This is a genomic window from Mesorhizobium sp. M0923 (assembly GCF_040319365.1).
Taxonomy (GTDB): domain Bacteria; phylum Pseudomonadota; class Alphaproteobacteria; order Rhizobiales; family Rhizobiaceae; genus Mesorhizobium.
The window spans coordinates 167,644-282,986 of record NZ_JAMYNW010000002.1; the positions used below are offsets into that span (position 1 = coordinate 167,644).

Below are 115,343 nucleotides of genomic sequence, written 5' to 3' on the forward strand. Positions count from 1 at the left end.
CTCGCCGATGCCGTAGGACGGCTCGGAGTAGTTGATCTCAGCGCAGCGCTTCGGAGTGATGAACATGCCGGCGGCGATGATGTCGAAGCGGCCGGCCTTGAGACCCGGAATGAGCGAGCCGAATTCGGTCAAAACACCGTCGACCTGCGGTATGCCCATCTTGGCGAGCACCGCCTTGGCGACTTCCGGCGCTTCGCCGGTCAGCTTGCCGTCTGGCGTGGCGTAACCGAACGGCGCCTCGTTGGCGAAACCGACGCGGATGTAGCCGTCCTTCTTGGCCCGTTCGAGGGTGGTTTCCGCGTGAGCGGACAGCGACGTCAATGACGTCGCGGCGAGCGCGATGCAGGCAGCCGCTTTCACGACCATGCGGCGCGATATCGATGATTTGAGCATGCTTTTCTCCCATTGAACAACTGTGGATGGTTCCCAGGGCGCGGCCTTCTTCGAGGTCGACGCCTGCTGATCAGACGTATACAACTGCCCTAGACATTTCGCAAGCAGAGATATAGAAACCATGTAAATTCGGCGCTAATTCGTAGTTATCCAACAAACTTGACGTCGAGTTGTGCACAATTTCGCCTGGTTTGCCCATTTACAAGAGGGCAACAGCGTACCCAGAAGGCAGGACTTCGGTGGCGACCGCGAACGAGTTCGGGACATTCACGCAAGCGGAGTATGGGCAGCGCCTGGCCGGCGTGAAGACACGCATGCAAAAAGCCGGCTTCGATCTCGTCGTCTGTCAGGATCCAGCCAACATGTGCTGGCTGACCGGCTATGACGGATGGTCGTTCTACGTTCCGCAGTGCGTGCTCGTCCATCTGGAGGAGGACCGGCCGATCTGGTTCGGCAGGGCGCAGGATGCCAAGAGCGCACGCCTAACCACCGGCCTGCCCGAGACAAACATCGTGCCGTTCTCGGAACGGCTGGTGCAGCAGCCGGTCGAACACCCTTATGACGAACTCGCGCAACTGATCCGGTCGCGCGGCTGGGGAAAGGCCCGCATCGGCGTCGAGATGGACGCGCATTATTACACTGCGCGCTGCCACGCCCACCTTGTCGAGGGGCTGCCCGACGCGCACTTCGCCAACAACCACGATCTCGTCAATTGGGCGCGGCTGGTGAAATCCGAAGCCGAGCTGGTGCTGATCCGCGAGGCGGGTGCGATCTGCACGCATGCAATGAACCGCGCCATCGAGAAAATGCGACCCGGTGTGCCTCAGAACCATGTCATTGCGGAAATCTATCACGCACAGATCATGGGCGTGCCCGGAGCGGGCGGCGACTATGCCGCGATCTGTCCGCTGATGCCCGTTGGCGAAGGCACCAGCACGCCGCATCTGACGTGGTCCGACGCGCCGCTGCCGGACAGCGGCCTCGCCATTCTGGAGATCGCCGGCGTGCGCCGCCGCTATCATGCAGCCCTGACCCGGACGGTACATTTCGGCAAGCCGCGGCAAGCCATCCTCGACATGGCCAAGGCGATCGTCGAGGGCGTCGACGCTGGCCTCGAGAAGGCGCGCCCCGGCAACACCGCCGAAGAGGTGGAAGCCGTCTGGCAGGCAGTCCTGCGGAGGAACGGACTGAAGAAGGAAAGCCGCGTCGGCTATCCGGTCGGGCTCGCATACCCGCCCGATTGGGGTGAACGCACCGCAAGCCTTCGTCCCGGCGACACCACCGAGATGCAGCCTGGGATGTGCTTCCATTTCATGGCCGGCGTTTGGCTCGACGATTTCGGCATCGCCATCTCGGAATCGTTCGTCGTCACGGAACGCGGCGGCGAACGCCTCTGCGATGTGGCGCGCGAACTCATCGTTATCGATTGACATGGCGGCCGGGAAGCCGGCTGCCGAAAAGACCATGCCTGCCACCAAGCCGGCAACAAGCACGAGGACGCCCGATGGACCGTAATCCCTTTTCCGAAGCCGAAATCGCCGGCCGCCTGGCCAAGGTCCGTACTACACTGGCCGAGCGTGAGCTCGACGCGGCGGTCTTCGCCTCGCCGGAGAACGTCTTCTATCTCATCGGGCTCGATCACTGGGGGTATTTTGCCCCTCACCTGCTGATCGTCCCGCTCCAGGGAAAACCTGTCCTGGTCACCCGCTCGATGGAAAAGGTAACGATCGAGAAGCAGGTGAAGGCAGCGGAATTCCGTGGCCACTCCGACAGCGAAACCGCGGCCGACCTTGCGGCGCGGGTACTTGCGGAGCTCGGCCTGTCCAGCAACCGGATCGGCCTCGAATACTGGACGGCCGGCCTTAGCCATGGACTTGCCGTAGCACTCCAGATGCAAGCGGATGCCAAGTGGAGCGACGTCTCCGGTCTGATCGACAAGATGCGGCGGGTGAAGAGCGCCGAGGAACAGGTGCTGATGCGGCGCGCCGCAAAGGTGACGGACGCCGCCGCCGGTGCCGCGATCGCCGCGATCTCGGATGGCGCTTCCGAACAGGAGGTCGCCGCCCAATGTGTTGCGGCAATGATCCGCGCCGGCGGTCATGCGCCGGGCTTCGGACCGTTCATCCGCCCGGCCGCGCGCCTCGGTGAAGAGCACACGACCTGGGGCGACGGTATCTACCGCAAGGGCGAGCCGGTCTTCGTCGAACTGTCCGGCTGCATCTCACGCTACCACGCGCCGCTCGGCCGGCTCGTTCGCATCGGCCACATCAGCGACGAAGACGCCACAATGGCGGCGGTGACCGCCAAGGCGTTCAACGCTGTCGTCGAGGCGCTGCGGCCGGGCGCCAAGGCGCGCGATGTCTACGCCGCCTGGCAGGCCGTAGCCGACGAGGCCGGTCTTTCCCACTATCGCCGCCATCACTGCGGTTACCTGGTTGGCGCTGGCCAGCCGCCATCATGGACCGGCGGCAATTCGGTGACCGGCTTGAGGCACGATTCCGACCTTGAGATCGAGACCGGGATGAGCTTCCACATCCTGTCGTGGCTGATGGGAACCGGTCGCGGCGATGACTTCGTCTCCAACACGGTGCTTTTGACCGACGCGGGTGCTGAAGTGCTCACCCGCACGCCGGCCGGCCCGATCGTTCGATAGGCCCGCACGTATGGCGCGCTACTCGGCACTCTCGATTTTCCGCAACGCGCTGTCTGGCCAGAAGAATTGGCAGCGCGCCTGGCGGGCGGCGGAGCCAAAACCGTCCTATGACGTGATCGTCATCGGCGGCGGTGGACACGGCCTCGCCACCGCCTTCTACCTTGCCGATAACCACGGTATCCGCAACGTCGCGGTGCTCGAAAAGGGCTATGTCGGCGGCGGCAATGTCGGCCGCAACACCACCGTCATCCGCTCCAACTACCTGCTCGACGGCAACACCCAGTTCTACGAATTCTCGATGAAGCTCTGGGAGACCATGTCGCGGGTGCTGAATTTCAACGTCATGTTCTCCCAGCGCGGCCAGCTCGTCACAGCGCATTCGGCCGATCAGCTCGACGGTTTCAGCCACCGCGCCAACGTCATGCGGCTGAACGGCATCGATGCCGATATCCTCGACCGCGAAGAGGTGCGCCGGCTGGTGCCCTATCTCGATTTTGCCGACACTGCCCGCTTCCCGATCCATGGCGCCATCTTCCAGGGCCGGGCGGGCACGGCACGCCACGACGCCGTCGCCTGGGGCTATGCGCGCGCCGCCGATAGCCATGGCGTCGACATCATCCAGAACTGCGAGGTGACAGGCTTCCTCCGCGACGGCGACAGTATCGTCGGCGTCGAAACGACGAAAGGCCGGATCGGCGCCGGCAAGGTCGGCCTCGCTGTTGCCGGGCATACATCCGTGCTCGGTGCCAAGGCCGGCCTTGAACTGCCGATCGAAAGCCACGTCCTGCAAGCCTTTGTCACCGAACCGCTGAAGCCGCTGGTAGATCACGTCGTCGCCTATGGCGCCGACCACTTCTATGTCAGCCAGTCCGACAAGGGCGGGTTGGTCTTCGGCGGCAATCTCGACGGCTACAATTCCTACGCCCAGCGCGGCAATCTCGGCGTCGTGCGCGAGGTGGCGGAGGCGGCGATTGCATTGATGCCGTGTATTTCGCGCGTCCGCCTGCTGCGCCACTGGGGCGGCGTCATGGACATGACCCCCGATGCCAGCCCGATCATCTGCCCGACGCCGATCGACGGCCTCTATCTCAACGGCGGCTGGTGCTATGGCGGCTTCAAGGCAACGCCAGCTTCCGGCTGGTGCTTCGCCCACACGATCGCCACCGGCAAGCCGCATCCCTTGATCGCGGCCTACGGGCTCGATCGTTTCCGCACCGGCCACACGCTCGATGAGGCCGGCGTCGGCCCTTCCGCTTGGCTGCAATAGGAGGCGGAACAAAATGCTGCGCATCGAATGCCCCTGCTGCGGCCCGCGCGACCATGACGAGTTCCGCTACGGCGGCGATGCCTCGGTCACGCGTCCGGCCCATGACGATCGCGATCCGGAGGCCTGGTACCGTTACGTCTATATCAGGACAAACCCGGCCGGCCCGCACCGTGAATACTGGCAGCACGTGACCGGTTGCCGGCAATGGCTGGTGGTCGAACGCGACACCCGCAACCATGCCGTCGCATCAGTCGACTTCGCCAGGAAATCAACTCTCAGGAAATCACCGGCATGAGTTCGAACCGCAAACGCCTGCCGGTGGGTGGCCGTATCAGTCGCGAGGTGCCGCTCGATTTCACCTTCGACGGCCGCAAGCTGATTGGATACCGCGGCGACACCCTTGCCTCCGCGCTGCTCGCCAACGGCGTCACTCTCGTCGGGCGCAGCTTCAAATATCATCGCCCGCGCGGCATCTTTTCCGCCGGGCCGGAGGAACCGAATGCGCTGGTTACGCTCGGGATCGCAGGCAGGCGCGAGCCGAACCTGCCGGCGACGACACTGGAACTCGCCAACAGCATGGACGTGGAAAGCCAGAATCGCTGGCCATCGCTGGCCTTCGACGTACAAAGCGTCAACGGGCTGTTGGCGCCGTTTCTGTCCGCCGGCTTCTACTACAAGACCTTCATGGGCCCGACGCGCCGCGCCTGGATGTTCTACGAGCACTTTATCCGCAAGGCGGCCGGTCTGGGCAGAGCCGGCACCGGCCCGGATCCCGACCGCTACGAGGTTCGTCATGCTTTCGCCGATGTCGCAATTGTCGGCGGCGGCCCGGCGGGATTGTCAGCAGCGCGGGCAGCCGCCGCGGCCGGGGCCCGGGTCGCGCTGATCGAGCAGGATTTCCTGCTTGGCGGCCAGCTTCTGGCGGAACCGTCCGACAGCGCAGCGGCCGCATGGTTGAGGCAGGCCGAGGCCGAGTTGAAGGGCTTCGAAACCGTCGTGCTGATGAAGCGGACAACCGCTTTCGGCAGCTATGACGGCAATGTCATCGGGCTGGTCGAACAGCGCGATCCAACCGGTCCGAAGCCGAACGGCGAGGCGCGGCAAACGGTCACCATGCTGCGCGCCCGCTCGATCGTTTTCGCCACTGGCGCCATCGAGCGACCGATGGTGTTCTCGAACAATGACCGGCCCGGCGTCCTGCTTGCCTCAGCCGCCCGGACCTATCTCAACCGTTTCGCTGTCCTGCCGGGCAAGAAAATCATTGTCGCCACCACCAATGACGGTGCCTGGCGCACCGCCTTCGACTATGCCGCAGCCGGCGCGGAGGTGACGGTTGCGGATCTGCGCGCAGTCCCGCCCGCAGCACTTGCCGCGGAAGCCGCACGGCTCGGCGTAATGATACGGGCCGGGACGCGGATCGTCGACCTGCACGGCGGCCATGCCGTCAGGCACGTAACGCTCAACGGGCCGGAGGGCCAGTCCTCGGCCGCCTGCGACCTGGTCTGCGTGTCCGGCGGCTGGTCGCCAACCGTGCATCTCACCTCGCACCTCGGTGTCAAACCTGTCTATCGCGACGATATCGGCGGCTTCGTGCCGGGCGCGTTTCCGGCCGGCCGGCTAGGTGCCGGCGCGATGATTGGGGCCTATGCAACTGCCGATGCCATCGAGGACGGTCATCGCGCCGGTAGCGACGCGGCAGCCTCCGGCGGCAAGTCGGCGCCGGTTCCCGCTCCGGCCAAACTCGATCTCGGCGACACCGCCACGACGCTACTTCGCGAAGCGCCTTCCGTCGGACATGGAAAAGCCTTCGTCGATTTTCAGATGGATGTGACGACGAGGGATATCGAACTCGCCCATCGCGAGGGCTATGAATCGGTCGAGCATCTGAAGCGCTACACCACGCTCGGCATGGGTACCGATCAAGGCAAGACCAGCAATTTTCCGGCGCTTGCCGCGATGGCGGCGCTGCGCAACGCAACGATTCCCGAGACCGGCGTCACGACCTTCCGCCCGCCCTATACGCCGGTTGCCATCGGGGCGCTTGCCGGGCGCGCCATCGGCCATCATTTCAAGCCGATCCGCCGCACGCCAATGCACGACTGGCACATGGCCAACGGCGCCGAGATGCTCGAGGTCGGGCTCTGGATGCGGCCCTATTTCTACCGGCAGTCCGGACATGACGTGAATGAAGCCTATGTCGCCGAAATGCGGAATGTACGTCAGGCCGCGGGGCTGATGGACATCTCCACGCTCGGCAAGATCGACGTCCAGGGCCCGGATGCGGCAATCTTCCTCGACCGCGTCTACGCCAACGGCTTTGCCAAGCTGGCGGTCGGCCGCGCCCGCTACGGCGTCATGCTGCGCGACGACGGCATCGTCTTCGACGACGGGACCACGACGCGGCTGGCGGAAAACCGGTTCTTCATGACCACTTCGACCGCCAAGGCCGCCGATGTGCTGTCGCGTCTCGAATTCCTGCTCGACACGGCCTGGCCGGATTTGCGCGTGGCCGTCACTTCGGTCAGCGACGAATGGGCGGCGATGTCGGTTGCCGGGCCTAACAGCCGCGCGATCCTGAATGCAGCGTTTCCCGCTCTCGACGTTTCCGACGCGGCGCTTTCGCATAGGGGACTACTCGAAAGCGAATGGGGGGGCCGTGCGCTCCGCATCCTACGTCTCAGTTATTCCGGCGAGCGCGCTTACGAAGTCTATACCGGCGCCACTGCCGGTGAACAGCTCTGGAGCCGTCTGCTCGAAGCCGGCAGACCATTCGACCTGAAGCCTTACGGCGTCGAGGCGCTAGGTGCGCTGCGCGTCGAAAAGAGCCATGTCGCCGGACCTGAAATCGATGGACGCACGACGCTCGACGATCTCGGCCTCGGCCGCATGGCCGGCAAGCGCAGCGGCTTCGTCGGCGACGTCCTGCGACGGCGCCCTGCCCTCCACGCGCCCAACCGGCAGCGCCTGGTCGGACTGGAATGCATCGAGGACGGAAAACGCCTGCGCGGCGGCGCCATCCTGTTCCTGCCGGATGAGAAACCCTATGGCCATGGGCGCGGTCGCATCACCTCCGTCACTTTCAGCCCCGAGCGCGGCCATTATGTCGGGCTGGCCCTGCTTGCCGGCGATGTCGCGGCAGAAGGAAGCGAGGTCGTGGCGGTCTATCCGATGAAGGCCGAAACAGTTCGCGCCCGCATTGTCTCGCCAGTATTCCTCGATCCACAGGGAGAACGGCTGCATGGCTAGCTTGACCTCTTCTCGGGATTTCAGCCTATCCGTGGCCGATTGTCCGCTTATCCAGATCGAGGGCTGGGACGGGACACTGAGACAATTCGAAAAGAGCGTCTCGGCGTCGCTCGGCACGAAACTTCCCGCTTCGGTCGGAGAGACGGTTCGCCACAAGGGGCTTCTAATCATCCGCATTGCACCTCGCCGCCTCTGGCTGGTTCTCGACGAAGGCACGCAAGCGCCCGCACTTTCCGTCGACCCCGATCTCGGCTGTTCTGTTCCCCTCGGCGAAGGTCGTGTTCGTTTGAAAATGGCCGGCCCTGACATCGCAAGGCTTCTGTCCGGCTGCATTCCCGTCGACTGGCACGCGCCGGCCGCCGCTCCGCGCCGCGCCGTGCAGACATCCTTCCATCATGTCTCCGTGCTCTTCCTCCGCACCGGCGAGGCCGCGTGCGAACTCATCGTGCCGCGAAGTTTTGCCCGCAGCCTCTCGGATTGGATTGCGGATGGCTAGCCAATGGTGGTTTCTCGGGCAAGGATCGGCTTTAGCGGCCGATCCAAGCCGCTATCACGAAACCCCGTTTACTCTCTTGCTGGCCAGTCTTGCAGAAGCGTAATCCCAAATTTCGGCGCGGCTGCTTTGAGCCGCTCGATATCGGCAGGCGTCGGCGGCCCGACCACCTCTCCCTTGCCGAGTTCATGGCCACCTTCGGCGAGGAACTGCTCGAACACACTTGGCGTGTCTATCAGGATGTAGCGAACGGGCTGGTTGCCGGGATTCATGAGCTGGTGCGGGATGCCGCGCTTCAAAAACATGCTCTCACCGGGCGAGAGCGTTCGGACCTCGCCGGCCACAATTGCAGTCAGCTGCCCTTCGATGACGTAGACTGTCTCGTCGTCATTCGCGTGAACATGGATTGGTGTTTTCGTCTGCCCGTCGCTTCGGTTTTCGAAGAGACTCAACAAGCCTCCCGTCTGTTCGCCGGAGACCAGTCGCTTCGTGACGATGCCTGCGAGCACGAATTCCTTTGGGTCAACATCTGTCATTGATCCAATCTGCCAGGTACATTCGGAGTAGGCCCGTACCGTGCCGTCAAGCAGACAAACTGCGCAGCGACATCCGGCAAACGTCGAACGGGCTCACGGGTTCCCGGTCGCCGGAGTTCCCTCTTCCCAAGCTCACTTTGGACGAAAAGCCGGCTAACCGGACATGCTGGCCGACACCGACATACGCCAACTCGAGGGCGCCGCAGAGGTCCGTCTAATTGACGGCGAAGCTGCAACGGGCTGCCAGACTCTCGCCAGGGCCAAGCACCGACAGTCCATTCCATTTGTCGATCGAACCACGATTGTGAGCATCGACCGCATGACTGACCGGTTCAAAACAGAAGAAGTCGCTCTCGTCCGATGGCGAATAGACCAGGTAGAAGTTCAAGGGCGACGAAGCTTCAATCCGCAGGCTGCAACTGTGCTCCGGCCACGATATGGTAGCGACGCCGTCCCAGCCGGCAAACAGATTGTTTATCCATCCGCTCGGCAATACGGCCGGGGCGCCGAAATCCCAATCGGGACGGGTTTTGACATCCACAAACCGTTCGGGGAGATGGCTGGGCAGTTCGAGACAAACCTGCGAGGCCGGCGCATGAAGCGCGGTCCGTGCCGTTCTCGGGAACCATGGATGGATACCAAGCCCGAACGGCAGCCTGACCGAGGCCCGATTGACGATGCGAAGCTTCAGCTCGAGCCCTTGTCTGGCTAGCGCGTAGCTCACATCGGCGCGATATCGGTATGGGCCGGGTCCTTTGCTGATAAGGGATAGCTTTGCGTTATCTTGCGCTACGCTGTCGACGTCCCACTCGCTCGAAAATCCATTGCCGTGAACGGGAAATGGCTCGCCTGCAACATTGGCAGGCAGTTCGTGGAATTTGGAGTCGAATGTGAATCCGCCGCCCGAGATGCGATTCGACCACGGCAAAAGCAGGTTGCAGGCAAGGTCGAATGGGTTGCTGCTCCCGCCGTTTGGCCAAGGCCTGAAGATCGGCACGCGCCCATGGTCCAGTCTCGCAAGACCTGCCCCAAGCGACGGGACGATTTCAGCGGACAGGTCTCCGCTTCCGATTTTGATCGTTCGGACCATCAGTTTCAGACGGTATCGGCCTTGGCAGCGGCGATCGGCTGTGGATGGCGGCCTTTGCGAGCCACTGCAAGGAGGTCGTTCGACGCGATCCCGATGAGCGCCTTCATCTGATCGTGAGCGTCGTCGGCCCTGCGCATCCGGATTGCCTCCAGCACGTCGCCATGCGCGCTCAGCGTCTGCTGGTAATTAGCGGTGGCCGATGTGGTCAATCGGAAGGAGAAGCTGAGGGCGGCAGCAAGCATATTGCCGAGATTGGCGAACACCGGGTTGCGGCTGGCACGAAGGATGGCGGTATGAAACCTGACGTCGGCATCGAGACACGCAGCAAGGTCGTCCTGCGGAGCAATGCGCATGGCCTCATAGGCGGCTTCGATGACTGCGAGATCGCCTGACGTCGCCATCTTGGCCGCAAGGTGGGCGGCCGCGGGTTCAATGATCAGCCGCGCCTCGATCAATCCGCGGACGAAATCGAGATCGGGCTCGATATCGCGCATCCATTCCAGAACCTGTGCATCCAGCCTGTTCCATTCGCTCGACACGCGCACACGCGTCCCGGCCCGCTTGCGTGCCTCGATCAATCCTTTCGCCGAAAGCGTCAGAAGAGCATCGCGAAGCGCCGTGCGGCTCGCCCCGTAGATAACGCAAAGTTCAGCTTCCGTCGGCAAGACGGAGTGCTGCGCGTAGGAGCCGGCGAGGATTCGCTGTCCGAGATCGCGTGCGATGCGATCCTTGAGCGATGACGTGGCGCCATCTGCGGCAGGAATGTCCTGCTTGCCTTGGCCAGTCGAAGCGATCGCCGTGTCCATCGTCATGTCCTGTTCAAGTGGTACTCGGCAATTACCACAGCAAGTATCAGCAGCGAGCCCTTGGCAAGCAACTGATAGAAGGTTGGCACGGACGTCAGTATCATTCCGTTGTTGAGGACACCAATGATGGCGACGCCCAGTAGTGCGCCGACGATCGTGCCCTTACCGCCCTGCAAGGCGCAGCCACCCAGAACGGCCGCTGTGATGGCCTCGAGTTCCAGGCCTTGGGATCCGGATACGGGCTGCCCCGAGCCGGTACGGGCAGCCAACAGAATCCCGGCCAATCCGGCCGCCACTCCACTCATGATGTAGATGCCGACACGGTAGCGGTTGATGTTGATGCCGGAGAAGCGTGCAACAACGGGATTGCCGCCCAGGGCATAGATGTTGCGGCCAACGATCGAGCGGGCAAGGAAGAGATGGAACACGATCGCGGTCAGCAAAAGAATCCAGATCAGCAGAGGCAGGCCGAGGATTCGTCCGATCCCAATGAAGCGGAAAGTGTCGCTGAAAATCGCGATCGATTGCCCATCGGATATGATGAACGCGATGCCGCGGAAGATCGCCATCGTACCGAGAGTCGCGATGACAGCGTTGACCCGCCCGTAGGTGATGATGATGCCGTTCACGAGGCCGGCAAGACCACCCAGGACCAGGCCGGCAAGAATGCCCGCTGCCGGCGATCCGGTCGCCTGGATGGCCATTGCCGTCGATACTGTGGTCAGACCGACGATTGCGCCGACGGCAATATCAAGCCCGCCGGCGACGATGACCACGGTCTGGCTCATCGCCAGGACGCCCAGGATGGTAATGCCCAGACCGATGTTCAGCAGGTTTCGGCTCGAGAAGAACACGTCGCCTCTCAGAGTGCCGAAAATGAGCACGAGAATGGCGAGAGCAACCAGGAGGCTTATGTTGTGAATGCCGATGCGCTCTGCCATGCGCAAGGAAGGGCGTCTTTTGCCGGTTTGTGTTGTTGCTGTCCTGAGCTCAAGGCTGTTCACTGAATTTGTCCTCCGAGCGATGCTACAGATTGCGGCATGGCGTGCTTCAGGATCGTGGCCTCATCGATGTCTGGGCGGGAAAGTTCGGCCGTGATCCGGCCTCCAGCCATGACAAGCACCCTGTCGGCGAGCCCGATCAGTTCGGGCATTTCCGAGGAAATCAGGATTATGCCGATACCGCTTGCGGCGAGTTCATCGATCAGGCGATAGATTTCCGCCTTGGCGCCGATGTCGATGCCGCGGGTCGGCTCGTCGAGGATGAGAAGCATCGGCTGCCGGGCAAGCCAGCGCGCGAGAACGACCTTCTGTTGATTGCCACCCGACAATTTCGAAACCTGTTCGTCGAGGTTGGGCGCCTTGATCGACATCTTTGCTGCAAGCGGTGAGACGATCTCCAGTGCCTTGCGCCGGTTGAAGAAGCCGAAGGTCGACGTCTTGTCGGGCACGCAAAGCGAGGCGTTGTCAAGAATGCTTCGGAACAGCAGCAGGGCCTCGTGCTTGCGGTCTTCGGGGGCGAAGCCGATGCCTGCCACGATCGCTGCATGCGGACTGTTGGGGCCAACGGGCACGCCGCTCATCGTTATGGTTCCGTCGAGGCGCCGATCATAGCCGACAATCGCCTTTGCCAGCTCGGATCGACCCGCACCCATAAGGCCGGCAATGCCGAGCACCTCGCCGCGGCGGACCTTGAGGCTCACATCGGTGACGTGGTCGGTGGTCAAGCCCGCCACCTCCAGCAACGGTAGCCCCGATTGCCACGTCTCGCGCGTAAACAGATCGGCGATGTCACGGCCGACCATGAGTTTGGCTATGGTCTGCTCGCTGGCACCGTCCGCGCGGGAATCGTCGACCAGCCGGCCGTCCCGCAAAACGACAATGCGATCCGCAAGGTCGATGACCTCGTTCAGCCTATGAGAGATGTAGACGATCGAAGTGCCCTCTTCGCGCAGCCGCCGAATTACTGAAAACAGACGGCGCGCTTCGTCGTCGGTCAGCGACGAGGTCGGCTCATCGAATGCGATCAGCTGGCCGCCAGCACGTATGGCGCGCATGATTTCGATCATCTGGCGCTGTGCCGGGCCGAGCGTGCTGCAGAGTTGACGCGCCCGCATATCCTGCTGCATGCCGAAGGTCGCAAGCACCTTGTCGGTCTGCTCCTCGAGCCTATGCCAGTCGAGCAGGACGCCTGCCAGCCGTGGCAGTTCGCCGACGAAAATGTTCTCGGCCACGGTCAGGTTCGGAACGATCTCCGGCTCCTGATGGATGACGCGTATTCCGGCTCTGTGGCTGTCGCGCGGTTCGCTGAAAACGATCGGCGTGGAGCCATACAGCACGGTGCCGGTGTCCGGTGCGAACACGCCCTCGAGAATTCGCATCATTGTCGATTTGCCGGCGCCATTCTCGCCAACCAGAGCGAGCACCTCTCCTGGCCGAAAGGCAATCGAGACATTGTCGAGCGCCTGCACGACGCCGAAGCGCTTCGATATCCTGTCGAGCGAGAAGAAATCCGATTGCATCAAAGCTCACTCCCGAGGATCGATCCCGTGTGCCTGCCGACGAACTGCCGGCCCAAAGCGCGTCATGCGCCCTGCGGCATGACGCATATCTGGTTCAGTGGCAGAGCTTGGCTTTGTAGTCCGACGCAAAATTTTCGGCGGTGATGTATTCCGGGTCCGTGAAGGACTGAACGGGAAGCTTCGTTCCGTCCTTGATGGAGGCCAAGAGAATCTTCACCGCCAGCGCGCCATGATTTTCCGAATTGAGCCACATCGTACCACGGAACGCCGAGGGCTTTCCGGATCCGAAAGCGTCACAAGCGCGGCTCCCGTCGATGCCGATCCCCATGCCCTGGTCTGCGGTATAGCCGGCGTTTTCCAGGGCTCGCGCACCACCCAGCACGCCATCATCGTTGCATGAATAGAATATCCAGTTCGTGACGCTGGGATTGGCCGTCAATGTGGTGGTCATCACGTCGATGGCGTTGACCATCGTATTGTCGTAGGGGACGCGAACGATATTGCCCGGCTTGAAATCGGACACCGCCTTCAGGAATGCTTCTTCCGCGCCCTTGTTGCGCTGCATGCAGGTATCCGCTTTGCGGTCCTCGATCGACGCGATGCGCACCTCTTTACCCGCCCAGCCGTCGGCCTTGTAGAGCTTGGCAAGCTCTTCGCCCACCCGCGCACCGATGTTGTAGGCATTCATGCCGACATAGGGGACCTGAGTGCCGTCCTCGTAGTAGATGTCGTCGTCGACCGCCACCAAGGGAATTTTTGCGGCCTTTGCTTTCTCGGCGATGACCGGTCCCAGCGCCTTGTCGGGGACGACAATGGCGATGCCTTTTACGCCATCGCCGACCATCGTATCGAAGGTCGTGATCGTCAAATTGGCGTCGAACTGAACGTCCTGCGACACGAACGCAGCCCCTGCCGCCTCGGCCGCTTTCTTGGCGCCGCCGACTTCGGCGACAAACCATGGATGGTCTCCCATCTTGTTGATGTAGCCGATCTTGATGTCGTCTGCGCTTGCTGCGCCACTCATCAGTCCGGCAGCCAGTACCGCAAATGTCGCCAAAGCCTTTGTTGTGGTTTTCATGAAGATCCTCCCTGAGAGCTCGATGGTCGTTGCTAGTCGTGGTAGAGAACCGAGCGCCCACCATCGATGGTGATCGTCTCGGCATTTATGAACGGCGCTTCGTCCGAAGCGAGGAAAACCGCCGTCATTGCAACCTCGTCCGGCCGGCCAATGCGCTTGGGCGGATGAAGGTCGTAGGCTCGCCGCTTCTCCTCGGCGGGGTTCGGGAATGTGTTCCAGTAGGCTTCCGCGATCGGCGTCTCGATATAGCCGGGGGCGATCGCGTTCACCCGGATACCGCGCGCGGCATATTCGATGGCCAGCGAACGGGTCAGGCCCAAAAGTGCATGCTTGGCGACCGGATACGGGAATGTACGGGGAATGATCTGGAACGCGTGACAGCTCGCTATGTTGACGATAGACCCCGAGCCCTTCGCCAGCATCGTCGGCAAGACTGCCTTGGCGCAGAACCATGCGGCCTGGAGGTCTAGCTTGAGACAGCGGTCCCATTCCTCATCCGGCATCGCCAGTGGTTCGTAGAAGACGTTGGCACCGGCATTGTTGACGAGAACGTCGACGCCGCCATAGCTCGTGATCGTGCGGGCGACCATGTCCGCGACCGCGGATGCGTCCGTGACATCCGTCTCGACGAACGTTACGTCGGCGCCTCCGACACGCAGTTCGTCGGCGATCGCTTTGCCGCTTGCCGCATTCAGTTCGGCAATGACGGTCTTTGCCCCATGCATCGCAAAAGCCCGGGCGGTGGCGGCACCGATGCCTTGGCCGGCGCCTGTGACGATTGCGATCTTTCCTTGCAGCCGGCCTGCCATTGCATTCACCAGTCGACCACGGTGCCGTCCGGCATGACGGCGTTGCGGGCATGCAGCACTTCCTGCTTGAAGGGGTGGCGCGCGATAACGTCCTCCTTGACGGTGACGCCAAGGCCCGGCAGTTCGGGCAGATCCCAGCGGCCTGGCTTGCGCCGAATTGGCCAGGTAACGACATCGTCGTACCAGGCGACGGCACCGGACATCTCCTCCTGAATGACAACGTTTGGGGTCGATATGCCGAAATGAAGAGCAGCCACACCGGCGATCGGACCGAGCGGGTTGTGCGGCGCAAGGCCGATGCCTGCGGTTTCCGCCATGGCCGCGATCTTCTTTGTCTCGAGCAGACCGCCAGTGTGGCAAATATCCGGCTGGGCAATGTTGAAGGCGCGGGCTGCGATCGAGTGCGTGAATTCGCGGCGCCCGATCAGCCGTTCGCCGGACGCGATCGGCACGGCCGATCGCGCCGTGATATGCGCCAGTCCGGCAACATCTTCGGGCGGCACGGGCTCTTCCGCGAACATGATGCGGGCCGGCTCGATTGCCTTGAGGTAATCCATCGCCGCGTTAACCGATGCAGGGCGTCCGTGGAAATCAACCATGATGTCGATATCCGGGCCTACCGCCTCGCGAAGTGAGCCAACCATGTTGGCAACAGAATCGACTGCCTTCGCAGGAGACACGTAGTGGGTGTAGGGAATGCAGACGACCTTGACCGCATCGTAGCCTGCTTGCGTCACGATGCGTCCGCGTTCCACGATGGCATCCGCGGATCCGGTCTCATAGACCGCCTTCATGTCCCCGAGGCCGAGATGCGTATAGGTGCGCAGATAGTCGCGGACCCGACCGCCCAAAAGGCGCCAGACGGGGACGCCCAACGACTTGCCCAATATGTCCCAGAGCGCGATCTCGATGCCGCTGACGGCGGACATTCCCTCGACGCCAAGACGCCAAAAGCCGTGCCGCGTAAGTATCTGGTAGCACTGCTCCACATTGCGCGGATCTTGCCCGATGAGCAGGGCCTCAAGGTCCTGAAGCGCCCCAACGACGGCTCGGGTCTTCCATTCCAGCGTTGCCTCACCCCAGCCAAACAGCCCGGGCTCGTCGGTTTCGACGCGAACGAAGACCCAGTTGCGCATTTCCGCATTGCAGACGCGCGCCTTGATGGCCGTGATTTTCATTGGTCCTCCCAGACCTGCCGTCTTTTTTAGAGGCAATATGTATGATTTATTACGGATAATATGAACGAGTCAAGCGCAACATCGATGTGGACCAGCGCCTCGCCTCGACGTTCAGCGCAAATGCGCAACCATCATGTCCTCGCCACCCATCCAGCGCAGGCATCAGCAGCTCACTCAGCTTGCCTGATCAGTATTCGCTGACGTCGATGACAGCCTGGGCAAAGGCTTGCGGGGCTTCTTGAGGCAAGTTGTGGCCGATACCGCCGATGATGATCCGGTGCGTGTATCTGCCCGAGAATTTCTTGGCGTAGGAACTGCTGTCGGGATGGGGTGCACCATTGGCATCACCCTCAAGGGTAATGGTCGGCACTGTGATCACGGGAGCTTCGGCCAGCCGGTTTTCCAGAACGTCATATTCCGGCTCGCCATGTGCCAGGCCGAGCCTCCAGCGGTAATTGTGAATGACGATGCTGACGTGATCCGGGTTGTCCAGGGCTGCGGCGCTGCGCTGGAAGGTGTCATCGTCGAAATTCCACTGCGGCGAAGCGAGTTTCCAGATGAGTTTGGCGAAATCGCGCGTGTATTTCTCGTAGCCGGCGCGGCCGCGATCCGTGGCGAAGTAATACTGATACCACCATTGAAGCTCCACCTCCGGTGGCAGCGGCACCACGCCGACCTGCTGATTTCCGATTAGATAGCCGCTCACCGAGACGATCGCCTTGCAACGCTCCGGCCAGAGCGCGGCAACGACATTGGCCGTTCGGGCGCCCCAGTCGCAGCCGGCGATCGTGGCCTTTTCGATCCCCAGCGCATCCATCAGCGCGATCGCATCCGCGGCGAGCGCCGACTGCTGGCCATTGCGCATCGTCTCGTCCGACAAAAATCGCGTAGTGCCGTAGCCGCGCAGGTAGGGCACAATCACGCGGTACCCCTTTGCGGCAAGCAGGCGAGCGACGTCGGTGTAAGTGTGAATGTCATAAGGCCAGCCATGAAGCAGGATCACTGGGGCACCTTCGGCGGGCCCTAGCTCCGCATATCCGACGCTCAGCTTTCCGGCATTGACCTGGCTGAGCGAGCCGAATGATTTCTGCCTGGGTTGCATCGCGGATGCCTTCGCCTCGACCGTCCAAGTGGCTGCCGGTGCGTTCAAGCCGAGTTCGGTGGCGGCGAACGTCATTGCCGTTGCACCAACAATGCGTCGGCGGCGATGATCGACCGTCTCGGGAGCTTTATTCGCATTCATGATGAAGCCTCTATGATGACCAACAAGCGGGAGCGACCAGAACCCGCCGCCGTATCGGCCGACAGGAAATATTGCGCCTATTCCGACGGTGACTGCGACGAATCCAGGATTGTAACCGCTCGGCCAGGAGGCAGTGCGGCGAATTCTGACCGGATGCCGGTAAGGTCCAGCGTTTCCTCGATTTCCCTCCTGAGAAATTCGAGACGTAGGCCGTCCCCGCGCTTGGAAGCGGCTGGATGTAGCATCCGCAGAAACGGCAGCATGAGAATGACTCCTGATCTTTGTTGGGGTGAGAGGATATATTGCGTCTGATCTTATGCTCGGAGCCACCCTCGGCTTTTAGACGAGGCCCTCACGATCCATTGCGATGCGCACGGCCGGTCGCGCAGCCATTCGGGCGCGAAGCGCTTGCAAAGGCGCGGGAACAGGGACGTGGAAGCGGGCCGCCCAAAGCAGCATCACGAAAAGATAAAAATCCGCCACGCTGGGTTTGTCGCCGAACAGATAGTCGGTCTCGAGCCCGTCAGCGACGAACTCGAGTTGGCTCGTAATCGCCGCGCTCGCCTTGGCCTTTTCGGCATCGCTGCTTTGGTGCCACATCGGCTTGAAGCTTCGGTGTATTTCAGTTGAGACGTAGGCCAGCGCTTCGAGAACGCGGGTACGGCCCAACGGCCCCGCCACTCCCAGTGCCGGGTATTGTGACGCAATCCAGTCGAGGACTGCGATATTTTCCGTCAGCGCTTCGCCGCTATCCAGCACGAGGGCTGGAACATAGCCCTTGCGCGTGACGGTGGTGAAATCATCCCCGGAGCTCGTTCGTTTGGTTTTGAGGTTCACGCTTTCGCGCTCGAAGGAAACACCGGCCTCTTCCAATGCGATGTGATCCGCCAGGCTACAGGCGAGAGGGCTGTAGTAGAGTTTCACCGTTTTCCCTTTCTGACCCCGATTGAGTTCCGCAATTGGTCGTCGCCGGGCGAAAACCTGCCCAGCGCCACGCGAGACAACTGCTCCAAAAACTCGCACTTGGCGGGGACGACGACTACGACACCGACAGCTAGGCATGCCTGTGCCGAGGTATGATCGGGCTGAAGTTCGGGATCGCCGTGCGCAATGCCGGACGGTATCTCAGCTCAGTGGCCAACGGTTACCTGGAGGAATTCAGAACCTTCCATGACGGCGTCATCGCCAGCCCGGCCAGTCCTTCGCTCAGGAAATCATAAACGAAAGTATTGGACGCACGCGCCGTTGGCACGATGGCTCACACCCGGCCACGGCCGGCATATTCCGCGCGGCATGAGCAGACTGGAAGGCGAAAGCTGTGGCCTGCTTTTGCTCGATTGCCACCAACGCGATGACGCAGCTTCCAACATAGGAGTCGCCATCATGGCCGACCTTTCCGAAACCTCCACAGCCGAGCACACATTGCACGTCGAAGCGCCCGACGCGATCGAGGTCGACGTCTCCTCGCTGAGGCCAGGAACGTCGCTGATCGTCGACTGGCACGGCAATCCGGTGGTCGTGCGCAACCGCACTGAGCAAGAGATGAAGGACGGCCAGTCAGTCAGTCTCGCCGAGCTCAAGGATCCAATCGCCCGCAACGCCAACCTGCCGGTCGACGCGCCGGCAACCGACGCTAACCGAACTATGCCGGGCAAGGAAGCCTGGGTGGTGATGGTCCAGGTCTGCACCCATCTCGGCTGCATCCCGCATGGTCAGGAAGGCGACTTCGATGGCTGGTTCTGTCCGTGCCACGGTTCACAATACGACACCGCCGGCCGCATCCGCAAAGGTCCGGCACCCGAGAACATGGCGGTACCGGTGTTCCAGTTCGTTTCCGACACCAAGATCCGCATTGGTTGAGGCAGGGGGCATTTCGATGAGCGGCGACAAACACTCGACCTATACGCCCAAAACCAGAATCGCACGTTGGTTCGATGCCCGCCTGCCGCTGCCGCGGCTGGTGCACGACAGCTTCATCGTCTATCCGGTGCCGCGCAACCTGAACTATGCCTATACGTTCGGCGGCATTCTCACGATCATGCTGGTTTCACAGATCCTGACCGGCATCGTGCTGGCCATGCATTACGCTCCTGATACGGGACTGGCCTTCAATTCAGTCGAGGAGATCATGCGCGACGTGAATTCGGGCTGGTTGCTGCGCTATCTCCATTCCAACGGCGCGTCGTTCTTCTTCATTGCCGTCTACATCCACATCTGCCGCGGGCTCTACTATGGTTCCTACAAGGCGCCGCGTGAGCTGCTGTGGGTGCTCGGTTGCACCAATCTCCTGCTGATGATGGCGACGGCCTTCATGGGCTACGTGCTGCCTTGGGGACAGATGTCGTTCTGGGGCGCTACTGTCATCACCAACTTCTTCACGGCCGTCCCACTGATCGGCGACTGGCTCCAGCAGCTTTTGCTCGGCGGGTTCGCGGTCGACAATCCGACGCTGAACCGCTTCTTTGCGCTGCATTACCTGCTGCCATTTGTGCTTGCGGGCGTGGTGACCTTGCATATCTGGGCGCTTCACGTCGTCGGCCAGAACAATCCGACCGGCATCGAGGTCAAATCGAAAACCGATGTCGTGGACTTCACGCCCTATGCCACCGTCAAAGATGCCTTCGGCATCCTCGTGTTCCTGTTCTTCTTCGCCTATTTCGTCTTCTACCTGCCGAACTATCTCGGCCATCCCGACAACAACACGATCGCCAATCCGCTGAAGACGCCGGCCCACATCGTGCCGGAATGGTATTTCTTGCCGTTTTACGCGATCCTGCGGGCCATCACCTTCAATATCGGGCCGATCGATTCCAAGCTCGGCGGCGTGCTCGCGATGTTCGGCTCGATCGCGGTGCTGTTCCTGGTGCCGTGGCTCGACACCTCGAAGGTGCGCTCGGCGGTCTACCGCCCCTGGTACAGGGTGCTCTTCTGGCTGTTCGTTGCCAATGCCCTCTTTCTCGGCTGGCTCGGCTCCCGACCGGCGGAAGGCGCCTACGTCGTCATGTCCCAACTGGCGACGCTTTACTATTTTGCGTTCTTCGTCATCGCCATGCCGGTGCTCGGGCTGATCGAAAAGCCGCGACGGCTGCCGAATTCGATCACCGAAGCAGTTCTCGAAAAAGACAAGGCCAGCGGCCGAGGCCCGATCGCCGGGCCGGAGGCCAAACATTGAACTGTGAATGGCGGTGATCGTTCATGAACTGGTGGAACTCTCCTCTGGTCTACATCGTGTTGCTCGGCCTCGCCGGGATCGTCGTTTGGACCCTCATCCCCAGACGCTTCGCCAATGCGAAGCTGGTCGTCCAACTCAGCTTTTTCCTCGCGATGTCGGCCATGGTTCTCGACCTGCGCGTCGTGCCATACGAGGCCGCAGGGGACAACGAGACAACCGGAGGAGCGATCCTCATGGGCTCGGTCAAGCTGCTCTGGTGGGTTCACCTTGCCTGGGCGCTAATCGGATTTGTCCGTATCTATCTCGTTTTTGAGCGAAAGCCGCGCGAGGCACGTCTCCTGCAGGACGTCGTGGTCGGTATCGTCTATGCTGGAATGTTCCTGTCGATCCTGGCGTTCGTCTTTGCGGTGCCGGTCGGAACGCTCATTGCCACGTCCGGCGTGTTTGCCGTCATCCTGGGACTGGCGCTCCAGAATACGCTCGGTGACGTATTTTCGGGGATCGCGCTTAACCTCGGCCGCCCTTACGTACTTGGAAACTGGATCATTCTGAGCGACGGAACCGAAGGCCGCGTTGTCGAGACCAACTGGCGGTCGACCCAACTCCTGACCCCGACCCACAATGTCGTCGCGCTTCCGAACAGCCTTCTCGCCAAGATCGGGGTAACAAATCTAAGCGGTCCGGACGAGAGCCATGGACTTGCCGTAACCGTCAAGATGGCGCCAACGAAGACGCCGGCGATCATCGTAGACCTCATGCGCACCGTCTTGCTGAGCTGCAATTCAATCCTCCAGGACCCTTCGCCTTTGGTCACAATCAGAAGCCTGGATGCGGCAGCTATCGAGATCGAGTTGTTTTTTCGCGTCGCAAATCTTGACCAGCGAAGTGCCGCTCGGAACGAAATCTTCGATCTCATTTATCGCCATTCAAAGTCGACCGGCATGCTGCTGGCGGAGCCACTTTCGGCTTCGATTGCCATGACCAACCGGCTGAGCGACGAGAAGGCAGCCTCCCAAAGCTTCACCCCGATCGAACTCATCAGGTCCATACCGGTATTCTCGGCGCTAACGGATACCGAGCAGGAGTCGCTCGCCGCAGCGGCCTCGGTTCGCACCTACCATAAGGGCGAGATCATCGCACGACGGGGAGAGATGCTGCCGTCGCTCATGATCGTACGGACGGGAGTTATCGTCCGGCAAATTGGCGAGGACGATGCTCACCTGCAGGAGATCGGCCGGCTTGCACCCGGCGATTTCTTCGGCGAGACCGGCTTGCTCGCCGGCATTGGCGAGATGTCGAGTTTGCGGGCAATGACCCCCGTCGAGGTTTACGAGATAGACCAGGAAAGCTTTGCGCCGCTGCTGCACGAAAGGCCCGAAATGGCTGAAGATCTTGCGGCGATCCTGTCGAAGAGGGTGTCGGCTCTTAATGAAAGCGGCATCGCCGGACAGAACCACGCGAGCTCCAAATTCGCGCTCCTCAAAGCCATTCAGACAGTCTTTCGCGCCGCTCCGTTCAAGCGCGTTCGAGCACCTGGCTGACAAGGCATGCAGAAGGACAGAGATCCATGACCATCCGCCAAAGCGATATCACAGGCATCGATACAATCATCCAGCCGGCTATCCGTGATTTTGCCGACGGACTGAAGATAAGGCGCGTATTGCCCTCCTCGAATCGCCTGATGATCGGGCCCTTCATCCTGTTCGACCATTTCGGCCCCGCTATATTCGACGCAGGTCACGGTTTCGATATGGGACCGCATCCGCATATCGGCGTTGCGGCCGTGACCTACCTGATCGACGGCGAGATCGTCCACCGCGACAATTTCGGTAAAGTGCAGACCATCCGTCCTGGCGAGGTCAACTGGATGACGGCCGGGTCGGGCATCGTCCATTCCGAGCGCACGCCACCGGAAGTCCGGGCGTCGGGAAGCAATCTCTTCGGCGCTCAGGCTTGGATCGCCCTCCCCTCCCGCTATGAAGAAATTGCCGCCGACGTCGCACATTTTGGCGCTCCCGAAATACCCAGGATCTGTGCCGACGGCGTCGAGCTTACGTTGATCGCCGGCGCGTCCGACGGGTTGGTCTCGCCGGTAAGGACGTTCTCCGACATGGTCTATGCCGAAATTGTGCTCACGAGCGGTGCGCGATACCAGGTGAAACCCGAACACCGTGAGCGTGCAATCTACATCGTCGCCGGTGAGGTTGGAATTGTCGGCCAGTTCGGGACGTTTCATGAGGCCGAATTGATAGCTCTGGCGCCCGGCGCTGAGATTGTGCTCCAGGCGCCTGCCTTCCATGCGGCGAGGCTGATGCTGATAGGAGGCGAGCCCTTTTCCGAGCCACGTCATATCTATTGGAACTTCGTCTCCTCTTCAGCCGAACGGATCGAGCAGGCAAAGGCGGATTGGCGCGAACGCCGCTTCTCCGGCGTGCCGGGAGACCACGAGTTCATGCCTCTGCCAGATCGCAGCGTGTGAGGGATAAGGCAGCGGATGGTGACCTCAGCGCCGCGACAGCTTTACGCCGGTGGCGTAGGCAGACCACTACGATATCAAGTAGAGATCGTTCATCGTTTCCTCGTCGAGCAAACCGTCGAACCAGACGTCGAAGATTGTCTCGAGCAGGAACTCGTCGTTGCTTGCTTCGGAAAACAGCGTGAGGGACGCGTGCAACTTCTTCGCATCAACCCCACCGAAGACAGCGCGAGCGCTTAGGCCGGAGAGCCGCTGCAGTGTGCCAACACATTCCCGATAACGGCCTCCTAGGATCGGAAATGAGAGATAAGCGCTGGCTTCGTCGAGCGATGTGATTGAATATGGCTCAGGCGCAGTACCGCTTCGCCTGGTGGCCAACCTTGGGAAGATGAACTCCATATAGGGAGTGCACATCATTCCTTGACGGAGAATAGCCAGCGCGTCGTCGTAGACCGGATCCTGTGCGCTGACGAACCTCTGCAAATCATACTCGTCGTGCATTAGGATAGATCCCTGGGAAACCCTCAACATTCGTGCCCTGACTAGCCGTCGACGACATCTGCATAGTCCGGGTGCTTGGCGAAAAAGCGGCTCATGAAGGGACATTTCAAGATCGCTTTACGGCCGGTTTTGCGGAGCAGCTCGAAGGTGCCCTGCGCCAATCGCGACGCGATCCCTTGTCCGGAAAATTCCGACGGGACTTCGGTGTGTATCAGCGCGACCTTCCCGCCCTCGAGCCGATAGTAGGCCGCCGCAAACATATCGCCGGCGATCGGCAGCTCGAAACGGTCCTGTTCGACGTTTTCAACGACTTGTGCATCCATCTTTATCTCTCGATTGTATGTCACGTTTGTCACCGGAGGGAGATTGGCCGGCCGCTATCGCACCGCAGGCAACCGCAGAGTGACGGTCGTGCCTGCCCCAAGTGTGCTCTGAATATCGATGCTTCCGCCTGACTGCTCGGCAAAGCGCTTCACCATCGGCAAACCGACGCCGCCGAGGCCTTCGCTTTTGGTGGTGAAGAACGGATCGAAGGCGCAGACCATCGTCTCGCTGGTCATCCCGATACCGCTGTCCGCGACACGGATATCTACCTGACCGGCGGTAGAGCTTTCAGAGGCCAAGCCGGCATCGATCGAGATGAAGCCGCCGTCAGGCATTGCATCGCGCGCGTTGAACAGAAGATTCAGAACCGCATTTTGCAATCCAAGGCGATCGCATCTCACCAAAGGCAGGTCCGATCCAACCCGAAGCTCAAGACCGAAATTGGCATCCAAGGCGCTCCGCACGAGGGTTTCGATCTCAGCCAGGCAAGCACCTACGTTTGTGTATTCGATTTCCGCGGGGCTCTCTCGGGCCAGGCTGATGGTTTGCCGGACAAGGCCACCAGCCCGTTCCAAAGCCGTTTTGGCGCCGGCAACTACAGGCCCAAGCGCCGGAGCCGCTTGGATGCTCGGATCGCGGGCCAGGTGGTTCAACGCCGACGAGGCGACCTGAATGAGATTGCCCAGGTCATGGACGATGCCGGCCGTCGACATTTGCACGGACATACCACTTCCAGGACCATCGGATGGGCTGTCGAAGACATCTTCTTTTATGTCCGGACGAAACATTTCATTACCCCGTTGGCTCAGCCGACACCTATTTGCTTCAATACACTATAATTTATGGTATTTATTATCCATTATGTCTAAGAAGACTCCGATACATACTTCTGTATATCCAAACGCGAGACCATGATCTATTGATAGCCGATCCCGCTGATGTAGTTGGCAAGCAGCCGTTCCTGCAGTTCCTCTTGTTTGAAGAGCGCCTTCATCGCATCACGGATATCGAGGACGCCTAGCGGTTTCGAGTCAGCCCCGAGCACCGGCACATTCTGCAGGCCTTGCGCGGCCATGGTCTGCCAGACTGAATGAAGATCATCATCGGGACCACAAGACACGATGGACCGGCTCATCAATGCCGCAATCGGCGCTTCTGTTGGCCCTGAATTCGCTAGATGGCGGACAAGGTCGGACTTGCTCAGCACGCCTGCCGCCTCCCCACTGCCGTGGCACACCACGACCAGGCCTATTGCGGGCCTGGAAAGTGAGAGTGCTGCACTGCGGAGTGGAGCGTCGACGTCGATCACCATGAGACGGGCCGATATTACTGGATGCAGACTGTCAATGCGCATGACGCCCTCCTGAGAGCGCCTCGCGGCCGCGGCCGGGAGGCTGGGATCGGTTCCAGGGTTTGGTCGCCGAGGTCGGCGCCTTTGCCTGGCCGGTCAGAATGGCGCGAAAACAAGCGCCATTCTGACCCATTCCAAAGATTAGCTTAGCGCTGCTTTGCTCAGGCCAAACTTCGCATCCCCCGAGCCCGGGACCGGTTTGAAGCCGATGTTCAGACGGTTCCAAGAATTGACCGCCATGACGACGAAGGTCAGATCGGAGATTTCCTTCTCGGAAAGCTGCGACCTGACCCGATCGTAGACCTCGTCCGGGACACCCTGCTCGGGCAGCTTGGTCAAGACTTCCGTCCATGCCAAGGCTGCACGCTCGCGAGGAACGAACAAGGTCGAATCCCGCCAGGCTGCCAGGTGGTAAAGGCGCAGTTCGCGCTCGCCATGTATCTTCGCCTGTTTGACGTGCATATCGAGGCAGAAGGTGCACCCATTCAGCTGCGCGGCTCGGACTGCAACAAGGTCGCGGATTGGTTCTTCGATTGACCCCTCTCGCGTCGCACCAAGAAATTCAATAAATTTCTTCAGAAGTTCCGGCGACTGCTCCGCATAACTCGCGCGTTGGGCGACGGCTTTTCCTTTCGGAGCGACCGGTGACGCTGCAATATTCATTACTTATCTCCTTGAGGTGTTTGCAATCCATTGCAGCGTAAGGATGACCGGTGAGCCAAACTGTTGCTATCGTGCCGATGATATGTATTGCCACTCGATTGGTTTTGGGCGCCTAAACCGAAGTATAGGAGGTGGAAATTGGTACCCTGAACGCTGCCATCGGCAATTCGCTTTGCCGCAGGCATGCGACAGGCGCACAGCGTTTGGGTCATATGAAGGGCTCGGCTGAGCTGGCCAGCGTCGATCGAGAGACCTGGATCGAAACTGCGTTCACTCTTCGAAGGGAGCGTTCATCACAAGATCAACTGCCGAAGTCGCCTTGTAGCCTGAAACAAAGCGCTCGCCGAAGTCCCGGGCAAAGTTGTCGTAGGTGGTTTCCGGCCTGACCTCGGCGATATGGCAAAAGCATCGAGTCATCCGTCGCTTCATTTGGAGGCGTGGAAACTCACCGATGATCTTTGCAATCTCGGCTGACGAAACGAGGCTGTATTGCAAGCCGACGACATCGAGGCAGATGCCGGCTGTGCAAAGCGCCACCTCAGCCTCCTTGTAGAGGCCGATCGACGGCGTCGAGTTGAGGGCGATGCTGTCCCAGATCAATTGGGCGCGCCGCTCGTCGAAGCCGCCTTCCCGAACGAAGGTGCGGGCGAGATCGGCGCCTTCCACTTCGAAACGGCGCGGCCCGGCGAAGTCCTCATTGAGGGTGACGTCATGCAACAGAGTTGCAACGGCAACAACCTCCGCGTCGTGCTGGATATTCTGAATCTGTCCGATCCGGGCCGCGAAAAGCCAGGATCGGACCACGTGGTTGAACAAGTAAGGTTCACATCGCTCGCGAGCATGTTCGATCGCTCGGCCGACAAGCGGTGTATCGGGGACCGAAATCCCCGCAAGTGTGCGGCTGGCGATCGAATTCATGTCACTGACCGTCCCTTCGCATACGCCCCGATGGTCCGGGGGGCCACGATTTCATTTCGCGTTCGTCGTCAGTTCCTTTTCGCTGGTGTCGACGACGAAAATAGCAAGCAGACGAGCGCCTTCCGTGTTGCTGGCGTTTTCGCTGACGGCATGACGGTCGCCCGGGAATTCCGAGAAACTCTCGCCGGCGCGATAAGTCTTCACCGGCCCATCGTTGACCTGGCTTCGGATCGTCCCCTCCAGGACCGTGGCATAGATGAACGCGGATTTGGGATGGGTATGGGCCGGCGACGTACCCCCCGGCGCGTACTCGACGAGCACGGCTTTCATGCTCTTGCCAGGCACGTTTGGAAGAGTCTGGTCGTAGACAAGCTTCACGCTGGCGGCGTCTTTGGCCATTGCTGCGGTGACGGAAGCGGCGGTGAGCGCGGCGCAGAGAAGTGTTTTGATCATGTCTGGTCTCCTTGTTGTAATGCGAATGGTGGGCCTATCCGATGATTGCTTACTTCGGTGGTGTGTATCGGCTGAGCCAATCATCGAAACGCACGGCGCCGATGCGCGCATTCTCGCCGGGCACCAGCGTTCGATCGTCGATTGCCACCTGGCCGTAGTAGAGCGCGCCGGGATCCGGGACGACTTTGCGCGGGTCGTTGGTGGCCTTCAGGAAGCGCTCGACAAGTTCGCTCATGCGAACGCGCTCCGGGCCGGCAATTTCGATCATGCCGTTCAACGGCGCGGCAAGCGCGACGTCCGCCATCGCATCGGCAACATTATCAGCCGCCATGGGTTGGAAGTAGGCCGGTGACATATGAATGGTATCTCCGACGGCGCCCGTGTTTGCGATGGCGGCGGTGAATTCGAAGAACTGCGTGGCGTGAACGATCGTGTAGGGAATTCCGGACTCCCTGATCAGCTTTTCCTGAAGCAATTTGCCGCGGAAATAGCCCATGCCCTGCAGCCGGTCGGTACCGACGACCGACAGCGCCACGTGATGACGGACACCGGCAGCCGTTTCGGCGGCAAAGAGATTACGCCCGGATGCCTCGAAGAACTCCAGGGCAACCTTTTCCTCGAACGACGGCGAGTTCGCGAGGTCGACGACGACCTGCGCACCGGAAAGCGCGGCGGCCAGACCCTCTCCCGTAACGGTGTTGACGCCCGAATTCGGCGACGCCGCAAGCACGTCGTGTCCTTTGTTTCGCAGTCTCTCCACGGTCTTTGAACCGATCAGCCCGGTTCCGCCTATGACGACGATCTTCATGTCTAGTCTCCTGGTGTTGCGTGTCTATTTTCGTTGCTCGATCGGATGCTGGGCGTTTCCGGCCTGCTACTGACTGACCGATGCAGCAGCATCCTCGATGAGTGACGTGACCTCGTCGGGATGCGAGACCATGAGCGCGTGGGACGCGCCCTCGATGACGACGGTCTTTACCGCGTGCGCACGCTTGGCCATGAAACTCATGACGGCTGCCGGGATGTTCCGGTCATCTGAGCCGTAGATCATGTAGGACGGCAGCGTCTTCCATGAGGCGACGCCCGAGGCTTCAGCCAGAGCTGCCTGCGCAACAGGGCGTTGAGTGGCAGCCATCAGCAAGGTCTGCTCTTCCGGAACGTCGGCGGCGAACTGGGCGCGGAACTTGGCCGGCTGGATGAAGAGGTCTTGTCCGCCGTCCGGCAACGCGACTGGAGCAAGCGCGCTACCCAAGGTGCTGCCGGGAAACATGCTGGACAATGTAAGGCTCGATTCGCCGGTATCCGGCGCGAATCCCGCCACGTAGACCAAGGCCTTCACATTAGGATTGCCATTGGCGGCCTCGGTGATGACAGGCCCGCCGTAGGAATGCCCCACCAGCACGACCGGCCCGGAAACCGACCGGACGATGGCTGAGACTGCTTTCGCATCGCTGGCAACGCTGCGGAGCGGATTGGCTGCGGCTATCGCTACATAACCGTCTTTGCTGAGTTTCGTGATGACTGCGTCCCAACTCGACGATTCCGCGAAGGCGCCGTGCACCAGTACGATCGTCGGCTTGGGCTGAGAATTCGCGGCCTGCGCCATCCCGCCGCCCGACGCGGCAAGCGCCGCAGTGAGCGCCAGGACTCGAGTTATGTTTCGCATTTGCTTTCTCCCGTGTGGCCTGTGGTGACCAATGCTCAGGAGAATGCGCCGATGCGGCCCGCCAACCTATTGTGCGGAAGGGTCTGTCATACAATGCCAAGGTGCAGGGTAGGTCACCAGGGAGATCAGGTGCCTTGCAGCATGATTGAGGTATTTATGCCGAGTGTGCACTGTCGGCAGCCGTCTGAGCAGACACTGAGGGCGCGCGCGGCCGGAGAGTGTTTGCAAGACGCCGCTGCCGCCGTGGCGAGAACCTGGCGCGGTCGATCCGTTGAGCGCTGGTGAGCCGGCCGGATCGAACACGGCGGCAAAGCCTCCTCTCGTCAACGACATAGTTCCTGGCCTTCGGCCCGCATCGCCCAATGCCTTGGTATGGGTCAAACCGCCGGACCGTCTGATCGTGTCGCTGGGTCACGACATTTATATTTGTATGGGTGAATACCATCCAAGCTATTAATGGAGTTACTGAAATGAAAATGACAGTCCTTGCTGCCGTCGCGCTTGTTATTACAGCAGGAAGCGCCATTGCCGGAAGCGACCACTATGGATCAAACGGAGCCCAGCAGCCTGCGACTGCGTCTGACAACATGTATACATCCTCGATCAGAAAAATGAACAGCGATACCGGGGTGCCGAAAACCGTACGCAAGCCGACTGTTCCCAACGATGAATATGGCCAGGGCATCTGGGGTCACTGATCCCGACCTACAGAAAATTGAAGGACCGGGGCGAGACCTCGGTCCTTCAGCCGTATCGGCGAGCCGACTTCTCTCTTGCGCGTCGATCCCTGCAATGCGACTTGCCGCTTACAATTTGCACCACGTCGGCGAAACGTCTCGCCTCCGACCTATTTGGAGGGATTCGTGCGGCAGCTTCCCGGAAAATCGTCGTGAGGAAGACCGATTGCTCAGGCATTATTCGGCCGTCTATTGGCGCGACGACTTCGCAGTCGTGGCTCAGAGCACTGCCATCCCGCCGTCGACCCGCAGATTGATGCCCGTGACGAAACTGCTCGCGTCCGAGGCAAGGAACAGGGCGGCTTTTGCCAGCTCTTCCGGCTGCCCCATCCGGCCCAAGGGTATTGCCTCAGCCATCGCCTTTTCAAACAGCCCGCGCTGCTCAAACGGTATGCCTAGCTTATCGAGAATAGCCGTATCCACCGGACCTGGGCTAAGCACGTTGACCCGGATACCGCGAGACTTCAGTTCGATCGCCCAAGCGCGCGCAAAGGCATTTATGGCCGCCTTGGAGCCCGCGTAAACAGCATGACCGTCCAGAACCTTCTCGCTGGCCAGCGAGCCTGTGAGGATGATTGCGCCGCCGTTCCGCATGATCGGAATCAGCTTCTGGACGCCGAAGAAGACGCCTCGCGTGTTGACGGCAAATTGCGCATCATATTCTGCCTCGGAGACGTCGGCCGAGTGGGTGATGGTGTTTACGCCGGCGTTCGCCACATAGATGTCGAGCGCCCCGAACCTCTGGAGGATCTGCTGCGCCACCTCATCATGGTGCGCCACGTCGGCCACATTTCCCTGAATGCCCAGCGCGCCTGCCCCGATCTGCGCGACCGCTTCCTCGACCGCCTGCCGACGGCGGCCGGTAATGACGACTTGCGCGCCCTCGGCGGCAAAGATTTTTGCAGCCGATAGTCCGATCCCGCTGTTTCCGCCGGTGACCACCGCGATCTTGCCTGAGAGTGCGCCCATGTCGTTCCTGCCTTCGAAAAATTGTGCCGGTGCTGCTGCGATAGTCGCAACCGCTGGCCAAGAAAATTTCACGCCGAATTGAGACCGCCAAAATGAGCGGCAATCGCAAACGGCTACCGATTGATAAACTCGCGGCGCTTAGCCAGTTTGACGTCTTGGAGAGCGCATTGGCCTTCAAGGCAGAACAAGCGCGCGGCGGCGACCCCCGACAGCGCGACGTAGTGTCGAACACCGGCGATCGCCTCCGCGCTGCACAGGCGCGGTTGCCCGAATGGCAGCCGTGTCGCAGCACATGTTTCGCGCCTTTGCCAGCGCTCCAACTCGATGGCGCAGTGGTTCGGTTCCACAATCCGGGACATGAGCCGGCAGAACCAGCATTCAGGCCACCGCTCGGCTATGCGAGCGCACAAGGTTTGACCTGGCGCGCCACCCGAAATGCGGTTCAGGGCGCGCGAAATATTGCCAAAGGTGGTCATCGGCGGCTCCAAGGAATTGCGGAAAACATGCGGTCGTGACTGAGGCTTGCTATCCTTTGATGAAGGCGAGCAGGTCAGCATTGACCTGATCCTGGTGCGTGGCCGTAATCCCGTGGGGTGCGCCGGGGTAATAGATATCCTTTGCGCCTTTGATCAGTCGGGCCGACTTGACTGCCGAGTCCTTGACGGGGACGATCTGGTCGTCCTTGCCATGCAGGACCAAGGTTGGCACATCGAACTTCTTGAGATCCTCGGTGAAGTCGGTCTCGGAGAACGCCTTGACGCTTTCGTACGCGTTCACGAGACCCGCCTGCATGCTCCAGAGCCAGAACTGATCCAGAATCCCCTGGGAAACCTTGGCGCCTGGCCTGTTCGCGCCGTAAAACAACGGTGCGAGGTCCCGGTAGTACTGCGAACGATCCTTGACGAGGCCAGCCCTTATGCCGTCGAATACCTCGATCGGCAGGCCTTCCGGATTGGCCGGCGTCTTCACCATGATCGGCGGAACAGCGGCGATAAGAACAGCCTTGGCCACCCGCTTCGTCCCGTGCCGTCCGATATAGCGAGCAACCTCGCCTCCTCCGGTGGAATGTCCGACCAGCGTGGCGTCCCGGAGATCCAGCGCCTCGATCACGGCTGCAAGATCGTCCGCATAGCCATTCATGTCGTTGCCGGACGTGGCCTGGCTCGATCGCCCATGGCCGCGCCGGTCATGCGCAACCACGCGGAAGCCGTTATGGGCAAGAAAGAGCATCTGGCTGTCCCAGGCGTCGGAATTCAGCGGCCATCCGTGCGAAAATGTGACGACAGGACCCTTACCCCAGTCCTTGTAGTAGATTTCGGTGCCGTCCTTGGTCGTGATGGTGCTCATCGTCTTAGTTCCTTTGGTTGAGGGGGAAGAGGGAAGGTTTTGTTTTCGGCTCGCGGCCGAAGCAGCGCGGGGCAGTCCGGCGGCAACGGTGGCGATCAGGCCGGCCAACAAGACATCGCGGCGAGATCCGCCGACGGAGAAAAGTCCGTCGTTGTTCATCATGTCCATCCATGTGCTTTGAACATCCTGCTCACCATCACGACCGTCGAATCGGCCCGTGCGGTCGCGGTCGGGGAGGAACGAGCGAGGAGCGGTAGAAACGCGACGGTCGTGATGGCTTGCGAGGAACAGGATGCACCGATCCGGGCCGCGAACCTATTCTACGGAAGCATCTGTCATACGATGCCAAGGTGCAGGGCAGGCACGCCGAGGATTGGGGACGGGCCGAGGCAAGCTCTTATAGACATACGTCAATTTAGGCTTGGGTAGCGGCGCGGGACCGACGCGGCATGGCCGGCGTCAGTTGCTGTGCATGAAATGTTGCGAGTTTGTCGGTCAGACCGGCGCCGCAAAAGAGCGCCGCTCAGAGGTAGCGATGTTGGCGCGGGCCTGGCCGCAAAACACCCAATAGGACCACCGATGTACATCAGGACCACCCGCAGCAGCAGGAGCGTGCCGACGGGCAGGAAGGCCTTCGCGCGCTGAAGAAGCAAATTTCCCACAGCCTGAAATGGCCGGGCGCGCTGGGCAATCCTATTGGATGGGGCATGGATCGGCTTGTGCCAATTCTAGACCTCGCGCATCGGCGCGGGCAGCGTTTCCCACGCCCGGATCAGTTCACCGATGGAAGCGGCTTCCATCTTGCGCATGACATTGCCGCGGTGAAGCTTGACGGTCACTTCACTGATGCCGAGGTCGAAGGCGACCTGCTTGTTGAGGCGCCCGCGCGCCACTTCACGCAGGACCTCGCGCTCGCGCGGCGTCAGCGTCTCGACGCGCTCGATGTTGCGCTTGACGATCACGGCATCCGCCCGCCGTTTGGCGTCCACCGCAATGCCCGCGATCACGGCGTCAAGCAGCGTCTGATCCCGCACCGGTTTCGTCAGAAAGTCCACGGCGCCGGCCTTCATCGCCTGGACAGTCATCGGGATGTCGCCATGCCCGGTCAGGAAGATGATTGGTTTGGGGTTGCCGTTTTTCGCAAGATGGTGCTGCAGATCGAGACCGCTCGTCCCTGGCATGCGCACGTCGAGGATCAAACAGCCGGGGCTCTCCAACACGTCGGCGTCAAGCAATCCACGGGTCGAGGTAAAGCACACCGGCAGAAAACCCGCCGACAGGATCAATTCAGACAGCGCCTCCCGAACAGAGGCATCATCATCGACAATAATGACCAGCGGCTGCTCGGCTTCAGCCCTCCGCTGCTGTGATGACGGCGTCGATCTCCGTAAGGGCAATTGGTCAACTCTCATGTTTAGCCTCCGTTTCTGGGTTGCGTAAGGCGTCGCCGATCGCCGCAAGCAGTGCCTGGCCATCGAACGGCTTGCGGAAAAGCCTGCCAATGCCCTTGGCGCGGTGCTGATCCACTATCTCGTGGCGGCCGGTGATCAGGAACACGGGCAGATCCGGACGCGCCTTCTTGACCAAGTCGCGAAGTTCAAAGCCGTCCATGCCGGGCATCCCGATGTCGGTGATAAGCATGTCCAATCCAGACAGGCCGCTGACCAGCAACGACCTCGCCGACGAGAAGCTGCGGGCCACATAGCCGGCGGACTCCAAGAGGTCCTCCAGCGACTCGAGCAGTCTTGGGTCATCGTCGACGATCGCCACGACAGGCCTCCGCTTGCTCACCCTCAGCTCCCCCCTGCCCGGCGCGAGTGCGTGATCGGTATTCCCAATCGCTCGGCGATGCGCACGAGGTCGGCGAGCGACGCCGCGACCATCTTCTGCATGACGTTCCTTCTATGAATTTCCAGCGTAACTTCGCTGATCCCCAGCTCAGCGGCCGCCTGCTTGTTGAGCAGGCCGCTGACCACCAGCGGCAGCACCTCACGTTCGCGCGGCGTCAGTTCGAGATAACGTTGCTTCAACACGCCCAGCTCGGCGCGCTCCGATCGCTGTGCCCGATCCTGGGCAATCGCTGCATGGATTGCGGCCATGAGGTCTGCATCGCTGAAGGGCTTAGTCAGGAAATCCACGGCGCCGTGCTTGATCGCACGCACGGAGGACGGGATATCGCCATGTCCTGTCAGGAAAACGATCGGCGGATGATCGCCCTCGGCAATCTGCCGCTGCAGATCGAGGCCGTTGATATCCGGCAACTCGATATCGAGGATGAGGCAGGCAGGGACGTCCGGCTTGTCAGCGCGGATATAATCGCCCGCCGATCCGAACGCTACGGCATGCATGCCGTGCGCAGCCAGCAGCTCACTGAGCGCCTCCCGGATGCGTTCATCGTCATCTACGATGAAGACAATTTGGCCGTCCGTCGTCATGACGCCGCTTTCGCTTCAATCGGCAACGTGAAGATAAACGTCGCTCCACGTGGTTCGTTCTTCTCGACCCATAAACGCCCGCTGTGCGACTCGATGATCGAACGGCAGATCGCCAGTCCCATGCCCATCCCTTGCTCTTTCGTGGTAAAGAACGGTTCGAATATCCGGTCGGGAAACTCGACGCCCCGGCCGTGATCGCTGACTTCGGTCTGGACAACATCCCCGATATGGCGCACGCGGATTTTGATAACTCCGTCGTCCGCACCAGAGTCCATCGCCTCCATGCCGTTGCGGATGAGATTGACCAGAACCTGCTGGATTTGGACGCGATCGAACGCGACTAGCGGAATGTCGCTTCCGATATCAACGCTGATGCGAACGCCCCGCCGCATCGCTTCCTCGGTCACGAGGTCGCGTGCCTCTGCGATGACACTGCTGAGCGTCGCATTGGTTCTCGTCTCGGTGGATTGCTTGAACAGCGCGCGAATGCGGCCGACGACGTCCGCCGCCGAGTTGGCGTCCCGGATAATGCGCTCGGCCGTAATCTTCGCGCGTTCGACGTTCGGCGGTGCTGCGGACAGCCAACGGTGGCATGCATGGGAGTTGGCGACGATCGCAGCCAGCGGCTGATTCACCTCGTGGGCGATCGAAGCCGAAAGCTCGGCGAGACTTGCAGCCTGAGCCGCTTGCGCGAGTTTGTCGGACGCTTGTCGCAGCGCTTCCTGGGCGCGCACCTCTTCGTCGATGTCGAGGGAAACCCCGTACCATTGCACAACCGCCCCGTCCTCATCACGCCGCGGCTCCACCCTGCACTCCGCCCAGCGATAGCCATCTGTTTCGCGCCAGCGAAACCGCATCGCGGAACCGCCGCCTGTTTCGAAACAATTCAGCAACGTGCTCAGCACCTCGGGAGCATCTTCGGGATGAACCAGTTCTTGCAGCAATTCCTCGATGCGCGGCTCTCCGAGTGCTTCGAAATCAGCGATCACGGAGCGGAAATGGTCCTGGTACCGCTTGTTGAAGTAGACCGGCCCGCCGGTCGGCACCGCGCTCCAGATGCGGACCGGCACAGCGTCGATCATCTGCTGAAGCTGCAATTCGCTCCGCCGCAGGGCCTCTTCAGCTTGCATTTGATCGTCTATGTCGTGACAGAGGCCGTACCACTGGACGATGCGGCCAGTGTGATCGCGCATCGGCTCCGCCCGGCTCGACATCCAATGATAGACGCCATCGGCGCGGCGCAAGCGATACCTCATGGAGAAGCGCTCGCCGGTGGCGAGGCAGTGACTGAGCGTATCGCCGAATGCTGCTGCGTCGTCCGGATGGACGCCGGCCTTTATCATCGCCGCCAGCCGGCTGATGCCCGGTTTGTCCAAATCCGTTACGTCCAGGCCGAGAAAGTCGACCATGCGCTTGTTGAAAAAGGTCGGATCGCCATCGGGCCTCAGGCGCCAAACGTGGCTCGGAACCATGTCGACAAGCTGCGAGAGCTCCCGCTCCCGGTCGCCCAATGCCTCAAGGCTTTCACGCAAAGTGAGCACCGCCGCCTGATGCTGCCGGGATATGGCGGCCACGACGAGCGCCGAAAATGCCGAGATGGCCAGAAAAAGCTGCAGCATGATCTGGTTGTGCTTCTGGGACTCGGGATCGCCGGCAAATTGGCTGGCGCCGGATATCGTGAATACCGCCGTGATCAGAGCGAGAACGGTCAATGCTACGGCGGCGCCTCTGAACTCAAAGCGCACTGCGGCCCAAAGAAGAGGCGGCATGATGATGTAGGCGAAGGGCAGATAGCCGCTCAAGGAAGGGGCGGCGATACCAAGAAAGATCAGCCCCAGGACGCAAGCTTCCATCCACCGCGCTGCTGAGAGCTGCGCCTTGCCGCGCCAGTTCTGGAACACGACCAGCGCCAGTGGCGCTACGATCAGGACTCCCGTCGCGTCTCCGATCCACCACAGCGGCCAAGCCGTCGCAAAGGTTTGCGATTGTATGCCAAACCACGCAAGCGCCGCACTTCCCACCGTCGCGCTTGCAACTGGCGCAATTCCAGCGGCCAGTACGACGAATGCGAGAACGTCGCGCAAGGTTTCCAGCCGAACTGGGCGCTTGCAGGTCTGGTTCACGAGCCATGCGCCGGCCACCGCTTCAAGAGCGTTGCCGGCAAAGATCAGGAAGGCCGCGGGCAGCGGAGTGTGGAACCACAAGAAGTTGCTGAACAGTTCGGCCAGACAGGCCCCCAGCACCCACCACGGCCAGCTATACCTGGAGGCGAAGACAAGCGTAGCGATGAACAGTCCGCTCGGAGGCCAAATGGAAATCCCTGTTCCAGGTATGATTGCGAGCGACTGGGCGAAGCCGCAGCCCAGGACATAGACCGTAATAAAAAGCCCCAGATGCAAGAATTGGGGACGGTGCGACCAGACGCGCGATAACCTGCCTCTTTCAAGATCGCTGATCATGTTGCCGCGAATCAGGCCTGGTTCACTCGTCGCCAAAGATCGGCCACTTCCTTGCAATCCCGGTCCGGATCGGTCGAAGTCATGCTTTAACGCGCCCGTTGCGTTGGAATCGGTCTCGCCAAGTGAGTTGGGCGCTGTCGTCATCGGGTGCCCCTGACGGACAAACAAACTCTGGAGATTGTCGGCGCTTCGTATAGCACTTGCTCTTGGTAGCTGGATCTGGGCTGACGGACTCACACCGTCACCCTAATCCCGCCACGCCCCAACCGCACCTCATGGAAATCCATGCATTGCGCGGGGGCAGCGACGCCCTTCACCGAAAGGAGAATAAACCAAGCGTTTGCTGAGCGCCGCCGGATACGTTCAGCATCGTCCAAGATGAGGACGATTGTCGTCGTCCGGCATCATTGCACAGCTTTCGCTTCAACCGGGAGAGTGAAGATGAATGTCGCTCCATGCGGCACACTGTTCTCCGCCCATAGGTGTCCGCCGTGAGACTCGACGATCGAACGGGAGATCGCCAGCCCCATGCCCATCCCATTCCCTTTCGTCGTAAAGAACGGCTCGAATATCTTGTTAGGACGTTCGATACCCGGGCCGCGGTCGCTGACCTCGGTCTGGATCGTGTCCTCTATCCGGCGCACACGCAGCCCGAGAACCCTGTCCGTGGTGGAGTCCATCGCCTCCATGCCGTTGCGAATGAGGTTGACCAGGACCTGCTGGATCTGGACGCGATCGAAGGCGACGAGCGGAAGATTGCTTTCGACATCGATGTCCATGCGAACGCGACGCCGTATGGCTTCCTCGGCCATGAGGTCACGCGCTTCGGCAATAACGCTGGGGATCGGCGTGCTGGTTCTCATTTCAAGCGAAGGTCTGAACAAGGCACGGATGCGGCTGACGACATCCGCCGCCGAGTTGGCATCGCGGATGATGCGCTCGGCCGTGATTTTCGCGCGCTCGACGTTCGGGGGCACGGCGGACAGCCAACGGTGGCATGCGTTGGAGTTGGCGACGATGGCGGCCAACGGCTGGTTCACCTCATGAGCGATGGATGCGGAGAGTTCGGCAAGGCTCGCCGCCTGGCTCGCACGCGCAAGTCTCTCTTGTGCCAGTCGAAGCTCCTCTTGTGTTCGCACCTCATTTTCGATGTCGAGGCAGATAACGTTCCACTGCACGATGGCACCTTCAGCGTTGCGCATCGGCGCGGCGCGCGTCTCGACCCAGCGATATTCACCATCGAAGCGCCGCAGACGGTGCCGTCGCGCATACGGCTCGCCGGTGGACAAACAATGGGCATATCTCTCTTTGACACCTGTCAGGTCGTCGGGATGAACACCGGCGTCGAGTGTGCCGGCCAGCCGGGACTTTCCCGCTTCGTCCAATTCCTCAAGATTGTATCCGAGGAATTCGCGGAGCTGCTGGCTGCGATATATCGGTTCGCCATCCGGAGCGGCGCAATCGATCATTGCCGGCAGCGTTTCAACGAGCTGCCAGAGCGCACGTTCTCTCTCGCGCAGCGCCTCTTCGACGCGCAGCTGGTCGTCGATGTCGTGCGTAAGGCCGTACCATTGGACGATGCGTCCACCTTGGTCCCGCAGCGGCTCCGCGCGGCCCTCCATCCAGCGATAAACGCCGTCGGCACGCCGCAGGCGATACTTCATGAAGAAGCGCTCGCCGGTGGCGAAGCAGCTGTTGAGTGCTTCCCTCAGGCTGGCGGCATCGTCGGGATGGACGACGGTGGCAATGAAGGCCGCCAGCCGGCTCGTGTCCGGTTTTTCCGCGTCCGCTATGTCCAGGCCGAGAAAATCTATCAGGCGCCTGTTGAAGAAGGTCGGCTCGCCGTTCGAAGACAGCCGCCAGAGGTAGCTCGGAACCATATTGACGAGCTGCGAGAGCTCTCGTTCGCGGTCGTGCAATGCGGCTTGCGTGGTCACCAGGTCATGGATGTCGACGCTTACGCCGTACCACTGGAGGATGCTGCCATCTTCGTCGCGCAACGGCTCCGCGCGAGTCTCGGTCCAGCGATAGCCGCCGTCGGCCCTCCGTTGGCGATATCTCTGAACGTAAGGCACGCCCGTTGCGAATGAATGGCGGATCGCCTGCCGTGCGGTGTCGATATCGTCTGGATGGATCACGCTCAGCGACGGCGATCCGTCCGGGGCGGTGATGTCATGGAGCGTGGCCCCGGTTACATCGGTGAACCGCTTGTTGACGTAGGATGGCCTTCCTTCCCGTGTCGTACTCCAGATCAAAGCGGGCACGGTGTCGATGAGCTGCCGAAGGCGCCGCTCACTTTTGCGCAACGCCGCCTGCGCGCGCACCTCATCGTCGATGTCGAGAGAAACCCCGTACCATTGCACGACCGTTCCGTCGTCATCGCGCCGCGGCTCCACCCTGCACTCAGCCCAGCGATAGGTGCCGTCTTTTTCGCGCCAGCGAAACCGCATCGCGGAGCCGCCGCCAGTTTCGAAACAATTCGATAACGTGCGCTGCACCTCGGGAGCATCTTCGGGATGAATAACCTCGTGCAGCAGCGTTTCGATGCCCGGCTCGCCGAGCGCATCAAAGTTCGCGATAACGGAGCGGAAATGGTCCTGGTATCGCTTGTTGAAGTAGACCGGCCCGCCGGTCGGCATCACGCTCCAGATGCGGACCGGCACGGCGTCGATCATGTGCTGCAATTGTCGCTCGCTTCGCCGCAACGCCGCTTCGGCGTGCATCTGATCGTCTATGTCGTGACAGAGGCCGTACCACTGGACGATGCGGCCGGCGTCATCGCGCATCGGCTCCGCCCGGCTCGACATCCAGCGATAGACGCCATCGGCACGGCGCAGGCGATAGCGCATGGCGAAGCTCGCACCGGTAGCGAAGCAACCACGGAGTGTATCGCCAAATGCTGCTGCATCGTCCGGATGGACGCCGGCCTGTATCATCGCCGCCAGCCGGCTCGTGCCCGGTCTGTCCATATCCGTTACGTCCAGGCCGAGAAAATCGACCATGCGCTTGTTGAAGAAAATCGGCTCGCCGTCCGGATCGAGCCGCCAGATGTGACTCGGGACCATGTCCACGAGCTGCGAGAGCTCCCGCTCGCGGTCGCGCAATGCTGACTCCGCCCGCTTCTGGTCCTCAATGTCTATTGTCGTGCCGTACCATTGAATGATGCGGCCCTGACCATCGCGAAAAGGTCGTCCTGAGCTTCGAAACCAGCGATAGACGCCATCGGCGCGCCGCAGACGATGCTCGGTGTCATAGTGATCGCCGGTTTCGAGGCAATGCCGCCATCTGGCGGCGACACGATCATAATCGTCGGGATGGACGGCTCGACGCCAGCCGAACTCATCGTCGTCTTCGGAGGTGTTGAGATCCTCATGCGTGTTGCCGAGGAACGCCACGGTGTTTGGGCTGACAAAGGTGAATCGTCCGGCGGCATCGGCTGCCCACGCGTGGCCGGGCATACTCTCGATGATTTGCAGCGCGAGCGTTGCTTCGGGGTCGATTTCGCCAAGTGAGTCGGACGCTGCTGTCATTGGCTTCTCCTGTCGGACAAAGAAAGCCTGGGGACGGTCAGCGCTTTATATAGCACTTGTTTTCAATATCTGGACAGGCGAACTCACCGCCTAAATCTAGTCCCGCGATGCCCCGGCTGCATCTCATGGAAATCCATGCATTGCGCGGAGATATCGCCGCTGCGGCGGCCCGGCCGCTACGGCGCGCCTAACGATCGCCTCGGGCAAGAAGCGACGCGGATCGACGCGTCAACACCCACCACTGGGAAATACGAGCCGGACAGGTAAGACGCTCGGCTGCCTCTTCGTCGGCTGCAGAGTGAAACCGGAAAAACCTCTGCATTCGTCATCCCTGTCTCGTCCGGTTAACACGGCTCATGAGATAATCTGGAAGCCTCGCCCGACCAAAACATCTGTTCCAAAGTATAGGGCGTGGACGCGGTTTTAGTTCTGCGGAGCGGCTTGGCGGCCGAGCAATTGCTTGGCGACAATCAGGCAGGGCACAGCGACCGCGAACAGCAGGACCAGCGCGAAGAAAGCTTCGTCGAACGAGATCGTGGCGACCTGCCTCTCAAGCGCGCGCTGCAGCAGCGGCAGCGCGGCCTTGGTTGCCGCGGCGCTGTCGATACTATTCGCCAGAACGTTCGCAGTGGCTCTCAAGCGCTGGTCCACGGCTGGATCGCCATTGACGAGGTGGGACGTCAGTATCGTCCGGTTGTGGACATTCTGGTGATCAATATACGTCTGCAAGAGGGCTGTGCCGGTCAGACCGCCCGCCTGCTTGCCGAAGTTGAACAGCCCGATGCCGAACGGCAGCGCATCAGGGGCAAGGCCCTGCAGTGTAATCAGCGTCAGTGCCACGAACAGAAGGCCGAGGCCGAATCCCCGCAGCAGCAGAGCAAGGGTCAGGTCCGGTGATCCGCTACCGCTCGTCGAAGCGGACAGCAGCCACATGGCGCCTGCGAAGAGCAGAATGCCAAACGGCGCAAGCGTGATCGGGCGCATCCCGGTGTTTTGGATGACGAAGCCGGACAACAGAAGTCCAAGCGCGAGCATGGCTCCGCTAGGCAGCAGAAGCACTCCTGCGCCCGTGGCGGTAAAATCGAGCACGTTGAGGGCAAAAGCCGGAATGAGATAGGCGCTGCCTGAAAGGGCAGAGCCGGCGACGAAGCTGACGAGAAGGCCAAAGCGAAAGTCCGGATTGCCAAGGGGCGAGATGGCCAGCAGTGAGCCTTCTGAACGAAGGCGGGTCTCCCAGACGGCCAGAAGGCCGGCGGCCGTCATACCAGTTGCGGCAAGGAAGGTGATGTCGGTGTCGTCGAACCAGTTGAACCTGCTGCCTTGCAGCAGGACGTAGGTCAAAAGCGCGGCGCTGATGCCGAGCAACGATATCCCGACGGCAGGAAACCTGGTTTTCCGCCAAAAGGTCCGATCGCCGTCCGCCGCCAACAGGACAAGGGAGACGATGCCGAGCGGAATGATGCTCAGGAATATCCACTCCCAAGTCAGATGGTCGACAAGCCAGCCCTGCAGGACCGGCGTGACGGTTGTCGGAGCCATGACGGCGCCTACGGCAAAAACCGCCTGAACGACCGGCTGATGCCGATGAGGGAAGCGAAAGAACAGCAGCGTCTGGCCGGCGACGAGAATTGTGCCGCCAGCCAGCCCCTGGACAATGCGGCAGATGCAAATCCAGGTGAGGTCCACCGACAACGTCAAGGCCGCGGATGCCAGCAGAAGGGCGACAACCCCCGCGCGCAGGCAGACGGTCGGCCTGGCTGCCGTTACAAGAAGCGGAGCGACAAGGAACGCCGTCAGCTTCGCCGCGATGAAAACCACGTCGACCATCGCCAGCTCGTCCGACGTTGCGTAGGTGTCGCCAAGCATGTCGATCCGGCCGATGGACAGTGCGGTGGATGCGACCGCGTCCATGAAGGCGGCCAGCACGACGCCGGTTGCTATCAAGGAAGCGCGCAGGGTACCGGGATGGCGCTGCACAGCCGCCGTTTCGGCGAGGTGCATCATTGCGCTGAGCGCCCGTTCGCGGTCCCGCCTGTCTGCATTTCCTGCGCTACTGCCGGAGCATCCCTGGTGCCGACGGTGATGACAACACGAGCCGAGAGTCCCGGAACCAGGCGGCCGGGCAACGGATTGCGCGTCATCCTGATCTTGACCGGCACGCGTTGGACGACGCGGATGAAGTTGCCGGTGGCATTGTCCGGCGGCAGCAGGCTGAAGGCTGCGCCGCTGCCAGGAGCGAAGCTGTCGACAAGGCCGTCGATTTGCAGATCTGGATATTCATCAACCATGACGCGGACCCGTTGGCCGATCTCAACCTGCTTCAGCTGCGTTTCCTTGAAGTTTGCGACGATCCAGACATCGTTAACCGGAACGATGTCCAGGGCTGCCGTCCCTGGGGTGACATAGCGGCCGACCCGGATCTGGCGATTGCCGACGATGCCGTCGACCGGGGCCCTCACGACGGTGTTGGCCAGGTCTAGCATTGCCAGGTCGAGCGCTGCCTGTGCCTGCGACAGGGCTGCCTGCGCGCCGGACAATTGTGCATCCAGGACGCCGAGCTTCAACTTCTGAGCCAACAGATTGGCCTCTGCGCCGTCCAGCGATGCCCTTGCCTTGTCATGGCCGGCCTGCGCATCCTGCAGCTTCTGATCGCTTGCGGTTCCGTTCTTCTGCAGCGTGACGTAGCGGCTTAAGTTGGCGCGGGCGAATTGCAGGTCGGCTGCGGCAGATTGCTTCTGCGCCTCGGCCTGCGCGATCAATGCGTCCTGCAGTTCACGGGTCGCCTTGATGTTGGCGATTTCCGCCTGCCGGGCGGCGACGTTGGCTTTCGCCTGCTCCGCCTTGGCCTTGTAGTCGCTGTCGTCGATGCGAAACAGGACAGCACCTTTTGACACATTGGCATTGTCGTCTATGTCGACTTCGACGACGTAACCGGCGAGCTTCGGAGCGATGCTGGTAATGTCTCCGCGGAGATAGGCGTTATCGGTCGTTTCCTCGAACCGGCCCCCTGTAAACCACTGCCAGCTCCAAATAGCTGCCATTGGCAGCACCATAAGGGCAACGAGGGCGATCGCGATCTTGCGGGTTGGCTCATGATTGCCTCGACCCCAAGTCGACGCGCTCACTATCGAAGGAGATCTCCGCCTGCCGAAGAGCGAGCCGTTCGGCAAGGCTGCAAACCCACGGTGCGCAATAGAGTCTCACGAGAACGTCTCCGTCGAGCTGCGGCTCTGCAACAAGGCAGAACTGAAGAACGATCGCGGATTTCACGGCCTCGCCGCTATCATGCGGACGAACATCCCATTTGCCCTGATCGGTAGTTCGTACTGAACCTCAGCACAGGTCGTATTGTCAGTCGGCCGGATTCAGGCGCGCGAACGTGGCGGCGCGGATCTCCGTATTGCCGAAGACCGTCCACGAGAAAATCCACTTTGAAGTAAATTCCGGACATCCCGTGGCAGCAATGATCGCAGAGAGCGCCCTCTTGAAGAGTTTGGTTGTCTTAACGTTCACCTATTTTGTGTTTTGACAAGCGCGCAACACGCGTTCGCTGTGCAGCAGTTGCGACAGTTCATGAAACAACCCGCTATCTTGCCTCCGGCTAACGCGGTGCGACACGCAGCCCGGCGGCATCGAAGAGATGCATGCGCTCCGGCGGCAGAGCGAGGTGGATCGGCGGCCCTTGCGATTCAACGCCCTGCTGCTTGAGAACGGCGATAAGTTTGCTGTCGCCGGCAATGGTGGCGTGGACAACGGTTTCCGGTCCCAGCGCCTCGGCCAGCGTTATCCGCGCTTCCACCGATCCCTTGCTGCCATCCGAAAGTTGGATGTCGTGTGGTCGGATGCCAAGCGTCGCGTCGTCTCCCGGTTTCAGCGCGACCCCGTCGGCGGCGACCGAGGCCGACAGCCCGCCCGGACCTTCGACACGCACCTCGGCGCCGCTTGCCGAACGCACCTTCACCGGCAGCAGGTTCATCCGCGGCGCGCCGATGAAGCCGGCGACGAACAGGTTGGCCGGCGCGTTGTAGAGATCGAGCGGCCGGCCGACCTGTTCGATCCGCCCCGAGCGCATGACCACGATGCGGTCCGCCAGCGTCATCGCCTCGATCTGGTCATGGGTGACGTAGATCATCGTGGTTGCCAGCCGCCGGTGCAGGCCCGCCAGTTCAGCGCGCATGGTGATGCGCAGTTCGGCATCGAGGTTGGACAGCGGTTCGTCGAGTAGAAAGGCGGTCGGATTGCGCACCACCGCACGGCCGATCGCCACGCGCTGCTTCTGGCCGCCCGACAATTGACCGGGCCGGCGGTCTAGATAGGAAGCAATTTCCAGCATGCGCGTCGCTTCCGTGATCCGCGCGTCGATCTCGGCTTTCGGCATACGGATGTTTTCGAGCCCGAAGGCGAGGTTCTGGCGCACGCTCATGTGCGGGTAGAGCGCGTAAGACTGGAACACCATCGCCAGACCGCGCTGCGCGGCCGAAACGTTGGTGACGTCGACCCCGTCGATCTCGATCTTGCCGTCGGTCGGCCGATCGAGCCCGGCAATCAGCCGCAGCAGCGTGGACTTGCCGCAACCCGACGGGCCGACGAGGACTAGCATCTCGCCGTCCCCGACGTCGAGGTTGATGCCGTGCAAGATCTTCATCTTGCCGTAAGCGCGATCGATGTTGGTCAGCGTTATCCGTCCCATGACATCCTCACTTCAGTCCGGTGCCGGCAATGCCGGAAGTGATGTAACGCTGCAGGAAGACGAAGACGAGGACGACGGGGATCATCGTCACCACGGTCATCGCCAGGATGTAGTGCCACTGCACGTTTAGCTGGCCGGCATAGGTGTTGAGGCCGACCTGGAGTGTGTAGAGTTCCTTGCGCGACAGCACCACCAGCGGCCACAGAAAGTCGTTCCAGCGCCAGACGACCGAGAAGATCGCCAGCACGGCGAGCGCCGGTGCTGCAAGCGGCAATACGATGCGCCAGTAGATCTGCCATTCGGAAGCGTTGTCCATGCGCGCCGCATCGAGCAGCTCGTCCGGGATGGTCAGCATATATTGGCGCAGCAGGAAGACGCCGGTCGGCGTCGCCACGGTCGGCAAGATCACGCCCCACAGCGAATCGAGCAGTCCGACGGCGCCCACCACCGAATAGAGCGGCACCAGGATGACCGACAGCGGCACCATCAGCGTACCGACGATCACAAGCATCGTCAGATCGCGGCCGCGGAACTTGTATTTCGACAAGGCGAAGGCGGCCATCGAATTGGTGAGCAGCGTGATCAGCGTCGCCATTGCCGTCACAAAGACCGAATTGCGCAGATAGCGCAGGAAGTCGAAATGGACGAAGGGCTCGGTGTAGTTCTCCGTTGCGAAGCCGATTTCGCGCACCGGCTGCCGGTCGGCGATGTTGACCTTGACGATATCGTTCGGCGCCTGCGGGTCCACCATTTGCGCCATGATGCCGATGCGCCGCACCTCGGCCAGCACCTTGGTTGAACCATCCGGAAGCTTCACCCTGTAGAGGGCCAGCGGCTTATCGTAGCCTTCGACCCTCGCCTGTTGGCTGACATAAGGCATTATGGTCGGCGGGAACTCGGCGAGCTGTGCCGGTGTCTTGAATGACGAACCCACCAGCCAAACGGCCGGACCGAACATGATGACAACGCCGCCGAGCAGCCACAGCCAGCTCACGATATCCGTCCAGTGCCAGCCGCGACCGCCGCGCCGGCGGGTCAGGAATGTCATGACGCTGCTCATTCGCGGGCTCCTTTCCGCTCACCCCGGCGTCCGACCTGCAGCTGAACTAAGGTGAGCACGACCAGCACCAACCCCATCAAGATCGAAGCCGCCGAAGCCAGCCCCGGATTGCGCAGCAGGGAGGCGAAGCCGATCTCATAGATGTACTGCGTGATATAGAGGGTCGAGGTTCCCGGCCCTCCACCCGTCAGCACATAGACTTCGTCGAAGATCTGCACGGCGCGGATCAGCGTCAGCACGATGACGACAAGCAGGTTAGGCATCAGCAGCGGCAGCGTGATGCGCCAGAACACCCGCGCCGGCTTCGTGCCGTCCATCTCGGCCGCTTCGTAAAGGTCGCGCGGGATCGCCTGCAATCCGGCAAGCAGGATAAGCGCATAAAAGCCCATATGGGCCCAGACCGAAACGCTGACGGCCGCGGTGAAAGCCCAGAAGCGGTCGGTCAGCCAGTTGTGCGGCTCGCCGCCCAGATCATGGACGATCAGGTTCAGCAAGCCCTGGCGTTGCAGGATCCAGCGCCAGATCAGACCGGTGACGACGGGCGACAGCAGCACCGGAAAGAAGAACACCGCGCGCCAGAAGCTGCGCCCGACGATCTCACGGTTGAGGATCAGCGCTGTCGCCATCGACACGACCGTCATCAGCGCCACCTGCACGACGACGAACAGGCCGGTATTGTGCACGGCCTTCCAGAAGAGATCCTCGTGGCAAGTGGCAGTGTCCAGGTAGTTGCCGCAATCGAGCAGGCGCTGGTATTGCTCGAGCCCGACATAGGTTCGGTCCTGCAGGAAGTAGGCCGTTCCTGACGTGGCCGAATAGAAGAAGTTGATGATCATCGGCACCAGGACGAAAATGCCGAAGATCGCCATGTTTGGGGCCAGGAAGAACGCGGCCATGCCGCCGGTGCCCGTCGCGCGCTGCCAGAACTTCAGCGGCACGTTGACGATCGATGCCAGCCACACGACCGGCGCCGCGAGGGCGGCGCCAATCCATGCCTTCAGTGTCGCGGCGGCGGTCACTTCGCCTCGGCAACCTTGTCGGCGATATCCTGGTCGATCCTGCCCCAGGCATCGTCGAGGCTGAGCTCGCCGGCCATCACCTGGCTGACGCGCGTCACCAGCGCGGCGAAGTAAGCATTGGCCCACTTCCACGGCGGCAGCGCATCGGCCGCCGGCAGGGTTTCACCCGCCGCCTTGACGAATTTGTCGAGCGCCGGACCGACATTCTTGTCGGCCGAGACCCATTTCAGCCCGCCCTTGTCTACGACGCCCTTGTGCGCGGGCAGAAACAGCGTGCGCTCGCTGAACTCTTTCACCACGTCTTCACGGGCCAGATAATCCATGACCTTGGCGACGTCCTTGGGATTCTTCGTGTATTTGATGGCTACCAGCGCCGCGCCGCCTTTCACGCCCGAACAGCCTGCAGTACCGCAGGGCGAGCCGGTTGCCACCCAGTCGAAACTGTCGCCGATCTTGGTCGACAGATTGGCGACCTGCCAGCTGCCCGAATAGTAGAACGGGATCTGGGCGTTGATGAAGTCATCGGCGGCCGCGCGGTAGGTCGAGCCTGCCGCCGACACCCAGGTATCCTTCAGCATCAGGCCCTTGGCGGTCCAGTCGACGAGCTTGCCGACGAACGCCTTGGTGCCGTCGTCCACTTTGGCCGGCATGCCATCGGGGCCGATATAGTTCGCTCCGAAGGAGACATTCGGACCCGAAATGCGGTGGCCGGAACGGTCGATGGCGAAGGCAGCCGGAAGCTGTTGGCTCTTCGCCACCTCGGCGGCGGCGTTGATCCAGTCGTCCCAGGTCGCCTTGTCGCCAGGCAGCGGCACCCCGGCCTGTTCGAACAGCGTCTTGTTGGCGAAGCCGCCGGTGAGCGTGAGTTGGGTCATGAAACCCGGGATGGCGTTGGAGCCGTCGGGGCGCATCCAGTCCAGCGTGTCAGCGAAATTGTCCTCCCAATATTTCGGATCGGCCACCAGTGGCCTGAGATCGAGCCAGTGCTGGGCAAGCTCCTTGATGTTCGTGACGCGGGCGATGTCCGGGCCCTGGCCGGCTTCGAGCTGGATGGGCAGCTGCTCCTGGATCACCTTGTAGGCGACGTTGTCGAGCGTGACGTGGATGTCGGGATTGTCCTTCATGAAGCGGTTCAGAATGTCCTGAATGACATCGCCTTCGACACCGTCCGAATACCACATGATGCGCACGTCGCCGGCAAATGCGCTGGTCGATGCGAGCAGACTGACCGATAGCGCGGCCAGCAAAGTGCGGGACTTATTCATGCTTTCGTCTCCTCCTTTAGCGGGGCGGCGCCCCGATAGTTCAAGCCGCTACGCCCTCTCCTCTTGAGCGTCGCAGCCGATTCCTCCCTACTCTCTGTGCTTCATGCGCATCGCCTCACCGCGCACGGTCCAGTTGGCCGGATCGAGTGTACGTCCCTCAGCCACGATCCTTGCGTCGGCGAGGAAATGCACCGTGCCGTACTCCGGATCCTCGACGATCAACTCGCCGTCGGGACCTGGCCGCACCGACAGATCCCCAAAAACGGCAGTCCAGGCGTCAAGGGCCGACAGATTGGCATTCCGGTCACCGAGGCGAACGAGCCACGTCGTCCTGCGTCCCGCCGCCCGCAACTCGTTGCCGGCGGTCGGGCCGGCCACGACCTGCGTGAGCGACACATCCGTCTTCAGCATGACGAAGGCGTCGCCCGATTGCGCGAACGCCCGATCGCCACCCACTCGCACGGCATCGAAGGCACGTGCGGGGAACCAGGCGTGCGTGAAGTCGGGCTGTTCATCCGAGCAGGAGAAGCTGACGATGGCGAGGTCGCGGTATTGGTGAAGCCGGGGCAACGTGCCTGAGCCACCCCAATATGATGGTCTGCCATATCCCGACTGCAGCACTTCGCCGGGGTGGTTGATCCAGATCTGCGCATCCGGATTCTTGCCCAGCCGGGCGTGAATGACGGTCTCCTGATAACCCCATTGATTCCAGCGATAGCCAGCGGCGCTGCCCATCGCATGGCCGCGCGTCTTGTAGTGGTAGAGCCGCGCGAAGCGGTCTTGTCCCTGCGCGAAAGTCCATTCCCACGCCGTATCGTCGGTGAGGGAAGCAATTGCTGCCAACCCGTCCGGAACGCTCAAATCGTGATCCCGCAGGCACAATGCCAGCTGCGGCAGCGCGTGAAAGCGCATGCCGTAATTGCCCTTGCCCCAAAGCATGCGGCAGATGCCGGACAATTCCAGGGAACGCGCGGCGCGCAGCGTGTGCTCGTAGGAGCGGCCCTGCGCCCCGGTGAGGATGCCGCGATGCGCCGAGCGGGCGACGATTTCAAGCAGGCGTATGACTGCGTTGCCGGCACGTTCGGCGATGTCCTTGTCCGGGGCCAGCGCGTAGAGCGCGCACAGGCCCTTGAGGTCGATCGGAAAATAGGGCGCCGAGTTGAACTCGGCCATCTCCCATGCCTCGAAATGATCGAGCCAGGCGCGTACCCGCGCGGCTCCCACCGCGGACTGTTCGCGGCCAAGGCGGCCCGACCGCACGAACCGCACATCAGGCAACAGGCTCCCAGCAATATAGGCGGCGGTGTGGAAGAGCAGCGCGTGGTTCTCGGAGAAGTACCACTGCACATCATTGCCGGGCTCGTCCATCCAGTAGCGATAGCCGAGGATGGCGTTGTCGATGCGCGCGCGCAGGCTCACTTCCAGCCGATCGCCATAGGCCTTGCGGCACCACAGCAGCGGCACCAGGATGAAGTCGGCGCAATCGTGACAATCCTCGATCGCCGGCAGCGTGCCGGAGATCATGGCGTCGGTCTCGGCGCCCTGCTGCCCGATCGCCAGGCGCGCCAGCGCGCGCACCGTATCGGCCTCGGCGTGATCGGCGACCTCGCGCAAAGCCTCATCTATACGCGCGGTAAGCGTTTCCGGCGCATCGCCCTGACGGTGCGCGTGGCATATCTCGACGCCGAAGACACGCGATACGGCATGGTCTGCGACCCTCAGCGACACCTTGAAATGGCGAAAGTCGGCCGGCAGCTGCTCGGTATCGGCGATCGGCAGCCGCGTCTGGCCCGTTGGCAGATCGAAGGCGAAGCGCACCGGCGTCTCGATCGACATGAAATCGCCTTCGATCTCGATCTCGACTTGCGCGTCGCGCGGCAGGGCCACGCCGGTGACGAGCGCCACCTCGCCGCCGTCATAGGCGGGACGGTCGAAATGCATGTCGTCGAGGGCTGCTTCCATCGCATCGGCAACGCCGCTCTCGACTTCGATCGGCAGTGCGACCGAAGCAGCCGGACCGGATAGATAATCGAGCTGGAAATAGTAGCGGGCGTCGCGCTCGGCGAGATCGTCGAACCATATGCGAATGTCGTTGCGGCCGACCCTCAGCACGATCTTGAAGTGCTCGGCACTTTCCAGATTGCGGCCGTAGGGCGCCATCCAGCCGGCTTCCTCGCCATTGGCAAAGAGTATGGCGCCGCCGCATGTACGCAGCCGTACCATCACCTCGCCACTCGAGGCCGCCTCGATGGTGGTCTCGGCCCAGGTCCCAAGCACCGTCGGCCGGAACCAGAAGCCCGACAGGTCGATGCGTGGCGAGGCGAAGGGCAACCAGATGCGCTCAGCGCCGAATTCGGCGCTGACCTGTGGTCGCTTGCCGCGTCGTTCCGCTGCGAACTGCGTGCGGCACGGATATTCATGGGGAATGAAATTCTTGTGCTTGGTAAGGAAGAAGAAGGGATCCATCTCGCCTTGCATGGGCTGGTCGGCCACGTCGTAGCGTTGCTCGGCGATAGACCCGAGCCGCCAATAGACGATTGGCTGCCCCGCCACGAGCGGCCGGCGCAGCGTAAAGTCCGTCCGAACGCTTTGCGCGGCCTCGCTCATCGCAAATCCTTCACGGGTACTGGATCGACATCGGTGTAGGCCTGGTTCTCGCCGGTCATGCCCCAGACGAAAGCATCGGGGCCGGTGCCGGCACCCATATGGATAGACCAGGCGGGCGACAGGACAACGTCACCGTCCGCAACCATCAGGTGGCGCGTCTTGTCAGGCCGGCCCATCAGATGGACCACACGGTCGGCCTCGGCGAGGTCGAAGTAGCAATAAGCTTCCATGCGCCGCTCATGCAGATGCGGCGGCATGGTATTCCACACACTGCCCGGCGCGAGGTCGGTGATCCCCATCAGCAAGAGGCAGGACGGGGCCACTTCGGGATGGATGTACATGCGCAGCGTGCGCCTGTTCGCGCGAGCCTCCTCGCCGAGCACAAGCGGCTTGGCTTCGCTGTTGACGATGAGACGGTGCGCAATAGCGGCGCCGGCCGGCACCGAGTTCATATAGAAGCGTGCCGGCCTCTCCGGATCGTCGCTCTCCAGCGTCACCTCGCGCGCTCCGCGTCCGATATAGACGATGTCGCGGTTAGCCACGGGAAAGCGCCTGCCGTCCACCGCGACGGCGCCATTGCCGCCGAGATTGGCGATGCCCATCTCGCGCGCGTCAAAGAAGAGCGGCGTGCCGACTTCGGCCCCGTTGCCGAATGTCAGCGGGTTGGCCAGCGGCACCGCGCCACCGACGATCATGCGGTCGACATGGGTGTAGACGAATTCGATCGCGCCGGGCCGGAACAAGCCGTCGACCAGGAACTCGGCCCTCAGCCGGTCCGTGTCCATGCCGGCAATATCGCCCGGCGACACGCCATAGAGCGTCCGCATCATGCCGCCTCCACCTTCGACTGCAGATGCCGGGTCCCTTCGGTCAAGCACAGAATGGCCAGCGCCTGTCCGTAGCCCGTCGGATGGATGGGTATATCGCGATAGAACTGCAGGTCGGCGCCCATGCGTGTGCCATAAGACACGTTCGCCACCACACCTTTGTCATCGATGTTGGCCACCACGGCTTCCAAGGCGCGGAGGCCGGCGGCACGGCACTCTGTCGAGCCGATTCCGAGCCGCGCGGCCTTCATCAACCCGTAGCCGAAGCCGGCCGTGGCGGAAATCTCCTCGTAAGACGTCGGGTCGTCGAGCAGAGTGTGCCATGCGCCCGAACCTGCCTGCACCTCGAGCAGGGCGTTGATCTGCGTCTCCAGCACGCCGAGCAGATAGGCCCGGACCGAGGGTGCAATTTCGGCGAACTCCACCAGTTCGAGGATACCGACGGTAATCCAGGCATTGCCTCTCGCCCAACGCGCACGGGCGAAATTGTGCCGTCCCGCGAACGTCCAGCCGTGAAACCACAGCCCTGATGCCGGGTCGGCGAGATAACGGGCGTGGACCAGGAATTGCCTTTCTGCTTCCTCGACGAAGCGACGCTGACCGGCAGCCTGGCCGTAGGATGCGAGGAACAGCGCCACCATGAACAGCGTGTCGTCCCACAATTCGTCGTCGTTGACCCGGTCCGAAACATCATGCTGGAAACCGCCTTCGGGCGTCCGTGGCAAGGCGGTGACTACCTGCTCGGCCCATTCGCGCAGGACCGGCTCGAAGCGCGGCTGGCGCCGGCGCCGCCACAATTCGCTTAGCGCCAGCAGAGGCGCCGTGGTGTTGACGTTCATCGCAGGGAGACCGGCAGCGATTCGTCGGTCGTACCAGGCCTCGATCGTCTGCAGCAGCCGATCGTCGCCGGTCTGCGCCCACAGCCGAACCAGCCCGTAGAGCCCGACGCCCTGCGGCCATTCCCAGCTGTCGAAGCTGACATAGTCGCCCGGCGTGCCGTCGAGATTCGGCTCATGGAACCGCCCGTCATGACGCAAGCCGGTCATGCCGGCCACGAGGCTGGCAAGCACGGAATTCAGGCGTTCGGCCGACAGCGGCATCACTCCTCCCGTTTCTCCCGCTTCATCGGAACTGTTTCACAGCCATTTTTCTTGCGCAATCTGAAAATTTTTTGCATTAATCGGGTGACTTGGCGGAGATGACGGAGCGGATGAATATCCAGGGCAAGCGCGGGCGCCCCAGCCGCCGCATTCGACTTGAGGAGATCGCGGCGCGTTGCGGCGTGTCGGTCAGCACCGCCTCCCGTGCGCTGAGCGGTGTCGGCGGCGTGAGGGACGAGCTTCGCACCAGGATCATCGAAACGGCGAAGTCGATGAACTATGCCATTCCCGCCTCGGTTGCCGGCCGCAAGGTCATCCTGGCCGCAAGCAGCGTGGCAATGGTGGACAGTGCCCGCAATCAGTTCACCTACCATGTCCTTGATGGGCTCAACGAGCGCGCCCGGTTGCTGGGCGTCGAACTGGTGACCCGGCCGGTTTCGGCGCCCGAGGACGAAATCGCGCTGCTGCGTGAATCCGAGCGCGACGACACCGTCGCCGGCTGCCTGTTTCTGACACTGGACGATGACGATGTGCTGACGCTGACAGCCGGATTCGCCAAGCCGATCGTGCTCGTCAACGGCGACGATCCCTCGATGCGCCATTCGAGCGTGACGCCCTGCAATCGCTCTGCCGCCATGCTTGCCGCGCAGCATCTGATCGGCCTCGGCCACCGCCGCATCCTGTTCCTGATGCGGCGTGGGCGGCGCACGATCGAGCGGCGCTACGAAGGTTGGCGCGACGCGCTGATCACGGCCGGCATTGTCGGCTTCGACGACTTCGTGGTCGAGGTGCAGGACTGGCTGCCGGAACTTGCGAGCAGGGCCGTGACCGAGCGCATCGCGGCCCGCGGCCTCGATTTCACCGCCGTGCTGACGGCCGGCGACAGCCTGGCGTTTGGTGCCATCGCCGGCGTCCAGGAGGCCGGATATTCGGTGCCTGGCGATGTGTCCGTGGTCGGTATGGACGACTTGCCGCTCGCTGCCTTCTGCAATCCGCCGCTGACGGCGATGCACATTCCCATGCGCGAGATCGGATCGGCGGCGCTTAGCCTGCTGCTCGACGACATGGCCCATTCGGGGTCGCCGCCGCGTCGCGTCGAACTTGCCTGCAATCTCGTGGTGCGCCAGTCGACGGCACCAGCCCGGAGCGGCGCCGGCGGTCATCAACTGGCCTCTTGAGCGCGCGACTTGCCGCCAGCAAAGAGCAACGGCAACCCCTCTTGCGTCTCCAGTTCAAGGACACGTCCAAGCAGGATCATATGGTCGCCAGCCGGAAAGCGGTCGGCGACGCTGCATTCGAACCGCGCCAGCGCGCGCGGCAGCAATGGCACGCCGTGCTCGCTCCATGACAGGTCAAGATCGGCAAAGTCCGTCCCCGACTTCGAAAAACGCCAGCACAGATCGATTTGATCTTCCGCCAGCACGTGAATGGCGTAGTGCGCGGAATTGGCGAAGGCTTCGAACCGGCGCGAGTGGCGGCCGATAGACCAGAGCACCAGCGGCGGGTCGAGCGACACGGATGAGAAGCTGTTGGCGGTGATTGCGACCGGGCCGTCGGCCGTGCCGGTGGTGACGACCGTGACGCCGGTGGCGAAACGCCCGAAGGCATTGCGCAAAAGGCCTGGATCGCACACGACATGCTCCATCAGCGGCGCTCCCCCGTTCCCAGTGGTGTCGCCGGGATCCGTTCGGGCACCCGGCCATAGGCGTGCGGGAGCGAGCATGTCTTGAGCTGGGGCAGGACCTTGGTGCCGAAATGACGCGCCTCGTCGAGATGGGGGTAGCCGGAAAAGATGAAGGCGCGGATCCCCATCTTCATATACGCCTCGATTTCCGACAGAACCTGATCGGTCGAGCCCACCAGCGCCGCGCCGCAGCCAGAGCGCGCCCGCCCGACCCCCGTCCACAGATGCGGCTCGACATAGCCTTCGGCATCGGCGATCTGGCGGTTCCTGGCCTGGTGCGATACGCCGAGCGATCGGGCGTCGAGCGCGCGCTCGCGGATCGCCCTGCCCTGCTCGTCGTCCAGCCTCGAAACCAGCTCCCGGGCATATTCCTTTGCCTCTGCCTCGGTATCGCGCACGATCATGTGGACGCGCAGGCCGTAGTCGAGCGTCCGCCCATGACGCTCGGCGCGCTCGTGGACTGCTCTCATGCGGCCGGCAAGCTCCTCCCTGGTTTCCGGCCACATCAGGTAGACGTCGCACTGTTCGGCGCAAAGCTCGAGCGCGTCGGGCGAATAACCGCCGAAATAGAGCAGCGGGCCGCCATTCTGCTGATAGGGCTTCGCCGGCGCCGTCGAGAGCCCTTTGTAGCGATAGACCTCGCCCTCGAAATCGATGCTGTCCCTGGTCCAGGCCTGGCGCAGGATCTGCACCACCTCGCGGGAACGCTGATAGCGGTAGGCGCTGTCGGCTGTCTCGCCCGGAAAGTCCGACGAAATGACGTTCACCGTCAGCCGGCCTTCCAGCATGTGGTCCAGCGTCGCAATCGTGCGCGCCAGCATGATCGGCTGCATCTCGCCGCAGCGCACAGCGGCAAGCAGATTGATCTTCGACGTGATCGGCGCGCAGCCGGCAACGAAGCTCAGCGTGTCCTGGCCGACCTGATAGGACGACGGACACAAGATGTTGCGGAAACCGAGTGCCTCGGACGTCTTCACGATCTCGGAGCAATGCGCCCAGCCCGAGCGCAGTGCGCCGTCCGGCATGCCGAGATATCGATAGTCGTCCGAGCAGAGTGCGGCGAACCACGAGACTTCGGCAGCATCGAGATCCGGCGAGGTGATTGGGACGATGCTCATTGCCACTCTTCAGAAAAGACGTCCGGGCCACTCAATGACGTCCGGAGCTGCGAATAGGGCTTGCGTAGCATTCGTTTCTGTGTAGATCAATACTGTATCAATTTTGGAGCCAAACCCGAAACCGAGATGCGATTGGAACACCGATGCATTTGACAAGGGCGGACCCAGGCCACCGATCCAGCCAGATGCGCGGGCCCTTGCCTGTGCACTTGCAGACCAGCGAAATGCTGATCCGCGAAATCGCGGCCGGACGGCTGCCCGACGGGGCGCGGCTGCCGCCCGAGCGCGAGATGGCCGCGAGCCTCGGGATTGCCGTCGGCACGCTCAGGCGCGCGCTGGCAGATTTGACCGAAAAGGGCCTTCTCGATCGCATCCAGGGCTCGGGTAACTATGTGCGAGCGCGCGGCGACTTGCTCGGGATCTATGCCTTCTTTCGCCTGGAGCGCATCGGCGGTGGCGGCCTGCCGAGCGCCGACGTGCTGTCCGTCGAGCGGCTGCCCAAGCCCGCCGACCTGCCGCAATTCGGCAGCGCCGGCGAAGCCCACCGTATACGCCGGCTGCGGCGGCTCGACGGCGAGCCGGCCGCGGTCGAGGAGATCTGGCTCGACGTCAGCCGCGCCGAGCGGCTCAAGCGCGAGGACCTGTCGGAATCCCTCTATCTCCACTACCGGCTCGCGCTCGGCTTTACGATCGTTCGGGCCGAAGACCATGTTGCCGTCGCACCCGCGCCGGACTGGGTCCCGCTCGAGTTCAGGCCACCGCCGGGGACGGTCGTGGGTTTCATTGAACGTATCGCCTGGGCTGGCGACGGCGCCAGCGCGGAATATTCCCGCAGCTGGTTCGATCCGGGCGCGGCGCGCTACGTCACGCGTTTCAGATAGGCCGGAGGAAGTCGCAGCGTGACCAGATCATCGATCGGCTACGGCATCATCGGCTGCGGCATGATGGGCCGCGAGCACATCCGCAACATCGCTCTGTTGCCCGACGCGCATGTGGCCGCGATCTTCGAGCCGGACCCCGGCATGTTGGCGGCGTCGCTGGCGACGGCGTCGGGCGCGCGATCGGCGGCATCGATCGCCGAACTGCTGGCCATGGACGAGGTAGACTGCGTCTTGATTGCCAGCCCCAACCACCAGCACCTCGGTCAGATGGAGCAGATCGCCGCACTTCGACCACTGCCGGTGCTGGTGGAAAAGCCGCTCTTCACCGACGCCGGTGGCGAGGGGCGGATCGCGGCGCTGAAAGCTCGGCTTCCGCTCGTCTGGGTGGCCATGGAATACCGCTATATGCCGCCCGTCGCCGCATTCGTCGAGCAGGCCCGCCACGCCACCGGCGGCATCCGCATGCTGACGGTCCGCGAGCACCGCTTCCCGTTTCTGGCCAAGGTCGGCGACTGGAACCGCTTCAACCGCAACACCGGCGGCACATTCGTCGAGAAGTGCTGCCACTTCTTCGACCTGATGCGGCTGATCCTCGGATCCGACCCCGTCCGCGTGATGGCGAGCGCTGGACAGGCCGTAAACCATCTCGACGAACGCTACGGCGGTGAGAGGCCGGATATCCTTGACCATGGCTATGTGCTGGTTGATTTCGCGAGCGGTGCGCGCGCCATGCTGGAACTCTGCATGTTCGCCGAGGGCAGCCGCTACCAGGAGGAACTCTGCGCTGTCGGCGGCGACGGAAAGATCGAATGTCTGGTGCCGGGTCCCGGTCGCTTCTGGCCGACCCACCTTGGCCCTGCGCCAGTGCCCCAGTTGATCGTCAGCCCGCGCAATCCGCCTGGACCACGCCTGCTGGAGATTCCCGTCGACCCCCGGCTGCTCGAGGCAGGCGACCATAACGGTTCGACCTATTTCGAGCATGTCCGCTTCACCGCTGCGGTGCGCGGACAAGGCAAAGTGGAAGTGACCTTGCAAGACGGCTGGTGGGCCGTCGTCATGGGTCTCGCCGCCCAGAGATCGGCCCGCGAAGGCCGCGCCATCGAACTTGCCGTTGAATTCGCGTTGCCGACCTGAGGCCGACCACGCATTCACCAGACCATAGGGTCAGATGCGCCGACCGGTTGCTGCGTCGAACAGATGCGCACATGCGCGGTCGATCTCGATCCGCACCCCTTCGCCTTGCTTGAGCGCAAGCCGCTCTCGGAAGAGGCAGGAGATTTCTTCACCGGAGCAGTCGACCCTGGCGAAGATTTCGGAGCCAGTCGCCTCGAGAAGAGTGACCGTGCCCGGCATGCCCTGCCCGGTTGCCCGGATATGTTCCGGGCGAATGCCGTAGACGAGTTCACGTCCTGCGGCATCCGCCGGCTGGGTGCCTTCCGGCAACGGCAGGATCAACCCGCCGGCGCTGCGGAACACGCCCTCCTCGATGCGGCCGGCGATGAAGTTCATCGCGGGCGAGCCGATGAAACCGGCAACGAAGAGATTGGCGGGATGGTCGTAGAGGTCAAGCGGCGCGCCGATCTGCTCGACCAGGCCGTCATGCAGCACGACGATCTTGTCGGCCATGGTCATGGCCTCGATCTGGTCGTGCGTGACATAGATCGTCGTGGTACCCAGCCGCTGGTGCAGGGCCTTGATCTCGCCGCGCATCTGGACGCGCAACTTGGCGTCGAGGTTGGAGAGCGGCTCGTCGAACAGAAAAACCTGCGGGTCGCGTACGATCGCGCGGCCCATGGCGACGCGCTGGCGTTGGCCGCCGGAAAGCTGGCGCGGATAGCGGTCAAGCAGCTTTTCCAGGCCAAGAATGCCGGCTGCCTTCCGGACCCGGCCAGCGGTGTCGGCCGGGTCGGCTTTCTTGATCTTCAGGGCAAAGCCCATATTGTCGGCCACAGTCATATGCGGATAGAGCGCATAGTTCTGGAACACCATCGCGATGTTCCGGTCTCGCGCCCGCAGATTGTTGACCATGCGCTCGCCGATTGCGATCCTCCCGCCCGAGATCGTTTCAAGTCCGGCAATCATGCGCAGCAGCGTCGACTTTCCGCATCCCGACGGGCCGACCAGGATGACGAACTCGCCGTCGGCGATATCGACACTGACGTCGTGAATAATCTTGGTGGCCCCGAAGGCCTTCTGCACGTTGTTGATCGTTACCGATGCCATTGGATCTTTCCTGGAAAAAAAGTGATGTCCGGACGCGCCTCAGCCGCCCTTGACGGCGCCGGCGGTCAACCCCGCGACGATCTGCCTTTGCGCGAACATGGTCAGGATCAGCACCGGCAGCGTCACCACCAGCGCCGCCGCGGCGAGCGGCCCCCAGCTGACCTGCTCGTAGGACAGCATGTTGTAGACGGCGACCGGCAATGTGCGCGTCTCCCGGCTGGCGAGCACCACGCCGAAGACGAAATTGTTCCACGAGAAGATCACGGACAGGATGAAGGCGACGACGATGCCCGGCTTGGCGATGGGCAGGGCAACCAGCCGGAAAACCTGCCAGGAGCTGGCGCCGTCGATATTGGCTGCCTCTTCCAGTTCCATCGGCGTGGTCTCGAAATAGCCGATCATCACCCAGACCACGATCGGCACCGTCACCACCAGGTGGATGATGATCTGCGGCCAGAGCGTGCCGAGAATCCCGATCCATTGGAACAGCAGAAACAGCGGGATGAGATAGGATAGCCCAGGCGTCATGCGGGCGATCATGATGACGACGGCGGATCGCTCGGCCTTGAGCCGCGCGATGCCATAGCCGGCCGGTACGCCGATCAGCAGCGCCAGCAAGGTCGCCGTGCCGGTCACCAGAACCGAATTCCAGAGATAGAGCAGGAAATTGTTCTCCTCGAACACCTTTACATAGTTCGACCAGGCGAAACGTTCGGGGATCAGGATCGGCGGATAGGCACCGTTGTCGATTTCGAACTTCAGCGACAGCGAGATCATCCAGAGGAAGAACAGGATCGCCGGCGAGACGAAAACCAGGGCAGCGAAAAACAGACCGATCTGGTTGAGCAGCCGTGAACTCATCTATTTGCCCTCCGTATCGATCCACTGCGAGCGTTGGCGCAGCATCAGCAGGACAAAAGACAGGGCCACGATGACAATGAAGAACACCACGGCCATGGCCGAACCGTAACCGATATCGTAGTAGGAGAAGGCGGTGTTGTAGAGATAGATGTTGATGGTTTCCGAGGCCGTGCCCGGCCCGCCCTGGGTCATCGCGTAGATGATGTCGAAGCTCTTCAGCGCATCGATGGTGCGGATGATGACCGCGATCATCAGGAACGGTGCGATCATCGGCAAAGTGAGATAGCGGAATTGCTGCCAGGCATTGGCGCCGTCGATCTCGGCGCTTTCGAAGGGCTCGCGCGGCACCGAAGCCAGCCCACCCAGCACAATCAGCATGACCAGCGGCGTCCACTGCCAGGTCTCGACCGCAACCAGCGACGGGATGACCGTGTTGGCATTGAATATCCATTCCTGAGCCGGGATGCCGACCAGCGACAGCAAGTAGTTGAGTACGCCGAGCTGAGGATGGAACATCATGGTCCAAACCAGTGCCACAGCAACGGGCGTCGCCATCATCGGCATGACGAAGACGCCGCGCAGCAGACCGCGCAGCGGAAACCTGGCGTCGAAGATCAGGGCGGCCAGGGTGCCCAGGAGCATCGGCGCTGCAACCGAGAGGAAGGTGTAGGTCAACGTATGAACAAGGGATTCCCAGAAACGTGGGTCGCTTGCCAGGCGGAGGTAGTTTTCCATCCCGGCAAAGCTCCGCGACTGGCCGAGCGTCCAGCGGTTGACGCTCATCCACAGCGTGAAAGCCCAAGGAAAAACGATGACGGCGCCAACGACGACGAGTGCGGGGACAACGAAAGGCCAGTAGTTGGGAGCCAGCCGGATCGTCTGGCTCCCGTCGATAACCGGCATCGTCACCCCGGTCTGTTCTGGGGTGGTGGCCGACATCAGCCCTGCTCGCTCCTGTCGAGAACCGGCTGGAACTGCTCGGTGGCCTTCTTCAGCTCGGCGGCGGGATCGGCGCCGGCAATCATGTTGGTCAGCGCCACGCCATAGATGTCGCGGAATTCGGTGACGGGAATGATGACCGGCAGCGCCAGCCGGCTGATATTGCCTGAGCCGATCACGGCATCAAGCCAGCTTGCCGGCATAGTGACGCCTTCGCGCACCTTGGGATCCTCCAGCACGGATTTGCGGAACGGAACGCCGGCGCCGGCCTGCAACAGCCTCGCGCCCATGGCTGGCGATACCGCCCACTGGCAGAACAGATAGGCGGCCTCCTTCTTCTCGCTGGCGGCGGTAACGCCAATCCCGTCGCCAAAGGTGCCCGAGGCATGCGCCTTGGGACCCTTGGGCATGACGCCGTAGCCGACCTTGCCGACCACCCTCGATTTTTCCGGGTTTTCCATCGGCGGGGCAAAACCCACGCCGTCGAGCCACATGCCGATCTTGCCTTGCAGGAAGGCAGACTGTGCTTCGGCCCAATTGAACCCGGTGACGCCCGGAGGGGCGGACTTGGTCATCAATCTTTGATAGAGCGCGGCAGCCTCGATCGCCTCGGGAGCCTCGGTGCGCAGCTTGCCCTTGTCGTCGAGCGGCGTCATGTCGTAGCCGAGCATCAGCGATGTCCACACCGGCGTATTTGCGTTCTTGAGCCCGCGGGCGACGAAGCCGTATGTATTGGTCGACGGGTCGGTCAGCGCTTCGGCGGCGGCCACCAGTTGCTCGAAGGTCTCGGGGTATTTGAGGCCCTTGGCCTCGAACAGCTCCTTGTTCCAATAGAGTATCCAGTAGTCCACCGAGAAGGGCAGCGAGCGCAGCACGCCCTGGCCGTCCTTGGCAAACAGCATGCCGGCCTCGGCGAAGTCGCTTTCGACCAACCCCGGGTCGGTGAGCGACGGGTCGGCGAGGTAGCCGGCGATGTCAGCCAGCCAGCCACCTTTCTCGAACTGGCGCTTTTGCACGTGGTAGCTCAGATGCACGACGTCGAAGCTGGGCTTGCCCGAGCTCAATTCGATCACCGTCTTCTGGCGCTGCTGCTGCTCGGGCGTGGCCTCGGCATTGACCTTGATGCCGGTCAGTTCCTCGAACTCGGCGAGATATTTCAGGATGGTGTCGCTGCGCGGGCTTTTCACCAGATTGACGTCAAGCGTCGTCCCGGCAAAGCGTTTCCAGTCGACGCCTGCGGCAAAGCTAGGGCGGAGCCCCACAAGGCCGGCGGCGGTGAGCGCCGCGGTTCCGGCAAGGAGTTGCCTCCTGGTTGGGTTGAACAGATTGGACGACATTTCTTCCTCCCGGTTGCTGTCGTTGTGGATGCGCCGCGAACCGCGGCGCGGCTATATTTCCTCAGATCTGGAGCGCCAGCCGGCGCGCATTGTCGATATGCAGACTGATCGCTTCAACCGCCTTTTGCGAATTGCGGCTCTCCATGGCTTCGATGACCGCCAAATGTTCGCGCATCACCGGCACCACGCGACCGTCGATGCGGAAACGCTCCTGGTGGATCAGCCGGATTTTCACCGAGTTGACCAGATAGGCCTTGGCGATGATCTCGTTGCCCAGCGCATTGATAAAGGTATCGTGCATGGCCCAGTCGATGGTCTGGGCCTTGGCTTCCATTTCCGGCGTCGGCGCCTGCCCCAGAGCTTGAGCCAGCATCTCCTCGTGTTCGCGCCGCATGCGGGCAAGTTCGGCATCTGAAGCGCTGGCCGTGAATAGCGCCACCGCCTCGCGTTCCATGAATAGCCGAAACTGAAAGGCCTCGCGGATCAGATTGATGTCGATGTGCGCGATTTGCATGCCGCGCTGCGGGATGGTGGTCAGCAATCCCTCGGCCTCGAGACGCGGGACGATCTCGCGAATAGCGCCCAGCGGCAGCCCGGTGAAAGCGACCAGTTCGCGCTGTGACACGAACTGCCCCGGCCGCAGATCACGGGCCAGCAAATGCCGCGTGAAGCTGGCATAGGCTTTCTCCCGGAGAGTGATCGGTTCGCTGCCGTCTTCCACTTCAGCTCGCTTCCTTGTCGGCCAGCCCGGCCTTGTCGGTCAGGCCGCCTCTGTCGCAAACAGCCTGTCGTAGGCCGCGGCAAGCTGCCGCCGTCCTTGTGGGCCGATCGCCTCCAGGGGCGGGCGGACCGCCAGCCAGCGCTCGTCGCCGGTCGTGCGCGCGACCATGACCTTCACCGCCGGTGTGACCGGGTATTTGAGCAATTCGAGCACGAAGTCCTCGACGCGTGGGTCGTCGCGGCCGTCTTCGACCATTGCGAGGATTTCGCCGGTAACAAAATTAGCCATGCCGGAAATCGCACCCTGTCCGCCGCGGCGCACGCTTCTCGCCAGATGCCGTTCGTCGCCGATCAGGATCACCAGATCGCCATGCGCTTCAAGCAGCGCCTCACTGTAGCTCCAGTCCCCGCCGGAATCCTTCACCCCGGCCACCACAGCGGGAAAGGCGGCGCGCAACCGGCCGATCAGCCCAAGCGGGAGCGGCACCATGGTGACAGAGGGGATGTTATAGAGGAGCACATCACGCGCCAGCGGGCCGAGTGCGGCGAAGACGGCGGAAAACCATCCGAACAGCCCGTTCTCGCCGACATTCTTGAAGTAGCTCGGCGGAGCGAGCAGAATGTTGCGAACGCCGCGCTGCAAAGCGTGCCGAGCCTGATCGGCGGCATCTTCGATTGCATCGACCAGCACGCCGGCGACGAGTTGATGTGCCGGTATACCGGCCGCCAACATGGCTTCGGTGACGATCCGCCGCTCGTCGGTGCCCACCGAGGCTCCTTCCCCGGTGGTGCCGAACAGCGTCGCGCTGCTGCAGCCGGCGCCAAGGCAGGCTCGGGCGTGCGCGATCATCGGCGCGAGCGCTATCTGCCCCGACGGGTCGAAGGGTGTGGCTAAGGCAACCGAAAGACCAAAGCGGGAAGCCAATGCGATCTCCGTTGAAATCAATGTGCACGTAGCGTTAGCACGCTAACATGTCAGATGTAAACTGGCGATCTTGCCAACTCGGCATCGCCGATTGGCGCTGCCGCGGCAGCGCCATCACCGATCACATCCTGCCGCCCGAGCATCACATATGCTGCTGTCCCCGAGCGTCTGCGGATTGGCTGGACGAGGCGGCCTAAGCTGATCAAGTGGCGACGAGGTGGCCGTCGCCAACATCTTCAAGCTTGAGTTTCCGGGGCTCGTCACCGATGCGCCGCACAGCGCTTGGAATTTCGCTGTCCAAACGGGCGAACCGGGCGCGGCGCCGGCCTGGATCGGGAACCGGAACGGCTTCGATCAGCCGCTTTGTGTAAGGATGGCGCGGGTTGGAGAAGATCTGGTCGCGGGTGCCCATCTCGACGATCTGCCCCAGATACATTACCGCCACGCGATCGGAGATGTTCTCTACCACCGCCATGTCGTGCGAGATGAAGAGATATGCGACGCCGAATTCGCGCTGCAGTTCCTTCAGCAATCTTAACACGCGCGCCTGCACCGACACATCGAGAGCAGAGACGCTCTCGTCGGCAATGATCAGCTTTGGTCGCAGCGCCAGCGCCCGTGCAACGCAGATTCGCTGGCGCTGCCCGCCGGAGAATTCGTGGGGATAGCGCTCCATCTGGTCAGCGGAGAGGCCGACGCGTTCGAACAGTGCGGCGATCTGGGCGTGCCGTTGCTCTTTGTCGCCGAGGCCGTGGATCAGCAGAGGCTCGGCGACGAGATCGCCTACTCGCATGCGCGGGTCGAGGGACGCGAAGGGATCCTGAAAGATCATCTGCACATTGCGGCGTACAGCCTTGCGCTCCTTGCGGCTGAGCGCCGACAAGTCGTGGCTGCCGATTGAAATGCTGCCGGTGTAGGGCACCAGCCCGGCGATCGCCTTGGCCGTCGTCGACTTGCCGCAGCCCGATTCGCCGACCAGCGACAGCGTTTCGTGCGGCGCGATCGAGAAACTGACGCCCTCGACCGCGTGCACCCTGCGGTCAACGCGACCGAAGAAGCCGCCGCGCAGGTCGAAGCGGACGTGAAGATCGCTGACGGATACAAGCTCGGCCGGCATGTGGGCGGCGTCTTGTCGGTCTTCGGCCGGCCGTCCACCGCCGATGCGTGGCACGGCGGCCAGAAGCTCGCGCGTATAATCTGCCTGCGGGCGGGTGAAGATGTCGGTCGCGCTGCCCTGCTCGACCATCCGGCCATCGCGCATGATGATAACGCGGTCCGCCATCTCGGCGACGACACCCATGTCGTGCGTGATCAGGATAACGCTGGTGCCGTGCTCGCGCTGCAGGTCACGCAGCAACTCCAGCACCTCGCCCTGAACGGTGACGTCGAGGGCGGTCGTCGGTTCATCGGCGATCAGCACATCCGGGTTCAGGGCCAGAGCCATGGCAATCATCACACGCTGGCGCATGCCGCCTGAGAGTTCGTGCGGATAGTGCTCGAGCCGCCGTTCGGCATCCGGAATTCGGACTGCCTTCAGCGCCTCGAGCGCCCTCAGCCGCGAGTTGGAGCGCGACAGCGAGGCGTGTGCCTCGATCGCCTCCGTGAGCTGCCGGCCGATGGAAAGAACCGGATTGAGCGATGTCATCGGTTCCTGAAAGATCATGGCAATGCGGTCGCCGCGGATGCGGCGCATACCACTCTCGCTAAGAGCCGCGAGATCCTGATCGCCGAGCCGGATGGAGCCTGATCTGATGCGTGCCGCCGGCTGCGGCAGCAAGCCCATGATGGCCAGCGCCGTCATCGACTTGCCGGAACCGGACTCGCCGGCGATGCAAAGCGTTTCGCCGCGCATCAGGTCGAATGTCAGGTCGGAAACGACGTCGCGGTCGCCCTCTTCGCCGCGCACGGCGACGCTCAGACCTGAGACGCTGAGTACCGGCCTGACAGAGCCACTCTCCGCGGCGGCCTGCCCGGATCGTTTGATGTCCTCCACCTTCATTCAAAGACGCAGCGGGGGAAGTAGAAAGAAACCACCCAGTTGGGCATGTCGACGATCTCGCTTATGCGCAGGTCGCCGCAAACCGACACGAGCATATAGGCGTCTACCGGATCCATGCGGTAGCGGCCGGAGAGCAGGTCGATCATCTGCGAGACGGCGCTCCTGGCGCCGTCCATCAGATCCGGCCCGATACCGGTTGTCACCTCATAGCCCTTGGCGTCGAGATGTCGCGACACCGGACCGGGCGTCGTGAAACGCGGCGTCCGCAGCCGGGCATCCTTGACCAGATCGAGCGTCAGCACGGCGTCCATGGGGCTCTCGATCGCCGTGCCGCAGACCTCGCCGTCGCCTTGCGCGGCGTGCGTGTCACCGACCGAGAACAACGCTCCCGCGACCTCTACGGGCAGGTAGAGCACCGTGCCGGCAGCGAGATCACGGATGTCCATATTGCCGCCCACGCGCCGCGGCGGGACCACCGAATGCAGACCCGGCTCAGCCGGGGCATTGCCGATGGTGCCGGCGAAGGGCTTGAGCGGCACCCGGCCGCTCTTGCCGAACAGCGCGGGTTCGAGCGAGGCGGCGTCGTACTTCCAGATATTCAGTGCCGGTTGAGCGAAGTCATCCGCCAACAGACCGAATCCCGGGATATTCGCTGTCCAACCGAAGCCGGACGGCTTGAACGCCTCGATGGTGATTTTCAGGGCATCGCCCGGCTCTGCCCCGTCGACATAGATTGGCCCAGTGACCGGGTTCACCTTGGCAAAATCGAGCAAAGCAACGTCGTCAACGGTGCTCTCCATCGTCAGCTGCCCGCCGGACGAGTCCAGGCACTGGAACTCGATCGTCGACCCTGGCGCCACCCGTTCGGCCGGGACAAAGGAATTGTCCCAGCCGAAATGATGGTGGCGCCCGTGGATGGTGTAGTCGCAGTTATTGCACATCGGTCACATACACATTGTCGTAGTTGATCGGGATGTGGACCGGGTCGACATAGAGGTTGTCCGCGCCACCCATGCGGGTTGATTTCATGGTGAAACGCTGCTCGTTGAACACCGGTGCCCAGGGCGCGTCTTCCATGATCTTGCCGTAGATCTCGCTCCACATCTTGGCGCGTTCGCCAGCCTTGGCCGGGTCGACGATGGAGTCGGCTTCGGCCGCCTTGGCGTCGAGCTCCTTGTTGCAATACCACGACCAGTTCCAGCCGCCCGGGACGGCACCAGCGCAGCCAAGGATCGGGCCGTAGAAGTTCGACGGATCGGGGAAGTCGGCGATCCAGGCCATGCCGCCGGACCAGATCATCGGCGCACCGGCCTTGTCGCCGCCGGCGGCGATGACGTTGGCCTGGGCGAGCGACTGGATGCTGGCCTTAATGCCGACCGCCGCCAGATCCTGCTGGATGGCCTGCGCGATACGCGGGTTGGGATCGGTATTCATGGCAAACAGCTGCGTGTCAAAACCACCGGGATGCCCCGCCTCGGCAAGCAAGGCCTTGGCCTTGGCTACGTCATAGGAATAGCCCTTGAATTCTTTGTCGTAGCCAGGCATCGACGGCGGCAATGGCTGATTGGCCGGCACCGCACGGTTGTTGATCAGTTGGACGATGCGGTCCTTGTTGATCGCCATGTTGACCGCCTGCCGCACCTTCACATTGTCGAACGGCGCCATGGTGGTATTCATGGTGATATAGCCGGTGTGCAACTGGCCGCCCTCGACGACACGGGCCTTCTGCTCGGGATCGGCCATCACCTCCTGGAATTTCGCCGGCGGAATGCCGTCGCCGGGAACGTCGATCTCGCCTTTCTGGAGCCGCAGCAGCGCCACGATCGGCTCCTGACCGATCTCAAAGGTGATCTTGTCGAGATGCGGCAGGCCCTTGTGCCAGTAATCCGGGTTACGCTCGAAGACCACGCGCTGGCCGAGCGTCCATTCCGCGAGCTTGAAGGCGCCGGTGCCGACCGGATGTTTGCCGAAGTCCGCGCCGTATTTTTCGACCTCTTCCTTCGGCACGACATGCGAGAAGTTGATCGCCATGACATGCAGGAAGGTGGCGTCGGGCCGGGTCAGCTCGAACTTGATCGTGTAGGGATCGACGACGGTTATGCCGGCCAGGCTTTCCGCCTTGCCGGCAGCGACATCGTCATAGCCTTTGATCGACCCGAAGAAGCCGGCACCAGGGCTCTGTGTCTTTGGATTGGTGACCCGGTCGAGCGAATATTTCACGTCGTCGGCGGTCATCTCACGGCCATTGTGGAACTTCACTCCTTGGCGCAGCTTGAAGGTGAAGGTCTTGCCGTCGGGCGCAATCTCGTAGCTCTCGGCAAGGTCGGGCCGCAGGTTGGTGGTGCCCGGCTCGTAGTCCATCAGCCCGTCGAACAGGCTCTTGATCATCGACCAGTTCTGCCAGTCATAGCCGATGGCCGGATCGAGCGTAGCGACGTCGTCCTTGTAGGTAATGGTGATCGCGCCGCCCTGCTTGGCATTCGGATCGACGGCGTCTTCGGCGCGTACGCTCGTCATGCCAAGCACCAGCGCAAGCGCCGATGCCGCCACGGTCGATATCAGATATTTTCTCATGTCATGTTCCCTTTCTCTGGTGTTCTTGGTTTTCATCTGAGCTTGATGCGTGGATCGATGAACGGTGCGACAGTGTCGGCCAGGAGATTGCCGAGCACGATGGCAAAGGCCGAAACCAGGGTGACCCCCATGATGATCGGAATGTCGATGCGCTGAATGGCCTGCCAGGCTAGCTGGCCGATGCCTGGCCAGCCGAACACGCTTTCGACAACCACGATGCCGCCCATGAAGATGCCGATGTCGATGCCGATCATGGCAATGACCGGCAGGATGGCGTTGGGCAGCGCGTGCCGGAAGATAATGGCGCTGCGTGCAAGACCCTTGGCACGCGCGGTACGCACGTAATCCTGGCGCAGCACGTCGATCATCGACGAGCGCATCATGCGGGCGTACCAGCCTGCGCCGAGAATTCCCATGGTCAGCGACGGCAGCACCAGATGGCGCCAAGTGCCGTAACCGCCGATCGGGAACCAACCGAGCCGCACCGCGAACACATAAAGCAGCAGCAGGCCGACAACGAATTGCGGCGCCGAGACGCCGACGAAGGAGGCGACCATCAGCGACTGGTCGGTGGCGGTGCCGCGCTTGACGGCGGCGATGAGGCCCATCGTAAGCCCGATCACGACTTCGCAAGTAATGGCGCCGACCATCAGCAGCAGGCTTGCCGGCAGCCGCGAGACGATCAGCTCCGTGACCTCCGAGCGCTGAATGTAGGAGCGCCCCAGATCGCCGCTGAGCAGGCTGATCAGATAGTGCCAATACTGGACGACAAAGGGCTGGTCGAGGCCGAGCTGCCGGCGGATGTTCTCGACCGTCTCGGGCGTGGCGCTGCGGCCGGCGATCTGGCGGACGGGATCGGCGGGCAGCAGATAGAGCAGCGCAAAGGTGATCAGAGAGACGCCGAGCAAGATGAGCACGGACTGGACAACGCGGCGGCCGAGATAGGCGATCATCTTCGCCCCCTTTGCGTCGGATCGAGAATGTCGCGCAACGCATCGCCGACTAGGTTAAAGGCTAGCGCTAGCGCCAGGATCGCCGCACCCGGAAAGAAAACCAGCCAGGGCGCTGCCTGAAAATAGGTTTGGTTTTCGAAGATGATGTTGCCCCAGGAAGCAGTCGGCGGTTGCACGCCGATGCCGAGATAGCTGAGCGTCGCTTCCAGAAGCACCGTGGTCGAGATGCCGAGCGTGCCCCAGACGATGATCGTCGGCAAAAGGTGCGGCAGGATATGACGAAACAGGATGCGTGGAGCGCTTGCGCCGATGGTGCGCTCAGCATCGATGAACTCGCGCTCGGAGAGCGAACTTGTCTCGGTGTAGATGACGCGGGCGGTCTGCACCCAGTTCACCAATGCGATCACCATAGCGACGATCCACAGGCTCGGCTGGAGCACCGCCGCCAGGCAGATGGCGAGCAGCAGCGCCGGGAAAGCCATCATCAAATCGGTGAAGCGCATAAGCGCGCTGCCGATCCAGCCGCGGAAATAGCCGGCCGTGATGCCGACCAGCGTGCCGATCAGAAGCGCCACGCCATTGGCGACGATGCCGATGATCAGCGACGTGCGCGCGCCGAAGAGAAGACGGGTCAGCAGGTCGCGGCCAAGCAGGTCGGTGCCTAGCCAGAATTGGGCTCCCGGCGGCAGTGGCGCGCCTTCAAGCGTGAGCCCGTCAAACATCTGCTCGTTCGGATCGTAGCCTGTCAGCCACGGTGCAAGAATGGCGCCGGCCAAGACAAGGGCAATAATCCCGAGGCCGAGCAATGCGAGAGGCCGTTTTAGCAGACGTCGCCAGACGCCGGCGCGAGGCTTGGCTGGCATGCGCCCCGCGGCTGAAAGCTCAGGCGCGATCGGATTGGTCATCGTCGCCTTCTTCTTGTGTCATCGCCACGATCCTGCGCGCGGCGTCCTCGACGCTGATTTGCCAGCTCATCGCCAGCGAGCGAAGCTGCGCATAGGCACGGCCGTCCTCGGCGCCCTTCGACAAGACCTCCACCGCGCGTACGATGGTCTGGCGCTCCGCGACCCGCTGACGAAGCGAGGCGATCTCGCTGGCCAGAAGCTTGCGCGCCTCGAAACTCTGCCTTGCGATCAAAAGCGCGCTATAGACGCCGGCGTTGCCGACCGGTTTCAGCAATTGGGCATCGGCCTTGTGCGACAGTGCCCATTCGACACGCCCCGGCGCCTCGGAGCCGATCAGCGCTATCAGCGGCATCGGTGCCTCGCCCGGCTTCCACGGAAATTGCTCGTCAAAGCCGAGGTCTACGTCGAAGAAAACGAAGTCCGCCGCCAAGGCTTCGGCCGGCAGTTCCGGCCAGAAGCCAATCGCCTCAAGGCCGATGGCCGACAATTGCCTTGTGATCGCCTGCACGGTCGGATGTGGACGATGCAGGACAAAAGCCCTGGCGCCTCCAAGGTTCGGGATACGCGCCATCTTGCTCACGACACCACCCGCAGGCGTGGCCGCCCGAACGTCTCCGTCCGGTCATAGCGGGAAAGGTAGGGATCGGGTGCCACGCCCTTCGTCAGCGTGACCGTTTTGAACGATGTCCCATCGATACGTCCGATCTGCACCGGCAAGGTAGCGTGCTGGGTTTGCGGATCGATGGCGATGTCGCCCAGCGGTGTTCGAAATGATGTTCCGGCAAAGACCTTGGGCAGGTCCGTCCATTGTGCACCGGGGTTGCGGGTGAGGATCTCGGCGAGCGTGCGCACCGAGGCATAAGCCGCCGCCTCGAAGGATGAGGCAGGCATGACGGAAGACACTGAAGCCGCTCCGCGATCCGCCCCCGAGGTGTCGTGAAAATAGGGCCCAACGGAAAGATGACCATCCCCTGCCCCGTTGAGCGCCGGCAATTCGCATTCCGTGAGATTGCAGGACAGGATCGGGCAACGCTCCGGCCTGAAATGCGGGTCGCGCCGGCCAAGCTCGGCATAGGCGGCGATAAACGCATAGGAAGAAGGGCCGATGAGATTGTTCAGAATGAAATCAGGTCTCGTCGCCTGTACCTCCGCGATCAGCCTCGCAACATCGACCTCGCCAAGCGGCAGATAGCGTTCGCCCAGCACCTTGCCGCCGGCGTCCGCAATCAGGTCGCGCGCCACACGGTTGGTCTCCCAACCCCAGATGTAGTTGGAACCGAGCAGGAAGCCGTCGGCGCCGAAACGAGGCACGACATAGGCAAGTAGCGGTACCAGATGCTGATTGGGGCAGGCGTGGGTGTAGACGACATGCTCATTGGCTTCGAAGCCCTCGTACGGGCAGGCATACCACAGCGTGCCGCCTGCCCTTTCCAGGATTGGAATGACCTCCTTGCGGCTCCACGAGGTGACGCAGCCAATGATGTGACGCGCGCCGCTGTTGGCGAGAATGTCCGCGCAGCCGCTTGCATACCGATCGATGTTGCCCTGCGGGTCGCGCTCGACCGGGATGAATTCGAAGGGGACAACGGGATCGGCGTTGACGTCGGCGATGGCGTTCATCGCGCCCGCACGGCAGGATTCGGACACCAGCCGGTAGTTGCCGGACCGCGAATAGAGAATGCCGATCTCGATATGCCGTTTCAAGCAAAGCCTCAAAATGACAATGCCCCGCAGCCACCGCCGCAAGGCGAGGCATACGAGGCATTCTTGCCGCCCGGCGGCCAGAGCCGGTATTTGTCTCACCGTATTACGCCCGCGCCCCCAGTCAAGAGCCGCCACACGAAACTTTGGCCAGCCGAAACGGTTCGACGCGGAGCACGCAACTCATGCCGCTGGTCGTGTAGAGTCCGCCGGGAACCAAAATTACTGATGTCCAGGTATGAGGCCGGACAACCTGGTTCGCTACCATTCAAAGCAACGACTTTAATATCGGTTTACCTGAATCTGCTAGCAGCAATGACGCCGGTTTTCGTCGGTCAAGCAAAGGGTCCACCTTGCCGCAGCAATTCAGCACTCCGTTCAGTCACCGGGGCGACCGCAACTGGTCGAGGTTGCACGGCTTCATGGGCGTCGAGTTGGAACTCGCGTCCGATGTTCTCGTGCCTCGTGTCGCCTTGGCCCGGAAGCTCGGCGGACGGGACTTCGGTGCCGGGAGCCGGGCTTGAGCATCATTCGCGCCTTGCAAGGCGCCGACCTCCCGGCAGTCGCGGACATGTTTCAGCGCGTGCTGCTGAAGGAAGGGACGAAAGCGCCGGCCTCTCTCGTCGAATACATGAGACGGTTTTATCTGGATGCGCCCGGTTGCGGCGGCGACCTCCGGTCGCTTGTCCATGTCAACGACGCCGGTCGCGTCTCCGGATTTGTCGGTGTCCACGTGCTGCCGATGACGTTCAACGGCCGACAACTACGCGCCGCCATCTGTAGCTCGCTCATGGTCGAGGACCATGAGCACGATCCGCTGGCCGGCGCCCGCTTGCTGAAAGCATACCTTGATGGTCCGCAGGACATCTCCTTCAGCGAGACGGCCAACGATATCTCCGTGAAATTGTGGACCCGGCTGCGCGGCGCGGTCCTGCCGCAATACAGCCTTGACTGGGTCCGCGTGATGCGCCCCGCGGCCTTCATGCTCAGCCTTTCCGCCAATCGCCTGACGCTTGCCCGAATGCTCAATCCGTTGACGCGTGCCGTCGACCGATTTTATTGCAGGAGGATGACGCCCAGCGAACGACGCTGGTCAGGTGTGGCGGTGGAAGGGGCAGGCCACGGAGCATTTCGGATATCCGAAATCGACAGCCACACATTTGCCAAGCTCATCGAGCCGTTTACCGCTCAATTCGCCCTGCGCCCGGATTGGACGGAAGGCCAACTCGACCACATCCTGACCGATGCGGCACAGAAGCCGGATTTAGGCGAGCTTGTCTTCGGTTGCGTGACATCGCCAGTCGGCAACAATGTCGGCGCTTTCGCCTATTACGCACGGAAGTATCAAATTGGTCGCGTGCTGCAGATCCTCGCCCTCCCCGGCCAGGCGGGCTCGGTGATAGACTGCCTTATCGATCATGCCGCCGCGCGCGGCGTCAGCGGCCTGCGCGGACGTGTTCAACCTGCACTTCTGGAGGCGATGCTTGGACGACGCATCGCTTTCCTGACCGTTGCCTCAACGGTGGTGCATTCACGTGATCCAGAGCTGTTGGACGCCATGAAGAACTCGCAAGTCTTCCTGAACGGTCTTGCGGGCGAGCAGTGGAGCCGGCTGATCGGGAGCCGTTTCAGCTAGAGTCGGGACACGTTCAAATCGAACCGTCCATCCGTGGCCCGGTTTCGAGGCGGTTCAGGTGCCGATTTCCTCGACTTCATCAACGAGTTGCGGACGCTGGTGCAGATAACGCGTCGCCTTGCGTTTGGCGATGATATCGGCCCAGACGCGTTCCACTTGTGAGGCGGCCAACCCCGCCGCCTGCCCCACCAGCTCAGCCGCCACGCCGTTGTTGAGGCCGTAAAGGCAAATATCCATACGGTCATAAGGAAGCGAGAAGTAGAACTCCTCCTGGGTCTGCGCCAGCGAGTAGGTATCGGTGGTCGGCGGCCGGTTCCGGATTTCCTCCGGAACACCGAGATGGGCCGCCAGCGCATAGACCTGCGTTTTATAGAGGTGCGCGATCGGCTTGACGTCCGCTGCGCCGTCACCGTTCTTCACGAAGAAACCCTGATCGTATTCCAGCCGGTTCGGCGTTCCAAGGACGGCGAAGTTCAAGCGGTCGGCGTGATAGTATTCGATCTGCTTGCGGGTGCGCTGTTTCATGTTGGTGGCGGCGACGATACCAAGATAGACAGGCAACGGCATTCTCAGTTTCGTCTGCTTGCCTTCCGGATCCTGCACCACCAGGGATGAGATATTGTAGCCCTTGCCCTCGAGGGCGTTCGCGATCACGATCTTCGAGGCCCAGCCTTCGGCGTATTCCGGGACCAATTCGCGGATAAAGGCGTCGCGACGCTGGTAGCAGCCCATCGCGCTCAGGGTCGGCCCGATATCCTCTACGATAGCCTCGACGCCAAAAGTTTCGGCGACGAGGCGGCCGAGCCGCAGACTTTCGGGATCGGAATCGCTTTCCGGCATGAACAGGCAAAGCACATTCCGCGGTCCGACGGCTCGCGCGGCCAACGCGACCGACACGCTCGAATCGATCCCGCCCGAAAGACCGAGCACAAGGCCCCGCTTGCGAAACCCGCGCAACTGCTGGCGCAAAGCCGTTACGACACGGTCCGTTTCGGCGGCCAGGTCGATCGCCAGAGCCTGCGCCAGAAAGGTCCGCGCGTCCTTGGCGGGGCGAACATTCATTGAGCGGCCTCCATGGTTTCTGCCGCAAGCCGACGACTGACCTTGCCGGTATCGGTCTTCGGCAGTTCCCGGCGGAACTCGATGACCCTGGGGACCATAAAGTCCTCAAGGTGGCGTGCACAATGACGAATGATATCCTTTTCGCTAAGCGCCGGGTCGGACCGTACGATGAGTGCACCGATCGCATGCCCGAGCACGGGATCCGGCACACCGACAACCACTGCTTCCGCGATGCCCGGATGCGCGTGAAGCACGGCTTCCACTTCCTTGGGCGCGACTTTCTCCCCCCGCGACTTTATGATGTCGTCCTTGCGGCCGACGAAATAAAGAAAGCCTTCCTCATCGGCCCGGAACAGATCGCCGGTGTAGAGAACCATCTCCCAAGGATTCGGACCTGGGCGAAGGGCTTGTGCCGTCGCAGCTTCGTTTCGCCAATAACCCTGCATGACGTGCGGCCCGCGAATGACCAACTCACCTGCTACGCCCGGCGGCACTCGTTGCCCGTAGTCGTCGACGACAAAGGCCTCGGTGTTCGGAATGGCTATCCCGACCGACCCCGGCCGGTGGTCGAGTTCCTCGGGTGGCAGATAGGTGCAGCGCTTGCATTCCGTCAGGCCATACATCGAATAGAGCCTGACATCGGGGAAAAGAAACCGCAGGCGTTCTATGTGAGCCGGCGGCAAGGCAGCCGCCGTGTTGGAAATATAGCGAAGGCTGGGCAGGAAGCCCGGCGCCAGGTCACGCATCTGCAGGATCATCGCTGCCATCGTGGGCACGAGCGGAAGACCGGTGACGCCTTCCTGGCGGATACGTTCAAAGACCGCCTGGGGAAAAGCGAAGGACTTCTCGAGCACGAGCGTGGCGCCGAGCCTGACAGCCATCAGCAACTGATAGAGCCCGTAGTCGAAAGCCAGGGGCAGAACATTCAAGATGATGTCGTCCGGCGAATTGCGCAGATAGGTGGTGATTGAGTCGGCCGCCGCGTCGCAATTGCGGTGCGTCATCATCACGCCCTTGGGCCGGCCGGTCGAGCCCGAGGTGTAGATCAACATCGCAAGATCGACGTCAATGCCGCGGTGGTCAATCTCCCTGGCTTGGAACGTCAAGCAATCCGCCAGGGATGTGGCGCCTGCCGGGCATTGGTTATCCGCACCAAGGGTGGAAGCCACGAAGATGCCGGTCTTGCCGGAGGATCCGGACGCCTCGGCGACCAAGGGCATCAGTTTTGCTTGCGTAAGGATCGCAGCTGCGTCGCAATCGGCGATGATGTAGGCAAGCTTTTCGGCCTTGGTAGATGCGTTGATCGGACTGAAAGTCGCGCCTGCCTTAAGAACTGCGAAAATCGAAACCGCAGCCTCCCAGCAATTGTCCATGAAGATCAGGACGCGGTCGTCGCGCCTGACGCCATTCGTGAAAAGGGCGGCGGCCAGGCGGCTTGAGAGATCGTCCAGCTCTTCGTAACACAGCCTTTTGTGCTCGGTGATCAATGCCGTTTTGGCTGGATGGGCAGCGGCCTTGGCAGCCAGAAAATGTTCGATCCGCACGGACGCTCCTCGCCAATTGCGCCTACGCTGCCAGCGCTTCTGCTTTCGCCTTGATGAAGGCGGAGATACGGTCAATCGAATCCAGATTGGCCGGTACGATGTCGGTATCGACCATCGCGATGCCGAAATCATCCTCAATGAAAGCTACGAGTTCCAGCACGGCCGTCGAGTCGATGATGTCGTTCTCGATCAGTGATGCCGTGTCTGCAAGCTCGTAGGACGAGTCGCCGAACAGGAAGTTGTCGACGATAAAGGTTTTGACCTTGTCCTTGATTGTTACCATGATGTTTTCTTCCCTCGATTTCTCAGGCCGCTCGTGCTGTACCGACCTTTTGGCCGGTGAAAATCTTCTGCCACAGTTGGGTCGACAAAATGCCGACGAAGGCAGCATTGTCGCGGAACCCGGACGCTGGCTGCAAGCGGCATTTCTCGTGCAGGTTCGCCACCGCCTTGGCGTTGAATAGTCCTCCGGCGGCGATGCTCGCCTCGCTGAGCGAGTCGCGCACGTAGTCCAGTTCTCCGGCTCCAACGAAGGAGCGGGCTTCCGGCGCCCGGTAAGGCTGTTTGGTGCGCTCCCCGATGGCCGTCGGGAGCAAGTGCTTGGCAACTTTGCGCAGTATGTGTTTTTCCACCAGCCCCTTCAGCTTCATTTCCGGCGGAAGTCTTGCTGCAAACTCCACCAAACGATGATCGAGGAAGGGGAAACGCCCTTCAATACCGTGCGCCATGGCCATCCGGTCGCCCTGGCTCGAGAGGATGTAGCCCGGCAGGAGAAAGCGGGTTTCGAGATATTGCCCCTGATGTAGCGGATGCCACCGGGAAAACGCCTCAGGCAACCGGCTGGCCAGTTCCTCGGCTGCGTCATAGCCCTTCAATGTCGCGCGCAGGTCACCGGAAAAGAACATCTTCGCCGCTGATGTGGTCTTGAAACGCGGCCGATGCGAGAATAGGGGATCGTCCAGGGCAGCGCTGCCGGTGCCGAAGAACGCAGCCAGGTACTCCACGGACTGCTGTTGCAGCCCCGGCAGATAGGGATAAAGCTTGCGGAACAGCTGTGGCCTGATGCGCGATGCCGGCTGTCGTCCGCAGAAACGGCGAACCCGCGCTTCCTTGAAGACATCATAGCCGGCAAAGACCTCGTCGGCGCCTTCGCCTGTCAGCACCACTTTCAAACCGGCCTGGCGAACGAGGCCGGACAGTTGATAGAGGGGGGCGGGGGCGGTACGGATGATCGGCCGTTCGGCAAAGCGGATGACTTCGGGAAACACACCGGCGATATCGCCCGCACGGCAGGCGATGGTTCGATGATAGGTGCCAAGCGCCAACGCCATTTCGGTCTGGAAGGCGCTTTCGTCATGCTCGGCGCTGTCGAACGTCACGGAAAATGTCTGCAGCTTAAGAGGAGTCATGCCGGCCGCGATTGCCGAAACGAGGGATGAATCGAGCCCGCCCGAAAGGTAAGAACCGACCGGAACGTCGGCGCGCATGCGAAGCCTCACCGCGTCGGTCAAAAGGGCCTGCAGTTCTTCGGCCGCATCGTCCTCATTGCTGATTTTTGATGGCGCGTCGAGATACGGGTAGTCTAGGTGCCAATATGGTTTGACCGTGACTTGCCCCTGTGTCGCGATCATCACGCTTCCCGGCTCCAGCTCGTGGATGTTGCGGAAAGCCGTGCGTGGAGCGATCGGCGCCCACAGCGTAAAGATCTGGTCGAGTGCGATCGGATCGATTTCGGCCGAGACGCCGGGCACCTTCAGCAGGGCTTTTATCTCCGACGCAAAGTAGAGCACCCCGTCCCTGCTGGTGTAGAACAGCGGCCGAACACCCATGCGGTCTCTTGCAAGCACCATCCGCCGACGCCGATTATCCCATATCGCGAAGGCGAAATCACCGTTCAGGAGCGACAGGCAGTCTTCGCCCATCTCGTCATACAGCTGCAGGAGAACTTCTGTGTCGCTCGACGTGCGGAAGCGTCGGCCCTTGGCCAGCAGTCCTTCGCGCAATTCCACGTAATTGAAAATCTCGCCGTTGAACGCAATCGTCAAATTGCCGGTCTCGTCGGACATCGGTTGCTGGCCATCACCAATCCCGATCACCGACAGCCGCGCATGCCCAAGTCCAGCTTCGGGCGCTACGAATTTCCCTCGTTCATCCGGCCCGCGATGGGCGATCGCAGACGTCATGCGCGCAAGCAAAGCTTCCGCATCCCGGACTGAACCGAAATAGCCCCCGAATCCGCACATCTACACAGCTCATACTGAACAGCAAGCCACAGAACATAGCGTTCATAAGCGCCTCAAAGGTTAATCGGATACTTTTCAGCGAGCATGTGGTTAACAGGATGTTAGGACAGTATGATGCTTTTTGCAGTCCGACTTGTACCCACTCCAGGTCACGCTTGACGGTGAGCTACTGTCGCACGAGCACCATGGGCCAGGTTCTTCAAAGCTTCGCGCCGGATCAGTTGCGGATTGGGCCGAATGCCAGTGATACCGGTTCGCATCGAGATAGCGATGTCACGGCGAGCAGTGCAAATTACTGCTTCGAGTACGGCCGGTACCAATCGACAAACTTCTTCAGCCCGTCCTCTATCGAAACGCTAGGCCTGAAGCCGAAATCCCGCTCCAGCGCGGTCATGTCGGCATAAGTCTTCTCGACGTCGCTCGCCTGCATCGGCTCGTTGTGGCGGATTGCCTTGACCTCGAGCAATCTTTCCAGAATGTCGATGAAGTCGCCCAGCCGCACCGGCCGGTTGTTGCCGACATTGTAAAGCCTGTTCGGCGGAACGTCAGCCGCCGGCGGCTTGTCGAGCACAGCGACAACCGCCTTCACAACATCGTCTATGTAGGTGAAATCGCGCCACATTTCGCCATTGTTGAAGACCCGGATCGGATTGCCCTCGAGCATCGCCTTGCTGAACATCCAATAGGCCATGTCGGGGCGGCCCCAGGGACCATAGACCGTGAAAAACCGCAGGCCGGTCTGCGGTATGCCGAACAGATGGGCGTAGGTGTGGCTCATCAGTTCATCGGTTTTCTTGGTGGCGGCGTAAAGCGAGACGGGCTTGTCGACCTGATCGGCCTCGCTGAACGGCACGCTGCGGTTGCCGCCATAGACCGAGCTCGACGAGGCATAGACCAGATGCTCGAATGCCGGTTCGGCGCGACAGAATTCGAGCACTTCGAGGTGGCCCATGACATTGGAACGGATATAGAGCCGTGGATTGTCGAGTGAGTGACGCACGCCGGCCTGCGCTGCGAGATGCACGATCCTGACGATGCCTTTCCCGGCCAAAGCGGCCGCAAGCGCGCCCTGTTCGGCAATATCGATCTGGTGGAACGAAAAATCCTTACGGGGCAGAAGGCGGGCAAGCCGCCCCTTTTTGAGCGCCAGGTCGTAATAGTCGTTCATGTTGTCGACGCCGACGACCGCTTCTCCCCGGTCGAGCAGATGGTGGCAAACATGACTGCCAATGAACCCCGCGGCTCCGGTGACAAGTATAGGCAACAAGCTTCTCCACGCGCACAGCCGGGCGGGTATCCGGAGAGGCAGATCCAGCCCATTTCGTCGTGCTATAGTCGAAAGCCGAGGTGGAGACCACCACTAAGCTGATGCGTCAGCTTGCCTCGCGCATGGCTTCGGCAGCCTGCAGGTCGACCGACACCAGTTGGCTGACGCCTTGCTCGGCCATGGTTACCCCGAACAGCCGGTCCATGCGCGCCATGGTGATCGGGTTGTGTGTGATGATGACGAAGCGCGTTTCGGTGGTTGCGGCCATTTCGTCCATCAGATTGCAGAAGCGTTCGACATTGTGGTCGTCGAGCGGGGCGTCGACTTCGTCGAGCACGCAGATCGGCGCCGGGTTGGTCAGGAACACGGCGAAGATCAGCGACATCGCCGTCAATGCCTGCTCACCGCCGGACAGCAGCGTCATCGTTTGCGGTTTCTTGCCGGGCGGGCGCGCCAGGATCTCGAGCCCGGCTTCGAGCGGATCGTCGGACTCGATCAGTTGCAGCTCGGCGGTGCCGCCGCCGAACAAATGCGAAAACAGCCGCTGAAAATGGCCGTTGACCACCTCGAAGGCGGCGAGCAGCCGCTCGCGGCCTTCGCGGTTCAGGCTGTGGATCGCCTGCCGCAGCTTGCGGATCGCCTCGATGATGTCGTCGCGCTCGGAGACGATGGTCTCCAGCCGGTCCGACAGTTCCTTCTGCTCTTCCTCGGCGCGCAAATTGACAGCGCCCAACCGTTCGCGCTCGACCTTCAGCCGGTCGAGCTGACGCTCGATCTCGGCCATTTCGGGCATCGGGCTGTCGGGTTCGAGGCCAGTGTGGCGGATCACCAGATGCGGCGGCGTGTTCAGCGTTTCCTGGATGCGCGCCTCGACTTCCAGCCGCCGCTCGTCGGCAGCGGTCAGCCGCTCTTCGGCGCGAACACGCGTTTCGCGCGCTTCGGCGAGCGACTGGATGGCAGCGGTCGCAGCCTTGTCCAGCTCGGACTGCCGGTTCTCCGCTTCCTGCAAGCGGTCACCTGCAGCTTTTCGCAGGCTTTCGGCCTCGGCGAGTTGCGACAGCAGGGCGCGCCGTTTGGCGTCGATCTCGTCGGGTGCGTCGGCCAGTTGCTCGCGCTCGGCCTCAGCCTCTGCCTTGCGTTCGCCGAGTGCCGCGATCTGCGTCGAGGCGTTTTCGGCGCGCTCCACCCAGTTGCGCCGTTCCGCGCCGATCGCGTCGAGCCGGCGCGTACGTGCCTCGGCTTCTCGCCTCAGGCCCTCGTGAACGGCACGCGCATCGGCAAGGGCGGCGCGGTCGCGGGCGACGTTGGCCGCCGACTGCTCGAGCTGCAGTTGCAGATCGCCGAGATCGGGAGCGTCTTGCAGCAGCATTTCCGCCTCGACGAATGCTGCCGCCGTCTCCTCATGGCTGTCGACGATACGCGCGCGCGCCTCGTCAAGTGCTGCACGCCGGCTCGACAGTTCGCCGCCGGCTTTTTCGGCCTCAGCCAGCGTATTGCGGGCAGCATCCAGCCCATGCTGGGCGTCGCGCCCGGCCTGTCGGGCATTGCGTTCGGCCTCGCTCGCCTGGGCAAGCGCCTGTTCGGCCTGCGCAAGCGCCTGTTCGGCTTCGCGCAGGATGCGCGTGGCATGAACCGCTTCGGCATCGAGTTCGGCCAGCCGGTTTTTCTGCGCCAGCCGCTGCGCGGCGGCGGTCGGCGCATCGGCGCTGGCGGTGAAGCCATCCCAACGCCAGAGCGCGCCTTCGCGGCTGACCAATCGTTGACCGGGAGCAAGCAGCGTCTGCAACTTTCTTCCGTCGGCGGCATCGACAATGCCGATCTGGGCCAGCCGGCGGGCCAATTGCGCCGGCGCGCGCACCACGCTAGCGAGGCTCTTTGTGCCTTCCGGCAAAGCGACATCGCCGGGCTGGATTTCGCTCTGGCCCCAATGCACAGGCGCGCTACGATCAAGCGGCACGTCAAGATCTTCGCCAAGCGCGGCACCCAGCGCCGTCTCGTAGCCACGCTCGACGCTGATCTGCTCCAGCACCGAGGGAAACAAATCGCCGCTCGCGGCGTTCAGGATCTTGGCGAGCGTGCGGGCCTCGGTTTCGATCCGCGCCAGTTCGGCCTTTGCGTCCTGAACCGGTGGGCGGGCGGCACTTTCGCTTGCGCGTGCCTCGGCGACCGCCTGTTCCGTGGCAATCGCGGCTCGTTCGGCCCCTTCGAGCAGCGCCTGCGCCTGTTCGACCAGCAGCCGCTTCTCGGCGGGGTCGGGCAGGCCGGCGACCCTGGAGACGATCTCCGACAGTTCGCGGTCGACATCGGCAAGCTGGCGGGCAAAGCGGTCGCGGCGCTCAGCGGTATCGCGCAGCGTCCGTTCAATCTGGTTGCGCGAGGCGGCCGCCTCCGCCCGTTCGGCGGTCAGCGAGGCCAGCTTGGCCTCGCTCGAGGCAAGCGTCGATGCCGCCTGCTCGAAAGCCGCGCGGGTGCTGGCCTCGCGCTCGGCGGCGCCGGCGTTTTCGATATTGAGCGCGGCTTCTTCGGCGGCGAGGCGTTCGAGGATATCCGCATTGTCGCGGACCATGTGCTCCTCGCGGGCAAGGTCGCCATCGAGCTGTTGCAGTCGGCGGTCGAGCTCAGCCTGGCGGGCGCGGATGCGGCCTGCTTCTTCCTCGATCTGTGCCTTAGCGATCGACAGACGCTGGAAGGCGGCGGCGGCGGCGGCTTCCGCATCGCGCAGGTCCGGCAGCCGGTGGGCGTTGATACCTTGTTCCCTGGCGGCAGCCATCTGGGCGGCAGCACGGTCGCCGACCAGCGCGGTGGCAATCGCCAGCGCCGAACGCGCTTCGCCTTCCTGCGTCTTGGCCAGCGTCCAACGCAGATGCAGCAGCGTCGCTTCGGCCTTGCGGATGTCGGCCGACAGGTTCTTGAAGCGCGAGGCCTGGCGGGCCTGGCGTTTCAGGCTTTCGATCTGGCTTTCCAGCTCGCCGACGACGTCGTCCAGCCGTTCGAGGTTCTGTTCGGCCGCCTTCAGCCGCAGCTCGGCTTCGTGGCGCCGTGTGTGCAGGCCGGAAATGCCGGCCGCCTCTTCCAGCAGTGCGCGGCGCGCCTGCGGCTTTGCCTGGATCAGCTCGCCGATGCGGCCCTGGCCAACCATCGAGGGCGAGCGGGCGCCGGTCGACTGGTCGGCGAACAGCAGCTGGACATCCTTGGCACGGGCTTCCTTGCCATTGATGCGGTAGAGCGAGCCGGCCTCGCGCTCGATGCGGCGCGAGACCTGCAACTCATCGGCGTCGTTGAAGGCAGACGGCGCAGTCCGGTCGCTATTGTCGAGGAACAGCGTGACTTCGGCGGTGTTGCGGGCCGGACGCGTTCCCGAGCCGGAAAAGATGACATCGTCCATGCCGGACGCACGCATGTTCTTGTAAGAGCTTTCGCCCATAACCCAGCGTAGCGCCTCGACCAGGTTCGACTTGCCGCAGCCGTTCGGCCCGACGATGCCGGTCAGGCCGCGTTCGATGACGAACTCGCCGGGTTCGACGAAGGATTTGAAGCCGAGGAGGCGAAGGCGCGAGAACTTCATTCGCGCCGACCCATAGCCAAGTTTCGCAAAACTGTTCCGCGGTTTTGCAAGGAGAACCAGCGGCAAGACAAAGAAGTGCGCACGCCGAAGCGCAGCCGCTTCGGCGCTGCCAAAACGTCAGAGCAGAGGGTCGATGATGGCCGACATTTCCGCAATCGACATCGCCCCTTTGTAGGTCTTTCCGTTGATGAAAAAGGTCGGTGTGGAATCGACCTTGAATTCGTCGGCGCCGCGCTTCTGGACGGATCTCACATCGTCCAGAAGCTTCTGGTCCGTCAAGCAGGCCTCGAAGGACTCCTGTGTAAAACCGGCAAGCTTGGCGATTTGCAGCAGTGCGTCCTTGGTATTGTTCACACCAACCCAGTTCGCCTGCTGCCTGAACAGCACGTCGACCATCGGGAAATAGTTGTCCTTGGAGCAGCGCGCCAGCATGAAACCGGCCTCGGCGCTGGGGTCGAACGGAAATTCGCGCAGGATGTAACGGGCCTTGCCGGTGTCGATATATTTCGTCTTCAGCTCCGGAAAAGTGGTCTCGGCGAAATGCGCGCAATGCGGGCAGGTCATCGATGCATATTCAACGATGGTGACCTTTGCGTCGTCCTTGCCGAGCTGCATGTCGGGCAGCGCGCCGGGCTTCAACAAGGCTGCCATATCCACCGTGCCCTGAGCTTCAGGCGCTTTGGCGGCGGCTGGAGCGGCCGGCTTCGCAGGTTCCGCCGGAGCCGCAGGCTTCACATCCTGCGCCTCGGCTTTCTCGCCGGAATCGCTGCAGGCGGCAAGCAGCGCCACCGCTGGTATGGCGGCCAGCGACGACAAGAGATTTCTGCGGGACAAGGAACGGATCATACGAATCACCTGGCAATAGTTGGATTTTGCAATGCAAAGGCTACAAAAAGCGAGAGTTGGCGCGAATTAAGGCATTGCCACCCCTATTCCAATCGGCAAATTCGAGCATGCCATCACGATAGCGCGAGATTACGGCTTCCTTTGGCCTAGAATGGTGGCGCCAAGCCGCTCCAGCGAGGCGCGCAGCCCGTCGTCCTCGATCAAACCGACAGTGCCCGACAGCTTCGCCTTCTCGGCCACGGTCAGCGGCCGCAAAATGGGTTTCGGCTTTTCCTTGCCAGTCATTACCGGTTTCTGCACGATCCTGATCCGGCCGATCGCATTGAAGCCGAGAAACGCATTGACCCGGTTGATGATCTCGCCGGTCTCGTGCTGCAGATGCAGTGCCGCCACACCCTCGCAGGCAATCACCAGCACCGCCGGCTCGAACGGATCGTCCTCGTACATGCGGCGTGGCCACTGGATCTTTTCCGGGCGCGAGCGGCCGGCAAGCCGCGGCCCGGCAATCTCTTCCCACGACTGAACCAGCCCGATCGACATGCCGGCCCGCTTGCGCAGCACCGGGTCGAGGATCTCGGTTGCGAGATCGCTCACCGGAACGGGATTGCCGAAGGGCCTTTTCCCTGCCATGTGCGTTCTCCAGTCACCAGCTTCAGCACCAGTGGATTAGGGCCGACCCTCGATCAATGGCACTGCACGACCAGACCCGCAAGGCCGTATCCGGAGACAATGGCGAGATCGCGTTCCGGCTGCTTGGCTGGTACGACGCGCATCACCGCGACCTGCCCTGGCGCGTTCCGCCGCGCGCGCTGGCAGGCGGCGCGCAGCCCGATCCCTATCTGGTCTGGCTTTCCGAGGTGATGCTGCAGCAAACCACGGTCGAGGCGGTAAAATCCTATTTCCGGGCGTTCGTGCAGAAGTGGCCAACTGTCGAGGCACTGGCGGCGGCACCGATCGAAGACGTCATGAAGGCCTGGGCCGGGCTCGGCTATTATTCTCGCGCCCGCAACCTCAAGGCTTGCGCCGATCTCGTCGCGCGGCTAGGCGGCCGCTTTCCGGACAGTGAGACCGGCTTGAAGGAACTGCCCGGTATCGGCGCCTATACGGCAGCGGCGATCGCGGCGATCGCCTTCGACCGACCAGCCGCGGTCGTCGACGGCAATGTCGAACGGGTCGTCTCACGGCTGTTTTCGATCGCCACGCCGCTGGGCGAAGCCAAGGGCGAGATACGCAGCCACGTCGAGCACATGGTTCCCGGGACAAGGCCCGGCGACTTCGCGCAGGCGATGATGGACCTGGGCGCGACGATCTGCACGCCGCGCCGGCCCCGCTGCATGCTTTGCCCCGTCAGGCAGGATTGCAGCGCCACAATCTCGGGCGATCCCGAGCGCTTTCCGGTCCGCCTGCCCAAGGCCGAGAAACCCTTGCGCCGCGGCGCCGCTTTCGTCGCCGTCAGGGGCGACGGCGCCGTGCTTTTGCGCAAGCGCGTCGAAAAAGGCCTGCTGGGCGGCATGACCGAAGTGCCGACGACCGGCTGGACCGCGCGCATCGACGGCGCCACAACGGAAGCGGCAGCCCCGTTCCCCGGCGACTGGCGGCAGGCCGGACGCATCGGCCATGTCTTTACCCATTTTGCGCTCGAACTCGACGTGTTCAAGGCGGAGACCGACAGCGCCGCCCCGCCCGGGCATTTCTGGTCGCTGGCCCATGAAATTTCCGGGGAAGCGCTGCCGAGCGTCATGAAAAAGGTAATCGAAGCGGCGATACCGGGCGCGACGAAGAAGCAGCGGCCGCATTGAAAGAGAGAAGAATGTCCGAAATCCGCCACATCGTTTTCGACATCGGCAAAGTGCTGATCCACTATGATCCGAACCTGCCCTTCAGCCGCTTGATCCCCGATCCAGACGAACGGAAATGGTTCTTCGACAATGTCTGCACGCATGATTGGAACATCGAGCAGGATCGCGGCCGGACCTGGGAAGAGGCAGAGACGCTCCTGATCGCCCAGTACCCGGATCACGAACAGAATATCCGCAATTTCCGCCGCCATTGGCACGAAATGGCACCGCATGCCTATAATGACAGCGTAGCCATCATGGAGCGCCTGATCGACACTGGCCATGACGTGACGCTGCTGACCAACTGGGCTGACGATACGTTCCGCGAAGCGCGCGACCGCTTTCCGTTCCTGGAGCGCCCGCGCGGCATCACCGTGTCAGCCGAGATCGGGCTAATCAAGCCGGATCGCGCCATCTATGATCACCACGTCGCCGCGTTCGGCCTCGAACCGTCAGCCACGCTATTCATCGACGACAGCCAGAAGAATGTCGACGGCGCCAAGGCGGCCGGCTGGCAGTCGGTGCTGTTCACCGATGCAAAGACGCTCAGGGCGGACCTTGAGCGTCTTGGGATTAAAGTGTGATTTGAATCGCTTCCAGGGACTGGCTGAGCCTTCGCATTAACTGATCTGTCGCAACTCAGAAACCGTCAGGCCCCTGCCCGTTCCATGCCTAGCCGCGCAATGCGGCGAAGCTCGTCGATCGGGGTCAGGCCTCCGCTGCGCTCATAATGCCAGAAGGTCCATCCGTTGCAGGCGTCCAGCCCCTGTACCTCGGCGCCGATCTTGTGGATCGACCCGGCACTGTCGCCGATCGCCAGCGTGCCGTCGGCACGCACCTTGGCCGCCCAGCGCTTCTTGGCGTCGTAGAGCGTGGCGCCGGGTGCCACCAGGCCATTATCGAGCAGGGTGACGAAGGCGACGCGCGGCTCGGCGCGCTTGCCGGTCAGCACTGTCAAATTGGCGCCGTCCAGCGGCCGGACCGCATCGATGCGTTCCATGGCGGCATCGATATAGGCTTGCTCACGCTCGATGCCGACGAAGTGGCGGCCAAGCCGTTTGGCCACCGCACCGGTGGTTCCTGAACCGAAGAAGGGATCGAGCACGATGTCGCCGGGCCGGGTCGATGCCGTCATGACGCGGGCAAGCAACGCTTCCGGCTTCTGCGTCGGATGCAATTTATCGCCATTGTCGTTTTTCAGGCGCTCGCCGCCAGTGCAGATCGGAAACAGCCAGTCGGAGCGCATCTGAATGTCGTCGTTCGACGCCTTCAGCGCCTCGTAGTTGAAGGTATAACCCTTGCCCTTCTGGTCGCGCGATGCCCAGATCATCGTCTCATGGGCATTCTGGAAACGGCGGCCACGGAAATTCGGCATTGGATTGGTCTTGCGCCAGACGACGTCGTTGAGGATCCAGAAGCCCAGGTCCTGCATCTTGGCGCCGACCCTGAAAATATTGTGGTAGGAGCCGATGACCCAGATCGTACCGTTGGGCTTCAACACGCGGCGCGCCGCCAGCAGCCAGGCGCGGGTGAAGGCGTCGTAGGCCTCAAAACTGTCGAACTGGTCCCAATGGTCGTCGACGGCATCGACCTTGGATTGGTCGGGCCGGTGCAGATCGCCATCGAGCTGCAGATTGTAAGGCGGATCGGCAAAGATCACGTCGATCGACTTTTCCGGCAGCCGTTCGAGCGCGGCGACGCAGTCGCCCTTCAGGATGGTATCCAGCCACTCGGATTGCTGGGGAGCATCGGAAAGCTCGTCGAGAAGACGCACGGCAGACATTATGACACCCAAGGCACGCGTTACTGTTTACTATCCGTTATGGTTACCGATCAGCGTAAATATTCAGTGAAGCATACTGCCGAATTTGCGAAGCCCGGCCTGTTGGTGTATGCCGCGCCGCCTGAGCCGTTTGGCCAAAGGGCCCTCGGCATTCCCTTCATCCCGCGTTCCGGATCACCATGCCCCAGCCAGACCTTGTCATCTTCGATTGCGACGGCGTGCTCGTCGATTCCGAAATCATCGCTGCGCGTATCGATGCCGAGCTTTTGGCCTCGGCCGGCTACGAGATATCGGCCGAGGAAATTTCCGAGGTCTACGCCGGGCTGACTTTCAAGGACATCATGATGCGGGTCGAGGAAAAGTCCCGGATCCCGTTCCAGGCCTCGCTGATCGACAAGGAGGAACAGCTGGTCGATCGCCGGCTGCGCAGCGACGTGCGTGCCATCGACGGGGCGCACGAGGCTGTCACCGCGGTAACGGTGCCGCGCTGCGTCTGTTCGAATTCGCGTTCGGAGCGGATCGAATTCATGCTGGAGAAGGTGCAGCTTTTGCCGTTCTTTGCCGGCCGTATCTTTTCGTCGCTGGAAACGCCGACCGGGAAAACCAAGCCGGCGCCGGACGTGTTCCGGTTCGCCGCGGAAAAGCTCAAGGCCGATCCTGCGAACACCTTCGTCATCGAGGATTCCGTGCATGGCGTCACCGGCGCCAAGACGGCGGGAATGCGCGTCATCGGCTTCACCGGCGCGGCGCACAGCTATCCCGGCCACGCCGATGCGCTGACCGAAGCCGGTGCCGAAACGGTCATCCGCCGCTGGGCGGAACTGAAAAGCGTGATCGCCGCGCTGTCGGAATGGTCGGCGGACGCCTGAGAGGCCGCCTCCAACCGCCGTGGCGCGAATGCACCGGCTCAGTTGGTCGCGGCGGCTTTCTTCTTCTTCGGCTTGTCCGACGCCCCTTTCGGAGCGCCCTCGTCATACCCGGCAAATGCCTGGTAGTCCCGCGCCGTCGGCTCCGGAACGACGACGTTGGAATCGGTGAAGACGAACTGCGTGGCACTCGAGGGATCGGTAACCTGGACCTGATAGGAGTGAAGCTGCGAATAGAGAACTTCGGTGCCGTGCATCACCGCGATACGGATCGGCATGGTGATGGTACCGGGGGCGAACATCGGACCAGGCACGACCTTGCCGGCAACGGCTATCTTCATCGACAAGGAGCCGTTGGCGCGGCTGCAGTCGCGGGTCACATCGGTGATCGAAGCCTGATAGATGATCTTGGCGGAATCGTCCGGCTGATCGACGCCTGCCGCGTCCGCTGCCGGCTGGGCGGCTTGGGCATCCTCGGCGGCAACATCGGTTTTTTTCTTCGGCTTCGGACCGCTCTTGGCGTAGATATTGAAGAAGGCGGTGCCGTCACGCAACGTCACTTTCGGGCAATAGGCCTGCAGCTGGCTGGAAAGCACCTTGGGGTCGGGTGGCGGTGGTGGCGTCGTATCCTTCTTGCCGAAGCCGAGAATGCCATTGTCGCTCGATTGGCAGCCTGCGGCAGCAAGCATAAAGCCGGTGAGCGCCAGACCCGCGACAAAACGACCGTTGAATGAATGAAACGCCATGAACTGCACTTCCCTCTCGCAAAGCCGGTGACGTATATCAACCGCGCGGCAAAAATGCGACTGAGCCAGCGCAGAAATCCACCACCTTACGGCGGGCGAAGATTCCCGCAGCAATGGAAACGTGACGATGCAATATGTGAGTACCCGCGGGGAAGCGCCCGCGCTTGGATTCTCCGACGCGGTGCTGGCCGGGCTGGCCCGCGACGGCGGGCTCTATCTGCCGAGCGCCTGGCCGCATTTTTCCGCAGCAGAGGTCCGCGCCATGCGCGGCCTTGCCTATCCCGATCTTGCAATCCGCGTGCTGTCGCCGTTCCTCGGTGGCGAGATCGCGGCGCCGGTGTTCGAACGGCTGGTGCGCGAAGCCTATGCGACCTTCCGCCATGAGGCCGTCTGCCCGCTGGTGCAGAGCGGGCCGAACAGCTTCGTGCTCGAGTTGTTCCACGGCCCGACGCTCGCGTTCAAGGACGTGGCGATGCAGCTTCTTGCGCGGCTGATGGACCATGTGCTGGCCGAGCGCGACCAGCGCGCCACCATTGTCGGCGCCACTTCCGGCGACACCGGAGGGGCCGCCATCGATGCCTTTGCCGGGCGCAACCGCACCGACATCTTCGTGCTTTTCCCGCACGGCCGCGTCTCGCCGGTGCAGCAGCGGCAGATGACGACCTCGACCGCCGCAAACGTCCACGCATTGGCGATCGAAGGCAATTTCGACGACTGCCAAGGCCTGGTGAAGGACATGTTCAACGACCACGGTTTTCGCGACCGGGTGTCGCTATCCGGCGTCAATTCGATCAATTGGGCCCGCATCATGGCCCAGATCGTCTATTATTTCTCCTCCGCGCTGTCGCTTGGCGCGCCCGACAGGCCGGTTTCCTTCACGGTGCCGACCGGCAATTTCGGCGACATTTTCGCCGGCTACGCCGCCAAGAAGATGGGATTGCCGATCGAGCGGCTGATCATAGCCACGAACGACAACGATATTCTGGCGCGCATGCTGGCGACCGGCGAATACCGCATGAAAGGGGTCTTTTCGACCACGTCGCCCTCGATGGACATCCAGGTGTCTTCGAACTTCGAACGCTTGCTGTTCGAGGCGTCCGGCCGCGATGCCTCGACCGTGCGGCGCTACATGGACGGGCTCAAGCAGTCCGGCGCCTTCACCATCGAGGCCGGCGAAATCGCCAAGATCCGCTCCGAATTCGACGCCGGCCGCGCCACCATGGGCGAGGTCGCCGCCACAATCCGCACCACACTTGCGGCGAGTGGCTACCTGCTCGACCCGCATACCGCCGCAGCCGTGCATGTGGCCACTGGCAAAGCCGCCGGTGAGGTGCCAATGGTGGTGCTGGGCACTGCGCACCCGGCAAAGTTTCCGGCGGCCGTCGAAGCCGCCAGCGGCGTGTCGCCTGCCCTCCCCGCATGGCTGGGCGGGTTGATGAGCGCCGAGGAAAAATACACGGTACTTCCATCCGACCTGAAAATGGTGGAAGATTATGTCGGCCGCCACACGCGGGCGGCGCGTTAGGGAGTAATTGCCATATGGGTGTTGAGGTAAGCCGTCTGTCGAACGGCCTGACAGTCGCCACCGAAACCCTTCCAAGCCTCGAATCTGTTGCCCTTGGTGCCTGGGTCAAGTCGGGCGCACGCAACGAGCGTGACGAAGAGCACGGAATGGCGCATTTGCTCGAGCACATGGCTTTCAAGGGCACCAGGCGGCGAAGCGCCTTCGAGATCGCCTCGGAGATCGAGGACGTCGGCGGCGAGATCAATGCCGCGACCAGCGTCGAGACGACCTCCTATTATGCAAGGGTTCTGAGCGACGATGTGCCGCTGGCGGTCGATATCCTTTCCGACATCCTGCAGGACTCCGAATTCGATCCGCAGGAGCTGGAGCGCGAACAGCATGTGATTCTGCAGGAGATCGGCGCCGCGCACGATACGCCCGACGATGTCGTTTTCGATCACTTTACCGAGACCGCCTTCCGCCACCAGACTATCGGCCGCTCGATTCTCGGCACGCCGGAAACCGTCAAATCCTTCACTTCGAAGCAACTGCACGACTTCATCGAACGGCAGTACGGCGCCGAGAACATGGTGATGGTGGCAGCCGGCGACATCAAGCACGACGATTTCGTGCGCGAGGTCGAAAAGCGTCTCGGCGGCTTCCGCGGCAAGGCCGACGGCACCATCCCGCAATATGCGCAATATGTCGGCGGCGATTTTCGCGAAGACCGCGACCTGATGGACGCCCAGATCGTGCTGGGTTTCGAGGGCCGTGCCTATCACGTCCGCGATTTCTATGCCTCTCAGGTCCTGTCGATGATCCTCGGCGGCGGCATGTCGTCGCGGCTTTTCCAGGAAGTCCGCGAAAAACGCGGCCTGTGCTATTCGGTCTATGCCTTCCATTGGGGTTTTTCCGACACCGGCGTCTTCGGGGTCCATGCGGCAACCGGACAAAGCGATATCGCCGAGCTGGTGCCTGTGATCATCGACGAGCTACAAAAGGCCGGCGAAAACATCCTGCAGGAGGAGCTCGACCGGGCGCGTGCCCAATACCGCGCCGGGCTGATCATGTCGGCCGAGAGCCCGGCCAGCCGCGCCTCGCAGATCGCCAGGCAGTTGCTTCTGTTCGGCAGGCCGATCGCCAAGGAAGAGCTGATGGAGCGGCTGTCGGCGCTGACGGTCAAGCGGCTGACGGATCTGTCGTCGCGGCTTTTTTCGACGAAGCCGACGCTTACAGCCGTCGGGCCGGTGGGTACGCTCGCGCCCTATGAAGCGATCCTCGATTCGCTTTCGGGCTCGCAGACCACTGCCCGTAAGCTTGCCGTCTAAGCTTATTCGAGCGTCGTGTTCGCGCTCCCTTTCTTTCGCCGCGACCTGCCGGCACTGAAGGGCGACCTTGTCACGCTGCGTGTGCCGCTGACCAACGACTATCGCGAGTGGTCGGTGCTGCGCGGCGAAAGCCGTGCCTTCCTTGAGCCGTGGGAGCCGCGATGGACCCCTGACGAGCTCGACCGCACCGCATGGCGGCATCGTATCGGCCGCTACCGCGAGGACTATGCGCAGGGGACGGCGATCGCCTTCTTCATCTTCGAGAAAAGCAGCGGCAAGCTTGCCGGCGGTATCACCCTCGGCAATATCCGCCACGGGGTCGCCCAAAGCGGCCATATCGGCTACTGGATCGGCGAGCGCTTCAGCGGACGCGGCCTGATGACCGATGCCGTCAAGGTGGTGACGCGTTTCGCCTTCGAAACGCTGCGGTTGCACCGGATCGAAGCTGCCTGTATCCCCGATAACGCCCGGTCGATCCGCGTGCTTGAAAAAGCCGGATTCCGGCGCGAAGGACTGCTACGATCCTATCTCAGGATCAACGGCATCTGGCAGGACCATTACCTATACGCCCGAATCGCGGACGATCCGCCGGGCGTTGGAACAAAGGGCTGATTTTGACGAATTTTCTGCGCAACGGGTCGCTGCTTGCCCTTATGCTGGCGGCAATCGTCACGCTCTGCGCGGCATCCTCGGCGTTTGCGGTCGAACCGATCAAGATTGCCCGCGACGACGTGGCGCTCGACCTTTCGGGTGCCGTTGAAATCTACCGCAACCAGGGCGAGAATTTCCAGGTCTCAACGGCACCCGGCCCGGACGGCATCGTGCGGCGAATCGAGGTCGAGGCCAATGACGCGCGCTCGACCGGCGACTGGGCGGTGTTCGCGCTCGCCAATACCACCGACCAGCAGCTCGACAGGCTGATTGTCGCACCGCATTTCCGGCTGGTGAATTCCGGCCTGTTCTGGCCGGATCTCGGCTCGACCCGTATCGCCGCGATCACGCCCAGCGAAGGCTTTGCGCTCGACCGCCAGACCAGCCCAGACGCCGACGTGTTCCGGGTGACGCTGAACCCCGGAACGGTGATTACCTTCATCGCCGAGCTCGCCTCGCCCAAGCTGCCGCAGGTCTATCTGTGGGACCCCGAATCCTACAAGGACTCCGTCAATTCCTACACGCTGTTTCGTGGCATCGTCATCGGCATCGCCGGCCTGCTGGCGCTGTTCCTGACCATTCTTTTCGTCGTCAAGGGGACCTCGATGTTCCCGGCGACGGCGGCCCTAGCCTGGGCGGTGCTTGCCTATATCTGCGTCGATTTCGGCTTTCTCAACAAGATCATAGAAATATCCCCGGGCAATGAGCAGATGTGGCGCGCCGGAACGGAGGTGGCGCTTGCGGCGACCTTCGTGGTGTTCCTGTTTGCCTATCTCAACCTCAACCGGTGGCACGGCCATTTCAGCTACGGCGCACTGGTCTGGATCCTCGGGCTGGTGCTGATCGCCGGCGTTGCCATCGTCGATCCGGCGGTTGCCGCCGGCATTGCCAGGCTGTCCTTCGCAGCCACCGCGCTGACCGGGCTCGGCCTGATCATCTTCCTCGGTATACGCGGTTACGACCGCGCCATCATGCTGGTGCCCAGTTGGGTGATGGTTCTGCTGTGGCTATGCGGATCGTGGATGGCAATCACCGGCATGCTGGACAACGATATCGCCCAGCCGGCGCTCGGCGGTGGGCTGATCCTCATCATCCTGCTGATCGGCTTCACCGTGATGCAGCACGCTTTTGCCGGCGGCGCCCTGCATCAGGGCCTGTTCTCCGACCTCGAGCGGCAGGCGTTGGCGGTTGCCGGATCGGGCGATACTGTGTGGGACTGGGACGTGCTGCGCGACCGCGTCGTCACTCGTCCCGACGTCAGCATTCAGCTCGGCCTTGCGCCGAACAGCCTCGGCGGCCCTGCCCGCAACTGGCTGCCGGTGCTGCATGCCGACGACCGCGACACGTTTCGCACGACGCTCGACGTGGTGCTCGAGCACCGGCGCGGCCGGGTGTCGCAAAACTTCCGCCTGCGCGGCGCCGACGGGCACTATCACTGGTTTTCGCTGCGTGCCCGGCCGGTGATCGGCTCGGACGGCGAGGTCATCCGCTGCGTCGGCACCATGGTCGACGTGACGGAGCAGAAGAAATCCGAGGAACGGCTGCTGCACGACGCCGTGCACGACAATCTGACCGGCTTGCCCAACCGCGAGCTGTTCATGAACCGGCTGGAGGCGATCATCTCGATCGCCCGTACCGAAGAGAAGGTGCGCCCGACCGTCTTCGTCATCGACATCGACCGCTTCAAGCAGGTCAATGACGGGCTCGGCATCTCGGCCGGCGATACCATCCTTTTGACCATCGCGCGGCGGCTGCACCGGCTGCTCAAGCCGAAGGATTCGCTGTCGCGATTTGCCGGCGACCAGTTCGCGCTGATGCTTTTGTCGGAGCAGGATCCGGCTCGCATCGCGGCCATTGCCGATGCCATCAAGCACGCCATCAACAACCCGATCACCTTCGCCAAGCGCGAGATCGTGCTGACCGCCTCGATCGGGCTGATCACCTGGACCTCCACGCAGACCTCGGCTGAGGACATGGTCAAGGACGCCGAGCTTGCCATGCATCAAGCCAAGCGCTTCGGCGGCGACAGGATCGAGCCGTTCCGGCCAGCCTTCCGCACCGTCGGCACCGACCGGCTGCAGTTCGAGTCCGATCTGCGCCGCGCTATCGAACGACGCGAATTCACGCTTGCCTACCAGCCAATCGTGCGGCTGGAGGACGGCAGCGTTGCCGGCTTCGAAGCGCTGCTGCGCTGGGACCATCCGCGTCGCGGCATGATCCCGCCGGCAGATTTCATCCCGGTCGCCGAAAACTGCGGCCTGATCGTGCAGCTTGGCCTGTTTGCCATGCAACAGGCTGCCGAAGACCTAGCAGGATGGCAAAAGCAGATCGGCGATGCGCCGCTCTCGGTCTCGGTCAATCTGTCCAGCCGTCAGCTCATCCGCCGCGACCTGGTCAGCGACGTCCGCTCGGTGATCGCGCGGGCCAATCTGAAACCGCGCTGCTTCCGGCTCGAACTCACCGAATCGCTGGTGATGGACAATCCCGAGCAGACCGCCCATGTGCTGACCAAGCTGAAGCAGCTTGGCATCGGCCTGTCGCTGGACGATTTCGGCACCGGCTATTCATCGCTGGCCTATCTGACGCGCTTTCCGTTCGACACCATCAAGATCGACAAGAGCTTCGTCGACGACGCGACGCCGAAACGCGCGGTGCTGCTCAAATCCATGGTCAACATGGCGCATGAACTCGGCCTGTCGGTTGTCGCCGAAGGCATTTCGGACGAGAGCGATGCGCTGGAGTTGCGGCAGATGGGCTGCGAATACGTGCAGAGTTTCATGTTCGGAGCGCCGATGCCGGGCGACCAGGTGCTGAAGACGCTGAAGGAACAGTATCCGCTCACTCAGGCGTGACAAATTTCGGGACGTAATGAGGTTCAGGCGTGACCGGCAGCCAGGCTGAGATGCGCGAGATCGATGCCGATCGAGGCAAGGATCCGGTCGTATTTGCGGTCGATGTCGGCGTCGAACAGAAGCTCGGCACTAGCCGGGCAAGTCAGCCAGCCATTCTCGACGATCTCGTTTTCAAGCTGACCCGCACCCCAGCCGGCATAGCCGAGCGCCATCAGAGCCCGCCGGGGTCCGCGGCCGGAGGAGATGGCGCGCAATATGTCGACGGTCGCAGTCAGGCAGACGTCGTCGGACACGGCGAGCGAGGATTCCACCCGGTAGTCGCCCGAATGCAGGACGAAGCCGCGGCTGCGATCCACCGGTCCGCCATTGCGCACGACGAAGTCGCGCGCCGGCGGCGGCAGGCGAATTGCCTCCAGTTCGTTCATGATCCCGAGTTGCACGAGCAGGTCCGGAAACAGCATCTGCTGCGTCTGGTTGATGATCAACCCCATCGCGCCTTCGTCGCTGTGCGCGCAAATGTAGATGACGGAGCGCGTGAAGCGGTCGTCCTTCATGCCGGGCATGGCAATCAGGAACTGGTCGTCGAGAAAGCCGGGTCCTGCGGCCGTCTTTTTATGACGCAACAAATCCATGACCACAGCGTAACGCGTTTCCAGGGCGCCGAAAAGATGGGCGGCGCCCGATTTGATCAGGCTCATAAGTCAAAGGTCACGCAAATATGATGCCGGCGGCGTCATGAAATCATTGTGCGGCCATCAACAGACGATCAAATCATTGCCATGCAAAGCTTGAAAATCCTGCTGCTTGGCGTGGCCATTGGGTCGGCGACCTGCCTCCCCGCCTCAGCCTCCTCGTCGGCCTGGTACAATAGCGAAGGCGGCCGGGTGCGGCTGGTGACGAGCGGCAAAGCCGACGAGGCCGGGCGTCTCCAAGGTGTCCTCGACATTGCGCTGAAGCCAGGCTGGAAGACCTATTGGCGCGATCCGGGCGATGCGGGCGTGCCGCCACAGATCGACATCTCGGCCAGCACCAACATTGCCGACGCGACGCTTTCGTTTCCGCCGCCGCAGCGCCACGATGACGGCTATGGCAAATGGGCCGGCTACGACCACCCGGTTTCATTGCCGGTGACGTTCACGCTTGCTGCACCCGGCCAGCCGGCCGTCATCGATGCGGACATCTTCCTCGGCATTTGCGAAACCATCTGCATCCCGGTGCAGACAAGGCTGACCATCGATCCCGGCGCCGATCCCGACAACGCCGAGGATGCGGCACTGGTCAAGGCAGGCCTTGCAACTCTGCCCGCCACGGCAACGCCCGATTTCGGAATAAACGTACTGCCGGGCGATCACGAAACCCTGATTGTCGAAGCGAGCTTTCCGGGCACTCCCGAGGCCGCCGACTTCTTCGTTGCCGGCGAACGCGACTACATGTTCGGTGCCCCGACCCGCAGCGAAAAGGATGGCAAGCTGATCTTTACGGTGCCGATCCTCGACAGGCCGTCGACAACGCCAACCGATGGCGGCCTTCACTACACACTGACAAGTGCCGCTGGCGCGGTCGAAGGCCTGCTGCCTTTTCCGTGATGCCAACGTCTGGACGGTTGCCGGGCGCGCCTTAGTTCGCTATCGCAAGGACACTCCCTTTCCATTCTCAAGCGAGGACCATCATGACGATCTCCGTTGGCGACAAACTGCCGGATGCGACCTTCAAAACAATGACCGCCGACGGTGCAAAGCCGATCACGACGGGCGAGATATTCTCAGGAAAGACGGTCGTGCTGTTTGGCGTTCCAGGCGCTTTCACGCCGACCTGCAGCAATAATCACCTGCCGGGCTACCTGGATAATTACGACGCCATCCTGGCGCGCGGCGTCGACACTATCGCCGTCGTCTCGGTCAACGATGTTCACGTCATGGGAGCCTGGGCTCGCTTCAGCGGCGGTGAAGGCAAAATACTTTATCTTGCCGATGGCAATGGCGATTTCGCCAAATCGGTCGGCCTCGACGCCGACCTCTCCAGCGGCGGCATGGGGCTGCGCTCGAGGCGTTTTTCGATGATCGTCGATGACGGCAAGGTCACCGCACTCAATGTCGAGACAAAGCCCGGCGTCGACGAGTCCGGTGCGGCTCACATTCTCGGACAGCTTTCCGTCTTGGCGACAGCCTAGGCCAGGGATGACAAAGGGCGCCTTCGAGCGCTACGCGTTCAAAGGATGCCGCCTTTTCATCGGCGCATGATCCTTCCGAAAGCCGACCCGGTTTTCAGGGCCATGCGTCGGCGCTTCGGGACTGCTTGCTTTTTGGGACCTCGGTTATGTCTGACATCTTTTGGCGCGCTGTCGCGATCGGTATCGGCGCAACCGCGCTTATGGATATCTGGGCGATTTTCCTGAACAAGGCGTTTGCTCAGCCGCGGCCGAACTGGGGGCTGGTCGGCCGCTGGGTCTGGCATCTCAGGGAAGGCAAGGTCTTCCATGACGACATTGGCGAGGCCTCGCCCTATGCGCATGAATCTGCACTTGGCTGGGCCTTTCATTATGCTGTCGGCATCGTCTACGGCATCATACTGGTCGTGCTGGCCGGAACGGGCTGGCTCACCGCGCCGACCTTCCTGCCGGCCTTTATCCTCGGCATCGTCACCGTCGGCGCCGGTTGGTTTCTGCTGGCGCCCGGCATGGGTGCCGGCTGGGCCGCTTCGAAGCGCCCCAATCCAATGCAGGTCCGCGCCCTCAATCTGGTGTCGCACACGGTGTTCGCGCTCGGACTGTTCGGCACCGCCCTGCTCATCCGATAGCCAAGTCAGCCGTCGCGGCGCTGCGCCGGCCTGTCGATCGGCTGCCATCCATGGATAACGCGACGCGCACCGGTATCGTATGCGAAGTAGTTCCCGCCGCCCGCTGGCTGATCCGCCTCGCGGCTGATTTCCCGACCGCTCAAAGAGAGCAGCAGGAGCGTTCCGACACCTCCGTGACCTATGAATGCGACGTCGACAGCGGCGTCGGTGCCTAGCACAGTGTCTACCTCGCTTAGAATACGACGCTGGGCATCGATAGCTCGCTCCCATCCACGAATGCTGCTGTTTGGATTGGCGAAGAATTGGTCGGCGACCGCTTCGAACTCGGAAGGCGGCAGGAAACCGGTTGCCGATCGGTCATTCTCATGCATCCCTTCCCTCACCTCGATCGCAAGGCGGAGATGCCTTCCGAGTATCTCGGCGGTTTCTATCGCCTTGCGTTCACCCGATGACACGATCCGCCGAATCGACCCAACCCACGGCTGATCGAGCATTGCCGATGTTCTCGCTCGCCCGAGGTCGGATAGTCCCCATTCCGCCACTGGAACGTTGGCATCGACCTGAACCTGGGGATGCGTGATGTAGTATGCGATCGGCATGATAGAGCTCTTCCTGCCAGAGAGCGGACCCGCAGCCGGAATTCAATAGCTTTGGGTCGAGCGCCGCGCCTTTGTGGTCGTCGGCTGCTTTGACTGCGAACCTGGTACTGGTGCCACAGTCTTGACGAGCCCTTTCTTGAATGGCGCCATGCCGAGCCGCGCCAATTCGTCGGCGCGCTCGTTCTCGGGATGGCCGGCATGGCCCTTGACCCAATGCCAGGTGACCTGATGGCGGTTACGCGCTGCATCGAGCTGCTGCCACAGCTCGGCATTCTTCACCGGCTGCCTGGCGGCCGTCTTCCAGCCGTTGCGCTTCCATCCGTCGATCCAGCTGAAAATACCGTCCTTGACATAGTTGCTGTCGGTATAAAGATCGACGGCGCAGGGCTCCTTGAGCGCATTAAGCGCCGAGATGGCCGCCAACAGTTCCATACGGTTGTTGGTGGTGGCAGCCTCGCCGCCCGACAGTTCTTTCGTCACACCGTTGAAGCGCAAGATCGCGCCCCAGCCGCCAGGCCCGGGATTGCCCGAACAGGCACCATCGGTGAAGATTTCAACGCGCTTGGTCATGTTAGTCCATATTCGGAAGGAGAGTTGATCGCCCGATGGAAGCGCATCCGGCGGATATATTCGGTCGGGTCGCGTTTCATCACAAGCCCGCCGTCCGGGACCGTCAGCCAGTCGTAGAGCCGGGTCAGCATGAAGCGCAGCGCCGAACCGCGCGCCAGCATCGGCAGCGCCGCTTTCTCGTCGCTGCTCAGCGGCCGCACGCTTTGGTAGCCGGCAAGCAACGCCGTGCCCTTGGTCAGATTGAAGGAAAAATCCTTCTCGAAGCACCAGGCGTTGAGGCACGTGGCAACATCATAAGCGTAGAGGTCGTTGCAGGCGAAATAGAAGTCGATCAGCCCGGACAGTTTCTCGCCGAGGAAGAATACATTGTCCGGGAAAAGATCGGCATGGATGATGCCCTGCGGCAGACCGTTCGGCCAGTTCCGCTCGAAATCGGCGAAATCGGCATCGACCTCGGCCGCCAATCCCGGCTCGACCTCATCGGCGCGGGCGTGGGCGGCGTTCCACAGCTTGCGCCAGCCATCGATGGCAAGGGCGTTGGGGCGGGTCATCGGGAAATCCGCGCCGGCGAGATGCAGTGCCGCCAGAGCCTTGCCGACCTCGCCGCAATGCCCAGCTGTCGGCCGCCGCAGCGATAGACCCTCAAGGAAGGTGATGATGACCGCCGGCCGGCCGGCAAGCGTTCCGATCACACCGCCATCCTGCGCGGTGACCGGGAGCGGGCACGAAATGCCCTTTCTGGCGAGGTGGGCCATGAGGCCCAGAAAGAACGGCAGGTCAGCCTTGTCGACGCGCTTCTCGTAAAGCGTCAGTATGTAGGAGCCGCTGCTGGTGTGCAGCAGAAAATTCGAATTTTCGGTGCCTTCGGCGATGCCCTTGTAGGACAAGAGATCGCCGACCGGATAGTTCCTGAGGAACGCGCCGAGCTCGCCCTCATTGACGTCGGTGTAGACCGCCATCGTTGCTACGCAGCCCCGTTGACGAAGGCCATGTCGGCTGCCGTCAGTTCGACATCGCGCAACACCCGCATCACCGGAAAATCCTCCGTCTCCGTCGCCGTCACGGCCAACTCGATGGTTACGTCGAAGCGCTGCCGGAAGGCATCGACAATCTCGTCGACGATGATCTCCGGCGCCGAGGCGCCCGCCGACAGGCCGAGTGTCGAGATGCCGGCAATGTCATTCCACGGAATTTCGGAGGCGCGCTGCACGAGAAGCGACATCGAGGCGCCGGCGCGTTCGGCCACTTCGACAAGCCGCCGTGAGTTGGAGGAGTTAGGCGCACCGACGACCAGGAAGAGATCGGCGCCGGCCGCTGTTTCCTTGACCGCCTCCTGGCGATTGGTGGTGGCATAGCAGATCGATTCCGCCGCCGGCGCGTGCAACTCGGGAAAACGTTGCTGCAGGGCGCGGATGATGCCGGCGGTGTCCTCGACCGACAGCGTCGTCTGGGTGACGAAACCGAGCGCTCGCGGGTCTGCGGGCACGAAGCTTGCGGCGTCGGCTTCGGTCTCGATCAGAGTGACCGCGCCATCCGGCAACTGGCCCATTGTGCCGATCACCTCAGGATGCCCGGCATGGCCGATCAAAAGCACGTGGCGGCCAAGCCGCTGATGGCGCATTGCCTGCTTGTGGACTTTCGAGACCAGCGGGCACGTCGCGTCGAGATAGAACAGGTTGCGGGACCGGGCGTCGGCCGGCACCGATTTCGGCACGCCATGCGCCGAAAAGACGACCGGGCTCTGGCGATGCTCGGGCGGGATCTCGGAGAGCTCCTCGATGAACACCGCGCCGAGGCTTTGCAGCCCTTCGACGACGTAGCGGTTGTGCACGATCTCGTGGCGGACATAAACCGGCGCGCCATATTTCTTGAGCGCCAGCACGACGATCTGGATGGCACGGTCAACGCCCGCACAGAAACCGCGCGGCTGGCAGAGCCGGATGGTCAGCGGTGGCTTTGTCTGAAGCATGATTGCATCTTACGCTGATTGTAGGCCGGTTGATCGGACTATGACTTCTGAGCTCAAGGCGCGAAATGAGGTGTGCGGCCCTGCCCTGTCAAGGGTAGTGGCGGCGATCATTGGTCTTTCGCCGGGCGGCGGAGCCAGGAGATCAGGACACCGGCAAGGGCGACGGCAAGGCCGTACCAGGTTATCGCATATTGCAGATGGCTGTTCGGCAGGTCGATGACGGTGACGCCGCCGACGGGCAGCCCGCCGGGGTTGGCGGCGGCGTTCGCATCGATGAAGATCGGCACCAGCGCCGCACCTGCCGGCAGGCCGGCGCTCGAGGCCATCGCGTCACGATCTTTCCAGTAGAAGATGTTCTTCTGCGGATCATTGTCGGGAAGCATCATCGAGGGCTTGGCCGGCAGCGGGTTGCGGGCGAGCCCCGTCACCGTCACTTTGCCCGTCACCTGCCCCTGCGGCCGCTTGGCGGGGTCCTTGAAATCGTAGGGCACGAAGCCGCGGTTGATCAGCACGAAACGGCCATCCTCGAGTTGCAGCGGCGTGAAGACATCGAAGCCGGACTGGCCTTCCCAGGTGGCGAGGAAATGCCGTTCGCCTTGATGCAGGAAAGTGCCGGTCACTATCACCGGCGTGTAGTCCACGTCGCCGGTGGCAGCAAACCGCTTTTCGACCTCGGCCAATGGCACAGGCGCCGAATGCGTGCGCTGGTCGATCGTCTGGAGAAGGCCCTCTTTCCAGTGCAGGCGCTGAACCTGCCAGGTGCCGAGCGCCAGCAGGATCAAAGACACGACGATACCCAGGCCGAGCGCCAATGCGCGTTTCGGCCGCGACCGGCCGGCCACCAAACCTGATGCCTCGCTCATTCGCCGCGGTCCAGCCGGCCCTCGGCCGCCTTGTTGCGGTATTGCAGCGTCAGCAGCACGCCCTTGATCAGCCTGAGCGCCGCCAGGCACAGCACCAGCGTCAGCGGAATCCACAGCAACAGATGCAGCCAGAGCGGCGGATTGAGCGTCACCTCCATCCACAGCGCCAGGCCGACGACGATGAAGCCGATGATCAGAATAACGAACACCGCCGGCCCGTCGCCGGCATCGGCGAAGGAATAATCGAGGCCGCAATTGGTACAGCGATCGCCGACTGTGAGGAACCCGAAGAACAGCTTGCCCTCGCCACAGCGGGGGCAGCGGCCATGCAGGCCGGCCGAGATCGGATCGATTGGTGGCCAGATCGCCTTGTCGTCGCTCATGGGGTCATCCTAGGAGCATTTGCCGCAAAAGATAAGGCGGCCACGTCGCCGCAGCCGCCTTGTCTATTTCCTCGGCCCCATTTTCCTCGGGCCCATTTCCTCGGGCCAATGTCAGTGCGGTTCGATCATTGCGCCGTTCGATGCCCAGACATAGATCGAGGCAAACAGGAATAGCCACACCACGTCGACGAAATGCCAGTACCAGGCGGCGGCCTCGAAGCCGAAATGCTGCTTGGGCGTGAAGTCGCCCTTCATGGCGCGGATCAGGCAGACCAGCAGGAAGATAGTGCCGATGATGACGTGGAAACCATGGAAGCCGGTCGCCATGAAGAAGGTGGCGCCGTAGATCGAATCCCTGAAGCCGAACGGCGCATGCATGTACTCGTAGGCCTGCACCATGGTGAACAGCATGCCGAGGCCGACGGTCAGCACCAAGCCATTGATCAGCCCTTTGCGGTCGCCGTGGATGAGCGAGTGGTGCGCCCAGGTCACCGTGGTGCCCGACAGGAGCAAGATGACGGTGTTGTAAAGCGGCAGATGGAAAGGGTCGAGAACTTCGAGGCCCTTGGGCGGCCAGACGCCGCCGGTGAAGGCGGTACGGGCATACTGATGGACCTCGCCGGGGAACAGGCTGGCGTCGAAGAAGGCCCAGAACCAGGCGACGAAGAACATCACCTCGGAGGCGATGAACATGATCATGCCGTAGCGCAGATGCAGCGACACGACACGAGTGTGGTGCCCCTCATGCGCTTCCTTGATCGTATCCGACCACCAGGCGAACATCGTGTAGATGACGATCAGCAGGCCGATGAAGAACAACCATGGATTGGCGATGTTGAAACCGAAGATGGGGAAATCGCCGCCCTTGAGATATTGCATGTAACAGACGCCGCCGATCGCGGTCACCAGCGCCCCGACGGAGCCCAGGAAAGGCCATGGGCTCGGGTCGACGAGGTGGTAGTCATGTTGCGGTTTTGCGTGTGCGTCTGCCATATCAACCCCCGAGGCTTGCTTCGGTATCTGAACTCTTGTTGCGGCGGCCGTCGGCCGGCACCGATGATGCGACCGGCTTGGTCTTGTCGACCGGGAACATCGTGTAGGACAGGGTAATCGTCTTCAAATCCTTCAATTCCGGCGCGTTGACGATGTCGGGATCGACATAGAACACGACCGGCATGTCCAACGTCTCGCCCGGCTTCAGCGTCGTGTCGGTGAAGCAGAAACACTCGACCTTGTTGAAGTAAGGTCCGGCCAGTTCAGGCTGTACATTGAAGGTGGCGCGTCCGGTGATGGGCCGGCTGAATTTGTTGGTCGCGCTGAAATGCGCCTCGGCTGTTTCGCCGATCTTGATGGTGATCGAGCGGGCGACCGGCTGGAATTGCCAGGGAATGCCGACAGTGTTGGCATCGAAGCGGATGGTGATGTCACGGTCGAGCACCCGATCGGCATATTGCTGGGTCGCCCGTTTAACGGTGCCGCCGTAGCCTGTCGCCTGGCAGAACATCGCGTAGAGCGGCACTGCGGCATAGGCCATGCCGATCATGCCGCCGAAGAACGCGATGCAGACGCCGGCGACGACGCGGTTCGTATTCTTCTTCGTAGGATCGGTGACTGTTTGCCTGGTCATGTTCAGCTCACATCGAACCGGTGACGCTGTGACCAAATTTCACGATGGTCGCGACGTAGAATATGACGACCAGCGCCGCCAGCGCGAAGCCGATTGCGGCCGAGCGATTGCGGCGGGCCTTCTGCTGACGGTCGGTCAGCGTGACCAGTTCAAGCTTCTTTTCGGCCATGCTCATGCTCCACCGATGGTCAGCGCGCGCGCGACGACGCAATCGCCAAGGTAGGCGGCGAAGATGGCGAAGAGATAGAGCAGCGAATAGCCGAACAGGGCCTTGGCCGGCTTCATCGCCCGGTCGTCATCGTCCATTTGCAGCACCTTCCACGCATACCAGACGAAGCCGGCGCCGAGCAGCAATGCAACGACGCCATAGGCTGGCGTGGTGAAGCCGAGAACCCATGGCAGCACGCCAACCGGTGCGAGGACCAGCGCATAGGCAAAGATCTGGCGTCTGGTCGAAGCCTGGCCGGCGACATTCGGCATCATCGGAATGCCTGCCTTGGCATAGTCCTCCGACTTGAAGAGCGCGAGCGCCCAGAAATGCGGCGGCGTCCACAGGAAGATGATCAGGAACAGCACCAAGCTTTCGAGGCTGACCGATCCGGTTACCGCCGCCCAGCCGATGACCGGCGGAATGGCACCGGCAGCACCGCCGATGACAATGTTCTGTGGCGTCCAGCGCTTCAGCCACATCGTGTAGATGACGGCATAGAAAAAGATGGTGAAGGCCAGAAGCGATGCGGCCAACCAGTTGACCAGCACGCCGAGCGTCATCACCGACAGAACCGACAGCACCAGCCCGAAGCTCAATGCCTCGCCAGGCCGTATGCGGCCGGCCGGCACGGGACGGCCGGCGGTGCGCGTCATCACCGCATCGATGTCTGCGTCATACCACATGTTGAGCGCACCGGACGCGCCGGCACCAATGGCAATAGCCAGGATCGCGATCACCGCCAGCAGCGGATTGATGGTCACCGGGGCGGCGACCATGCCGACAAACGCTGTGAACACCACCAGCGACATGACGCGCGGCTTCAGCAGGGCGAAGAAATCGCCCGCCGTCGCTTCCGACATGCGGAAGCCCGGCTCGTCAATCAGTCTGTCTTCGGCAAGGGCCATGCGTACTTAGAGTCCATCATTCCGTTGGCCAAAACCGCCGGACGGCCGGCGGTTCCGTATTAAAGGAGGCAACCGCCTACTTGATCTTCGGCAGCTGTTCCCATTGGTGGAACGGCGGCGGCGAAGGCAGCTGCCATTCCAGCGTGGTCGCACCCTCACCCCAAGGATTGGCGCCGGCGACCCGCTTCTTCTGGAACGCCTCGAAGACGCCGAACAGGAAGATGACGACGCCGACAGCCGAGATGTACGAGCCGTAGGACGACACCATATTCCAGCCGGCGAAGGCATCGGGATAGTCGATATAGCGACGCGGCATTCCGGAGAGACCGAGGAAATGCTGCGGGAAAAAGACCAGGTTGACGCCGACGAAAGTGACCCAGAAGTGGGTGTTGGCGATCACCGGCGAATACATGTAGCCGGTCATCTTCGGGAACCAGTAGTACCAGCCGGCGAAGATGGCGAAGACCGCGCCCAGTGACAGCACGTAGTGGAAGTGCGCAACCACGAAATAGGTGTCGTGCAGCGGGCGGTCGAGGCCGGCATTGGCCAATTGCACGCCGGTGACGCCACCAACTGTGAACAGGAAGATGAAGCCGATCGCCCACAGCATCGGGGTCTTAAGCGAAATCGACCCGCCCCACATAGTGGCGATCCACGAGAAGATCTTCACGCCCGTCGGCACCGCGATGACCATGGTGGCGAAGACGAAATAGCGCTGGGTGTCGAGCGACAGGCCCGTCGTGTACATGTGGTGGGCCCAGACGATGAAGCCCACCGCGCCGATGGCAACCATCGCATAGGCCATGCCGAGATAGCCGAACACCGGCTTCCTCGAAAAGGTCGAGATGATATGGCTGATGATGCCGAAGCCCGGCAGGATCAGGATATAGACTTCTGGATGGCCGAAGAACCAGAACAGGTGCTGGAACAGGATCGGGTCGCCGCCGCCGTCCGGGGCGAAGAAGGTGGTGCCGAAATTGCGGTCGGTCAAAAGCATGGTGATGCCGCCGGCCAGCACCGGCAACGACAGCAGCAGCAGGAAGGCGGTGATCAACACCGACCACGCGAACAGCGGCATCTTGTGCATGGTCATGCCGGGCGCGCGCATGTTGAAGATGGTGGTGATGAAGTTGATGGCGCCAAGAATCGAGGAGGCGCCGGCGATGTGGATTGAAAGGATCGCCAGGTCCATGGCCGGTCCAGGCTGGCCCGATGTCGAGAGCGGCGGATAAAGCGTCCAGCCGCCACCGACGCCATAGGCGCCCGGCGCACTCGGGACGAAGGCCGAGATAATCAGCAGGATGAAAGCCGGCGGCAGCAGCCAGAACGAGACGTTGTTCATGCGCGGGAACGCCATGTCCGGCGCGCCGATCATGATCGGCACCATCCAGTTGGCAAAGCCGCCGATCAGCGCCGGCATCACCATGAAGAAGATCATGATCAGCGCATGCGCGGTGGTGAAGGCATTGTACATGCTCTTGCCGCCGTCGATGGCGGCGTCACCGTTCATGCCGTAGACCATCTGTGCCAGGCCAGTGAATATCTGGATGCCCGGCTCCTGCAATTCCATGCGCATGACGACCGATAAGGCGCCACCGATGCAGCCCGCCATGATCGCGAAGATCAGATAAAGCGTACCGATGTCCTTGTGGTTGGTCGAATACACCCACCGGACCCAGCCATGATACGGCTTGTGGTCGTGGTCGTCGTGAGCTGCAGCGTCTGCCATGGTCGGCTCCGTTCCCTGAATCTTTTCTGGTCGCGGCATCAGTTGCCGGCGGCCGCTACCTTGTTCGTGCCATCGACCTCGGCCATCAGCGCCTTGTTGGCGCCGGGAAGATCGGTCTTGGCTGCCGCCAGCCAGGTCTTGTATTGCGCATCGGAGACGACGCGAATGGCGATCGGCATGAAGGCGTGGTCCTTGCCGCAGAGTTCCGAGCACTGGCCGTAATAGAGGCCTTCCTTGTCGGCCTTGAACCACACCTCGTTGATGCGGCCCGGCACCGCGTCGGTCTTGATGCCGAAGGACGGCATGGCAAAGGCGTGAATGACGTCGGTCGCCGTCACCAGCACGCGGGTCATGGTGTTGACAGGCACCACCATCTCATTGTCGACGGCGAGCAGGCGCGGATAGGCGGCGCGATCTTCCTTGCCGGCAGCAGCCCTGTCGGCATCCTGTAGGATCGCGGAATTGAAGGAAAGCGTGTTGTCGACCTGGTATTCGTAATCCCAGTTCCACTGATTGCCCGTCGCCTTGACGGTCAGCTTGGCTTCTTCCGGCGGCGTGTATTGCGCGGTCAGCAGTTGGAACGAAGGAATGGCGAGACAGAGCAGGATGACGACGGGACCGACAGTCCAGATGACCTCGATCAGCGTGTTGTGGCTGGTGCGCGACGGGGTCGGGTTGACGCTCGCCCGGAATTTCAAAATGCAGTAGGCGATCAGAAAAAGCACCAAGGCGGTGATCACAATGATGAACGCGAACGAATAGTTTCCGAACCACTCGATCTGCCTCATAATATCGGTCGCCGGAGGCTGAAAACTGGTTTCCCAGGGTTGAGGCTGGGCTGCATGAGCGGATGCAGCGGCAAACAACGTGGCGGCGGCACTAGCTACGATTTTGGCGGTTGCCAGGAATTTTCTCATCGCCCTCGTCATCTCCCAGTTCCTCGCGATCGGACCGCAAGAATGCCGAATAATGCCGGGACGGGAATCCCGGACAATTCAAGGCTGGTTCAAACCATACTCTATTTGCCTCCGCAAGAAAGGAGCGGCGGAACCCGTGCGGCATTTTTGCGCGCAAGCGCGGCTGTAGCTTCGTGCGGTGACCGCTCGTCGCGAATCACCGGAGCGGCATCCCGGCAGAATGAGCCGCGCGGCGCGCGAAACCGTCGCAATTAGGGCGAAATTGGCACGGAAAAGCGCATTGTCGCCTATGTCGGGGCAGACCGCGGGGGTCTCGTCCTTTACTTGGGTTTAGTGCGGCTTAAAGTGCCGTGATTCGCAATGGAGCCGTCATGAACGCTTGGCTTTCGAGAACCTTGGCGGAGGTCATCCTTGTTGCCGCCGCAATAGCCTTGTCAGGCGGCGGCCTGGCCAATGCCGCGCAGCCAAGCGGCACGGTGAAGTCGACGCATGGGGCGTGGTCGATCATCTGCGATACGCCGGCCGGTGCTACGTCCGAACAATGCGTGATGATGCAGAACGTCGTCGCCGAGGACCGCCCGGAAATGGGTCTTTCCGTTGTCGTGCTGCGTACAGCCGACAACAAGGCCGAAATCCTTCGTGTGCTGGCGCCGCTCGGCGTGCTGTTGCCCAACGGCCTCGGCCTCAATGTCGACGGCAAGGATATCGGCCGCGCCTATTTCGTGCGCTGTTTCCAGGACGGCTGCTATGCCGAGGTCATCCTGGAAAAGCCGCTGCTCGACACGCTGAAGACCGGTACGTCGGCGACCTTTATCGTCTTCCAGACGCCCGAAGAAGGCATCGGCATTCCCGTCGACCTCAAGGGTTTTGCCGACGGCTTCGCCGCCCTGCCTTGAACGCGGTCTTGTAGCACGATCCAGTGATTGTTGACCGGCCGCGGTCACGGCAAATCTCATTTCAGATTGTCTGTGCAGGCCTTCGCGCCTACATCGTGGGAAACAATCCTCCTGCGAATGGACCTGCCATGAACAGCCTGATCGGCCAATTCGACATTTCCGACGATCGCATCAAGCAGATCGTCGCCGAGACCATCAACGGCGCCGACGACGGCGAACTGTTTCTCGAATACAGCGAAAGCGAAGCGCTGATGTTCGACAATGGCAAGCTGAAGACCGCGAATTTCAACACCGACCAGGGTTTCGGCCTGCGCGCCGTCGCTGGCGAGGCCAGCGGCTACGCCCATTCCAGTGATCTCTCCGAAGCCTCGCTGCGGCGCGCCGCCGATGCCGTTTCGACGGTGAAGAGCGGCTATTCCGGCACGCTTGCCGCAGCGCCCGTCCGCACCAACCGCCATCTCTACGGCGACGGAAACCCGATCCCCTCGCCTTCCTTCGAGACCAAGGCCAAGTTGCTTCAGGAAATCGATGCATGGCTGCGGGCCGAAGATCCGCGCGTCAGGCAGGTGACGGCGTCGCTCGCCGCCTCCTGGCAGCATGTCGAGATCGTGCGCGCCGATGGCCAGATGGTCCGCGACATCCGCCCGCTGGTCAGGATCAACGTATCGGTGGTGGTCGGCGACGGCGACCGCCAGGAGAGCGGCTCCTACGGCATGGGAGGCCGCAAGGATTTTGGCGAATTCCTGGTCGAGGACAGCTGGCGGCACGCGGCCAAGGAGGCACTGCGGCAGGCGCTCGTCAATCTCGAAGCGGTTCCAGCACCTGCCGGCACTTTCGACATCGTGCTGTCGAGCGGCTGGCCGGGCGTCATGTTGCACGAGGCCGTCGGCCACGGGCTGGAAGGCGATTTCAACCGCAAAAAGACGTCGGCCTTTGCCGGCCTGCTTGGCCAGCAGGTGGCGGCGAAAGGCGTCACCGTCGTTGACGACGGCACCATGCCCGAGCGGCGAGGTTCGCTGACCGTCGACGACGAAGGCACGCCTTCGGCCCATAACGTGCTGATCGATGATGGCAAGCTGGTCGGCTACATGCAGGACCGCCAGAATGCACGGCTGATGGGCATGAAGGCCACCGGCAACGGGCGGCGCCAAGGTTACGCGCATGAGCCGATGCCGCGCATGACCAACACCTACATGACGGCAGGCGACATGGAGCCGGAGGAAATCATAGCCTCGGTCAAGAACGGCATCTATGCCGTGTCGTTCGGTGGCGGCCAGGTCGACATCACTTCGGGCAAGTTCGTGTTCGGCTGCACCGAGGCCTACATGATCGAGAACGGCAAGGTGACGCAACCGATCAAGGGCGCCATGCTGATCGGCAATGGGCCGGATGCCATGCATCGGGTTTCGATGGTCGGCAACGACATGAAGCTCGACACCGGCATCGGCATGTGCGGCAAGGCCGGACAGGGCGTGCCGGTCGGCGTCGGCCAGCCGCATCTCAGGATGAACCAGATGACGGTCGGCGGCACCAGGGTTTGATGCGGCTGCCGCCTTCCGGTAACATCGCCTTCCAAATCATGTTTCCGGATGCCGGTGTCTTCGACCATGTCCAAAGCCAAAATCGTCATCCTGACAGGCGCCGGCATTTCGGCGGAATCGGGCGTCGCCACGTTCCGGGATCCCGACGGGGTCTGGGCGAAATACGACCTGCAGGACGTGGCCACGCCGCAAGGTTTTGCGCGCGACCCCGTAAAGGTGCAGGATTTCTACAATATGCGCCGGCGGCAGATGGGCAGCGTCGAGCCGAATGCGGCGCACGCCGCGCTGGCCAAGCTCGAGCAGAAATTCCCAGGCGACGTCCTCGTCGTCACGCAGAATATCGACGACCTGCATGAGCGCGCCGGTTCGCGCAAACTGATCCATATGCATGGAGAACTGGGCCATGCCCTTTGCCTGAGCTGCGGGCAAAGCAGCACCTGGGCCGACGACATCGCTGCCCATTCGGCCTGTCCAGCGTGTGGCGCAAAAGGTCAATTGAGGCCTGACGTGGTCTGGTTCGGCGAAAATGCCTTACCGCATGGAGGAGGTCGGCGAGGCGCTGACGCGCTGCGACCTATTCGTGGCCATCGGCACCAGCGGGAGTGTCTACCCGGCAGCAGGTTTCGTGGAGGAGGCACGCGGCCGGAGCCGTAACAGCCGAACTCAATCTGAAATGCGCCGGCTGGGCCTCCCGTTTCGACGAGCAGCTGGAAGGGCCGGCGACACAAGTGGTGCCCGCCTTCGTCGAGCGCGTCCTTTCAGGCGCAGGCTAGCACCGTCTGGCTATGCAGCCTTGAATTCAGCGCGCGATCAGCATCTTTGTTATGTCGGGAGAGGAAACTGTGATCGCTGCCGGAGAAAAGCTAGAAGTCACCAGTTCGACCGACGATCAAGTCGCACTGCCTGTTCCAGTCTTGCCTTTAACACGGCCATAGGACGTATTTGGATCCCTGCCCCACATAGGCAAGCCGAAGACGTTGGAAGAGATGGAGGCGGGTGTGCCCGCCGCAGCTCGAACTGCCCTAAAGCCATGATGCCGCTGTTTTCGGCAGGCGATGGTCGGGATCGATGATTTCAAGATCCGGAGCATCGTTTTCGTTCCAGCGCCACAGCGCGACGCATGTGCCGCCAGGCGACATGAAGGACGGGTAGATCACGCCGTGCAGCCCGTCGCCAAGCAAGCGGTCTCTCAGTTGGTGCGTCTCGGGCACAAAGCCTCCATCCACGATGTCACGCCATTCGCACCGGTGAATGTCGGCCGTTACACCGAGCTTCGACAGCGTATCAGCCTCTGTCAGGTCGGCCAGCCGGGCGCCTGACAGTTTCAATTGTGCAATCAGCGCCGGGTGCTGGACAAAACCCTGATTGTACTCGGCCCAAGCCGTGGACAGTTCCCGGGCGGCGTAGATCGCCGGCGTGCCAATCGGATTCCAGCGGCCGCCGAAGCGGGCCGCGCCCTCACCGGAAAGCGGCAGATGGGCCCAGCGCGGCACAAAAGCGCGCCATAGAGTCAGCCTGGGTTCAGGCATAGATGCCGGAGCGGACTGCCTCCAGATAGGCAAGCACCTTGTCAGTCTTGCCTTCGCGAACGAGATCGTAGGCGGTCTTTCCCGCCCAGCCGGGGATCGGCTGATGTTTGAACCAGATCGCGGCACGCTGTTCATCACCGGCCATCTCGCCGGCCATCGCCAGGATGCGGACGATGGGACTCAATGCGGCGTCGACCTTGCGCGCACCGGACTTGGCGGCAAGCGTGTTGCGCGCGAGACCGGTCAGGCCGGCCAGTTCAGTCATATTGACCCCTAGCAGTGCGGCTACCCGCCTCGGCGAGAGAAACGGCGCCCGCTCCTCGCCGAAGCGCGATGCCGAATTTTCAAAGGCTGCGGTGCTCATGGCAATTTCCTAGCCCAGTTTGAACGACGTACACTCAAAATGTGCTTTTTTGGTGCGCATTTCAAGCCCTAGCTGCTAGCGCCTTCGTCTCGGCTTCTCCAACAGCGCGACGGCCTCGACATGCGGCGACCACAGGAACTGGTCGATCGGGATTACGCTCTTCAAGGCGTAACCGCCATCGAGGAGGATGCGAAGATCCCGCGCCAGCGTCACCGGATTGCAGGACACCGCGGCGACGAGCGGCACGTCGGAGCGCGCGATCTGCTTCGACTGGTCCTCGGCGCCGGCGCGGGGCGGGTCGAAGACTACGCCGTCAAAGGCATTCAACTCCTTGAATGTGAGCGGCCGCCGGAACAGGTCGCGACGTTCGCCGGTCACCCGCTTCAGGCCGCTGGCGAAACGGAAGGCCCGGTCAAGCGCCGAGAGTGCTGCCGCATCGCCTTCCACCGCATGAACCTCCGATCTTGAGGCCAGACGCAGTGCGAAGCTTCCGCAGCCGGCGAAGAGATCGGCGACCTTTTTGGCGCGCGCGAGATGCTGGCCGACAATGTCGGCCATCGCTTCTTCGGCGGCCTCGGTCGCCTGCAGGAAAGCGCCCGGCGGCACTGCGACAGCGACGCCACCAAACAGGACGACCGGTTTCTTTGGTTCGATAATGATCTCGCCGTCGACCGACAGCCTGGCTAGCCTCTCGGCAATGACAAAGTTCGAGGCGACGCGGCGCTGGTTCTCGCCGAGCTTACCGGAATCGTGAACCGCGACATCGAGGCCGGAACCGGTCACCGTCACCGCCATGTGGAACGATTTGGTCGTGGTGCAGATCAGTCCGGCAAGCATCCTCAAACGGTCGAGCGCAGCGACGATCTGCGGCAGCGAGATCGGGCATTCCTCGATGGAGATAATTTCGGACGACAGCGCGCGAACGAAGCCGAACTGCATTCCCGCCTCGCTCCGCCGGGCAGTGAAGACGACGCGGCGGCGCGTGTGCGGCGCGCACGGCACCAGCGGGCCGACATCGCAGGCGATGCCCTTGCTCTTCAGCGCATGCACGACCCTTTCGCGCTTCCATTGGTGATAGGCTTCAGTCTCGAGATGCTGGACGGCGCAGCCGCCGCATTCGCCGAAATGGCGGCACGGCGGATCGACTCGCAGCGGCGAGGCCTCAAGCACCGACATCAAGGTAGCGCGATCTTTCTCCCGCCCGGCGGTGACGACCTCTCCCGGCAGCGTAAACGGAATGAAAACCTCGCCGGTCTCGGTCTCGGCGATGCCGTCGCCCTGCGAGCCCAATTTTGCGATTGTGAAACGCGTGGTCATCGCTTCTCAATCCCGGCCCGCCCGATCTTGGCAGGCTTGGTCGCGACGGCCTTGATGCCGCCGAGCAGGAACTCGCGGTTGCCGTCGCCGCCCTCTATCGGCGACAGATGAAGTCCCAACGAGCGCCAGCCGGGAATGGCATCGAGCCAGTCCTGCATCAGGCCGGCAATGCGCGCCGCATCATAGGGGTCCTTCAGCAGGCCGCCCTTGCCGATCGCCTCGCGGCCGGCCTCGAATTGCGGCTTGACCAGAAACACGGCTTTTGCGCCGTTCCTGGCCAAGGCAAGCGCCGGCGGCAGCGCCAGTTTCAGCGATATGAAGCTGACATCCGAGACGATGAAATCCGGCACACGGCCGCCGAGATCGGCGGCCGACAGTTCGCGCGCATTCAGGCCTTCAATCACCGTCACGCGCGGATCGCCGGCAATGTCGGAGTGGATCTGGCCGTGCCCGACATCGATCGCCGTGACATGCGCCGCGCCGCGTTCGAGAAGTACCTGCGTGAAGCCGCCGGTCGAGGCGCCGACATCGAGCGCTTCGCTACCGGTGGGGTTGAGGCCGAAATGGTCGAGACCAGCCTTCAGCTTCAGTGCGGCGCGCGAGACGTAACCTTGCGCCGGATCGTCAACGACGATGTTGCACTCAGGCAGAACGGCCTGGCCCGGCTTGTGGGCGACGATGCCGTCGACCGTCACGGTGCCGCGCGCCACCGCATCGCGAGCACGCGAGCGGCTGGCAAACAGGCCGCGCTGGACGAGTAATTCGTCGAGCCGCTGGCGAATGCTGGCTGGCGGAAGGGAAGTCATCGGCCTTCATGGCGAATGCCAACGATGATGGCAAGGATATTGGCGATGAGACAAGGCATAGTTGGAAAAGCGGGTGAACTCATCAGCCGCTCCGCTGTTTGTCGAACCTCGCACGACACCCGACGCAATGCTAAGAAGAGATGCCGTTTAGCCGTCGAAACGTGGAGGAGGAACATGCTGACGGGAACCTGCCACTGCGGCGCAGCCCACTGGACCCTGGAGGGCGATCCCGGTTCGATCACTGCCTGCAACTGTACGCTTTGCCGTCGCTACGGCACGCTCTGGGCGTATGACTATGTCGACGAACGCATCCGCCTTGCGGGGCCCGTGAGTGCCTATACGCGCGTTGGAAGGGCTCACCCTTCGCTTGAGATTCTCTTCTGTCCAACGTGCGCTTGCGTCCTGGCCTGGCGCGGATTGCGTGCCGATACCGCCGGTCGCCACCGCATCGCCGTCAATATGAGGCTTGCGCCGCCGGAGGCTGTCGCCGACCTCCCGATCGATCATTTCGACGGTCTCGACACATTCGAGGATTTGCCGAGGGATGGTCGCTGTGTGCGGGATATGTGGTTCTAGTTTCTAGAATATGGTCCGCGAAACCCGCCGTTCAACGGCCGGCGTCAGACCGTCGCTGCTGTCGCCGGACACCTGCGGGCGCGGCCGGTCAACGGAAATGGACGCCTTCGGCAAGGTATCTGGCACGACGACGAATTGCGGCGCCTCCTTGTAGGAGAAGCCGCCACGGATTTGGCCGATCTTGCCGGCGACGATGCCCATCACCGCCTCTTCGAGTTTGCGGTCGTAGCGCGTTTCGGCCACGGCCGACGCGGCGAAGATGGCCGTTAGCGCGATGCCGCCCAAAAGCGATCTCATTGGTCTTCTTTCCCC

108 protein-coding genes and 3 pseudogenes (1 of these 111 running past the window's edge) are annotated in these 115,343 nt (G+C 62.2%); 29 read left to right on the forward strand and 82 right to left on the reverse strand.

Annotated features, from left to right (window positions below; all coding sequences use genetic code 11):
- Positions 1-393 carry the 5' portion of an ectoine/hydroxyectoine ABC transporter substrate-binding protein EhuB gene (gene ehuB / locus NKH89_RS04570; RefSeq protein ID WP_352813447.1) on the reverse strand. Its footprint begins 477 nt before the window's first position, so the window shows 393 of its 870 coding nt (coding positions 1-393); its start codon is at positions 391-393; the stop codon falls past the left edge of the window.
- 239 nt (positions 394-632) lie between these two features.
- On the opposite strand from ehuB, the gene NKH89_RS04575 reads away from it, so the two are divergent.
- From NKH89_RS04575 to NKH89_RS04600, 6 genes are all read left to right on the forward strand, one after another.
- On the forward strand, positions 633-1,823 hold the full coding sequence (locus NKH89_RS04575; protein ID WP_023717020.1) for a M24 family metallopeptidase: 1,191 nt from the start codon (positions 633-635) through the stop codon (positions 1,821-1,823).
- Between the two features lie 74 nt (positions 1,824-1,897).
- A complete protein-coding gene (locus tag NKH89_RS04580) occupies positions 1,898-3,046 on the forward strand; it encodes a M24 family metallopeptidase (RefSeq protein ID WP_352846160.1) in 1,149 nt (382 codons plus the stop codon).
- A 10-nt stretch (positions 3,047-3,056) separates the two neighbouring features.
- Positions 3,057-4,313: a sarcosine oxidase subunit beta family protein gene (locus NKH89_RS04585; protein WP_352639183.1), complete on the forward strand. Its 1,257-nt coding sequence runs from the start codon at positions 3,057-3,059 to the stop codon at positions 4,311-4,313.
- Between the two features lie 13 nt (positions 4,314-4,326).
- Positions 4,327-4,608, forward strand: coding sequence for a sarcosine oxidase subunit delta (locus NKH89_RS04590; protein ID WP_352639182.1), 282 nt, complete (start codon positions 4,327-4,329; stop codon positions 4,606-4,608).
- Entirely contained in the window at positions 4,605-7,559 is a 2,955-nt protein-coding gene (locus NKH89_RS04595) for a sarcosine oxidase subunit alpha family protein (protein WP_352639181.1), read from the forward strand. Before NKH89_RS04590 ends, NKH89_RS04595 begins: the two co-directional genes overlap by 4 nt.
- Positions 7,552-8,055: a sarcosine oxidase subunit gamma family protein gene (locus tag NKH89_RS04600; protein WP_352908448.1), complete on the forward strand. Its 504-nt coding sequence runs from the start codon at positions 7,552-7,554 to the stop codon at positions 8,053-8,055. The genes NKH89_RS04595 and NKH89_RS04600 overlap by 8 nt, the downstream gene beginning before the upstream one ends.
- A gap of 68 nt (positions 8,056-8,123) precedes the next feature.
- Here NKH89_RS04600 and NKH89_RS04605 read toward each other — a convergent pair whose 3' ends face one another.
- From NKH89_RS04605 to NKH89_RS04650, 10 genes are all read right to left on the reverse strand, one after another.
- Complete coding sequence (locus tag NKH89_RS04605) at positions 8,124-8,588, reverse strand: cupin domain-containing protein (RefSeq protein WP_352908449.1); 465 nt, start codon at positions 8,586-8,588, stop codon at positions 8,124-8,126.
- A 214-nt stretch (positions 8,589-8,802) separates the two neighbouring features.
- Positions 8,803-9,678, reverse strand: coding sequence for an aldose 1-epimerase (locus NKH89_RS04610; RefSeq protein ID WP_023717013.1), 876 nt, complete (start codon positions 9,676-9,678; stop codon positions 8,803-8,805).
- Between the two features lie 5 nt (positions 9,679-9,683).
- Entirely contained in the window at positions 9,684-10,484 is an 801-nt protein-coding gene (locus tag NKH89_RS04615; protein ID WP_245278497.1) for a FadR/GntR family transcriptional regulator, read from the reverse strand.
- A gap of 2 nt (positions 10,485-10,486) precedes the next feature.
- Positions 10,487-11,488: an ABC transporter permease gene (locus tag NKH89_RS04620; RefSeq protein ID WP_023717011.1), complete on the reverse strand. Its 1,002-nt coding sequence runs from the start codon at positions 11,486-11,488 to the stop codon at positions 10,487-10,489.
- Positions 11,485-13,005, reverse strand: coding sequence for a sugar ABC transporter ATP-binding protein (locus NKH89_RS04625; RefSeq protein ID WP_352483848.1), 1,521 nt, complete (start codon positions 13,003-13,005; stop codon positions 11,485-11,487). Before NKH89_RS04625 ends, NKH89_RS04620 begins: the two co-directional genes overlap by 4 nt.
- Before the next feature lie 94 nt (positions 13,006-13,099).
- Positions 13,100-14,083, reverse strand: a complete 984-nt coding sequence (locus NKH89_RS04630) for a substrate-binding domain-containing protein (RefSeq protein WP_023717009.1) — start codon at positions 14,081-14,083, stop codon at positions 13,100-13,102.
- Positions 14,084-14,115: 32 nt separating this feature from the next.
- A complete protein-coding gene (locus NKH89_RS04635) occupies positions 14,116-14,892 on the reverse strand; it encodes an SDR family oxidoreductase (RefSeq protein ID WP_352908450.1) in 777 nt (258 codons plus the stop codon).
- Positions 14,893-14,897: 5 nt separating this feature from the next.
- Positions 14,898-16,070 (reverse strand): galactonate dehydratase, encoded by a 1,173-nt coding sequence (gene dgoD, locus NKH89_RS04640; RefSeq protein WP_023717007.1) that lies wholly within the window; start codon positions 16,068-16,070, stop codon positions 14,898-14,900.
- Between the two features lie 187 nt (positions 16,071-16,257).
- Positions 16,258-17,313 (reverse strand): alpha/beta fold hydrolase, encoded by a 1,056-nt coding sequence (locus NKH89_RS04645; protein WP_352483847.1) that lies wholly within the window; start codon positions 17,311-17,313, stop codon positions 16,258-16,260.
- A 339-nt stretch (positions 17,314-17,652) separates the two neighbouring features.
- Positions 17,653-18,237 (reverse strand): glutathione binding-like protein, encoded by a 585-nt coding sequence (locus NKH89_RS04650; protein ID WP_023717005.1) that lies wholly within the window; start codon positions 18,235-18,237, stop codon positions 17,653-17,655.
- 459 nt (positions 18,238-18,696) lie between these two features.
- On the opposite strand from NKH89_RS04650, the gene petA reads away from it, so the two are divergent.
- The 4 genes from petA to NKH89_RS04670 are packed head-to-tail and all read left to right on the forward strand — an operon-like array spanning position 18,697 to position 22,964.
- Positions 18,697-19,173 (forward strand): ubiquinol-cytochrome c reductase iron-sulfur subunit, encoded by a 477-nt coding sequence (gene petA, locus NKH89_RS04655; protein ID WP_031193388.1) that lies wholly within the window; start codon positions 18,697-18,699, stop codon positions 19,171-19,173.
- A gap of 16 nt (positions 19,174-19,189) precedes the next feature.
- A complete protein-coding gene (locus NKH89_RS04660) occupies positions 19,190-20,485 on the forward strand; it encodes a cytochrome b (protein WP_352483846.1) in 1,296 nt (431 codons plus the stop codon).
- A 23-nt stretch (positions 20,486-20,508) separates the two neighbouring features.
- Complete coding sequence (locus NKH89_RS04665; RefSeq protein ID WP_023717001.1) at positions 20,509-22,026, forward strand: mechanosensitive ion channel family protein; 1,518 nt, start codon at positions 20,509-20,511, stop codon at positions 22,024-22,026.
- A 26-nt stretch (positions 22,027-22,052) separates the two neighbouring features.
- Positions 22,053-22,964 carry a pirin family protein gene (locus NKH89_RS04670; protein WP_023717000.1) on the forward strand — a complete coding sequence of 304 codons (912 nt, stop codon included), beginning with the start codon at positions 22,053-22,055 and terminating at the stop codon, positions 22,962-22,964.
- Positions 22,965-23,030: 66 nt separating this feature from the next.
- Here NKH89_RS04670 and NKH89_RS04675 read toward each other — a convergent pair whose 3' ends face one another.
- The 9 genes from NKH89_RS04675 to NKH89_RS04715 form a co-directional block, all read right to left on the reverse strand.
- Complete coding sequence (locus NKH89_RS04675) at positions 23,031-23,462, reverse strand: DUF1810 domain-containing protein (RefSeq protein ID WP_352908451.1); 432 nt, start codon at positions 23,460-23,462, stop codon at positions 23,031-23,033.
- Positions 23,463-23,503: 41 nt separating this feature from the next.
- Positions 23,504-23,785 (reverse strand): GNAT family N-acetyltransferase, encoded by a 282-nt coding sequence (locus NKH89_RS04680; RefSeq protein WP_352483845.1) that lies wholly within the window; start codon positions 23,783-23,785, stop codon positions 23,504-23,506.
- A 54-nt stretch (positions 23,786-23,839) separates the two neighbouring features.
- On the reverse strand, positions 23,840-24,574 hold the full coding sequence (locus tag NKH89_RS04685) for a sensor histidine kinase (protein ID WP_023716997.1): 735 nt from the start codon (positions 24,572-24,574) through the stop codon (positions 23,840-23,842).
- Positions 24,575-24,702: 128 nt separating this feature from the next.
- A complete protein-coding gene (locus tag NKH89_RS04690) occupies positions 24,703-25,140 on the reverse strand; it encodes a CBS domain-containing protein (RefSeq protein WP_352483844.1) in 438 nt (145 codons plus the stop codon).
- A 138-nt stretch (positions 25,141-25,278) separates the two neighbouring features.
- Complete coding sequence (locus NKH89_RS04695) at positions 25,279-25,800, reverse strand: carboxymuconolactone decarboxylase family protein (RefSeq protein WP_352483843.1); 522 nt, start codon at positions 25,798-25,800, stop codon at positions 25,279-25,281.
- 270 nt (positions 25,801-26,070) lie between these two features.
- Positions 26,071-26,517, reverse strand: coding sequence for a hypothetical protein (locus tag NKH89_RS04700; protein WP_352547617.1), 447 nt, complete (start codon positions 26,515-26,517; stop codon positions 26,071-26,073).
- A gap of 252 nt (positions 26,518-26,769) precedes the next feature.
- Positions 26,770-27,171 (reverse strand): cupin domain-containing protein, encoded by a 402-nt coding sequence (locus NKH89_RS04705; protein WP_352814212.1) that lies wholly within the window; start codon positions 27,169-27,171, stop codon positions 26,770-26,772.
- Between the two features lie 49 nt (positions 27,172-27,220).
- Positions 27,221-27,979: an SDR family oxidoreductase gene (locus NKH89_RS04710; RefSeq protein WP_023716992.1), complete on the reverse strand. Its 759-nt coding sequence runs from the start codon at positions 27,977-27,979 to the stop codon at positions 27,221-27,223.
- 66 nt (positions 27,980-28,045) lie between these two features.
- Positions 28,046-28,837 (reverse strand): alpha/beta fold hydrolase, encoded by a 792-nt coding sequence (locus NKH89_RS04715; RefSeq protein ID WP_023716991.1) that lies wholly within the window; start codon positions 28,835-28,837, stop codon positions 28,046-28,048.
- A 470-nt stretch (positions 28,838-29,307) separates the two neighbouring features.
- On the opposite strand from NKH89_RS04715, the gene NKH89_RS04720 reads away from it, so the two are divergent.
- Positions 29,308-29,535, forward strand: a complete 228-nt coding sequence (locus tag NKH89_RS04720) for a DUF680 domain-containing protein (protein ID WP_352483839.1) — start codon at positions 29,308-29,310, stop codon at positions 29,533-29,535.
- Positions 29,536-29,793: 258 nt separating this feature from the next.
- Here NKH89_RS04720 and NKH89_RS04725 read toward each other — a convergent pair whose 3' ends face one another.
- The 19 genes and pseudogenes from NKH89_RS04725 to bglB all read right to left on the reverse strand — a co-directional run bounded on the left by NKH89_RS04725 (position 29,794) and on the right by bglB (position 52,882).
- Entirely contained in the window at positions 29,794-30,543 is a 750-nt protein-coding gene (locus NKH89_RS04725) for an SDR family NAD(P)-dependent oxidoreductase (RefSeq protein ID WP_352908452.1), read from the reverse strand.
- Positions 30,544-30,656: 113 nt separating this feature from the next.
- The gene (locus tag NKH89_RS04730) at positions 30,657-31,019 is read right to left on the reverse strand and encodes a hypothetical protein (RefSeq protein ID WP_352812253.1); all 363 of its coding nucleotides are present in this window, start codon (positions 31,017-31,019) and stop codon (positions 30,657-30,659) included.
- 49 nt (positions 31,020-31,068) lie between these two features.
- Entirely contained in the window at positions 31,069-32,049 is a 981-nt protein-coding gene (locus NKH89_RS04735; RefSeq protein ID WP_502896349.1) for an alpha/beta fold hydrolase, read from the reverse strand.
- A 569-nt stretch (positions 32,050-32,618) separates the two neighbouring features.
- Entirely contained in the window at positions 32,619-33,302 is a 684-nt protein-coding gene (locus NKH89_RS04740) for a response regulator transcription factor (protein ID WP_352846342.1), read from the reverse strand.
- Positions 33,292-33,681: a response regulator gene (locus NKH89_RS04745; RefSeq protein WP_352483835.1), complete on the reverse strand. Its 390-nt coding sequence runs from the start codon at positions 33,679-33,681 to the stop codon at positions 33,292-33,294. Before NKH89_RS04745 ends, NKH89_RS04740 begins: the two co-directional genes overlap by 11 nt.
- A 2-nt stretch (positions 33,682-33,683) precedes the next feature.
- Positions 33,684-34,325, reverse strand: a complete 642-nt coding sequence (locus NKH89_RS04750; protein ID WP_352846135.1) for a response regulator transcription factor — start codon at positions 34,323-34,325, stop codon at positions 33,684-33,686.
- Positions 34,322-34,717, reverse strand: a complete 396-nt coding sequence (locus NKH89_RS35770) for a sensor histidine kinase (protein WP_502896350.1) — start codon at positions 34,715-34,717, stop codon at positions 34,322-34,324. Before NKH89_RS35770 ends, NKH89_RS04750 begins: the two co-directional genes overlap by 4 nt.
- Positions 34,718-34,804: 87 nt before the next feature.
- A pseudogene (locus NKH89_RS35775) lies at positions 34,805-34,981 on the reverse strand (histidine kinase dimerization/phospho-acceptor domain-containing protein); the annotation flags it as partial.
- 30 nt (positions 34,982-35,011) lie between these two features.
- Positions 35,012-36,784 (reverse strand): annotated as a pseudogene (locus tag NKH89_RS04755) (MASE1 domain-containing protein); the annotation flags it as partial.
- 404 nt (positions 36,785-37,188) lie between these two features.
- Complete coding sequence (locus NKH89_RS04760; RefSeq protein WP_352908453.1) at positions 37,189-40,314, reverse strand: PAS domain-containing protein; 3,126 nt, start codon at positions 40,312-40,314, stop codon at positions 37,189-37,191.
- A gap of 423 nt (positions 40,315-40,737) precedes the next feature.
- Positions 40,738-42,318 carry an MFS transporter gene (locus NKH89_RS04765; RefSeq protein WP_352908454.1) on the reverse strand — a complete coding sequence of 527 codons (1,581 nt, stop codon included), beginning with the start codon at positions 42,316-42,318 and terminating at the stop codon, positions 40,738-40,740.
- Positions 42,315-43,355: an HlyD family secretion protein gene (locus tag NKH89_RS04770; protein WP_352908455.1), complete on the reverse strand. Its 1,041-nt coding sequence runs from the start codon at positions 43,353-43,355 to the stop codon at positions 42,315-42,317. The genes NKH89_RS04765 and NKH89_RS04770 overlap by 4 nt, the downstream gene beginning before the upstream one ends.
- Positions 43,356-43,915: 560 nt before the next feature.
- Positions 43,916-45,004, reverse strand: a complete 1,089-nt coding sequence (locus NKH89_RS04775; RefSeq protein ID WP_352483677.1) for an ABC transporter ATP-binding protein — start codon at positions 45,002-45,004, stop codon at positions 43,916-43,918.
- A 7-nt stretch (positions 45,005-45,011) separates the two neighbouring features.
- On the reverse strand, positions 45,012-46,064 hold the full coding sequence (locus NKH89_RS04780) for a carbohydrate ABC transporter permease (protein ID WP_023716976.1): 1,053 nt from the start codon (positions 46,062-46,064) through the stop codon (positions 45,012-45,014).
- Positions 46,061-47,083, reverse strand: coding sequence for a carbohydrate ABC transporter permease (locus tag NKH89_RS04785; RefSeq protein ID WP_502896871.1), 1,023 nt, complete (start codon positions 47,081-47,083; stop codon positions 46,061-46,063). Before NKH89_RS04785 ends, NKH89_RS04780 begins: the two co-directional genes overlap by 4 nt.
- Positions 47,080-48,348, reverse strand: coding sequence for an ABC transporter substrate-binding protein (locus NKH89_RS04790; protein WP_352846120.1), 1,269 nt, complete (start codon positions 48,346-48,348; stop codon positions 47,080-47,082). The genes NKH89_RS04785 and NKH89_RS04790 overlap by 4 nt, the downstream gene beginning before the upstream one ends.
- Before the next feature lie 87 nt (positions 48,349-48,435).
- A complete protein-coding gene (locus NKH89_RS04795) occupies positions 48,436-50,955 on the reverse strand; it encodes a hypothetical protein (RefSeq protein ID WP_352908456.1) in 2,520 nt (839 codons plus the stop codon).
- Complete coding sequence (gene kduI / locus NKH89_RS04800) at positions 50,952-51,785, reverse strand: 5-dehydro-4-deoxy-D-glucuronate isomerase (RefSeq protein ID WP_352908457.1); 834 nt, start codon at positions 51,783-51,785, stop codon at positions 50,952-50,954. The genes NKH89_RS04795 and kduI overlap by 4 nt, the downstream gene beginning before the upstream one ends.
- Complete coding sequence (bglB, locus tag NKH89_RS04805) at positions 51,782-52,882, reverse strand: beta-galactosidase BglB (RefSeq protein WP_352494368.1); 1,101 nt, start codon at positions 52,880-52,882, stop codon at positions 51,782-51,784. The genes kduI and bglB overlap by 4 nt, the downstream gene beginning before the upstream one ends.
- A gap of 98 nt (positions 52,883-52,980) precedes the next feature.
- On the opposite strand from bglB, the gene NKH89_RS04810 reads away from it, so the two are divergent.
- Positions 52,981-54,060 carry a LacI family DNA-binding transcriptional regulator gene (locus tag NKH89_RS04810; RefSeq protein WP_502896872.1) on the forward strand — a complete coding sequence of 360 codons (1,080 nt, stop codon included), beginning with the start codon at positions 52,981-52,983 and terminating at the stop codon, positions 54,058-54,060.
- Here the strand turns inward: NKH89_RS04810 and NKH89_RS04815 are convergent.
- Both NKH89_RS04815 and NKH89_RS04820 read right to left on the reverse strand, forming a co-directional pair.
- The gene (locus tag NKH89_RS04815) at positions 54,045-54,527 is read right to left on the reverse strand and encodes a flavin reductase family protein (protein ID WP_023716969.1); all 483 of its coding nucleotides are present in this window, start codon (positions 54,525-54,527) and stop codon (positions 54,045-54,047) included. The two genes, NKH89_RS04810 and NKH89_RS04815, sit on opposite strands and share 16 nt — an antisense overlap.
- A complete protein-coding gene (locus NKH89_RS04820) occupies positions 54,527-55,684 on the reverse strand; it encodes an LLM class flavin-dependent oxidoreductase (protein WP_352908458.1) in 1,158 nt (385 codons plus the stop codon). The genes NKH89_RS04815 and NKH89_RS04820 overlap by 1 nt, the downstream gene beginning before the upstream one ends.
- Positions 55,685-55,908: 224 nt before the next feature.
- Between NKH89_RS04820 and NKH89_RS04825 the strand changes: the two genes are divergently transcribed.
- On the forward strand, positions 55,909-56,565 hold the full coding sequence (locus NKH89_RS04825) for a GntR family transcriptional regulator (protein WP_245278494.1): 657 nt from the start codon (positions 55,909-55,911) through the stop codon (positions 56,563-56,565).
- A gap of 60 nt (positions 56,566-56,625) precedes the next feature.
- On the forward strand, positions 56,626-57,699 hold the full coding sequence (locus NKH89_RS04830) for a Gfo/Idh/MocA family protein (protein WP_502895933.1): 1,074 nt from the start codon (positions 56,626-56,628) through the stop codon (positions 57,697-57,699).
- Between the two features lie 30 nt (positions 57,700-57,729).
- Here NKH89_RS04830 and NKH89_RS04835 read toward each other — a convergent pair whose 3' ends face one another.
- The 13 genes from NKH89_RS04835 to NKH89_RS04895 all read right to left on the reverse strand — a co-directional run bounded on the left by NKH89_RS04835 (position 57,730) and on the right by NKH89_RS04895 (position 71,705).
- Positions 57,730-58,788 (reverse strand): ABC transporter ATP-binding protein, encoded by a 1,059-nt coding sequence (locus NKH89_RS04835; RefSeq protein ID WP_023716965.1) that lies wholly within the window; start codon positions 58,786-58,788, stop codon positions 57,730-57,732.
- 39 nt (positions 58,789-58,827) lie between these two features.
- Positions 58,828-59,649 (reverse strand): carbohydrate ABC transporter permease, encoded by an 822-nt coding sequence (locus NKH89_RS04840; protein WP_023674179.1) that lies wholly within the window; start codon positions 59,647-59,649, stop codon positions 58,828-58,830.
- Positions 59,650-60,552, reverse strand: coding sequence for a carbohydrate ABC transporter permease (locus NKH89_RS04845; RefSeq protein WP_245274609.1), 903 nt, complete (start codon positions 60,550-60,552; stop codon positions 59,650-59,652).
- 35 nt (positions 60,553-60,587) lie between these two features.
- Entirely contained in the window at positions 60,588-61,925 is a 1,338-nt protein-coding gene (locus NKH89_RS04850; protein ID WP_023716964.1) for an extracellular solute-binding protein, read from the reverse strand.
- A gap of 61 nt (positions 61,926-61,986) precedes the next feature.
- Positions 61,987-62,646, reverse strand: coding sequence for a GntR family transcriptional regulator (locus NKH89_RS04855; RefSeq protein WP_023716963.1), 660 nt, complete (start codon positions 62,644-62,646; stop codon positions 61,987-61,989).
- A 39-nt stretch (positions 62,647-62,685) separates the two neighbouring features.
- A complete protein-coding gene (locus tag NKH89_RS04860; RefSeq protein ID WP_023716962.1) occupies positions 62,686-63,570 on the reverse strand; it encodes a dihydrodipicolinate synthase family protein in 885 nt (294 codons plus the stop codon).
- A gap of 202 nt (positions 63,571-63,772) precedes the next feature.
- Complete coding sequence (locus NKH89_RS04865; protein ID WP_023716960.1) at positions 63,773-65,569, reverse strand: ABC transporter ATP-binding protein; 1,797 nt, start codon at positions 65,567-65,569, stop codon at positions 63,773-63,775.
- Positions 65,566-66,510 carry an acetamidase/formamidase family protein gene (locus tag NKH89_RS04870; RefSeq protein ID WP_352908459.1) on the reverse strand — a complete coding sequence of 315 codons (945 nt, stop codon included), beginning with the start codon at positions 66,508-66,510 and terminating at the stop codon, positions 65,566-65,568. Before NKH89_RS04870 ends, NKH89_RS04865 begins: the two co-directional genes overlap by 4 nt.
- On the reverse strand, positions 66,500-68,143 hold the full coding sequence (locus tag NKH89_RS04875) for an ABC transporter substrate-binding protein (RefSeq protein ID WP_352589034.1): 1,644 nt from the start codon (positions 68,141-68,143) through the stop codon (positions 66,500-66,502). Before NKH89_RS04875 ends, NKH89_RS04870 begins: the two co-directional genes overlap by 11 nt.
- A 32-nt stretch (positions 68,144-68,175) precedes the next feature.
- Positions 68,176-69,096, reverse strand: a complete 921-nt coding sequence (locus NKH89_RS04880) for an ABC transporter permease (RefSeq protein ID WP_352547582.1) — start codon at positions 69,094-69,096, stop codon at positions 68,176-68,178.
- Complete coding sequence (locus tag NKH89_RS04885; RefSeq protein WP_352589251.1) at positions 69,093-69,959, reverse strand: ABC transporter permease; 867 nt, start codon at positions 69,957-69,959, stop codon at positions 69,093-69,095. Before NKH89_RS04885 ends, NKH89_RS04880 begins: the two co-directional genes overlap by 4 nt.
- Before the next feature lie 19 nt (positions 69,960-69,978).
- A complete protein-coding gene (locus NKH89_RS04890) occupies positions 69,979-70,581 on the reverse strand; it encodes an ANTAR domain-containing response regulator (protein WP_023716955.1) in 603 nt (200 codons plus the stop codon).
- Positions 70,578-71,705: a transporter substrate-binding protein gene (locus tag NKH89_RS04895; RefSeq protein ID WP_023716954.1), complete on the reverse strand. Its 1,128-nt coding sequence runs from the start codon at positions 71,703-71,705 to the stop codon at positions 70,578-70,580. The genes NKH89_RS04890 and NKH89_RS04895 overlap by 4 nt, the downstream gene beginning before the upstream one ends.
- A gap of 517 nt (positions 71,706-72,222) precedes the next feature.
- Here NKH89_RS04895 and NKH89_RS04900 point away from each other — a divergent pair.
- On the forward strand, positions 72,223-73,338 hold the full coding sequence (locus NKH89_RS04900) for a hypothetical protein (protein ID WP_352859169.1): 1,116 nt from the start codon (positions 72,223-72,225) through the stop codon (positions 73,336-73,338).
- A 54-nt stretch (positions 73,339-73,392) separates the two neighbouring features.
- Here the strand turns inward: NKH89_RS04900 and nadE are convergent, their stop codons facing one another.
- The 8 genes from nadE to NKH89_RS04940 form a co-directional block, all read right to left on the reverse strand.
- Positions 73,393-74,400, reverse strand: a complete 1,008-nt coding sequence (nadE, locus tag NKH89_RS04905; RefSeq protein WP_352483696.1) for an NAD(+) synthase — start codon at positions 74,398-74,400, stop codon at positions 73,393-73,395.
- The gene (locus tag NKH89_RS04910; RefSeq protein ID WP_352483697.1) at positions 74,397-75,944 is read right to left on the reverse strand and encodes a class I adenylate-forming enzyme family protein; all 1,548 of its coding nucleotides are present in this window, start codon (positions 75,942-75,944) and stop codon (positions 74,397-74,399) included. The genes nadE and NKH89_RS04910 overlap by 4 nt, the downstream gene beginning before the upstream one ends.
- Positions 75,945-75,966: 22 nt before the next feature.
- On the reverse strand, positions 75,967-76,230 hold the full coding sequence (locus NKH89_RS04915; protein WP_156948004.1) for an acyl carrier protein: 264 nt from the start codon (positions 76,228-76,230) through the stop codon (positions 75,967-75,969).
- Between the two features lie 19 nt (positions 76,231-76,249).
- Positions 76,250-78,187 (reverse strand): asparagine synthase (glutamine-hydrolyzing), encoded by a 1,938-nt coding sequence (gene asnB / locus NKH89_RS04920; protein ID WP_352589032.1) that lies wholly within the window; start codon positions 78,185-78,187, stop codon positions 76,250-76,252.
- A gap of 292 nt (positions 78,188-78,479) precedes the next feature.
- Positions 78,480-79,451: an NAD-dependent epimerase/dehydratase family protein gene (locus tag NKH89_RS04925; RefSeq protein ID WP_352908460.1), complete on the reverse strand. Its 972-nt coding sequence runs from the start codon at positions 79,449-79,451 to the stop codon at positions 78,480-78,482.
- 109 nt (positions 79,452-79,560) lie between these two features.
- On the reverse strand, positions 79,561-83,019 hold the full coding sequence (gene smc / locus NKH89_RS04930) for a chromosome segregation protein SMC (RefSeq protein ID WP_352908461.1): 3,459 nt from the start codon (positions 83,017-83,019) through the stop codon (positions 79,561-79,563).
- A gap of 117 nt (positions 83,020-83,136) precedes the next feature.
- Positions 83,137-83,865: a DsbA family protein gene (locus tag NKH89_RS04935; RefSeq protein ID WP_023716945.1), complete on the reverse strand. Its 729-nt coding sequence runs from the start codon at positions 83,863-83,865 to the stop codon at positions 83,137-83,139.
- Positions 83,866-83,994: 129 nt separating this feature from the next.
- Positions 83,995-84,495 carry a DUF721 domain-containing protein gene (locus tag NKH89_RS04940; protein WP_352639131.1) on the reverse strand — a complete coding sequence of 167 codons (501 nt, stop codon included), beginning with the start codon at positions 84,493-84,495 and terminating at the stop codon, positions 83,995-83,997.
- 56 nt (positions 84,496-84,551) lie between these two features.
- On the opposite strand from NKH89_RS04940, the gene mutY reads away from it, so the two are divergent.
- Both mutY and NKH89_RS04950 read left to right on the forward strand, forming a co-directional pair.
- Complete coding sequence (gene mutY / locus NKH89_RS04945; protein ID WP_352639129.1) at positions 84,552-85,664, forward strand: A/G-specific adenine glycosylase; 1,113 nt, start codon at positions 84,552-84,554, stop codon at positions 85,662-85,664.
- 11 nt (positions 85,665-85,675) lie between these two features.
- Positions 85,676-86,287, forward strand: a complete 612-nt coding sequence (locus tag NKH89_RS04950) for an HAD family hydrolase (protein WP_352639127.1) — start codon at positions 85,676-85,678, stop codon at positions 86,285-86,287.
- Positions 86,288-86,352: 65 nt separating this feature from the next.
- Here the strand turns inward: NKH89_RS04950 and NKH89_RS04955 are convergent, their stop codons facing one another.
- Complete coding sequence (locus tag NKH89_RS04955) at positions 86,353-87,486, reverse strand: site-specific DNA-methyltransferase (protein WP_023716941.1); 1,134 nt, start codon at positions 87,484-87,486, stop codon at positions 86,353-86,355.
- Between the two features lie 179 nt (positions 87,487-87,665).
- Between NKH89_RS04955 and NKH89_RS04960 the strand changes: the two genes are divergently transcribed.
- Positions 87,666-88,355, forward strand: a complete 690-nt coding sequence (locus NKH89_RS04960) for an HAD family hydrolase (protein WP_352814253.1) — start codon at positions 87,666-87,668, stop codon at positions 88,353-88,355.
- A 38-nt stretch (positions 88,356-88,393) separates the two neighbouring features.
- On the opposite strand, the gene NKH89_RS04965 is transcribed toward NKH89_RS04960, so the two are convergent.
- Entirely contained in the window at positions 88,394-89,098 is a 705-nt protein-coding gene (locus tag NKH89_RS04965) for a hypothetical protein (RefSeq protein WP_352639123.1), read from the reverse strand.
- A gap of 127 nt (positions 89,099-89,225) precedes the next feature.
- Between NKH89_RS04965 and thrC the strand changes: the two genes are divergently transcribed.
- From thrC to NKH89_RS04985, 4 genes are read left to right on the forward strand one after another with little or no spacing between them, the layout of a single operon-like run.
- The gene (gene thrC, locus NKH89_RS04970; protein ID WP_352846083.1) at positions 89,226-90,623 is read left to right on the forward strand and encodes a threonine synthase; all 1,398 of its coding nucleotides are present in this window, start codon (positions 89,226-89,228) and stop codon (positions 90,621-90,623) included.
- A 14-nt stretch (positions 90,624-90,637) separates the two neighbouring features.
- Positions 90,638-91,930, forward strand: coding sequence for a M16 family metallopeptidase (locus NKH89_RS04975; RefSeq protein ID WP_023716937.1), 1,293 nt, complete (start codon positions 90,638-90,640; stop codon positions 91,928-91,930).
- Positions 91,931-91,945: 15 nt separating this feature from the next.
- Complete coding sequence (locus tag NKH89_RS04980; protein WP_023716936.1) at positions 91,946-92,542, forward strand: GNAT family N-acetyltransferase; 597 nt, start codon at positions 91,946-91,948, stop codon at positions 92,540-92,542.
- A 2-nt stretch (positions 92,543-92,544) separates the two neighbouring features.
- Positions 92,545-95,433, forward strand: a complete 2,889-nt coding sequence (locus NKH89_RS04985) for an EAL domain-containing protein (RefSeq protein WP_023716935.1) — start codon at positions 92,545-92,547, stop codon at positions 95,431-95,433.
- A gap of 23 nt (positions 95,434-95,456) precedes the next feature.
- On the opposite strand, the gene NKH89_RS04990 is transcribed toward NKH89_RS04985, so the two are convergent.
- Positions 95,457-96,065: a YqgE/AlgH family protein gene (locus NKH89_RS04990; protein WP_023716934.1), complete on the reverse strand. Its 609-nt coding sequence runs from the start codon at positions 96,063-96,065 to the stop codon at positions 95,457-95,459.
- 147 nt (positions 96,066-96,212) lie between these two features.
- Here NKH89_RS04990 and NKH89_RS04995 point away from each other — a divergent pair, with 147 nt between their 5' ends.
- The 3 genes from NKH89_RS04995 (at position 96,213) to NKH89_RS05005 (ending at position 98,229) form a co-directional block, all read left to right on the forward strand.
- Positions 96,213-97,019, forward strand: a complete 807-nt coding sequence (locus NKH89_RS04995) for a protein-disulfide reductase DsbD domain-containing protein (protein WP_023716933.1) — start codon at positions 96,213-96,215, stop codon at positions 97,017-97,019.
- 83 nt (positions 97,020-97,102) lie between these two features.
- The gene (locus NKH89_RS05000; protein ID WP_352589027.1) at positions 97,103-97,603 is read left to right on the forward strand and encodes a peroxiredoxin; all 501 of its coding nucleotides are present in this window, start codon (positions 97,103-97,105) and stop codon (positions 97,601-97,603) included.
- 146 nt (positions 97,604-97,749) lie between these two features.
- Positions 97,750-98,229: a DUF2938 domain-containing protein gene (locus tag NKH89_RS05005; RefSeq protein ID WP_023716931.1), complete on the forward strand. Its 480-nt coding sequence runs from the start codon at positions 97,750-97,752 to the stop codon at positions 98,227-98,229.
- 5 nt (positions 98,230-98,234) lie between these two features.
- Here the strand turns inward: NKH89_RS05005 and NKH89_RS05010 are convergent, their stop codons facing one another.
- The 12 genes from NKH89_RS05010 to coxB all read right to left on the reverse strand — a co-directional run bounded on the left by NKH89_RS05010 (position 98,235) and on the right by coxB (position 108,002).
- Entirely contained in the window at positions 98,235-98,828 is a 594-nt protein-coding gene (locus NKH89_RS05010) for a histidine phosphatase family protein (protein ID WP_023716930.1), read from the reverse strand.
- 42 nt (positions 98,829-98,870) lie between these two features.
- Positions 98,871-99,398, reverse strand: coding sequence for a ribonuclease HI (gene rnhA / locus NKH89_RS05015; RefSeq protein WP_023716929.1), 528 nt, complete (start codon positions 99,396-99,398; stop codon positions 98,871-98,873).
- Complete coding sequence (locus NKH89_RS05020; RefSeq protein WP_023716928.1) at positions 99,395-100,357, reverse strand: homoserine kinase; 963 nt, start codon at positions 100,355-100,357, stop codon at positions 99,395-99,397. Before NKH89_RS05020 ends, rnhA begins: the two co-directional genes overlap by 4 nt.
- Positions 100,358-100,362: 5 nt before the next feature.
- Entirely contained in the window at positions 100,363-101,367 is a 1,005-nt protein-coding gene (ispH, locus tag NKH89_RS05025) for a 4-hydroxy-3-methylbut-2-enyl diphosphate reductase (protein WP_023716927.1), read from the reverse strand.
- A gap of 107 nt (positions 101,368-101,474) precedes the next feature.
- Positions 101,475-102,230 carry an SURF1 family protein gene (locus tag NKH89_RS05030; protein ID WP_352483708.1) on the reverse strand — a complete coding sequence of 252 codons (756 nt, stop codon included), beginning with the start codon at positions 102,228-102,230 and terminating at the stop codon, positions 101,475-101,477.
- A complete protein-coding gene (locus NKH89_RS05035) occupies positions 102,227-102,613 on the reverse strand; it encodes a DUF983 domain-containing protein (protein ID WP_352859180.1) in 387 nt (128 codons plus the stop codon). The genes NKH89_RS05030 and NKH89_RS05035 overlap by 4 nt, the downstream gene beginning before the upstream one ends.
- Before the next feature lie 111 nt (positions 102,614-102,724).
- A complete protein-coding gene (locus NKH89_RS05040; RefSeq protein ID WP_023716924.1) occupies positions 102,725-103,606 on the reverse strand; it encodes a cytochrome c oxidase subunit 3 in 882 nt (293 codons plus the stop codon).
- Between the two features lies 1 nt (position 103,607).
- The gene (locus tag NKH89_RS05045; protein WP_352547562.1) at positions 103,608-104,240 is read right to left on the reverse strand and encodes a cytochrome c oxidase assembly protein; all 633 of its coding nucleotides are present in this window, start codon (positions 104,238-104,240) and stop codon (positions 103,608-103,610) included.
- 7 nt (positions 104,241-104,247) lie between these two features.
- The gene (locus NKH89_RS05050) at positions 104,248-104,415 is read right to left on the reverse strand and encodes a cytochrome c oxidase system small membrane protein (protein ID WP_023716922.1); all 168 of its coding nucleotides are present in this window, start codon (positions 104,413-104,415) and stop codon (positions 104,248-104,250) included.
- Positions 104,412-105,356, reverse strand: coding sequence for a heme o synthase (locus NKH89_RS05055; protein WP_352908462.1), 945 nt, complete (start codon positions 105,354-105,356; stop codon positions 104,412-104,414). Before NKH89_RS05055 ends, NKH89_RS05050 begins: the two co-directional genes overlap by 4 nt.
- A 76-nt stretch (positions 105,357-105,432) precedes the next feature.
- The gene (gene ctaD, locus NKH89_RS05060) at positions 105,433-107,085 is read right to left on the reverse strand and encodes a cytochrome c oxidase subunit I (RefSeq protein ID WP_023716920.1); all 1,653 of its coding nucleotides are present in this window, start codon (positions 107,083-107,085) and stop codon (positions 105,433-105,435) included.
- Between the two features lie 38 nt (positions 107,086-107,123).
- Positions 107,124-108,002, reverse strand: coding sequence for a cytochrome c oxidase subunit II (coxB, locus tag NKH89_RS05065; protein ID WP_023716919.1), 879 nt, complete (start codon positions 108,000-108,002; stop codon positions 107,124-107,126).
- Between the two features lie 371 nt (positions 108,003-108,373).
- Between coxB and NKH89_RS05070 the strand changes: the two genes are divergently transcribed.
- The 3 genes and pseudogenes from NKH89_RS05070 to NKH89_RS05080 all read left to right on the forward strand — a co-directional run bounded on the left by NKH89_RS05070 (position 108,374) and on the right by NKH89_RS05080 (position 111,212).
- Positions 108,374-108,898 carry an invasion associated locus B family protein gene (locus tag NKH89_RS05070; RefSeq protein WP_023716918.1) on the forward strand — a complete coding sequence of 175 codons (525 nt, stop codon included), beginning with the start codon at positions 108,374-108,376 and terminating at the stop codon, positions 108,896-108,898.
- 128 nt (positions 108,899-109,026) lie between these two features.
- A complete protein-coding gene (gene tldD / locus NKH89_RS05075; RefSeq protein WP_023716917.1) occupies positions 109,027-110,439 on the forward strand; it encodes a metalloprotease TldD in 1,413 nt (470 codons plus the stop codon).
- Between the two features lie 66 nt (positions 110,440-110,505).
- Positions 110,506-111,212, forward strand: a pseudogene (locus NKH89_RS05080) (NAD-dependent deacylase).
- Positions 111,213-111,461: 249 nt separating this feature from the next.
- On the opposite strand, the gene NKH89_RS05085 reads toward NKH89_RS05080, so the two are convergent.
- From NKH89_RS05085 to NKH89_RS05100, 4 genes are all read right to left on the reverse strand, one after another.
- A complete protein-coding gene (locus NKH89_RS05085) occupies positions 111,462-111,995 on the reverse strand; it encodes an RES family NAD+ phosphorylase (RefSeq protein ID WP_502895932.1) in 534 nt (177 codons plus the stop codon).
- Positions 111,961-112,332, reverse strand: a complete 372-nt coding sequence (locus tag NKH89_RS05090) for an antitoxin Xre/MbcA/ParS toxin-binding domain-containing protein (RefSeq protein ID WP_023716914.1) — start codon at positions 112,330-112,332, stop codon at positions 111,961-111,963. The genes NKH89_RS05085 and NKH89_RS05090 overlap by 35 nt, the downstream gene beginning before the upstream one ends.
- A 75-nt stretch (positions 112,333-112,407) precedes the next feature.
- Positions 112,408-113,649, reverse strand: a complete 1,242-nt coding sequence (locus NKH89_RS05095; protein WP_023716913.1) for a class I SAM-dependent RNA methyltransferase — start codon at positions 113,647-113,649, stop codon at positions 112,408-112,410.
- Positions 113,646-114,455, reverse strand: coding sequence for a TlyA family RNA methyltransferase (locus tag NKH89_RS05100; RefSeq protein WP_023716912.1), 810 nt, complete (start codon positions 114,453-114,455; stop codon positions 113,646-113,648). Before NKH89_RS05100 ends, NKH89_RS05095 begins: the two co-directional genes overlap by 4 nt.
- A gap of 174 nt (positions 114,456-114,629) precedes the next feature.
- Here NKH89_RS05100 and NKH89_RS05105 point away from each other — a divergent pair, with 174 nt between their 5' ends.
- Positions 114,630-115,031, forward strand: a complete 402-nt coding sequence (locus NKH89_RS05105) for a GFA family protein (RefSeq protein ID WP_352494381.1) — start codon at positions 114,630-114,632, stop codon at positions 115,029-115,031.
- A gap of 3 nt (positions 115,032-115,034) precedes the next feature.
- On the opposite strand, the gene NKH89_RS05110 is transcribed toward NKH89_RS05105, so the two are convergent.
- On the reverse strand, positions 115,035-115,328 hold the full coding sequence (locus NKH89_RS05110; protein ID WP_023716911.1) for a hypothetical protein: 294 nt from the start codon (positions 115,326-115,328) through the stop codon (positions 115,035-115,037).
- Positions 115,329-115,343 lie beyond the last annotated feature (15 nt).

Coding starts and splice junctions, on each gene's coding strand:
- NKH89_RS04580 (WP_352846160.1), top strand. CDS start 1,898: ATGGACCGTAATCCCTTTTCCGAAGCCGAAATCGCCGGCCGCCTGGCC.
- NKH89_RS04585 (WP_352639183.1), top strand. CDS start 3,057: ATGGCGCGCTACTCGGCACTCTCGATTTTCCGCAACGCGCTGTCTGGC.
- NKH89_RS04590 (WP_352639182.1), top strand. CDS start 4,327: ATGCTGCGCATCGAATGCCCCTGCTGCGGCCCGCGCGACCATGACGAG.
- NKH89_RS04595 (WP_352639181.1), top strand. CDS start 4,605: ATGAGTTCGAACCGCAAACGCCTGCCGGTGGGTGGCCGTATCAGTCGC.
- NKH89_RS04600 (WP_352908448.1), top strand. CDS start 7,552: ATGGCTAGCTTGACCTCTTCTCGGGATTTCAGCCTATCCGTGGCCGAT.
- NKH89_RS04605 (WP_352908449.1), bottom strand. CDS start 8,588: ATGACAGATGTTGACCCAAAGGAATTCGTGCTCGCAGGCATCGTCACG.
- NKH89_RS04610 (WP_023717013.1), bottom strand. CDS start 9,678: ATGGTCCGAACGATCAAAATCGGAAGCGGAGACCTGTCCGCTGAAATC.
- NKH89_RS04615 (WP_245278497.1), bottom strand. CDS start 10,484: ATGGACACGGCGATCGCTTCGACTGGCCAAGGCAAGCAGGACATTCCT.
- NKH89_RS04625 (WP_352483848.1), bottom strand. CDS start 13,005: ATGCAATCGGATTTCTTCTCGCTCGACAGGATATCGAAGCGCTTCGGC.
- NKH89_RS04630 (WP_023717009.1), bottom strand. CDS start 14,083: ATGAAAACCACAACAAAGGCTTTGGCGACATTTGCGGTACTGGCTGCC.
- NKH89_RS04635 (WP_352908450.1), bottom strand. CDS start 14,892: ATGGCAGGCCGGCTGCAAGGAAAGATCGCAATCGTCACAGGCGCCGGC.
- dgoD (WP_023717007.1), bottom strand. CDS start 16,070: ATGAAAATCACGGCCATCAAGGCGCGCGTCTGCAATGCGGAAATGCGC.
- NKH89_RS04645 (WP_352483847.1), bottom strand. CDS start 17,313: ATGAATGCGAATAAAGCTCCCGAGACGGTCGATCATCGCCGCCGACGC.
- petA (WP_031193388.1), top strand. CDS start 18,697: ATGGCCGACCTTTCCGAAACCTCCACAGCCGAGCACACATTGCACGTC.
- NKH89_RS04660 (WP_352483846.1), top strand. CDS start 19,190: ATGAGCGGCGACAAACACTCGACCTATACGCCCAAAACCAGAATCGCA.
- NKH89_RS04665 (WP_023717001.1), top strand. CDS start 20,509: ATGAACTGGTGGAACTCTCCTCTGGTCTACATCGTGTTGCTCGGCCTC.
- NKH89_RS04670 (WP_023717000.1), top strand. CDS start 22,053: ATGACCATCCGCCAAAGCGATATCACAGGCATCGATACAATCATCCAG.
- NKH89_RS04675 (WP_352908451.1), bottom strand. CDS start 23,462: ATGCACGACGAGTATGATTTGCAGAGGTTCGTCAGCGCACAGGATCCG.
- NKH89_RS04680 (WP_352483845.1), bottom strand. CDS start 23,785: ATGGATGCACAAGTCGTTGAAAACGTCGAACAGGACCGTTTCGAGCTG.
- NKH89_RS04685 (WP_023716997.1), bottom strand. CDS start 24,574: ATGTTTCGTCCGGACATAAAAGAAGATGTCTTCGACAGCCCATCCGAT.
- NKH89_RS04690 (WP_352483844.1), bottom strand. CDS start 25,140: ATGCGCATTGACAGTCTGCATCCAGTAATATCGGCCCGTCTCATGGTG.
- NKH89_RS04695 (WP_352483843.1), bottom strand. CDS start 25,800: ATGAATATTGCAGCGTCACCGGTCGCTCCGAAAGGAAAAGCCGTCGCC.
- NKH89_RS04705 (WP_352814212.1), bottom strand. CDS start 27,171: ATGATCAAAACACTTCTCTGCGCCGCGCTCACCGCCGCTTCCGTCACC.
- NKH89_RS04710 (WP_023716992.1), bottom strand. CDS start 27,979: ATGAAGATCGTCGTCATAGGCGGAACCGGGCTGATCGGTTCAAAGACC.
- NKH89_RS04715 (WP_023716991.1), bottom strand. CDS start 28,837: ATGCGAAACATAACTCGAGTCCTGGCGCTCACTGCGGCGCTTGCCGCG.
- NKH89_RS04720 (WP_352483839.1), top strand. CDS start 29,308: ATGAAAATGACAGTCCTTGCTGCCGTCGCGCTTGTTATTACAGCAGGA.
- NKH89_RS04725 (WP_352908452.1), bottom strand. CDS start 30,543: ATGGGCGCACTCTCAGGCAAGATCGCGGTGGTCACCGGCGGAAACAGC.
- NKH89_RS04730 (WP_352812253.1), bottom strand. CDS start 31,019: ATGACCACCTTTGGCAATATTTCGCGCGCCCTGAACCGCATTTCGGGT.
- NKH89_RS04735 (WP_502896349.1), bottom strand. CDS start 32,049: ATGAACAACGACGGACTTTTCTCCGTCGGCGGATCTCGCCGCGATGTC.
- NKH89_RS04740 (WP_352846342.1), bottom strand. CDS start 33,302: ATGAGAGTTGACCAATTGCCCTTACGGAGATCGACGCCGTCATCACAG.
- NKH89_RS04750 (WP_352846135.1), bottom strand. CDS start 34,325: ATGACGACGGACGGCCAAATTGTCTTCATCGTAGATGACGATGAACGC.
- NKH89_RS35770 (WP_502896350.1), bottom strand. CDS start 34,717: ATGCGGCGGGGCGTTCGCATCAGCGTTGATATCGGAAGCGACATTCCG.
- NKH89_RS04760 (WP_352908453.1), bottom strand. CDS start 40,314: ATGACAGCAGCGTCCGACTCACTTGGCGAAATCGACCCCGAAGCAACG.
- NKH89_RS04765 (WP_352908454.1), bottom strand. CDS start 42,318: ATGATGCACCTCGCCGAAACGGCGGCTGTGCAGCGCCATCCCGGTACC.
- NKH89_RS04770 (WP_352908455.1), bottom strand. CDS start 43,355: ATGGCAGCTATTTGGAGCTGGCAGTGGTTTACAGGGGGCCGGTTCGAG.
- NKH89_RS04775 (WP_352483677.1), bottom strand. CDS start 45,004: ATGGGACGGATAACGCTGACCAACATCGATCGCGCTTACGGCAAGATG.
- NKH89_RS04780 (WP_023716976.1), bottom strand. CDS start 46,064: ATGAGCAGCGTCATGACATTCCTGACCCGCCGGCGCGGCGGTCGCGGC.
- NKH89_RS04790 (WP_352846120.1), bottom strand. CDS start 48,348: ATGAATAAGTCCCGCACTTTGCTGGCCGCGCTATCGGTCAGTCTGCTC.
- NKH89_RS04795 (WP_352908456.1), bottom strand. CDS start 50,955: ATGAGCGAGGCCGCGCAAAGCGTTCGGACGGACTTTACGCTGCGCCGG.
- kduI (WP_352908457.1), bottom strand. CDS start 51,785: ATGATGCGGACGCTCTATGGCGTGTCGCCGGGCGATATTGCCGGCATG.
- bglB (WP_352494368.1), bottom strand. CDS start 52,882: ATGCCGCTGTCGGCCGAACGCCTGAATTCCGTGCTTGCCAGCCTCGTG.
- NKH89_RS04810 (WP_502896872.1), top strand. CDS start 52,981: ATGACGGAGCGGATGAATATCCAGGGCAAGCGCGGGCGCCCCAGCCGC.
- NKH89_RS04815 (WP_023716969.1), bottom strand. CDS start 54,527: ATGGAGCATGTCGTGTGCGATCCAGGCCTTTTGCGCAATGCCTTCGGG.
- NKH89_RS04820 (WP_352908458.1), bottom strand. CDS start 55,684: ATGAGCATCGTCCCAATCACCTCGCCGGATCTCGATGCTGCCGAAGTC.
- NKH89_RS04825 (WP_245278494.1), top strand. CDS start 55,909: ATGCTGATCCGCGAAATCGCGGCCGGACGGCTGCCCGACGGGGCGCGG.
- NKH89_RS04830 (WP_502895933.1), top strand. CDS start 56,626: ATGATGGGCCGCGAGCACATCCGCAACATCGCTCTGTTGCCCGACGCG.
- NKH89_RS04835 (WP_023716965.1), bottom strand. CDS start 58,788: ATGGCATCGGTAACGATCAACAACGTGCAGAAGGCCTTCGGGGCCACC.
- NKH89_RS04840 (WP_023674179.1), bottom strand. CDS start 59,649: ATGAGTTCACGGCTGCTCAACCAGATCGGTCTGTTTTTCGCTGCCCTG.
- NKH89_RS04845 (WP_245274609.1), bottom strand. CDS start 60,552: ATGCCGGTTATCGACGGGAGCCAGACGATCCGGCTGGCTCCCAACTAC.
- NKH89_RS04850 (WP_023716964.1), bottom strand. CDS start 61,925: ATGTCGTCCAATCTGTTCAACCCAACCAGGAGGCAACTCCTTGCCGGA.
- NKH89_RS04865 (WP_023716960.1), bottom strand. CDS start 65,569: ATGAAGGTGGAGGACATCAAACGATCCGGGCAGGCCGCCGCGGAGAGT.
- NKH89_RS04870 (WP_352908459.1), bottom strand. CDS start 66,510: ATGTGCAATAACTGCGACTACACCATCCACGGGCGCCACCATCATTTC.
- NKH89_RS04875 (WP_352589034.1), bottom strand. CDS start 68,143: ATGAGAAAATATCTGATATCGACCGTGGCGGCATCGGCGCTTGCGCTG.
- NKH89_RS04880 (WP_352547582.1), bottom strand. CDS start 69,096: ATGATCGCCTATCTCGGCCGCCGCGTTGTCCAGTCCGTGCTCATCTTG.
- NKH89_RS04885 (WP_352589251.1), bottom strand. CDS start 69,959: ATGCCAGCCAAGCCTCGCGCCGGCGTCTGGCGACGTCTGCTAAAACGG.
- nadE (WP_352483696.1), bottom strand. CDS start 74,400: ATGAATGTTCGCCCCGCCAAGGACGCGCGGACCTTTCTGGCGCAGGCT.
- asnB (WP_352589032.1), bottom strand. CDS start 78,187: ATGTGCGGATTCGGGGGCTATTTCGGTTCAGTCCGGGATGCGGAAGCT.
- smc (WP_352908461.1), bottom strand. CDS start 83,019: ATGAAGTTCTCGCGCCTTCGCCTCCTCGGCTTCAAATCCTTCGTCGAA.
- NKH89_RS04935 (WP_023716945.1), bottom strand. CDS start 83,865: ATGATCCGTTCCTTGTCCCGCAGAAATCTCTTGTCGTCGCTGGCCGCC.
- NKH89_RS04940 (WP_352639131.1), bottom strand. CDS start 84,495: ATGGCAGGGAAAAGGCCCTTCGGCAATCCCGTTCCGGTGAGCGATCTC.
- mutY (WP_352639129.1), top strand. CDS start 84,552: ATGGCACTGCACGACCAGACCCGCAAGGCCGTATCCGGAGACAATGGC.
- NKH89_RS04950 (WP_352639127.1), top strand. CDS start 85,676: ATGTCCGAAATCCGCCACATCGTTTTCGACATCGGCAAAGTGCTGATC.
- NKH89_RS04955 (WP_023716941.1), bottom strand. CDS start 87,486: ATGTCTGCCGTGCGTCTTCTCGACGAGCTTTCCGATGCTCCCCAGCAA.
- NKH89_RS04960 (WP_352814253.1), top strand. CDS start 87,666: ATGCCCCAGCCAGACCTTGTCATCTTCGATTGCGACGGCGTGCTCGTC.
- NKH89_RS04965 (WP_352639123.1), bottom strand. CDS start 89,098: ATGGCGTTTCATTCATTCAACGGTCGTTTTGTCGCGGGTCTGGCGCTC.
- thrC (WP_352846083.1), top strand. CDS start 89,226: ATGCAATATGTGAGTACCCGCGGGGAAGCGCCCGCGCTTGGATTCTCC.
- NKH89_RS04975 (WP_023716937.1), top strand. CDS start 90,638: ATGGGTGTTGAGGTAAGCCGTCTGTCGAACGGCCTGACAGTCGCCACC.
- NKH89_RS04990 (WP_023716934.1), bottom strand. CDS start 96,065: ATGGATTTGTTGCGTCATAAAAAGACGGCCGCAGGACCCGGCTTTCTC.
- NKH89_RS04995 (WP_023716933.1), top strand. CDS start 96,213: ATGCAAAGCTTGAAAATCCTGCTGCTTGGCGTGGCCATTGGGTCGGCG.
- NKH89_RS05000 (WP_352589027.1), top strand. CDS start 97,103: ATGACGATCTCCGTTGGCGACAAACTGCCGGATGCGACCTTCAAAACA.
- NKH89_RS05005 (WP_023716931.1), top strand. CDS start 97,750: ATGTCTGACATCTTTTGGCGCGCTGTCGCGATCGGTATCGGCGCAACC.
- NKH89_RS05010 (WP_023716930.1), bottom strand. CDS start 98,828: ATGCCGATCGCATACTACATCACGCATCCCCAGGTTCAGGTCGATGCC.
- rnhA (WP_023716929.1), bottom strand. CDS start 99,398: ATGACCAAGCGCGTTGAAATCTTCACCGATGGTGCCTGTTCGGGCAAT.
- NKH89_RS05020 (WP_023716928.1), bottom strand. CDS start 100,357: ATGGCGGTCTACACCGACGTCAATGAGGGCGAGCTCGGCGCGTTCCTC.
- ispH (WP_023716927.1), bottom strand. CDS start 101,367: ATGCTTCAGACAAAGCCACCGCTGACCATCCGGCTCTGCCAGCCGCGC.
- NKH89_RS05030 (WP_352483708.1), bottom strand. CDS start 102,230: ATGAGCGAGGCATCAGGTTTGGTGGCCGGCCGGTCGCGGCCGAAACGC.
- NKH89_RS05035 (WP_352859180.1), bottom strand. CDS start 102,613: ATGAGCGACGACAAGGCGATCTGGCCACCAATCGATCCGATCTCGGCC.
- NKH89_RS05040 (WP_023716924.1), bottom strand. CDS start 103,606: ATGGCAGACGCACACGCAAAACCGCAACATGACTACCACCTCGTCGAC.
- NKH89_RS05045 (WP_352547562.1), bottom strand. CDS start 104,240: ATGACCAGGCAAACAGTCACCGATCCTACGAAGAAGAATACGAACCGC.
- NKH89_RS05050 (WP_023716922.1), bottom strand. CDS start 104,415: ATGAGCATGGCCGAAAAGAAGCTTGAACTGGTCACGCTGACCGACCGT.
- NKH89_RS05055 (WP_352908462.1), bottom strand. CDS start 105,356: ATGGCCCTTGCCGAAGACAGACTGATTGACGAGCCGGGCTTCCGCATG.
- ctaD (WP_023716920.1), bottom strand. CDS start 107,085: ATGGCAGACGCTGCAGCTCACGACGACCACGACCACAAGCCGTATCAT.
- coxB (WP_023716919.1), bottom strand. CDS start 108,002: ATGAGAAAATTCCTGGCAACCGCCAAAATCGTAGCTAGTGCCGCCGCC.
- NKH89_RS05070 (WP_023716918.1), top strand. CDS start 108,374: ATGAACGCTTGGCTTTCGAGAACCTTGGCGGAGGTCATCCTTGTTGCC.
- tldD (WP_023716917.1), top strand. CDS start 109,027: ATGAACAGCCTGATCGGCCAATTCGACATTTCCGACGATCGCATCAAG.
- NKH89_RS05090 (WP_023716914.1), bottom strand. CDS start 112,332: ATGAGCACCGCAGCCTTTGAAAATTCGGCATCGCGCTTCGGCGAGGAG.
- NKH89_RS05095 (WP_023716913.1), bottom strand. CDS start 113,649: ATGACCACGCGTTTCACAATCGCAAAATTGGGCTCGCAGGGCGACGGC.
- NKH89_RS05100 (WP_023716912.1), bottom strand. CDS start 114,455: ATGACTTCCCTTCCGCCAGCCAGCATTCGCCAGCGGCTCGACGAATTA.
- NKH89_RS05105 (WP_352494381.1), top strand. CDS start 114,630: ATGCTGACGGGAACCTGCCACTGCGGCGCAGCCCACTGGACCCTGGAG.
- NKH89_RS05110 (WP_023716911.1), bottom strand. CDS start 115,328: ATGAGATCGCTTTTGGGCGGCATCGCGCTAACGGCCATCTTCGCCGCG.